The 114637-nt window shown below is 53.3% G+C and carries 112 protein-coding genes, 3 tRNA genes, 2 pseudogenes and 1 other annotated feature (2 of these 118 cut by a window edge); of the genes and pseudogenes, 51 read left to right on the forward strand and 66 right to left on the reverse strand.

The genetic code is table 11. The features are described from left to right. Window positions 1–749 carry the 3' portion of a LysR family transcriptional regulator gene (locus ACUY4S_RS19545; protein ID WP_312687183.1) on the forward strand. It extends 151 nt beyond the left edge of the window, so 749 of the gene's 900 nt are visible here — the last part of the coding sequence; its start codon lies off the left edge, out of view; it ends in the stop codon at window positions 747–749. Here ACUY4S_RS19545 and rihC read toward each other — a convergent pair. The 7 genes and pseudogenes from rihC to ACUY4S_RS19580 all read right to left on the reverse strand — a co-directional run bounded on the left by rihC (window position 746) and on the right by ACUY4S_RS19580 (window position 7765). Then, entirely contained in the window at window positions 746–1660 is a 915-nt protein-coding gene (rihC, locus tag ACUY4S_RS19550; RefSeq protein WP_458021794.1) for a ribonucleoside hydrolase RihC, read from the reverse strand. The genes ACUY4S_RS19545 and rihC overlap by 4 nt on opposite strands. 72 nt (window positions 1661–1732) lie before the next feature. Beyond that, complete coding sequence (ispH, locus tag ACUY4S_RS19555) at window positions 1733–2683, reverse strand: 4-hydroxy-3-methylbut-2-enyl diphosphate reductase (protein WP_312687179.1); 951 nt, start codon at window positions 2681–2683, stop codon at window positions 1733–1735. Further along, window positions 2664–3134 carry an FKBP-type peptidyl-prolyl cis-trans isomerase gene (gene fkpB / locus ACUY4S_RS19560; RefSeq protein ID WP_312687176.1) on the reverse strand — a complete coding sequence of 157 codons (471 nt, stop codon included), beginning with the start codon at window positions 3132–3134 and terminating at the stop codon, window positions 2664–2666. The genes ispH and fkpB overlap by 20 nt, the downstream gene beginning before the upstream one ends. 102 nt (window positions 3135–3236) lie before the next feature. Next, window positions 3237–3737 carry a signal peptidase II gene (gene lspA / locus ACUY4S_RS19565; RefSeq protein ID WP_312687174.1) on the reverse strand — a complete coding sequence of 167 codons (501 nt, stop codon included), beginning with the start codon at window positions 3735–3737 and terminating at the stop codon, window positions 3237–3239. Further along, entirely contained in the window at window positions 3737–6553 is a 2817-nt protein-coding gene (ileS, locus tag ACUY4S_RS19570) for an isoleucine--tRNA ligase (protein WP_312687173.1), read from the reverse strand. The genes lspA and ileS overlap by 1 nt, the downstream gene beginning before the upstream one ends. Window positions 6554–6598: 45 nt before the next feature. Next, the gene (gene ribF / locus ACUY4S_RS19575) at window positions 6599–7540 is read right to left on the reverse strand and encodes a bifunctional riboflavin kinase/FAD synthetase (protein WP_312687172.1); all 942 of its coding nucleotides are present in this window, start codon (window positions 7538–7540) and stop codon (window positions 6599–6601) included. A 7-nt stretch (window positions 7541–7547) separates the two neighbouring features. Then, window positions 7548–7765 (reverse strand): annotated as a pseudogene (locus ACUY4S_RS19580) (DUF2575 domain-containing protein). A 102-nt stretch (window positions 7766–7867) separates the two neighbouring features. Between ACUY4S_RS19580 and rpsT the strand changes: the two are divergent. Beyond that, window positions 7868–8131 (forward strand): 30S ribosomal protein S20, encoded by a 264-nt coding sequence (gene rpsT / locus ACUY4S_RS19585; protein ID WP_012015991.1) that lies wholly within the window; start codon window positions 7868–7870, stop codon window positions 8129–8131. Between the two features lie 48 nt (window positions 8132–8179). Here rpsT and nhaR read toward each other — a convergent pair whose 3' ends face one another. The 4 genes from nhaR to dnaK form a co-directional block, all read right to left on the reverse strand. Then, the gene (gene nhaR / locus ACUY4S_RS19590; protein WP_312687170.1) at window positions 8180–9079 is read right to left on the reverse strand and encodes a transcriptional activator NhaR; all 900 of its coding nucleotides are present in this window, start codon (window positions 9077–9079) and stop codon (window positions 8180–8182) included. 28 nt (window positions 9080–9107) lie between these two features. Then, a complete protein-coding gene (nhaA, locus tag ACUY4S_RS19595; RefSeq protein ID WP_458021793.1) occupies window positions 9108–10271 on the reverse strand; it encodes a Na+/H+ antiporter NhaA in 1164 nt (387 codons plus the stop codon). 165 nt (window positions 10272–10436) lie between these two features. Next, window positions 10437–11576 (reverse strand): molecular chaperone DnaJ, encoded by a 1140-nt coding sequence (gene dnaJ, locus ACUY4S_RS19600; RefSeq protein WP_312687165.1) that lies wholly within the window; start codon window positions 11574–11576, stop codon window positions 10437–10439. Between the two features lie 85 nt (window positions 11577–11661). After that, window positions 11662–13575, reverse strand: coding sequence for a molecular chaperone DnaK (gene dnaK, locus ACUY4S_RS19605; RefSeq protein ID WP_458021792.1), 1914 nt, complete (start codon window positions 13573–13575; stop codon window positions 11662–11664). 297 nt (window positions 13576–13872) lie between these two features. Here dnaK and satP point away from each other — a divergent pair, with 297 nt between their 5' ends. Further along, window positions 13873–14439 carry an acetate uptake transporter gene (gene satP, locus ACUY4S_RS19610; RefSeq protein WP_312687161.1) on the forward strand — a complete coding sequence of 189 codons (567 nt, stop codon included), beginning with the start codon at window positions 13873–13875 and terminating at the stop codon, window positions 14437–14439. Window positions 14440–14493: 54 nt separating this feature from the next. Here the strand turns inward: satP and ACUY4S_RS19615 are convergent, their stop codons facing one another. The 3 genes from ACUY4S_RS19615 to tal form a co-directional block, all read right to left on the reverse strand. Further along, complete coding sequence (locus tag ACUY4S_RS19615) at window positions 14494–15795, reverse strand: MFS transporter (protein ID WP_312687159.1); 1302 nt, start codon at window positions 15793–15795, stop codon at window positions 14494–14496. 126 nt (window positions 15796–15921) lie between these two features. After that, the gene (mog, locus tag ACUY4S_RS19620; protein WP_458021791.1) at window positions 15922–16509 is read right to left on the reverse strand and encodes a molybdopterin adenylyltransferase; all 588 of its coding nucleotides are present in this window, start codon (window positions 16507–16509) and stop codon (window positions 15922–15924) included. A 110-nt stretch (window positions 16510–16619) separates the two neighbouring features. Further along, on the reverse strand, window positions 16620–17573 hold the full coding sequence (gene tal / locus ACUY4S_RS19625) for a transaldolase (RefSeq protein ID WP_312687154.1): 954 nt from the start codon (window positions 17571–17573) through the stop codon (window positions 16620–16622). Between the two features lie 299 nt (window positions 17574–17872). Here tal and ACUY4S_RS19630 point away from each other — a divergent pair, with 299 nt between their 5' ends. Further along, entirely contained in the window at window positions 17873–19303 is a 1431-nt protein-coding gene (locus tag ACUY4S_RS19630) for an alanine/glycine:cation symporter family protein (protein ID WP_312687152.1), read from the forward strand. 80 nt (window positions 19304–19383) lie between these two features. Further along, window positions 19384–20157: a peroxide stress protein YaaA gene (yaaA, locus tag ACUY4S_RS19635; protein WP_458021790.1), complete on the forward strand. Its 774-nt coding sequence runs from the start codon at window positions 19384–19386 to the stop codon at window positions 20155–20157. A gap of 35 nt (window positions 20158–20192) precedes the next feature. Here yaaA and ACUY4S_RS19640 read toward each other — a convergent pair whose 3' ends face one another. The 7 genes and pseudogenes from ACUY4S_RS19640 to yjjY all read right to left on the reverse strand — a co-directional run bounded on the left by ACUY4S_RS19640 (window position 20193) and on the right by yjjY (window position 26954). After that, window positions 20193–20489, reverse strand: a complete 297-nt coding sequence (locus tag ACUY4S_RS19640) for a DUF2502 domain-containing protein (protein ID WP_458021789.1) — start codon at window positions 20487–20489, stop codon at window positions 20193–20195. A 195-nt stretch (window positions 20490–20684) separates the two neighbouring features. Beyond that, a complete protein-coding gene (thrC, locus tag ACUY4S_RS19645; protein WP_458021788.1) occupies window positions 20685–21971 on the reverse strand; it encodes a threonine synthase in 1287 nt (428 codons plus the stop codon). A 3-nt stretch (window positions 21972–21974) separates the two neighbouring features. Then, window positions 21975–22904 (reverse strand): homoserine kinase, encoded by a 930-nt coding sequence (gene thrB, locus ACUY4S_RS19650; protein WP_312687145.1) that lies wholly within the window; start codon window positions 22902–22904, stop codon window positions 21975–21977. 1 nt (window position 22905) lies between these two features. Further along, entirely contained in the window at window positions 22906–25368 is a 2463-nt protein-coding gene (gene thrA / locus ACUY4S_RS19655) for a bifunctional aspartate kinase/homoserine dehydrogenase I (RefSeq protein ID WP_312687142.1), read from the reverse strand. Window positions 25369–25392: 24 nt separating this feature from the next. Beyond that, window positions 25393–25510, reverse strand: a sequence feature (Thr leader region). Next, the gene (gene thrL / locus ACUY4S_RS19660; protein WP_134319007.1) at window positions 25449–25517 is read right to left on the reverse strand and encodes a thr operon leader peptide; all 69 of its coding nucleotides are present in this window, start codon (window positions 25515–25517) and stop codon (window positions 25449–25451) included. Its footprint overlaps the feature before it by 62 nt. A 211-nt stretch (window positions 25518–25728) precedes the next feature. Then, on the reverse strand, window positions 25729–26415 hold the full coding sequence (locus tag ACUY4S_RS19665) for a tRNA/rRNA methyltransferase (protein WP_312687140.1): 687 nt from the start codon (window positions 26413–26415) through the stop codon (window positions 25729–25731). A 399-nt stretch (window positions 26416–26814) separates the two neighbouring features. Further along, window positions 26815–26954: pseudogene (gene yjjY / locus ACUY4S_RS19670) on the reverse strand (YjjY family protein). A gap of 94 nt (window positions 26955–27048) precedes the next feature. Here yjjY and arcA point away from each other — a divergent pair. Beyond that, window positions 27049–27765 carry a two-component system response regulator ArcA gene (gene arcA / locus ACUY4S_RS19675; RefSeq protein WP_312687138.1) on the forward strand — a complete coding sequence of 239 codons (717 nt, stop codon included), beginning with the start codon at window positions 27049–27051 and terminating at the stop codon, window positions 27763–27765. 40 nt (window positions 27766–27805) lie between these two features. Here the strand turns inward: arcA and creD are convergent, their stop codons facing one another. Genes creD through creA form a run of 4 tightly spaced genes read right to left on the reverse strand, consistent with a single transcriptional unit; the run spans window position 27806 to window position 31840 of the window. After that, the gene (gene creD / locus ACUY4S_RS19680) at window positions 27806–29185 is read right to left on the reverse strand and encodes a cell envelope integrity protein CreD (RefSeq protein ID WP_458021787.1); all 1380 of its coding nucleotides are present in this window, start codon (window positions 29183–29185) and stop codon (window positions 27806–27808) included. Between the two features lie 57 nt (window positions 29186–29242). Then, window positions 29243–30667 carry a two-component system sensor histidine kinase CreC gene (gene creC / locus ACUY4S_RS19685; RefSeq protein WP_458021786.1) on the reverse strand — a complete coding sequence of 475 codons (1425 nt, stop codon included), beginning with the start codon at window positions 30665–30667 and terminating at the stop codon, window positions 29243–29245. After that, a complete protein-coding gene (creB, locus tag ACUY4S_RS19690) occupies window positions 30667–31362 on the reverse strand; it encodes a two-component system response regulator CreB (protein ID WP_312687130.1) in 696 nt (231 codons plus the stop codon). The genes creC and creB overlap by 1 nt, the downstream gene beginning before the upstream one ends. Window positions 31363–31366: 4 nt before the next feature. Next, window positions 31367–31840, reverse strand: coding sequence for a protein CreA (gene creA, locus ACUY4S_RS19695; protein WP_312687128.1), 474 nt, complete (start codon window positions 31838–31840; stop codon window positions 31367–31369). A gap of 215 nt (window positions 31841–32055) precedes the next feature. On the opposite strand from creA, the gene robA reads away from it, so the two are divergent. Beyond that, the gene (robA, locus tag ACUY4S_RS19700; protein ID WP_312687126.1) at window positions 32056–32928 is read left to right on the forward strand and encodes an MDR efflux pump AcrAB transcriptional activator RobA; all 873 of its coding nucleotides are present in this window, start codon (window positions 32056–32058) and stop codon (window positions 32926–32928) included. Here the strand turns inward: robA and gpmB are convergent. Further along, a complete protein-coding gene (gpmB, locus tag ACUY4S_RS19705) occupies window positions 32925–33572 on the reverse strand; it encodes a 2,3-diphosphoglycerate-dependent phosphoglycerate mutase GpmB (protein WP_312687125.1) in 648 nt (215 codons plus the stop codon). The genes robA and gpmB overlap by 4 nt on opposite strands. A gap of 99 nt (window positions 33573–33671) precedes the next feature. Between gpmB and yjjX the strand changes: the two genes are divergently transcribed. Next, window positions 33672–34187 (forward strand): inosine/xanthosine triphosphatase, encoded by a 516-nt coding sequence (yjjX, locus tag ACUY4S_RS19710; RefSeq protein WP_312687122.1) that lies wholly within the window; start codon window positions 33672–33674, stop codon window positions 34185–34187. Here the strand turns inward: yjjX and trpR are convergent. Then, window positions 34178–34507 (reverse strand): trp operon repressor, encoded by a 330-nt coding sequence (trpR, locus tag ACUY4S_RS19715; RefSeq protein ID WP_312687121.1) that lies wholly within the window; start codon window positions 34505–34507, stop codon window positions 34178–34180. The genes yjjX and trpR overlap by 10 nt on opposite strands. A 73-nt stretch (window positions 34508–34580) precedes the next feature. Further along, on the reverse strand, window positions 34581–36521 hold the full coding sequence (gene sltY / locus ACUY4S_RS19720; protein WP_458021785.1) for a murein transglycosylase: 1941 nt from the start codon (window positions 36519–36521) through the stop codon (window positions 34581–34583). 218 nt (window positions 36522–36739) lie between these two features. On the opposite strand from sltY, the gene ettA reads away from it, so the two are divergent. After that, complete coding sequence (gene ettA, locus ACUY4S_RS19725) at window positions 36740–38407, forward strand: energy-dependent translational throttle protein EttA (protein ID WP_312687118.1); 1668 nt, start codon at window positions 36740–36742, stop codon at window positions 38405–38407. A gap of 82 nt (window positions 38408–38489) precedes the next feature. Here ettA and nadR read toward each other — a convergent pair whose 3' ends face one another. From nadR to serB, 3 genes are read right to left on the reverse strand one after another with little or no spacing between them, the layout of a single operon-like run. Beyond that, the gene (gene nadR, locus ACUY4S_RS19730; RefSeq protein ID WP_312687117.1) at window positions 38490–39722 is read right to left on the reverse strand and encodes a multifunctional transcriptional regulator/nicotinamide-nucleotide adenylyltransferase/ribosylnicotinamide kinase NadR; all 1233 of its coding nucleotides are present in this window, start codon (window positions 39720–39722) and stop codon (window positions 38490–38492) included. A 30-nt stretch (window positions 39723–39752) separates the two neighbouring features. After that, window positions 39753–41135, reverse strand: a complete 1383-nt coding sequence (gene radA / locus ACUY4S_RS19735; RefSeq protein ID WP_312687116.1) for a DNA repair protein RadA — start codon at window positions 41133–41135, stop codon at window positions 39753–39755. An 8-nt stretch (window positions 41136–41143) separates the two neighbouring features. After that, a complete protein-coding gene (serB, locus tag ACUY4S_RS19740; RefSeq protein WP_312687112.1) occupies window positions 41144–42115 on the reverse strand; it encodes a phosphoserine phosphatase in 972 nt (323 codons plus the stop codon). A gap of 118 nt (window positions 42116–42233) precedes the next feature. On the opposite strand from serB, the gene ACUY4S_RS19745 reads away from it, so the two are divergent. Beyond that, on the forward strand, window positions 42234–42878 hold the full coding sequence (locus ACUY4S_RS19745) for a YtjB family periplasmic protein (RefSeq protein ID WP_312687109.1): 645 nt from the start codon (window positions 42234–42236) through the stop codon (window positions 42876–42878). A 50-nt stretch (window positions 42879–42928) separates the two neighbouring features. Then, entirely contained in the window at window positions 42929–43945 is a 1017-nt protein-coding gene (gene lplA / locus ACUY4S_RS19750; RefSeq protein ID WP_312687107.1) for a lipoate--protein ligase, read from the forward strand. Window positions 43946–44029: 84 nt separating this feature from the next. Here the strand turns inward: lplA and deoD are convergent, their stop codons facing one another. The 4 genes from deoD to deoC form a co-directional block, all read right to left on the reverse strand. Next, window positions 44030–44749: a purine-nucleoside phosphorylase gene (gene deoD / locus ACUY4S_RS19755; RefSeq protein WP_312687105.1), complete on the reverse strand. Its 720-nt coding sequence runs from the start codon at window positions 44747–44749 to the stop codon at window positions 44030–44032. 62 nt (window positions 44750–44811) lie between these two features. Further along, entirely contained in the window at window positions 44812–46035 is a 1224-nt protein-coding gene (deoB, locus tag ACUY4S_RS19760) for a phosphopentomutase (protein ID WP_312687103.1), read from the reverse strand. Between the two features lie 51 nt (window positions 46036–46086). Next, window positions 46087–47409, reverse strand: coding sequence for a thymidine phosphorylase (gene deoA, locus ACUY4S_RS19765; RefSeq protein WP_312687101.1), 1323 nt, complete (start codon window positions 47407–47409; stop codon window positions 46087–46089). Window positions 47410–47506: 97 nt separating this feature from the next. Next, on the reverse strand, window positions 47507–48286 hold the full coding sequence (deoC, locus tag ACUY4S_RS19770; protein ID WP_312687099.1) for a deoxyribose-phosphate aldolase: 780 nt from the start codon (window positions 48284–48286) through the stop codon (window positions 47507–47509). Window positions 48287–48538: 252 nt separating this feature from the next. Between deoC and ACUY4S_RS19775 the strand changes: the two genes are divergently transcribed. Both ACUY4S_RS19775 and ACUY4S_RS19780 read left to right on the forward strand, forming a co-directional pair. After that, the gene (locus tag ACUY4S_RS19775; RefSeq protein ID WP_458021845.1) at window positions 48539–50089 is read left to right on the forward strand and encodes a YjjI family glycine radical enzyme; all 1551 of its coding nucleotides are present in this window, start codon (window positions 48539–48541) and stop codon (window positions 50087–50089) included. Beyond that, window positions 50061–50924 carry a YjjW family glycine radical enzyme activase gene (locus tag ACUY4S_RS19780; protein ID WP_312687097.1) on the forward strand — a complete coding sequence of 288 codons (864 nt, stop codon included), beginning with the start codon at window positions 50061–50063 and terminating at the stop codon, window positions 50922–50924. Before ACUY4S_RS19775 ends, ACUY4S_RS19780 begins: the two co-directional genes overlap by 29 nt. On the opposite strand, the gene ACUY4S_RS19785 is transcribed toward ACUY4S_RS19780, so the two are convergent. The 8 genes from ACUY4S_RS19785 to ACUY4S_RS19820 form a co-directional block, all read right to left on the reverse strand. Beyond that, on the reverse strand, window positions 50913–51695 hold the full coding sequence (locus tag ACUY4S_RS19785; protein ID WP_312687095.1) for a metal-dependent hydrolase: 783 nt from the start codon (window positions 51693–51695) through the stop codon (window positions 50913–50915). The two genes, ACUY4S_RS19780 and ACUY4S_RS19785, sit on opposite strands and share 12 nt — an antisense overlap. Next, window positions 51692–52756, reverse strand: a complete 1065-nt coding sequence (locus ACUY4S_RS19790) for a patatin-like phospholipase family protein (RefSeq protein WP_458021784.1) — start codon at window positions 52754–52756, stop codon at window positions 51692–51694. Before ACUY4S_RS19790 ends, ACUY4S_RS19785 begins: the two co-directional genes overlap by 4 nt. Before the next feature lie 120 nt (window positions 52757–52876). Then, a complete protein-coding gene (locus ACUY4S_RS19795; protein WP_007373037.1) occupies window positions 52877–53038 on the reverse strand; it encodes a DUF1328 domain-containing protein in 162 nt (53 codons plus the stop codon). 129 nt (window positions 53039–53167) lie between these two features. Then, the gene (gene osmY / locus ACUY4S_RS19800) at window positions 53168–53785 is read right to left on the reverse strand and encodes a molecular chaperone OsmY (RefSeq protein ID WP_312687092.1); all 618 of its coding nucleotides are present in this window, start codon (window positions 53783–53785) and stop codon (window positions 53168–53170) included. Between the two features lie 382 nt (window positions 53786–54167). After that, complete coding sequence (gene prfC / locus ACUY4S_RS19805) at window positions 54168–55757, reverse strand: peptide chain release factor 3 (RefSeq protein ID WP_312687089.1); 1590 nt, start codon at window positions 55755–55757, stop codon at window positions 54168–54170. A gap of 91 nt (window positions 55758–55848) precedes the next feature. Then, on the reverse strand, window positions 55849–56526 hold the full coding sequence (gene yjjG, locus ACUY4S_RS19810) for a pyrimidine 5'-nucleotidase (RefSeq protein ID WP_312687087.1): 678 nt from the start codon (window positions 56524–56526) through the stop codon (window positions 55849–55851). An 18-nt stretch (window positions 56527–56544) separates the two neighbouring features. After that, window positions 56545–56985, reverse strand: a complete 441-nt coding sequence (rimI, locus tag ACUY4S_RS19815) for a ribosomal protein S18-alanine N-acetyltransferase (protein WP_312687084.1) — start codon at window positions 56983–56985, stop codon at window positions 56545–56547. Next, entirely contained in the window at window positions 56954–57367 is a 414-nt protein-coding gene (locus tag ACUY4S_RS19820) for a DNA polymerase III subunit psi (RefSeq protein WP_458021783.1), read from the reverse strand. Before ACUY4S_RS19820 ends, rimI begins: the two co-directional genes overlap by 32 nt. A 261-nt stretch (window positions 57368–57628) precedes the next feature. Here ACUY4S_RS19820 and rsmC point away from each other — a divergent pair, with 261 nt between their 5' ends. The 4 genes from rsmC (at window position 57629) to ACUY4S_RS19840 (ending at window position 59145) form a co-directional block, all read left to right on the forward strand. Next, window positions 57629–58657 carry a 16S rRNA (guanine(1207)-N(2))-methyltransferase RsmC gene (gene rsmC / locus ACUY4S_RS19825; RefSeq protein ID WP_458021782.1) on the forward strand — a complete coding sequence of 343 codons (1029 nt, stop codon included), beginning with the start codon at window positions 57629–57631 and terminating at the stop codon, window positions 58655–58657. 167 nt (window positions 58658–58824) lie between these two features. After that, a tRNA-Leu gene (locus tag ACUY4S_RS19830) sits at window positions 58825–58911 on the forward strand. A 28-nt stretch (window positions 58912–58939) separates the two neighbouring features. Then, window positions 58940–59026: transfer RNA gene (locus tag ACUY4S_RS19835), tRNA-Leu, on the forward strand. A 32-nt stretch (window positions 59027–59058) separates the two neighbouring features. Further along, window positions 59059–59145: transfer RNA gene (locus ACUY4S_RS19840), tRNA-Leu, on the forward strand. Window positions 59146–59179: 34 nt separating this feature from the next. Here ACUY4S_RS19840 and ACUY4S_RS19845 read toward each other — a convergent pair. Next, entirely contained in the window at window positions 59180–59458 is a 279-nt protein-coding gene (locus ACUY4S_RS19845) for a DUF1435 domain-containing protein (RefSeq protein ID WP_458023614.1), read from the reverse strand. 216 nt (window positions 59459–59674) lie between these two features. Between ACUY4S_RS19845 and ACUY4S_RS19850 the strand changes: the two genes are divergently transcribed. Together ACUY4S_RS19850 and fhuF are read left to right on the forward strand one after the other, a co-directional pair. After that, the gene (locus ACUY4S_RS19850) at window positions 59675–60739 is read left to right on the forward strand and encodes a GGDEF domain-containing protein (RefSeq protein ID WP_312687079.1); all 1065 of its coding nucleotides are present in this window, start codon (window positions 59675–59677) and stop codon (window positions 60737–60739) included. 91 nt (window positions 60740–60830) lie between these two features. After that, window positions 60831–61619 (forward strand): siderophore-iron reductase FhuF, encoded by a 789-nt coding sequence (gene fhuF / locus ACUY4S_RS19855; RefSeq protein ID WP_458021674.1) that lies wholly within the window; start codon window positions 60831–60833, stop codon window positions 61617–61619. Window positions 61620–61661: 42 nt separating this feature from the next. On the opposite strand, the gene ACUY4S_RS19860 is transcribed toward fhuF, so the two are convergent. Beyond that, on the reverse strand, window positions 61662–63002 hold the full coding sequence (locus tag ACUY4S_RS19860; RefSeq protein WP_458021675.1) for a PTS sugar transporter subunit IIC: 1341 nt from the start codon (window positions 63000–63002) through the stop codon (window positions 61662–61664). A 338-nt stretch (window positions 63003–63340) separates the two neighbouring features. Between ACUY4S_RS19860 and ACUY4S_RS19865 the strand changes: the two genes are divergently transcribed. Continuing rightward, entirely contained in the window at window positions 63341–63799 is a 459-nt protein-coding gene (locus ACUY4S_RS19865) for a YbaK/EbsC family protein (RefSeq protein ID WP_312687074.1), read from the forward strand. Window positions 63800–63844: 45 nt separating this feature from the next. Here the strand turns inward: ACUY4S_RS19865 and bglJ are convergent, their stop codons facing one another. Together bglJ and ACUY4S_RS19875 are read right to left on the reverse strand one after the other, a co-directional pair. Then, window positions 63845–64456, reverse strand: a complete 612-nt coding sequence (bglJ, locus tag ACUY4S_RS19870) for a DNA-binding transcriptional activator BglJ (protein WP_458021676.1) — start codon at window positions 64454–64456, stop codon at window positions 63845–63847. Further along, complete coding sequence (locus ACUY4S_RS19875) at window positions 64456–65190, reverse strand: helix-turn-helix transcriptional regulator (RefSeq protein ID WP_458021677.1); 735 nt, start codon at window positions 65188–65190, stop codon at window positions 64456–64458. Before ACUY4S_RS19875 ends, bglJ begins: the two co-directional genes overlap by 1 nt. A 534-nt stretch (window positions 65191–65724) precedes the next feature. Between ACUY4S_RS19875 and ACUY4S_RS19880 the strand changes: the two genes are divergently transcribed. The 8 genes from ACUY4S_RS19880 (at window position 65725) to opgB (ending at window position 72574) form a co-directional block, all read left to right on the forward strand. Then, the gene (locus tag ACUY4S_RS19880; protein WP_312687068.1) at window positions 65725–66501 is read left to right on the forward strand and encodes a threonine/serine exporter family protein; all 777 of its coding nucleotides are present in this window, start codon (window positions 65725–65727) and stop codon (window positions 66499–66501) included. Continuing rightward, entirely contained in the window at window positions 66492–66965 is a 474-nt protein-coding gene (locus ACUY4S_RS19885; protein WP_312687066.1) for a threonine/serine exporter, read from the forward strand. The genes ACUY4S_RS19880 and ACUY4S_RS19885 overlap by 10 nt, the downstream gene beginning before the upstream one ends. 152 nt (window positions 66966–67117) lie before the next feature. Next, a complete protein-coding gene (locus ACUY4S_RS19890; protein WP_458021678.1) occupies window positions 67118–67567 on the forward strand; it encodes a MarR family winged helix-turn-helix transcriptional regulator in 450 nt (149 codons plus the stop codon). A gap of 82 nt (window positions 67568–67649) precedes the next feature. Further along, window positions 67650–68078 carry an organic hydroperoxide resistance protein gene (locus tag ACUY4S_RS19895; RefSeq protein WP_312687062.1) on the forward strand — a complete coding sequence of 143 codons (429 nt, stop codon included), beginning with the start codon at window positions 67650–67652 and terminating at the stop codon, window positions 68076–68078. A 135-nt stretch (window positions 68079–68213) separates the two neighbouring features. Beyond that, window positions 68214–68753, forward strand: coding sequence for a primosomal protein DnaT (gene dnaT, locus ACUY4S_RS19900; protein WP_312687060.1), 540 nt, complete (start codon window positions 68214–68216; stop codon window positions 68751–68753). Window positions 68754–68755: 2 nt separating this feature from the next. Next, entirely contained in the window at window positions 68756–69493 is a 738-nt protein-coding gene (gene dnaC / locus ACUY4S_RS19905; protein WP_312687058.1) for a replicative helicase loader DnaC, read from the forward strand. 74 nt (window positions 69494–69567) lie between these two features. Next, complete coding sequence (locus ACUY4S_RS19910; protein ID WP_312687056.1) at window positions 69568–70059, forward strand: YjjA family protein; 492 nt, start codon at window positions 69568–69570, stop codon at window positions 70057–70059. A gap of 223 nt (window positions 70060–70282) precedes the next feature. Beyond that, window positions 70283–72574, forward strand: coding sequence for a phosphatidylglycerol--membrane-oligosaccharide glycerophosphotransferase (opgB, locus tag ACUY4S_RS19915; RefSeq protein ID WP_458021679.1), 2292 nt, complete (start codon window positions 70283–70285; stop codon window positions 72572–72574). Window positions 72575–72577: 3 nt separating this feature from the next. Here opgB and ACUY4S_RS19920 read toward each other — a convergent pair whose 3' ends face one another. Together ACUY4S_RS19920 and tsr are read right to left on the reverse strand one after the other, a co-directional pair. After that, window positions 72578–73390 carry a GNAT family N-acetyltransferase gene (locus ACUY4S_RS19920; protein ID WP_312687052.1) on the reverse strand — a complete coding sequence of 271 codons (813 nt, stop codon included), beginning with the start codon at window positions 73388–73390 and terminating at the stop codon, window positions 72578–72580. An 86-nt stretch (window positions 73391–73476) separates the two neighbouring features. Then, on the reverse strand, window positions 73477–75138 hold the full coding sequence (tsr, locus tag ACUY4S_RS19925; protein WP_312687051.1) for a methyl-accepting chemotaxis protein: 1662 nt from the start codon (window positions 75136–75138) through the stop codon (window positions 73477–73479). A gap of 347 nt (window positions 75139–75485) precedes the next feature. Here tsr and ACUY4S_RS19930 point away from each other — a divergent pair, with 347 nt between their 5' ends. The 3 genes from ACUY4S_RS19930 (at window position 75486) to yjiA (ending at window position 78877) form a co-directional block, all read left to right on the forward strand. Continuing rightward, the gene (locus ACUY4S_RS19930) at window positions 75486–77639 is read left to right on the forward strand and encodes a carbon starvation CstA family protein (RefSeq protein ID WP_312687049.1); all 2154 of its coding nucleotides are present in this window, start codon (window positions 75486–75488) and stop codon (window positions 77637–77639) included. A 67-nt stretch (window positions 77640–77706) separates the two neighbouring features. Further along, on the forward strand, window positions 77707–77910 hold the full coding sequence (locus tag ACUY4S_RS19935; protein WP_312687047.1) for a YbdD/YjiX family protein: 204 nt from the start codon (window positions 77707–77709) through the stop codon (window positions 77908–77910). A 10-nt stretch (window positions 77911–77920) separates the two neighbouring features. After that, window positions 77921–78877, forward strand: a complete 957-nt coding sequence (yjiA, locus tag ACUY4S_RS19940) for a GTPase (protein ID WP_312687045.1) — start codon at window positions 77921–77923, stop codon at window positions 78875–78877. 63 nt (window positions 78878–78940) lie between these two features. Here yjiA and ACUY4S_RS19945 read toward each other — a convergent pair whose 3' ends face one another. After that, a complete protein-coding gene (locus ACUY4S_RS19945; RefSeq protein WP_458021680.1) occupies window positions 78941–80311 on the reverse strand; it encodes an NAD-dependent succinate-semialdehyde dehydrogenase in 1371 nt (456 codons plus the stop codon). 198 nt (window positions 80312–80509) lie between these two features. Here ACUY4S_RS19945 and ACUY4S_RS19950 point away from each other — a divergent pair, with 198 nt between their 5' ends. Further along, window positions 80510–81031 (forward strand): VOC family protein, encoded by a 522-nt coding sequence (locus ACUY4S_RS19950; RefSeq protein ID WP_458021681.1) that lies wholly within the window; start codon window positions 80510–80512, stop codon window positions 81029–81031. A gap of 1 nt (window position 81032) precedes the next feature. Here ACUY4S_RS19950 and ACUY4S_RS19955 read toward each other — a convergent pair whose 3' ends face one another. From ACUY4S_RS19955 to ACUY4S_RS19965, 3 genes are read right to left on the reverse strand one after another with little or no spacing between them, the layout of a single operon-like run. Then, window positions 81033–82136: a M20 peptidase aminoacylase family protein gene (locus ACUY4S_RS19955; RefSeq protein ID WP_458021682.1), complete on the reverse strand. Its 1104-nt coding sequence runs from the start codon at window positions 82134–82136 to the stop codon at window positions 81033–81035. Between the two features lie 24 nt (window positions 82137–82160). Continuing rightward, window positions 82161–82628, reverse strand: coding sequence for a YjiG family protein (locus tag ACUY4S_RS19960; RefSeq protein WP_312687039.1), 468 nt, complete (start codon window positions 82626–82628; stop codon window positions 82161–82163). Next, complete coding sequence (locus ACUY4S_RS19965) at window positions 82621–83304, reverse strand: nucleoside recognition domain-containing protein (RefSeq protein ID WP_312687037.1); 684 nt, start codon at window positions 83302–83304, stop codon at window positions 82621–82623. Before ACUY4S_RS19965 ends, ACUY4S_RS19960 begins: the two co-directional genes overlap by 8 nt. A gap of 378 nt (window positions 83305–83682) precedes the next feature. Here ACUY4S_RS19965 and ACUY4S_RS19970 point away from each other — a divergent pair, with 378 nt between their 5' ends. The 3 genes from ACUY4S_RS19970 to ACUY4S_RS19980 are packed head-to-tail and all read left to right on the forward strand — an operon-like array spanning window position 83683 to window position 86062. Beyond that, window positions 83683–84579: a LysR family transcriptional regulator gene (locus ACUY4S_RS19970; RefSeq protein ID WP_312687035.1), complete on the forward strand. Its 897-nt coding sequence runs from the start codon at window positions 83683–83685 to the stop codon at window positions 84577–84579. A gap of 42 nt (window positions 84580–84621) precedes the next feature. Further along, window positions 84622–85389: a helix-turn-helix domain-containing protein gene (locus ACUY4S_RS19975; RefSeq protein WP_458021683.1), complete on the forward strand. Its 768-nt coding sequence runs from the start codon at window positions 84622–84624 to the stop codon at window positions 85387–85389. Between the two features lie 49 nt (window positions 85390–85438). Further along, on the forward strand, window positions 85439–86062 hold the full coding sequence (locus ACUY4S_RS19980) for a LysE family translocator (RefSeq protein ID WP_312687030.1): 624 nt from the start codon (window positions 85439–85441) through the stop codon (window positions 86060–86062). Here the strand turns inward: ACUY4S_RS19980 and ACUY4S_RS19985 are convergent. Both ACUY4S_RS19985 and ACUY4S_RS19990 read right to left on the reverse strand, forming a co-directional pair. Beyond that, window positions 85943–86188 carry a type II toxin-antitoxin system RelE/ParE family toxin gene (locus ACUY4S_RS19985; RefSeq protein ID WP_409429796.1) on the reverse strand — a complete coding sequence of 82 codons (246 nt, stop codon included), beginning with the start codon at window positions 86186–86188 and terminating at the stop codon, window positions 85943–85945. The two genes, ACUY4S_RS19980 and ACUY4S_RS19985, sit on opposite strands and share 120 nt — an antisense overlap. 8 nt (window positions 86189–86196) lie before the next feature. Beyond that, entirely contained in the window at window positions 86197–86367 is a 171-nt protein-coding gene (locus tag ACUY4S_RS19990) for a hypothetical protein (RefSeq protein ID WP_458024277.1), read from the reverse strand. A 153-nt stretch (window positions 86368–86520) separates the two neighbouring features. Here ACUY4S_RS19990 and ACUY4S_RS19995 point away from each other — a divergent pair, with 153 nt between their 5' ends. From ACUY4S_RS19995 to ACUY4S_RS20015, 5 genes are all read left to right on the forward strand, one after another. Then, on the forward strand, window positions 86521–87801 hold the full coding sequence (locus ACUY4S_RS19995) for a DUF445 domain-containing protein (protein ID WP_458021684.1): 1281 nt from the start codon (window positions 86521–86523) through the stop codon (window positions 87799–87801). Between the two features lie 24 nt (window positions 87802–87825). Next, entirely contained in the window at window positions 87826–88065 is a 240-nt protein-coding gene (locus tag ACUY4S_RS20000) for a DUF2164 domain-containing protein (protein WP_458021685.1), read from the forward strand. Between the two features lie 119 nt (window positions 88066–88184). Beyond that, the gene (locus ACUY4S_RS20005; protein WP_458021686.1) at window positions 88185–89336 is read left to right on the forward strand and encodes a double-cubane-cluster-containing anaerobic reductase; all 1152 of its coding nucleotides are present in this window, start codon (window positions 88185–88187) and stop codon (window positions 89334–89336) included. A gap of 9 nt (window positions 89337–89345) precedes the next feature. Beyond that, a complete protein-coding gene (gene yjiL, locus ACUY4S_RS20010) occupies window positions 89346–90116 on the forward strand; it encodes a putative 2-hydroxyacyl-CoA dehydratase activator YjiL (protein ID WP_458021687.1) in 771 nt (256 codons plus the stop codon). Further along, the gene (locus ACUY4S_RS20015) at window positions 90109–90366 is read left to right on the forward strand and encodes a putative Se/S carrier protein (protein ID WP_312687018.1); all 258 of its coding nucleotides are present in this window, start codon (window positions 90109–90111) and stop codon (window positions 90364–90366) included. The genes yjiL and ACUY4S_RS20015 overlap by 8 nt, the downstream gene beginning before the upstream one ends. 27 nt (window positions 90367–90393) lie before the next feature. Here the strand turns inward: ACUY4S_RS20015 and ACUY4S_RS20020 are convergent, their stop codons facing one another. The 5 genes from ACUY4S_RS20020 to ACUY4S_RS20040 all read right to left on the reverse strand — a co-directional run bounded on the left by ACUY4S_RS20020 (window position 90394) and on the right by ACUY4S_RS20040 (window position 94682). Beyond that, window positions 90394–91461 (reverse strand): DUF2955 domain-containing protein, encoded by a 1068-nt coding sequence (locus ACUY4S_RS20020; protein WP_458021688.1) that lies wholly within the window; start codon window positions 91459–91461, stop codon window positions 90394–90396. Next, on the reverse strand, window positions 91451–92518 hold the full coding sequence (locus tag ACUY4S_RS20025) for an HlyD family secretion protein (protein ID WP_312687015.1): 1068 nt from the start codon (window positions 92516–92518) through the stop codon (window positions 91451–91453). The genes ACUY4S_RS20020 and ACUY4S_RS20025 overlap by 11 nt, the downstream gene beginning before the upstream one ends. A 4-nt stretch (window positions 92519–92522) precedes the next feature. Beyond that, on the reverse strand, window positions 92523–92990 hold the full coding sequence (locus ACUY4S_RS20030; protein WP_312687013.1) for a MarR family transcriptional regulator: 468 nt from the start codon (window positions 92988–92990) through the stop codon (window positions 92523–92525). Window positions 92991–93099: 109 nt separating this feature from the next. Beyond that, window positions 93100–93513, reverse strand: coding sequence for a FosA family fosfomycin resistance glutathione transferase (locus tag ACUY4S_RS20035; RefSeq protein WP_312687012.1), 414 nt, complete (start codon window positions 93511–93513; stop codon window positions 93100–93102). A 119-nt stretch (window positions 93514–93632) separates the two neighbouring features. Next, window positions 93633–94682, reverse strand: coding sequence for a DUF1176 domain-containing protein (locus ACUY4S_RS20040; protein WP_458021689.1), 1050 nt, complete (start codon window positions 94680–94682; stop codon window positions 93633–93635). A gap of 227 nt (window positions 94683–94909) precedes the next feature. Here ACUY4S_RS20040 and ACUY4S_RS20045 point away from each other — a divergent pair, with 227 nt between their 5' ends. Beyond that, window positions 94910–95935 (forward strand): hypothetical protein, encoded by a 1026-nt coding sequence (locus ACUY4S_RS20045; protein ID WP_312687008.1) that lies wholly within the window; start codon window positions 94910–94912, stop codon window positions 95933–95935. Between the two features lie 51 nt (window positions 95936–95986). On the opposite strand, the gene ACUY4S_RS20050 is transcribed toward ACUY4S_RS20045, so the two are convergent. Together ACUY4S_RS20050 and ACUY4S_RS20055 are read right to left on the reverse strand one after the other, a co-directional pair. Then, window positions 95987–96583, reverse strand: a complete 597-nt coding sequence (locus ACUY4S_RS20050; RefSeq protein ID WP_409429799.1) for an ATP-dependent Clp protease proteolytic subunit — start codon at window positions 96581–96583, stop codon at window positions 95987–95989. Window positions 96584–96684: 101 nt separating this feature from the next. After that, window positions 96685–96849: a DUF1127 domain-containing protein gene (locus tag ACUY4S_RS20055; protein ID WP_312687004.1), complete on the reverse strand. Its 165-nt coding sequence runs from the start codon at window positions 96847–96849 to the stop codon at window positions 96685–96687. 175 nt (window positions 96850–97024) lie between these two features. Between ACUY4S_RS20055 and ACUY4S_RS20060 the strand changes: the two genes are divergently transcribed. From ACUY4S_RS20060 to ACUY4S_RS20080, 5 genes are all read left to right on the forward strand, one after another. Further along, window positions 97025–98458, forward strand: a complete 1434-nt coding sequence (locus ACUY4S_RS20060; RefSeq protein WP_458021690.1) for an aminotransferase-like domain-containing protein — start codon at window positions 97025–97027, stop codon at window positions 98456–98458. A gap of 291 nt (window positions 98459–98749) precedes the next feature. Next, window positions 98750–99715, forward strand: a complete 966-nt coding sequence (locus tag ACUY4S_RS20065) for a winged helix-turn-helix domain-containing protein (protein WP_458021691.1) — start codon at window positions 98750–98752, stop codon at window positions 99713–99715. Next, on the forward strand, window positions 99687–100157 hold the full coding sequence (locus ACUY4S_RS20070; RefSeq protein ID WP_312686999.1) for a hypothetical protein: 471 nt from the start codon (window positions 99687–99689) through the stop codon (window positions 100155–100157). The genes ACUY4S_RS20065 and ACUY4S_RS20070 overlap by 29 nt, the downstream gene beginning before the upstream one ends. Before the next feature lie 224 nt (window positions 100158–100381). Continuing rightward, window positions 100382–101671 (forward strand): BNR repeat-containing protein, encoded by a 1290-nt coding sequence (locus ACUY4S_RS20075; protein ID WP_458021692.1) that lies wholly within the window; start codon window positions 100382–100384, stop codon window positions 101669–101671. A 24-nt stretch (window positions 101672–101695) separates the two neighbouring features. Next, window positions 101696–102964, forward strand: a complete 1269-nt coding sequence (locus ACUY4S_RS20080; protein ID WP_312686996.1) for an oligosaccharide MFS transporter — start codon at window positions 101696–101698, stop codon at window positions 102962–102964. Window positions 102965–102973: 9 nt separating this feature from the next. Here ACUY4S_RS20080 and ACUY4S_RS20085 read toward each other — a convergent pair whose 3' ends face one another. Continuing rightward, a complete protein-coding gene (locus tag ACUY4S_RS20085; RefSeq protein WP_458021693.1) occupies window positions 102974–103867 on the reverse strand; it encodes a sigma-54-dependent transcriptional regulator in 894 nt (297 codons plus the stop codon). 459 nt (window positions 103868–104326) lie between these two features. Between ACUY4S_RS20085 and murQ the strand changes: the two genes are divergently transcribed. Together murQ and murP are read left to right on the forward strand one after the other, a co-directional pair. After that, entirely contained in the window at window positions 104327–105238 is a 912-nt protein-coding gene (murQ, locus tag ACUY4S_RS20090) for an N-acetylmuramic acid 6-phosphate etherase (RefSeq protein ID WP_458021694.1), read from the forward strand. Beyond that, on the forward strand, window positions 105238–106677 hold the full coding sequence (murP, locus tag ACUY4S_RS20095) for a PTS N-acetylmuramic acid transporter subunit IIBC (RefSeq protein ID WP_312686990.1): 1440 nt from the start codon (window positions 105238–105240) through the stop codon (window positions 106675–106677). Before murQ ends, murP begins: the two co-directional genes overlap by 1 nt. A gap of 27 nt (window positions 106678–106704) precedes the next feature. Here the strand turns inward: murP and ACUY4S_RS20100 are convergent, their stop codons facing one another. The 3 genes from ACUY4S_RS20100 to ACUY4S_RS20110 all read right to left on the reverse strand — a co-directional run bounded on the left by ACUY4S_RS20100 (window position 106705) and on the right by ACUY4S_RS20110 (window position 111048). Beyond that, window positions 106705–107694, reverse strand: coding sequence for a lysozyme inhibitor LprI family protein (locus ACUY4S_RS20100; RefSeq protein ID WP_312686988.1), 990 nt, complete (start codon window positions 107692–107694; stop codon window positions 106705–106707). A 166-nt stretch (window positions 107695–107860) separates the two neighbouring features. Further along, window positions 107861–109954: a ferrioxamine B receptor FoxA gene (gene foxA, locus ACUY4S_RS20105; RefSeq protein ID WP_458021695.1), complete on the reverse strand. Its 2094-nt coding sequence runs from the start codon at window positions 109952–109954 to the stop codon at window positions 107861–107863. 140 nt (window positions 109955–110094) lie between these two features. Then, a complete protein-coding gene (locus tag ACUY4S_RS20110; protein WP_312686984.1) occupies window positions 110095–111048 on the reverse strand; it encodes a helix-turn-helix transcriptional regulator in 954 nt (317 codons plus the stop codon). Between the two features lie 487 nt (window positions 111049–111535). On the opposite strand from ACUY4S_RS20110, the gene ACUY4S_RS20115 reads away from it, so the two are divergent. The 3 genes from ACUY4S_RS20115 to ACUY4S_RS20125 form a co-directional block, all read left to right on the forward strand. After that, a complete protein-coding gene (locus ACUY4S_RS20115) occupies window positions 111536–112111 on the forward strand; it encodes a TetR/AcrR family transcriptional regulator (protein ID WP_312686982.1) in 576 nt (191 codons plus the stop codon). A 132-nt stretch (window positions 112112–112243) separates the two neighbouring features. Further along, complete coding sequence (locus ACUY4S_RS20120) at window positions 112244–113365, forward strand: efflux RND transporter periplasmic adaptor subunit (protein ID WP_458021696.1); 1122 nt, start codon at window positions 112244–112246, stop codon at window positions 113363–113365. Further along, on the forward strand, window positions 113365–114637 hold the beginning of the coding sequence (locus tag ACUY4S_RS20125) for an efflux RND transporter permease subunit (RefSeq protein ID WP_312686978.1). It continues 1835 nt past the right edge of the window; 1273 of the gene's 3108 nt are visible here — the first part of the coding sequence; its start codon is at window positions 113365–113367; the stop codon falls past the right edge of the window. Before ACUY4S_RS20120 ends, ACUY4S_RS20125 begins: the two co-directional genes overlap by 1 nt.

Raw genomic sequence — 114637 nt, forward strand, 5'->3', positions numbered from 1 at the left:
TGCACCGCACCACGCGCAAACTGGCGCTCAGCAGAACGGGGAAAATGGTGTATGAGCATGCGCAGGCAATGCTGGACGCCGCCCGGCAAGCCGTCGATTCTGGAAGCAGTGTACAAAAAGAAGCGCAGGGCAAGTTGACCATTAGCGTACCCAAGGCCGTGGGCCGCTTCGTTATTCACCCGCTTATGCCGGCGTTTCTTCAGCGCTACCCGCAAGTAGACCTCTGCTTACGGCTGGAAGATCGCTATATGGATCTGATTGATGACGGGGTAGATCTCGCGCTACGCATTACCAACTCCCCGTCCCCTGGCCTCTATGGCAGGGCACTCATGCCTGTCACACACATTATCTGCGCCACGCCTGATTATCTGCGGCAACACGGTACACCAGAACATCCACAGGCGTTGCGTGAACATAGCTGCATCAGTCTGGGTGAATCACCCGCCGATTCACGCTGGAAATTCAGACGGGGCGATAAAAGCGAAACGATCCAGACGCACGGACGCTACGCCGCCAATCATACCGGCGTCCGTCTGGATGCAGTTAAGCGGCATCTTGGCATTGGCAGTTTGCCGCTGTTTACCGCCCGCGAGTCACTTGCCAGCGGCGAAATCGTTCGGTTATTGCCAGAGTGGGAGTTTATTAGCAGCTATAGCGGTGAGTTGTGGCTGTTATGGGCTCGCCATAATCCTATGCCCGCCAGAATGCGGGCGATGATCGATTATTTGGGTGAGCAAATGGTACCTTAAGGCGCGAGAGCCAGTACTTCTGCGGCCCAATGACGAAACCCCTCGACGTCAATTTCCAGCGCCACCTGCGCATTCGGCGGCTGCCTGAGCTTGCCATCGATGTCTACCACTGTGGTGCCGGACGTGTATTGCCCCTGCGTTTCCACTGCCACAAAGCAGGGCTTCAGCGTAAACAAATCCGGACGCGCCAGCCAGGCGATGGCGCACAAATCATGCATACGCAGCCAGGTCGTCATGCTACCGCTGCGGTAGTGGCTGAACAGCGCGTGCAGCATGGCACCTGTACGATTTAGCCCGGGTAGCGTTGCCAGAAACTCGGCGGTAAGCGTGGCTTTGTTAGTCACATCCAGCCCGCACATCACAATCTCCAGCCCGCTGTTAAATACGCGAGCAGCCGCTTCCGGATCGACGGCAATGTTAAATTCAGCGTTCGGCGTGACATTCCCCCGCCCGGCAGAGCCGCCCATCATCACCAGCCGCCGAATGTTAAACAGGCACTCCGGGTAGTGCGACAGCAACAGAGCCACATTGGTTAGCGGACCGATGGTCACCAGCGTCATCGGCTCGGATGAGGCCAGAAGGGTATCGCGGATAGCCTGGAATGCCGGTTTCGCCAGCGGTTGACGTGCGTGTTCAATGAAGTCATACCCCTCCATTCCAGATTCGCCATGCACATCAGCAGCGTTATGTAACGGGCGCAGCAGAGGTGTTGCCGCACCCTGCGCCAGCGGGATATCCGCGCTCCAGAAATTTAGCAATTGCAGTGCGTTGCGGGTCGTTTTCTCCAGCGAGACATTACCCGCGACGGTGGTAATAAGCCTGAGATCGCACTGAGGCACAAACAGCGCAGCGGCAATGGCGACAGCATCGTCAATGCCAGGATCGGTATCGAGAATTATTGGCTCACGCATCACGCCTCCTCATAAACCCCAAAAAAAATGCCAGACTGAGTCTGGCATCTTCGCATAAAGCACAGAGAAACGTTATTCGACTTCGCGAACGTCCACGCGCAGCTCTTTTGGCACTTCGAAGACGATATTCTCTTCGCGCCCTTCCAGAGGAATGGCTTCGCCGCCGCCCAGTTCCTGCAAACGGGCGATCACATTCTGCACCAGAATATCCGGTGCCGAAGCTCCGGCGGTTACCCCTACGCAGGCGATCTCTTTCACCCAGCTTTCCTGGATATCGGAAGCATCGTCGATCAGATAGGCTTTTTTGCCCATACGCTGCGCCAGTTCGGCCAGACGGTTAGAGTTGGACGAGTTTTTCGATCCCACGACCAGCACGACTTCGGCCTGTTCAGCCAGCGCACGCACCGCTTCCTGACGATTGGTGGTGGCATAGCAGATATCGTCTTTGCGCGGACCAACAATCTGAGGAAAACGTTCACGCAACGCGTCAATCACGTCGGAGGTATCATCAACGGAGAGGGTCGTCTGCGTCATAAACGACAGCCTGCCCGTATCTTTAATGTTCAGCAAACCGACGTCCTGTGGCGATTCGACCAGATACATGCCCCCTTTCGGGTTGCTGTACTGGCCCATGGTGCCTTCCACTTCCGGATGCCCGGCGTGACCAATGAGGATAGCCTCTTCACCGCGCCGGCTGGCGCGAGCAACTTCCATATGGACTTTAGTAACCAGCGGGCATGTGGCGTCAAAAACGGTCAGATCGCGGCTTTTTGCTTCATTACGCACTGCCTGAGAGACACCATGCGCAGAGAAAATCAGGATCGCGCCATCCGGCACTTCACTGATTTGCTCAATAAAGATAGCGCCACGCTCGCGCAGACTATCGACAACATAACGGTTATGCACCACTTCATGGCGCACATAAATGGGCGCGCCATACAGCGCTAACGCGTTTTCGACAATGCTGATAGCGCGGTCAACCCCGGCGCAAAAACCGCGCGGGTTAGCCAACAGGATCTGCATTTGTTTCCTCCAGTACCGGATCAACTTCCAGTACATCGATATCAAAATGAACGGTTCTGCCTGCCAGCGGGTGGTTAAAATCCACGGTAATGGAATCACCGTTGACTTCACGGATCACGCCTGGCATTTCACTGCCGTCCATTGCGGTAAACAACATAATTGCACCGATTTCTGGTTCTCCAGCATCCATAAACTCACGGCGCGAGAAGTACTGAATCAGGTCCGGGCTGGGCGTGCCGAAGGCGGCATCCGGCTCGAGGGAAAAGACTTTTTTCTCTCCGGCCTTCAGACCCAGCAGATGTTGTTCCAGTCCTTCGGAAAGAGAACCGTCACCGAGGCGAAACAGCGCCGGTTTGCCGTTATTGCGGGTTGACTCGGCAAGCGAGCCATCTTCGAGTTTCAGCGTGAAGTGCACCAGCACTGCGCTATCACTCTGTACGGATTTAGACATGCAGGTTGCTCTTATGTTTTAGCGATGGTACTGCCCGGCTGCGCGTCGATTGCCAGAAGGCGCGACGCGAGTGATGACACAACCGGGCAGACTGTTGGCAGCTTACGCCTGTTTCTTCGCCGCGGTGGACGGTAAAAAACCTTCCAGCACAATCAGCGCCGCACCGATACAGATTGCGGTATCAGCAAGGTTAAAGGTAGCAAAATGCCAGTCGCCCACATAGAAATCGATCATATCGACGACAAAACCATGCCACAAACGATCAAACAGGTTACCCAACGCGCCACCAATGATCAGCGCATAGGCAATATTGTTCAGTTTTTGTGACGCCCTGGCGCGGTACATCAGCACCGTCAGCACCACGCAGATACCTAATGCGATACCGGCGAAGAACCAACGCTGCCAGCCACCGCTGTCCGCCAGAAAACTGAATGCTGCGCCATAGTTACGCGCATAGTGCAGATTGAGCGACGGGAACAGTGATACCGTCTCCCCCAGAGCGAAGTTCTGGAGGATCAGGTATTTGCTGCCCAGATCGATAATCAGCACGACTACAACCAGCCACAGCCAGCGTAGTCCCGTTGAACAGATCGGTTTACTCATCAGGCGAACTTACGTTTTTCGCCGTCACCGGCGACATTGCTTACACAGCGTCCGCAGATATCTGCGTGTTCCGCCACCTGACCGATATCGGTAGTGTAATGCCAGCAACGCGGGCACTTCTCTCCGTCGGCTTTGCTTAACGCCACCTTCAGCCCTTTGAGCACATCGCTCTGCCAGGCCTCGGCGGAAGCCGCTGCATAATCCGCAACTTTCGCACCGGAGGTCAACAGGACAAATCGCAATTCATCGCCCAGCGCGGTCAGCTTCGCCGCCAGCTCCGCTTCGGCAAACAACGTGACCGATGCTTCCAGCGAACCACCGACTTTTTTGTCAGCACGCGCCTGTTCAATCACCTTGTTCACTTCGCCACGCACTTTCAACAGCGTGTCCCAGAAGGCATCGTTCATGGCTTCGGTTTCAGCCAGACCGAACAGGCCTTCGTACCATTCGCCGGTGAAGACATACTTCTCGCGATCGCCTGGCAAATAACCCCAGATTTCATCAGCGGTGAAGGACATGATCGGCGCCATCCAGCGCACCAGCGCTTCACAGATATGCCAAAGCGCGGTCTGGCAGCTGCGACGTGCCACGCTGTCTGCTTTGGCGGTGTACTGGCGATCTTTAATGATATCGAGATAAAACGATCCCATTTCGATCGAGCAAAAACGCATCAGACGCTGCACCACTTCGTGGAAATCATAGGATTCATAAGCTTTGATGATATCTTCCTGGGCCGCTTGCGCGCAGCCTACCGCCCAGCGATCCAGAACCACCATCTCTTCCGGTTGCACTTTATCGGTTGCCGGATCGAAACCATTCAGGTTCGCCAGCAGGAAACGTGCGGTGTTACGGATACGACGATAGCTGTCAGCAGCACGCTTCAGGATCTCATCGGATACAGCCATCTCGCCGGTGTAGTCGGTGGAAGCTACCCACAGACGCAGAATGTCCGCGCCCAGTTTGTTCATCACATCCTGCGGCGATACGGTGTTACCGATGGATTTGGACATCTTGCGGCCCTGACCATCCACGGTAAAGCCGTGCGTCAGTACCTGACGGTAAGGCGCTTTGCCCTTCATCGCTGTTGAGATCATCAGCGAGGACATAAACCAGCCGCGATGCTGATCCGACCCTTCGAGATACATATCTGCTGCATGCCCGGAAAATTCCGGACGCACATCAACCACCGATGCGTGGGTTGACCCAGAGTCAAACCAGACGTCCAGCGTGTCCGGCACTTTCACGTAGTTATCTGCGTCGTCACCCATGATGTCGCGTGGGTCAAGATCCCACCACGCCTGGATGCCATCAATTTCAACACGCTTAGCTACGGCTTCGATCAACTCTTCGGTACGCGGATGCAACTCTTCGGTGTCTTTATGCACGAACAGCGACATCGGCACGCCCCAGGTACGCTGACGAGATATACACCAGTCCGGACGGTTAGCGACCATAGATTCAATTCGCGCCTGACCCCAATCCGGGATCCACTGCACGCCTTTGATCTCTTTCAGCGACTGCGCGCGCAGACCTTTCTGATCCATGCTGACAAACCACTGCGGGGTCGCACGGAAAATGATCGGCGACTTGTGACGCCAGCAGCACGGATAGCTATGCTGCATTTTCTCAACGTGCAGCAGCGCCCCGCTCTCACGCAGCATATTGACGATAATGTCATTGGCTTTGAAAACGTTGACACCATCAAGCGTCGGGTAGGTTCCCGGCAGGTATGCGCCATCCGGGCCAACCGGGTTCGCAATTTCCAGACCGTATTTCAGGCTGATGGTGTAGTCGTCCGGACCATGGCCGCCAGCGGTATGCACCGCCCCTGTACCTGCATCCAGCGTAACGTGATCGCCAAGGATTGCCGGCACGTCAAAGTCGAGGAACGGATGTTTAAAACGCATCAGTTCAAGTTCTGCACCTTTCACGGTCCCCAGCACGCTGTAGTCAGCCGCGCCAATGCGTTTTGCCACGCTGTCGGCCAGATCCTTCGCCAGAATCAGCGCCTGACCGTCGATCTGCACCAGCGCATAGTCAAACTCAGGCGAGAGGGAGATGGCACGGTTAGCAGGTAACGTCCACGGTGTGGTGGTCCAGATAACCAGTGAAACCGGGCCATTTACTGACGTGACGCCGAATTTGGCTTTTACCGCGTCCTGATCGACCGCGTGAAACGCCACATCAATGGACGGGGACGTTTTGTCGTAGTACTCCACTTCGGCTTCGGCCAGGGCGGAACGGCAATCAACGCACCAGTGCACCGGCTTGGCACCTTTGTGCAGGTGACCGTTACCGATGATTTTGCCCAGCGCGCGAATAATGTTGGCTTCGGTTTTGAAGTCCATGGTCAGGTAAGGATGCGACCAATCACCCAGGACGCCCAGGCGGATAAAGTCGGCACGCTGACCGTCAACCTGTGTGGCCGCATATTCGCGGCATTTGGCACGAAACTCGGCGGCGGTGAATTTCTCACCCGGCTTACCGTATTCCTGCTCCACTTTCAGCTCGATCGGCAGACCGTGACAGTCCCAGCCCGGAACATAAGGCGAGTCATAGCCTGCGAGTCCTTTGGACTTCACAATAATGTCTTTCAGAATCTTGTTAACCGAGTGACCAATATGAATGCTGCCATTCGCATATGGAGGGCCATCATGCAGAATGAAGGTTTTTTTGCCTTTTTTCGCCGCGCGGATGATGCCGTACAGGTCATCATCAGTCCAACGCGCCAGCATTCCCGGTTCGCGCTTGGCGAGATCGCCACGCATCGGGAACCCTGTTTCCGGCAAATTCAGGGTAGATTTATAGTCACTCATCAGATTCTCGGTTCCGTATTTCGGTTTGATTAATACCACCAGGCCTTAAGAAGCCGGTTTAGATAGCCCAAAAAATTCGCGGGCCGCTACCTCATCTCGGGCGATTTGCGCCTTCAGTTCATCAAGGGAAGCAAATCGCTGCTCGTTGCGTATTTTTTTACGCAGTATGACATCTATATGGCGCCCATAAAGGTCCATTACAACGTCCAGCACATGCACTTCCAGTTGCTGACGCACACCAGCGACCGTCGGGCGAGTACCAATATTGGCCACGCCGGGTAAAACACTATCGCCCAGTCCAGCCACTTCTACCGCATACACCCCTTTAACCGGGGAGACCTGACGACGCAGCGGTAAATTCGCCGTCGGGAAACCTATCGTGCGCCCCAGTTCATCTCCGTGCACAACGCGCCCGGAAATGCTAAAGGGGTGACCGAGTAAATTTTCAGCCAGTGAAAGATCATCGTTAGCCAGCGCCTGACGTACCGCAGTGCTGCTGACGCGTGCGCCACCTTCACAGAACGTTTGCGTACTGATTACATCAAAGCCGTACTTTTCACCGGCCTTCTGTAATAACAAGAAATCCCCCTGGCGACCAGCGCCAAAGCGGAAATCGTCACCCACTGCAAGAAATTTCACACCGAGACGATCAACCAGCAAGTCGCTGACGAAGGTTTGTGCGGTCAATGCTGCAAAACGGCGATCGAAGCGTAAGCACAACACGTAATCCACGCCGCATTCAGCCAGCCAGCGCAGTTTCTCCCGGAGACGAGTCAGCCGCGCGGGCGCTTTTTCCCCGGCAAACAACTCCAGCGGTTGTGGCTCGAAAATCATGACCACGACTGGCAACCCGCGAGCACGGCCCTCTTCTCTAAGCCCTTGTAATAACGCCTGATGGCCACGATGCACGCCATCAAAATTACCAATAGTCAGCACACACCCTTGCGGTGCCTGGCTGAGATTATGTATGCCGCGTATCAGCTTCATGTCTGGCTCAAAACAGTGAAAATCGTCGGATTATACCTTGTACAGCGGGCAACGTTAACCGACGATTGCCTTTACAAGGCAGAAAGGAGAAGGATTTCATCAGGCTGTATCCCTTCGCCAGGAAAATCTGGCGCTGAGAGCGATTTTTCTGGTGGAAAAGCTGTATTCGTGGCACGCAAGCTGTTAGAATCCTGCGCCATCACTACGTAACGTAGCGTCGTGCATTAACGGCGCTTATTTGCACAAATCCATTGACAAAAGAAGGCTAAAAGGGCATATTCCCCGGCCTTTGAATTGTCCATATAGATCATATTTGGGAGTTGGACCTTGGCTAATATCAAATCAGCTAAGAAGCGCGCCGTTCAGTCTGAAAAGGCTCGCAAGCACAATGCTAGCCGTCGCTCAATGATGCGTACTTTCATCAAGAAAGTATACGCAGCTATTGAAGCTGGCGACAAAGCCGCTGCGCAGAATGCATTTAATGAAATGCAACCGATCGTGGATCGTCAGGCCGCTAAAGGTCTGATCCACAAAAACAAAGCAGCGCGTCATAAAGCTAACCTGACCGCGCAGATCAGCAAACTGGCTTAATCGCTCGCTTGCTCGCTTTGTGAAAAAACCCGCCTCTGGCGGGTTTTTTTATTTCTGAGGCAGCGAAAAGAGACCTGAATAATCGCGATTGCAGATACGCTGTACCGCCGGATGCTGGATCATGCGCTCGGCAAAAATTGCGTGATACTCCTCCATCACGTTATCGACCCGCCCTATTTCTACCATGCGCTCGTCGGCAAAAAAATCGTGAGCATATAACGTCGGTGCAACAAAAATCGCGTTATGCGCCGCACCGAACGCTTTCATCAATGCGGCATCGTCAAATTCGCCGAGGATCTCAACCTGCAAGCCCTGAACGTTAAACCAGTTCTGCAGCTTACGGCCGAGCATTGAACGTCGACCGGGAACGAGCAAACGGCGCTCCTCCAGGCAGGCAGGAAATGGCGAACGCGGCGGCGGACTGGTGCACCAAAAGCTTACACTGCACTCACCTATTTTCACCGAGAACAGTCCCTCCTGTTGCGTCGAATCAATGGGGCAGTCGGAGATAATCATGTCCAGCTTGTGCTGACTGAGTTGTTCCAGCAACAGTTCATGAGTGGACTCAAAACAGCGCAAATGGATCTGCTCGCCCTCCAGCACTGCTGCGTCCAGTACACCACTCACCAACCGCTTAGAGAGCGCATCGGCGATGCCGACATCAAACAACAAGTTTGCTTCTTTGCGGTAGTTAATGATGTCCAGCATCTCCTGGCTAAGCGTGAACATTTTGTCCGCATAGCGAAACACCAGTTCGCCCAGCTCTGTGGGTTCCAGCCCTCTGCCTTTACGTTTAAACAGTTTGCCCTGCAGCCGATCTTCCAATGCTTTGATTTGGCCAGTAACGGTTTGCGGCGTCAGCCAGAGCGCCTCCGCCGCGCCAACGACGGAGCCTTCACGATAAACATGCCAAAAATAATACAAGTGATTGTAATTAATGTAAGACATTGGCTCTGCTCCCTAACGACGCCGACGATCAGGCGCGGGCAACACGCGTACGCAGTAAACAATAACCGAGCACTGCCGAGATGATTGAACCGGTGAGGATACCCAGCTTACTCCAGGCAACCATCTCTGCATGTGCGTCACCGAAGGCCAGTGAAGAGATAAAAATCGACATCGTAAAACCGATACCGCACAGCACACCCACGGCCATGATTTGTTTAAATACTGCGCCTTGCGGCAATTTCGCCAGTTTTGCCCGCAGCGCCAGCCAGCAGAAAAGAGAGATACCGAGCGGCTTACCAATCACCAGACCAGCAATAATGCCCAGTGGCAGCATATCGGCCAGACCGGAGAGCGACATCCCCGTCAACGATACACCGGCATTGGCAAAGGCGAACAGCGGCAGGATCAGCCATGCTACCCACGGATTAATCGCATCCACCAGTTGGTGTAAAGGCGAAACGCCTTTCTCTTCACGCAACGGAACAAAAAAGCCAACGACGACGCCTGCAAGAGTGGCATGAACGCCGGATTTCAGTACCGCCGTCCACAGTACAACACCCACCAACATATAGAGGCCAATACGCCGGACATTCAGTGCATTCATCATAGCCAGCACCACAATAGCCGCAGCCGCCACTCCCAGTGCCATGGTCGAGAGATCGCTGGTATAGAACAGGGCAATAATGATAATCGCCCCCAGGTCATCGATGATAGCCAGCGCCATCAGAAACACTTTCAGCACAGGTGGAACACGGTTTCCCAGCAAGGCAAGTACGCCAAGAGCAAAGGCTATATCGGTGGCTGTCGGAATTGCCCAGCCGTGGCTCACCAGCGGATTATGAAAATTGAACAGCAGAAAGATCAATGCCGGTGCCACCATGCCGCCAAGAGCGGCAATAACCGGGAAAACGGCCTGCTGACGGCTGGCGAGCGTGCCTTCCATCAGTTCATATTTCACTTCCAGGCCAACCATCAGAAAGAAGACTGCCATCAACGCGTCGTTGATCCACAGCAGCATATCTTTTTTGATCTCCAGCGAGCCGACTGTTAACTCAACAGGCGTTTGCAGAAAAGAGCTGTATAAATTCTGCGTGATCCCGAGATTAGCGCAGAGCATCGCCAGCGCAGCGGCAATGATAAGTACAATGCCGCCAGAGGCGTCACTGTTAAAAAAACGGTGCAATAACTTCATTTTATTCTCCCGATCCCTGTAACGTCGTGGCGCCTATCTTACTCTTCACCACTCTTCGCTAAAACCAGATTATAGTTGCTTATATATTCCTTTTTTCCGAGCAATGGGAAAAGATAAAAAAAAGCCCGGCGGATGCCGGGCCTGATGACGACTGAGCGTATTCGCTTATCGCGTCAAATCATCAAAGAATTTTTTCACGCCGTCGAAGAAGCTTTTTGAGCGCGGACTGTTATTTTCACCCGTCGGGCCACCGAAACTGTCCTGTAAATCTTTCAGCAACTGTTTCTGTTTGTCGTTCAGGCCGACTGGCGTTTCAACAACGACACGGCACAACAAGTCACCCTGGGCTCCACCGCGAACAGATTTTACGCCTTTGCCGCGCATGCGGAACAGTTTACCTGTCTGTGTTTCGCTGGGGACTTTCAACTTCACGCGCCCATCCAGGGTCGGCACTTCAATTTCACCGCCGAGCGCAGCCATAGCAAAGTTAATCGGTACTTCGCAGTACAGGTTATTGCCTTCACGCTCGAAAATCGGGTGCTGTTTCACCTGCACCTGAACATACAGATCGCCTGCCGGCGCTCCATGCTCACCTGCTTCGCCTTCACCACTCAGGCGGATACGGTCACCGGTATCGACACCTGCAGGAATTTTAACGGACAAGGTCTTGGATTTTTCAACCCGACCATGCCCATGGCATTTATTGCAGGGATCTTTAATCAATGTACCGCGGCCCTGACAATGAGGACAGGTCTGCTGTACCGCAAAAAAGCCCTGACGCATCTGTACCTGACCTGCGCCGTGGCAGGTTGGACAGGTCTGCGGCTGAGTACCCGGTTTTGCGCCGTTGCCGTGGCACACGTCGCATTCTTCCAGTGTTGGAATGCGGATCTCTTTTGTCACGCCGCGCACAGCTTCTTCCAGCGTCAGGTCCATGTTGTAGCGCAAATCTGCGCCACGGGCCGCGCGTTGACGACCCCGGCCGCCGCCAAAGATATCGCCGAATACATCACCAAAAATATCGCTGAAATCTGCACCGCCGCCAAAACCGCCGCCGCCAAATCCACCGCCACCGCCTTGTTCAAACGCGGCATGGCCATACTGATCGTATGCCGCACGTTTTTGGGCATCGGTCAGGATTTCATACGCTTCTTTGATCTCTTTAAATTTGGCTTCGGCCTCTTTATCGCCCTGATTGCGGTCAGGGTGATATTTCATGGCCAGGCGTTTGTACGCCTTTTTGATTTCACGCTCTTCCGCTGTTTTCGGAACGCCTAAAATCTCGTAATAATCTTGCTTCGCCATCAGTTTATCTGCCCCTTAACATACGAGCACGGGCGTGGAGAGAACCCCGACGCCCGTGCTGGTTATCTACCCTGCATAAGGGCGATTATTTTTTGTCTTTAACTTCTTCGAACTCGGCGTCAACAACATCGTCATCTTTCGCGTTGTTCGCGGAAGCATCAGCACCCGCCTGCTGCTGTGCGTGCTGCTGTTGAGCAATTTCCAGCAGTTTCTGAGAAGCCTGCGCCAGCGCCTGCATTTTCGCTTCGATATCCGCTTTGTCTTCGCCTTTCAGCGCAGTTTCCAGTTCGCTCAGTGCAGCGTCGATAGCCGTTTTGTCTTCTGCTGGCAGCTTGTCGCCCGCCTCTTCAACCTGCTTACGGGTGCTGTGCAGCAGATGGTCGCCCTGGTTACGGGTTTGCACCAGCTCTTCGAACTTACGGTCGGACTCAGCATTCGCTTCAGCTTCGCGAACCATTTTCGCGATTTCTTCTTCGTTCAGACCGGAAGATGCCTTAATGGTGATCTTCTGCTCGCGGTTGGTGTTCTTGTCTTTTGCAGACACATGCAGAATACCGTCGGCATCGATGTCGAAGGTTACTTCAATCTGCGGCATACCACGTGGGGACGGGTTAATGCCATCCAGATTGAACTGGCCCAGCGATTTGTTATCAGATGCACGTTTACGCTCGCCCTGCAGCACATGGATAGTTACCGCAGACTGGTTGTCTTCCGCAGTAGAGAACACCTGGCTGTGTTTGGTCGGGATGGTGGTGTTTTTGTTGATCAGCGCAGTCATCACGCCGCCCATGGTTTCGATACCCAGCGATAGCGGGGTAACGTCCAGCAGCAGAACGTCTTTCACTTCACCAGTCAGAACACCGCCCTGAACCGCAGCACCAATAGCAACGGCTTCGTCCGGGTTCACGTCTTTACGCGGTTCTTTACCAAAGAACTCAGCAACTTTTTTCTGCACCATCGGCATACGAGTCTGACCACCGACCAGGATCACGTCCTGAATATCGGAAACAGACAGGCCCGCATCCTGCAGCGCAACTTTCAGCGGCTCGATGGAACGGTTAACCAGGTCTTCTACCAAGCTTTCCAGTTTCGCACGGGTCACTTTAATGTTCATGTGTTTCGGACCGGTCGCGTCTGCAGTGATGTACGGCAGGTTAACGTCGGTCTGCTGTGCAGAAGAGAGTTCGATTTTCGCTTTTTCTGCGGCTTCTTTCAGACGCTGCATTGCCAGCGGATCGTTGCGCAGATCGATGCCCTGATCTTTCTTGAACTCTTCTACCAGATAGTTAATCAGACGGCTGTCGAAGTCTTCGCCACCCAGGTGGGTATCACCGTTGGTTGCCAGAACTTCGAAGGTTTTCTCGCCTTCAACTTCATCAATTTCGATGATAGAGATATCGAACGTACCACCACCCAGGTCATATACTGCGATGGTGCGGTTGCCGGTTTCTTTATCCAGACCGTAAGCCAGCGCTGCCGCTGTCGGTTCGTTGATAATACGTTTGACTTCCAGGCCCGCGATACGGCCGGCATCTTTGGTTGCCTGACGCTGCGCATCGTTGAAGTAAGCCGGAACGGTAATAACTGCTTCAGTTACCGGTTCACCCAGGTAATCTTCCGCGGTTTTTTTCATTTTTTTCAGGACTTCAGCAGAGATCTGCGGCGGCGCCATTTTGGTGCCTTTTACGTCGATCCATGCATCGCCATTATCAGCCGCGATGATTTTGTACGGCATGATGGATTCATCACGCTGAACTTCTTCGTCCTGGAAGCGACGGCCAATCAGGCGTTTGATCGCAAACAGTGTGTTTTGCGGGTTCGTCACTGCCTGACGTTTAGCCGGCTGACCCACCAGAGTTTCGCCATCCTGAGTGTAAGCAATGATAGAAGGCGTAGTGCGATCGCCCTCTGCGTTCTCCAGCACACGTGCCTGAGTGCCATCCATAATCGCTACACAAGAGTTGGTAGTACCCAGGTCGATACCAATAATTTTACCCATCTAAACGTCTCCACTAAAAATTCGGTCAACATGTGGTTGTGAATCTGTAATAAGGGCGAAACGTGCGGTTTCAACTGCCCCATATCGTTTTTTTTCAGACTCACATACTGCGGTTGACTACAAGATGGGGTCGCAACCCAACTCATCAAGGGGGAAGGATAAAAAATTTTTTAATTTACACCTGTTCAGATCATAGACAGGCTCTCTGGCGCTCATTATGATGCCGCGCCCCGCCACCCTAATATGGCGTGGGCACCTCTTATTTCACCATTCAATATTGATTTATTTTGAGGAATTATGGGCAACACTAAGTTGGCTAATCCGGCTCCGCTGGGCTTAATGGGCTTTGGCATGACCACTATTCTGCTTAACCTGCACAATATTGGCATGTTCCCATTAGATGGCATCATCCTGGCGATGGGCATTTTCTATGGTGGTATTGCACAAATTTTCGCTGGCCTTCTTGAATTCAAAAAAGGCAACACCTTTGGTTTAACCGCGTTTACCTCCTATGGTTCTTTCTGGTTAACGCTGGTGGCTATTCTGTTGCTCCCGAAAATGGGTCTGGCGGATGCGGCTAACGGCCATTTCCTGGGCGTTTACCTGGGCATCTGGGGCGTATTCACGCTGTTTATGTTCTTTGGCACTCTGAAAGGCGCACGTGTTCTGCAGTTCGTCTTCCTGAGCCTGACTGTGCTGTTCGCACTGCTGGCGATCGGGCACCTCACAGATAACGAAAGCATCGTTCACGTTGCAGGCTGGATTGGCCTGGTATGTGGTGCCAGCGCTATTTATCTGGCAATGGGCGAAGTGCTGAACGAACAGTTCGAACGCACTGTCCTGCCGATCGGTGAAACGCACTGATCGCGGTTCAAACGATGAAACAAAAACGGAGCCAGAGGCTCCGTTTTTTTATGGCTATTGTAACGCGCGTTCTGCCACAGGATCTGAATGACAGATATCCTGTCGTAACCAGATCCCCAGCGCCAGCCCTATTAAGGAAAGAGCCAGCACATACCACGCGGGAGCCATCGGCGAGACGCCCATCAGCATAGTAACCGCAATCGGTGTCAGTCCCCCAAAAATGGCATAAGAAACATTGTATGAAAATGAAATGCCCGTAAAGCGAACTTCCGCCGGGAAAGCCCTTACCATGACGAACGGCACCGCCCCCACAACACCAACACATAACCCTACCAGACCATAGAGCAGGAACAACTGCTCAGGATGAGCGCCTACCTGATGGTAGAAAAGCCAACTGGAGCAAGCGAGCAGAATGCTGCCAATAATAAAAGTACGGCTTGCGCCCAAACGATCCACTAGCAACCCAGCGGCAAGACACCCCAGGCACAGCATAACAGTGGCAATGCTGTTAGCCTGCAGTGTCAAGGCAGGCGCAAAACCATACTGTTTTTGCAGCCACACCGGCGACATCAGGATCACCACAACAATGCCGGCAGAAAGGAGCCAGGTCAGCAGCATAGAAATCACAACGGCTTTTTTATGCTTAAGTACAACCGATTTTACCGGTAGCTCCTGCGCCAGCGCTTTGCGCTGTTGCATCTCAAGAAAGATGGGGGTTTCCTGCAACCAGCGACGCAGATACATCGCGACCAGCCCGAACACGCCGCCAAGCAAGAAAGGCATACGCCAGCCGCCATCATGTATCGCCTGTGGCGTCATACTGGTATTTACCAGCGTGGCCACAACCGAACCAAGCAGAATACCAACTGTCAGACCTGCAGTCAGCGTTCCACAGGCAATCCCGATACGCCGTGCCGGAACATGTTCGGCCACAAAGACCCAGGCGCCAGGCACTTCTCCGCCAATTGCCGCACCCTGCAGTACGCGCATCAGCAACAGTAATAAGGGCGCGATAATGCCCACTGAGGCATAAGTCGGTAACAATCCTATTGCCAGCGTCGGCAGTGCCATCAACAAGATGCTCAGAGTAAACATCTTTTTGCGCCCGACCAGATCACCGAAGTGCGCCATCACAATGCCCCCCAGCGGGCGCGCCAGATAACCAGCGGCAAAAATGCCGAAGGTCTGCACCTGACGCAACCACTCAGGAATATCTGCCGGGAAGAAGAGTTCGCCGACTACGGCGGCAAAGAAGACGAAAATAATGAAGTCGTAAAACTCCAGCGCCCCCCCCAGGGCGGCAAGGGTCAGAGTTTTGTAATCCTGCTTGTTCAGAGGGCGTGTGTAATTTGACATAGCTAACCGTTTGTAAAGAGGAGTGCGTAATTTATTTGCTACGCATTATGTAAACTAAAAATTACTATACCGTAAATAAATCAGCACTCCAGTATCGGCCACGCTTATGTCATAAAAGAAAGCTATTTAGGATAATGTTTCGCGCCTGGCACTTTTTGGCCGAAAAGATGCTACAACTGTGGGATCGGTTTCGACGTAAGGGCCATCAAGAAGCTGTAAACAATAAGGTACACTGGCAAAAATACCAGGAACCGTCACATCACCATTGCCTTCTTTAACCCCCTCCAGCGTCTCTTTGATAGACTTTGGCTGCCCTGGCAGATTCAGGATGAGCGCCTGTTTACGGATCACGCCCACCTGACGAGACAAAATCGCAGTGGGCACAAAATGAAGGCTAATTTGTCGCATCTGTTCACCAAAGCCCGGCATTTCACGATCGGCAATTGCCAGCGTCGCATCCGGCGTGACATCCCGGCGCGCCGGTCCGGTGCCACCCGTGGTCAACACCAGATGGCAGCTCATTTCGTCCACCAGCTCACACAGGGTTTGTTCAATGATGCTTTGCTCGTCGGGGATCAGACGGGTTTCAATGTGAAAAGGCGTGGTCAGTGCGCCCGCCAGCCACTCCTCGAGTGCCGGGATGCCTTTATCCTGATAAACGCCGCTGGAGGCGCGATCGGAAACAGAAACCAAACCAATGCGTAGTGTGTCCATATTCATTCCGTTTCAAAAATCGTGATAAACGAAATGATACACGTTGAGGGGAGAGTCAAACAGAGCACAGCGAGGTAAAGCGTGACCGGGAGCCCGGCCACGCCTGAGGATTACAGCAGATCGCCGACCATTTTTTCCAGTTTTTCCTGGTCAACGGCAAACTTACGGATACCGTCCGCCAGTTTGTCTACCGCCATCGGATCCTGATTATGCTGCCACAGGAATTCCGCTTCGGTAATGCGCTCCGGGCGGGCTTTCACTTCGCCGGTATACGCCAGTTTGCGCTCAAGCGCGCCGGCGCTTTCAGACAGCTCTTTCAGCAGTGCCGGAGCAATGGTCAGACGGTCGCAGCCAGCCAGCTCAACGATTTCGCCGGTATTACGGAAGCTTGCGCCCATGACCACTGTTTCATAGCCATGCTGTTTGTAGTACTGGTAGATTTCGGTAACAGAAACCACGCCCGGATCTTCTGCTGGCGCGTACTCTTTCTTGTCGGTATTCGCTTTGTACCAGTCGAGAATACGACCAACAAACGGAGAAATCAGGAACACACCCGCTTCGGCGCACGCACGCGCCTGCGCAAAGGAGAACAGCAGCGTCAGGTTACAGTTGATGCCTTCTTTTTCCAGCTGTTCAGCGGCGCGAATGCCCTGCCAGGTCGAGGCCAGTTTGATCAGGATACGATCGTTGCTGATGCCAGCATCGTTATACATTTTGATCAGACGTTTCGCTTTTGCGATAGAGGCTTCGGTATCGTAAGAGAGGCGCGCATCAACCTCAGTAGAAATACGGCCAGGGATCAGCTTCAGGATTTCCAGACCAATATTCACCGCCAGCTTATCCGTTGCGTCAACCACCTGCTGAGCGCGATCGCTGCTCTGGCTACGCGCCCACGCGACTGCGTCATCAATCAGTTTGCGGTATTCAGGGATTTGGGCAGCGCCAAGGATCAAAGAAGGGTTGGTTGTTGCGTCCTGCGGCTGGTACAGCTTCATTGCCGCGATGTCTCCAGTATCAGCCACGACTGTTGTGTACTGACGCAGGGAGGTCAATTTATCCGTCATGATAATGTTTCTCTTTAAACGATACCCTGAATAAATCACATTCAGACCAGCTGGACGTTCGTTATACGAAGAGTCGCAAACACAGCCAGCGCACCTGAACGAGAAGTATGACGAGTATACTAGTTAGGGGATGTAACCGGTCTGCCAAGATGATAACACGACGCACTGCCAGCGCAACCGCAGACAATGCTGCGAAAATTGTATGGTAAACTCCATGGATGCATAGCCTGCAAAGTAATCTACACTCACCGAATGCCTCGCCATGGCCCTGACAACTGGCATCAACAAGAGGGACGTTAATGCCACAATTCTTCTCATTTATCAGTGAAATACTGTGGGGTTCATTGATGGTGTACCTGCTGGCGGCGGCAGGTATCTGGTTTGCGGTGCGCAGCCTGTTCATCCCTTTTCGTTTTATTACCGACTTTGGTAAAAGTCTGAAAAGTAGTCGCGCTCCGTTACGAGGCACACTTTCTTCTTATCAGGCCTTATGCCTGAGCCTTGCGACGCGCCTGGGGAACGGTAATCTGGCAGGTGTAGCATTTGCCCTCACGACCGGCGGGCCCGGCGCGATTTTTTGGATGTGGGTTTCCGCCCTGATTTGTATGGCGACCAGTTTTGCTGAATGCTCGCTGGCGCAGCTCTACAAAGAGCGCGATGCCAGCCACCAACTGCGCGGCGGGCCAGCATGGTATATGGAGCGAGGGCTGGGGATGCGCTGGATGGGCGTATTGTTCTCTGTCTTCCTGCTTATAAATTATGGACTGGTGTTTAACACCATTCAGTCCAGCGCTGTCGCTCGTGCCATGCATTATGCCTGGCATGTGCCGGGCCTTATCACTGGTTTACTGTTAGCCACCTTCGCTTTCTTTTTTATTGTGAAAGGGCTTAAAAGTGTCACCCGCCTGATGCAATGGATCGTCCCCGTGATGGCCTGTGCGTGGATCCTGGTGAGCTTTGGCGTCAGCCTGTGGCACGCCAATTTGTTACCGGGAGTCTTTACTACGATTATAAAAAGTGCGTTTGGCTGGCAGGAAGCAGCAACAGGAACAATGGCATACAGCCTGAGCCAGGCGGTGACCAGCGGTTTTCAGCGTAGCATGTTCGCCAACGAAGCAGGAATGGGATCATCACCGAATGCAGCCGCTACGGCCGCCTCCTGGCCACCGCACCCAGTGGCGCAGGGCATTGTGCAAATGATTGGCGTACTGACGGATACCTTTCTTGTCTGTACCGCCAGCGCGCTGGTGTTATTGCTGGCAGGCGCCGCGTCAACAAGCGATACCTATGGTGGCATTCTGCTGATGCAGCAAGCCATGGTGGCGCTGACAGGGGAATGGGGCGCGGGTTTTGTCGCGTTTATTGTGATCCTGTTTGCCTTTACCTCAATTGTGGCAAATTACATTTATGCGGAGAACAACCTGATCTTCCTGCGGCGCAACAGCCCGCGAAATGTATGGCTGTTGCGAATTTGCGTTCTGGCAATGGTGGTGCTGGGTTCCGTGGTGAGCGTTCCGTTGATCTGGCATGTCGCAGATGTAGCGATGGCGCTAATGGCAATGATCAATCTCAGTGCGATCCTGCTACTTTCTCCGGTTGTCCGCCTGTTGGCGCGCGACTATTTGCGCCAGCGTAAGCTGGGTGTGATGCCGGTGTTTGATCCGAAACGTTATCCTGAGATTGAACGGCAACTGGCACCGGGTGCCTGGGATGACATTCCCCGATCGTAACGCTAATCGCAACTATCGATCACGCCTGTTGGTTTTTTTGCTACAGTCAGCGGAAATTTCTCGCACAGCCAGGACTGAGTATGCTGATTATAATTTCACCTGCCAAAACGCTCGATTACCAAAGCCCGCTGGCGACAACGCGTTTCACCCAGCCGGAACTGCTGGACTACTCGCAACAGTTAATTAAAACCGCGCGCAAACTCTCTGCCCCGCAAATCAAAGCATTGATGGGCATCAGCGATAAGCTGGCCGATCTGAATGCCACCCGCTTCCACGACTGGCAGCCAGATTTCACACCAGATAATGCCCGCCAGGCAATTCTGGCGTTTAAAGGCGATGTTTATACCGGCTTGCAGGCAGAAACCTTTAGCGACGCAGATTTTGATTTTGCGCAGCAACATCTGCGAATGCTCTCTGGCCTGTATGGCGTGCTGCGCCCGCTGGATCTTATGCAACCCTATCGTCTGGAGATGGGCATCCGGCTGGAGAACACCAAAGGCAAAGATCTGTATCACTTTTGGGGCGACGTGATCACGGAAAAACTCAATGACGCCATCGCTGAGCAGGGCGACGAGATTGTGGTGAATCTGGCCTCAGATGAGTACTTCCGTGCGGTAAAAACACCAAAACTGAATGCGCAAATCATCAAACCGGTCTTTCTGGACGAAAAAAACGGCAAATTTAAAGTGATCAGTTTCTATGCCAAGAAAGCACGTGGTCTGATGAGCCGTTATATTATTGAACAGCGCCTGACAAAACCGGAGCAATTAACCGGGTTTAACAGCGAGGGGTATTTCTTTGATGAAGAAGCCTCAGCACAAGGCGAAATGGTCTTTAAACGTCACGAGCAATAAACGTGCCCTCCCCCAACGGGAGAGGGCGGTAAAGGTTAGGGGTGGTGACGCCAGTCCTGATCCGGGCCGTCGTGGCGGTCATCGTGATGGTCATGCGGACCATCACGACGATCGTCAAAGTGGCCATGCGGCTGCCAGCGATCTTCCCGCCACTCGTAGTGTTTTTTCCACCAGTCATGATCGCGCCAGCGATCGCCATCCCAGTAATGCCCGCCATTGTCGCGGTCGCCGATTTGCAGTTTCACTGCCGGCACAAGGGTGATTTCTGCCGCCTGAACCGCGAGGGGAGCCACCAACATCATGGAAAGCGCTAACATTACAGGTTTCAACATAGGTTACTCCTTTGCAACATCCTGCCCGTAGTGGGCCGATGTGAGGAGCTTACGCAACGTCACCGGGTGTTGTTATTGGCCGCAATCCTATTCTCTAAGCGCCCGCATTTATTGAATATCTCTGCTTTTTTGCTGCAAAATATCTTCATAATTTCTCCCTGTTTCCCCCGCGCATTCGCAGGGGAAACGAAGAAATTACGCTTTGCTCATCATTAACTTACGCAGCGCAGCAAAATCTGCTGGCAAATTATGCGACAGCAGCGGTAAGTCCGCGCGATCCGCCAGCTCTTTCGGCAGTACCAGCGGTTCACCCAGAATACTTTCTACGCTCTCTTTGAACTTCGCCGGGTGAGCAGTGCCAAGGAACAGGCCATATTCGCCTGGATTCAACTGATCGCGCAGCGCACGGTAAGCCACGGCCGCATGCGGTTCAGATACGTAACCTTTCTCTTTCAGCTCGCGCATGGCGGCTTTGGTGGTTTCGTCATCCACTGCCGCGTAACCCAGTTCGTTCAGGCGCCAGATTTTACGGCGGAATAACTCCTCCACGCGCGGCCAGTTATTGGGCTGGCTGACGTCCATGGCGTTAGAAAGCGTGGCCTGCGTCGCTTTGGGCTTCCATTCGCCTTCCTGCAGGAAACGTGGCACGGTGTCGTTGGTATTGGTAGCGGCGATAAAGCGTTTGATGGGCAGCCCCAGGGATTTTGCCAACAGGCCCGCCGTCAAATCACCAAAGTTGCCGCTCGGTACTGACACCACCAACTGATTGCGCGCCTCTTGCGGCAGCTGCGCCACCGCTTCGAAGTAATAACAAATCTGCGCCAGCAGGCGGCTAATGTTAATGGAGTTAGCCGAGTTCAGCCCCAGCGCCGTTTTGAGTTCTTCATCGTCAAAAGCCTGTTTGACCAGCGCCTGGCAGGCATCAAAGTCGGCATCAATGGCAACCGTTTCGATATTGCCGCCTAGCGTACAGAACAGCTTTTCCTGTAATGGGCTGATTTTGCCCTGCGGGTAGAGGATCACGACGCGTACGTTTTTCATGCCGTAAAACGCATGGGCCACCGCCGCTCCCGTATCACCGGAAGTCGCAGTCAGAATGGTCACCGGTTTATCGCCGCTGATTGCACTCAGCATTTGCGCCATAAAACGGCCGCCAAAATCTTTGAATGCCAGCGTCGGTCCGTGGAACAGTTCCAGGCAGCCTACATCGCTTTCGACAGAGCGTACCGGCGCAGGGAAAGCAAAAGCGGCGCGAACACGCGCTTCCAGAGCATCCTGCGGGATTTCATCACCGATATACGCCGCCAAAATTTTTGCACTACGGGTGACGAAATCCTGCTCCAGCATTTCGTCGATTTCTGTCAGGTTGAACTCCGGCAGATCGTGTGGGAAAAACAACCCCTGATTTTTGCCAAGCCCCTGGGTGACGGCCTGCGCAAAGCTGACCTGCTCATTGTGATCTTTTAAATTATAGAGTTTCATTGGTTATCCCACTACTCGTGCGCCCGCCGTGTCCAGCCGGCAAATATGAACGAAGCCTTCCTGATTTTGCAGATAGTGTTTAGCGAGCCAGTCGGCCACACGCTGCGCGGTATCGGGCTTATCGCACAAGGCGAACAGCGTCGGCCCGGAACCGGAAATACCGCTCGCCACCGCGCCAATATCCGCCACTGCCTGCCGTGCTTCACTAAAGCCTGGCAGCAACTTCATGCGATAAGGCTCGGCAATCACGTCTTTCATTAATTTTGCTGCCAGGCTCGGCTGACGGGTATAACAAGCGTGAATAAAGCCTGCCAGATGGCGCCCGTGAGCAATACAGTCCTGACGACGATACTGAGCAGGCAGAATAGCGCGCGCTTCCGCCGTCGACACTTTGATGCCCGGATAAGCCAGTACCCATAACCACTCATCAAAGCCTGGCACCTGCTGACTGATAATGCCGCTTTCTTCAATCATCAGTTGCATACCGCCGAGGAAACAAGGTGCAACATTGTCGTAATGCACGCTGCCCGAGATTCGCCCTTCCAGCTCGCCCATCAGTGCCAGCATTCGGCTGTCGTTCAGCGGTTTGCCGCAAAACTCGTTCATCGCTACCAGAGCGGCAACCACAGAACAGGCGCTGGACCCCAGACCTGAGCCGATAGGCATGTTTTTTTCCAGGGTCATCGCCACCGGCACCTGTTTACCGATTTCGCGGCAGAACAGTTCCCAGCATTGATAAACAATGTTTTCCTGCGGTTCGCTCGGCAATTTGCTGGCAAAGCGACCCAGATTTTTCAAACTAAAGTGATCTGCCGCCTCGACAGTCACATTGTCACCTAATAACGTACCATCAACTGGCGTCACCGCCGCGCCAAGCACATCAAAACCTACGCTCATATTGGCACTGGAGGCCGGAGCATACACCTTCACCATCTCAGACTCCTAACTTCCATGACAGGGTGCGCAGCAGATCGGCGAACACGCCCGCCGCCGTCACATCATTACCCGCACCGTAACCGCGCAATACCAGCGGCAGCGGTTGATAGTAGTGGCTGTAGAATGCCAACGCATTCTCACCATTTTTAACTTTAAACAGTGGATCGTTACCATCGACCTCGGCGATTTTCACCCGGCAGGTACCGTCTTCTTCAATATTGCCAACATAACGCAGAACCTTACCGGCATCACGGGCTTTTGCCACACGCGCCGAAAACTCGTCGTCAAGCTGCGCCAGGCGAGCCATAAAACTGTCCACATCGCCGGAGTCATCAAAGTGGGTGGGCAAAACCGGTTCAATGACAATATCCGATAACTCAAGCTCACGCCCGGTTTCACGGGCGAGAATCAATAATTTACGCGCGACATCCTGCCCGGAAAGATCATCACGTGGATCCGGTTCGGTATACCCCATCTCACGTGCCACGCGGGTCGCCTCCGAGAGACTCACACCTTCGTCCAGCTTGCCGAAAATAAACGACAACGAACCAGAGAGAATGCCGGAGAAATGCTGCAGTTCGTCACCCGCATTAAGCAGGTTTTGCAGGTTTTCAATGACCGGCAGGCCCGCACCGACGTTGGTATCATAGAGGAATTTACGCCGGGATTTTTCCGCTGCGCGACGCAGTTGGTGGTAGTAATCCATCGACGAGGTGTTGGCTTTTTTGTTCGGTGTCACCACGTGGAAACCTTCACGCAGGAAGTCGGCATACTGGTCGGCCACCGCCTGGTTCGAGGTACAGTCAACGATGACGGGGTTCAGTAAATGGTACTCTTTTACCAGGCGGATCAAACGGCCAAGGTTAAAGGGCTCTTTCGCCGCGTCCAGCTCTTCGCGCCAGTTATCGAGATTCAGACCGTGAACATTGGTCAGCAAGGCCCGGGAATTCGCCACACCGCAAACTCGCAGATCGATATGCTTGTGCTTCAGCCAGCTCTGCTGGCGTTTTAACTGCTCCAGCAGTGCACCGCCAACGCCGCCAACACCAATGACAAATACTTCAATAACCTGGTCGGTGTTAAACAGCATCTGATGGGTCACCCGCACGCCAGTTGTGGCGTCATCATTGCTGACCACAACGGAAATAGAGCGCTCAGACGACCCCTGTGCGATAGCGACAATGTTGATATTCGCCCGCGCCAGCGCAGCAAAGAACTTCGCAGAGATCCCACGTAACGTGCGCATACCGTCGCCAACCACCGAAATAATGGCCAGCCGCTCCATTACAGCAAGCGGCTCCAGCAAGCCCTCTTTCAGTTCGAGATAGAACTCCTCGTTCATTGCGCGCTGCGCACGGACGCAGTCAGACTGCGGGACACAGAAGCTGATGCTGTATTCCGAGGAAGACTGGGTGATCAGCACGACCGAAATCCCGGAACGGGACATCGCCGCAAACACGCGTGCAGCCATGCCGACCATCCCTTTCATTCCCGGCCCGGAAACACTGAACATCGCCATATTGTTCAGGTTTGAAATGCCTTTTACCGGTAAGCCGTCTTCATCTGATGTGGCGCCTATCAGCGTGCCTGGCGCTTGTGGATTTCCGGTGTTTTTAATCAGGCAGGGAATCTGGAACTGAGCGATGGGGGTAATGGTGCGGGGATGGAGAACTTTAGCGCCGAAATAGGAGAGTTCCATGGCCTCCTGGTATGACATCGACTTCAGCAGTCTGGCATCAGGAACTTGCCTTGGGTCACACGTATAAACGCCATCCACATCCGTCCAGATCTCACAACAGTCTGCACGTAAACAGGCTGCCAGCACTGCTGCAGAGTAGTCAGAACCATTACGGCCCAATACCACCAATTCGCCTTTTTCATTACCCGCAGTGAAACCAGCCATAAGCACCATATGATCCTGAGGGATACGGCTTGCAGCAATACGGCGAGTGGACTCGGCAATATCAACGGTCGATTCGAGGTAATGACCAATCGCGAGCAGTTTTTCTACCGGATCGATAACAGTGACCTTGTGACCACGCGCTTCCAGCAGCCCCGCCATAATGGCAATGGAGAGTTTTTCGCCACGACAAATGAGTGCAGCATTGATGCTGTCCGGGCACTGCCCTAACAAGCTAATACCATGCAGAACATGTTTGATCTGCGCAAATTCTTGTTCAACAAAGGCTTTTAACTGTGCGAGGGGGAAACCGGGTTGCGCATCCGCCAGTCCTTGCAGAAGCTCAGCAAAAATACGTTCAGCATCGCTAATATTCGGTATCGCATCCTGACCACTGATCGTTTTTTCGATCATCGCGACCAGATGGTTGGTGATTTTCGCCGGGGCAGAAAGAACGGTCGCTACCTGCCCCTGCCTGGCATTGCTTTCCAGAATGTCGGCAACACGCAGAAACCTTTCCGCATTTGCCACTGATGTACCGCCGAACTTCAACACTCGCATGGTTTTACCCCTTGATCTCTGGTCGAAAAAAAAGCCCGCACTGTTCAGATGCGGGCTTTTTTCTGTGTTTCCTGTACGCGTCAGCCCGCACCGTTACCTGTGGTAATGGTGATGGTTGTAATGGTGATAATCGTGCTGATGCGTGTCATGGATGTTGTGTGCTCTGTCATTATTATCTGTCTGTCCTGTATCCCTATATTGGTTAAAGTATCTGCCGGCTTAAGTCAATTTATTTTTAATTTTGCCCGTTTTTACTTCATTGCCGCACGCGCTGAATGTGAACGGCCAGGCAACGTAATAAGACCAATGGCCAGCCTCCACGCAGTGCCTTCAACCATAAAATAAACTTATAGCAGCAGCTTACTCGGGCAGTTTTTTTTCAATGTCGTGAAGCAATCTGTGCAACATAGCCGTGTCGCGCTGCTCCAGTCGCCCCAGTCGCTGATCCAGCCAGTCGGCCAGTTTGACATCATCTGCAACGTCCAGTTTTTGCAACAGGGCACGTGCACGTAAACGCAGCGCCTGCAGCTGATTATCATCGACAGGTATTACAGCATTGGCCGTTTGTTGCATTAATGATGCTAATTGATAACAGAACACCATTACCGCCTGGCCCAGGTTTAGCGAGGGATAATCCGCTGCCATCGGTACGCCAGTTAAGATATCGGCCAGCGCCAGTTCGTCATTCGTCAGGCCCGAGTCCTCACGGCCAAACACCAGCGCCGCGGTATTTAGCCACGTACTTTTTTCCTGAAGCAACGGCACCAGCTCCGCTGGCGTGGCGTAATAATGGAACTTTGCCCGACTGCGAGCTGTGGTAGCTATCGTAAACGACACATCGGCCAGCGCGTCGGCCAGCGTCGGATAAGTTTTAACATTATCAAGGATATCGCCAGAACCATGCGCTACGCGCCGCGCCGCTTCTTGTAAATGCACGTCGCTGTCGACAATGCGCAAATCGCTAAAGCCCATGGTTTTCATCGCCCGGGCGGCCGCGCCAACATTTTCGGCCCTGGCGGGGGAAACAAGAACAACTGCCAGTTGCATTTTATCTTCTCTGATTGACTTAAAAAGTGAAGCGATATGCCTTTTGTCAGCATATTACGCGTCACGAATTTACAATTATGTAACAGCTATCACTGATTTCAGTCTCGCCAACGGTTAAAAAAAGCTAAACTGTTTCTCAGCAATATTACCTGTTAAGATGTTAACAGAAGGGACTTATCCCTCTGTTTATACATGGCATTTTAATACAATATCCCGCCATAGTGTTGGATTCGCCATGTTTATCAATTACTATTCGCAACCTGTTGGTTTATTGTGGAATTGTAATAAACGCTAGCATTTGGCTATCAGGATTTCACCAAACTGTTAACGTGCTACAATTGAACTTGATATATGTCAACGAAGCGTAGTTTTATTGGGTGTCAATTACGTCTTAGCCTGTTATGTTGCTGTTAAAATGGTTAGGATGACAGCCGTTTTTGACACTGTCGGGTTCAGAGGGAAAGTACCCACGACCAAGCTAATGATGTTGTTGACGTTGATGGAAAGTGCATCAAGAACGCAATACGTACTTTAGTCATGTTACGCCGTCATGTTAATTTTCTACATGCACCAGGCTGGTCAGGGACTTTTGTACTTCCTGTTTCGATTTAGTTGGCAATTTAGGTAGCAAACATGCAGACCCCGCACATTCTTATTGTTGAAGACGAGTTGGTAACACGCAACACGTTAAAAAGCATTTTCGAAGCAGAAGGCTACGATGTCTTTGAAGCGACTGATGGCGCTGAAATGCATCAGATCCTATCTGATAACGATATTAATCTGGTGATCATGGACATCAACCTGCCAGGTAAAAACGGCCTTTTGCTGGCGCGTGAATTACGCGAACAGGCAAATGTGGCGCTGATGTTCCTGACGGGTCGTGATAATGAAGTCGATAAGATTCTGGGCCTCGAAATTGGCGCCGACGACTACATCACCAAACCGTTTAACCCACGCGAACTGACTATCCGCGCGCGCAATCTGCTGTCTCGTACCATGAATCTGGGTACCATCAGTGAAGAACGCCGCAGCGTCGACAGCTATAAATTCAATGGCTGGGAACTGGATATCAACAGCCGTTCGCTGGTCAGTCCGAACGGTGAGCAGTACAAGCTGCCGCGTAGCGAATTCCGCGCGATGCTGCACTTCTGCGAAAACCCGGGCAAAATTCAGTCGCGTGCTGAGCTGCTGAAAAAAATGACCGGTCGCGAGCTGAAGCCGCACGACCGTACTGTGGATGTCACTATCCGTCGCATTCGCAAACATTTTGAGTCCACCCCGGACACGCCGGAAATCATCGCCACTATTCATGGCGAAGGTTACCGTTTCTGCGGCGACCTGCAGGAATAAGCGAACAAACCTGAAAAAGCGGCGCTGAGCGCCGCTTTTTTTATTTCCAGATGCGTAACCCATCCTCTGTACCCGCCTCAATGGGCACCGTTTTTTTGCCGGTCGCCGACAGGGCATACCAGTCAAGCCGGCGAGTCAGAAACATTACTGCGCTCAACGCCACAAACAACACGCCAGTGCCCAGCAACAAAGCATTATCCTCTGAATTCAGCAGAATCCACATCACTCCGTCCAGCAGCAACAGCGCGGCGGTAAACAGTAAGCTTGCCCGCCAACTTTTCATCACGCCCTGCAGATAGATGCCATTCAGCAAGGCGCCAAGCAGGCTGGCCACAATCCAGGCTGACGTAAAGCCGATATGTTCCGACAGTGCCAGCAACACCAGGTAGAACATCACCAGCGACAACCCAACAAGCAGGTACTGCATCGGGTGCATATGCCGCGCGGTTAAACTCTCAAACACAAAGAAGGCGAGGAATGTCAGCACAATAAGCAGTACCGCATATTTCACGGCTCTGTCAGTTAACTGATACTGATCCGCGGGCGTGGCGATATTGACGCTAAACGCAGGCAATACCCAATCATTCCCTGCAGCAAGCTTGATATTGTCGCGCACTTTGCTGTCAAGGTTATTAGCAAACCAGCTGCTCTGCCAGTGCGCCTGATAACCGCTGGCGCTCACCTGCCGTTTCTCCGGCAAAAAATCGCCCATAAACCCGGGATGCGGCCAGTCACCGTTGAGTGTCATTTCGCTATTACGCCCCAGCGGCACCACCGAAAAAGCGCCGGTTCCGCTCAAATTAAGCGACAGAGTAAATTCCAGCGGTTTGTTCAGGCTACTCGCCGGCAGTGGCATATGGATCCCCTGCAACTCACTCATTAATTGAGTGCCTGGCTCCACGTTAAGTGTCTCGCCATTCAACAAGCTACTTCGTACCTGACCAATACCACGTGAATCACTCACCGCTAACACCATAAACGGTTCGCCTATGGCGATGTTCTCACCGGGTTTGATATCCAATCGTTTTGGGTCAAACGCGGCTTTGATATTCAGATCGTTATGCCAGATTTGGCCGTCATAGATACCAATCTTTCGGGTTTCAACCTGCTGTTTGCCGGTGACCATCAGTGACTCCGGCAACCATAAGCGAATATAACTCTGTTTACGGCGCACCTCTTTTGGCGCCTCTTTATCGTTCGCACTCTCCATTGAGATTACCGTCTCTGTTACCGGCACCGCGATCAACGGACCAATCAATTTTTGCGATCCGGCACTGCTCTGACGCAGTGTATCGGTTACGTCATGACGATAATCCGCCCGCTCGCCAATCAGGCTACTTAGCATGGTCAACGGGATCAGCAGAACGCAGAGGCAGCTCGCCAGGGTTAACATTTTCCAGAACAGGGGGGATTTCAACATAGCCTTCTCCTTTGTGATGCGCGCAGAGTAACGAGGCTATGTGTGAAGGATTTGAAGTTATGTGAAGTGAGGGTGAAGTTTCAGTCGGGCTTCGCAGCCGCCTTGCGGGCGATTCGCAATCTGAATGTCGCCGTGATGCAAGCGAGCAACCTCCTGCACAAAGGCCAACCCGAGGCCACTGCTTTTTTGCCCGTTTTCGCGGGGCAAAGAGTAGAAGCGTTCAAATACGCGCTCCAGCGCATAGTCCGGAATACCACAACCGCTATCGCTGACGGATAACACCCACATTTCCCCTTCACGGCTGGCGCATAAATCCACCGTGCCGCCCGCCGGGGTAAAATCAATCGCATTGTCCAGCAAGTTGCCCAGTGCCTGTATCAACAGTTCGTGATCGCCTGCCACCTGTATCTCAACGGGGTGACAATGAAAGGCGATATTTTTCGCCGCCAGCACCACACTGCGCTGCTGCTGTAACTGGTGAAATAGCATTGTGATATCAACAGGCTGGAAAGCAATTTCCAGCCTGTTCTCCAGCTTGGCCTGGTATAGCAGCTTTTCTACCAGCTTCTGCATCCGATTATTTTGCGTGAGGATGTTGTCCGTAAATTGTGTGACCACGGCCGGCGGCGGACCTTCACGCAGGATCTCCGCCGCGCCGCGAATGGCCGCCAGAGGGCTTTTCAACTCATGCGTCAGGGCATACACGTACTGCTCAATATAATTTTTACCTTCCAGCTTAACGCGCATGCTCTCCAGCGCCTGCGCCAGCTTACGCAACTCGCTGCTGCCTAATGACGGCAGAGGAACCGGTCTGTCTTCCGTCACGGAGTCGGCATAACGTGCCAGCCTGCCGATTGAGCGGTTGATCCACCCCACCATTATTGCGCCAATTAATAAGGCAATACCCAGTAACGCACCGCCAGCCCATAGGATCCGCCGCTCACTGCGTTTGATCACTGGATCCATGGCACTGTTCGGTTTCCCCACACTCACCACGCCAATAATACGCCCCTGATCGGTGACGGGCGCAGCGACATACATCACCGTACTCTGCGGATTATTGGGATCCGCCAGTGAGCTACGCGCGCCATACTGCCCACGTAGCGTGAGCCAGACATCATTCCAGCGCGAGTAATCTGCCCCCAGTGCTTTGCCTGCGGAGTCGAACACCACGCGCCCGTTATCATCCGTCATGTAAACGTGGTATTCATTGCGTACTTTATGAATGCCGCTGATGTGGGCATTGATCGGTTGCGCATTGAGCGTTGAGAATGCCTGCGCCAGCCTGCCCTGTTGGGCATGGCCGCTAAGTAAATCCTCCCGCGCCAGCTCGGCCAGCAGGGTGGCAGTGTCAATCAGCGTCCCTTCCGTGGCGCGGCGAACACCGGGTTTGATCTCCTGAACAAAGATCGACAGCACAAACCATGCGGCAACCGCCACGATCAGAAAGTAGCCCAGCAGCAGACGCATACCAATACGCATTAGCGTATCCCCAGGCTGTAGCCCATGCCCCGGTGCGTATTAATCGGTGTCAATTCAGGATTAATGCTGCGCAGTTTCGCGCGCAGTGTCTTGATATGGGTATCAACAGTGCGGTCAAAGCTCTCCTGGGCATCGCTCCACACCTGATCCATTAATTGTTGGCGGGAAAAAACCCGCCCAGGCGCCAGCAGCAAGGTTTTCAGCAACAGAAATTCATAACGCGTCAGGATCAACGTTTCGCCGCACCAGCGGATCAGCGCTGCGGCTTCGTCGAGTTCGAAATGCCCGACCCGCACCGTCTCACCGTGCAGTGTCGACTTTTGCAGTCTGCGCAGCACTGTGCGCACCCTGGCGCACACCTCGCGGGGAGAAAACGGTTTGGCAATATAATCATCCGCGCCCATTTCCAGCCCCAACAGCTTATCGACTTCATCACTGCGCGCGGTCAAAAACAGCACCGGCAATGCCGGCGCCTGTGCCAGCAAGCGCCGGCAAAGTTCAAAGCCGCTAATATCCGGCAGTCCCACATCCAGAATGGCCAGATCCGGCAATTGCCGGGTTGCCGTATCCAGAACCGGCAATCCACGCTCAAACGCGGTAACGGTGAACCCATCTTGTTGCAACATGTAAATCAACGTTTCAGCAATACTGGCTTCATCTTCCACCAGCCAGATCAGCGGTTGCGGGGTAGACATTCTGTTACTTACTCCATGGCATTATCGGTACCGCACTCAACGCATTCTTCGGCGAACCTTCAACCACTTTATCGGAATAAGCTAAATAAGCCAGTGTGTTACGTTTCGCATCGTAGAAACGCACAACCTGGAGTTTCTTGAAAACTAACGAAGTGCGCTTCTGGAAGACCACATCGCCCTGGGCTTTGCCGTTCTTGATTTTATCGCTCAACTCGACCGGCCCGACTTGCTGGCAGGAGATTGCGGCATCGGAAGTATCTTCCGCCAGCCCCAGCCCGCCCTTAATGCCACCGGTCTTTGCCCGGCTGATATAGCAGGTCACATTTTTTACGTCGGGATCGTCAAACGCTTCGACGACGATTTTATGATCCGGACCAAAGATCTTAAAAACTGTGTCTACGGATCCGATCTGTTCTGCATGCGCGCTACTGAATGTTGCCAACATCAAGGCAGGAAGTATTAATTTTCCGTATTTCATATTGTTACCATTTTTGAATATTACGTTACGTAATTATTCACCTTTATGATGAGAAACTGTTTGCAGATCACCAATTTACAAAATTCATGATGAAAATCAGTCACAATGCGTATTAGTGCACAAAAAAAACACTGAATGCTAAAGCCAGAAAAACCCGCTATTATCCGTCCCCTGTTGTCAGGCGTTAACCGCTGTTTTAAGGAAGAGGATATTATATGGATCAGGCTGGGATCATTCGCGACTTACTTGCCTGGCTGGAAGGCCATCTGGATCAGCCCCTGTCTTTAGACAATGTGGCGGCAAAAGCGGGCTATTCCAAGTGGCATTTGCAAAGGATGTTCAAAGACGTAACGGGCCATGCTATCGGCGCTTATATTCGTGCGCGTCGTTTGTCAAAATCCGCCGTTGCGCTGCGCCTTACCGCCCGTCCAATCCTGGATATCGCCCTGCAATATCGTTTTGATTCGCAACAAACTTTCACCCGAGCTTTCAAAAAACAATTTGCGGTAACGCCTGCGCTTTACCGCCGCTCTCCGGACTGGAGCGCATTCGGCATTCGCCCTCCGATGCGGCTGGGTGAATTTGCGATGCCGAAACACGAATTCGTCACCCTGCCCCCACTGCAACTTCTCGGCACGACTCAGAGCTATACCTGCGCGCTGGAGGAGATCTCTGATTTCCGTAATCAAATGCGGATTCAGTTCTGGCGAGAATTCTTAAGTAATTCACCGACGATCCCGGCTGAAATGTACGGCCTGCATGAGCCGCGCCCAAGCCTGGAAAAAGATGACGAACAGGAAGTGTTCTACACTACGGCACTGACACCGGAAATGGCCAACGGTCATTTGAGTAATGCTCAGCCGGTGTTGCTGGAAGGCGGCGAATACATCGCCTTCTCCTACGAAGGCGCACCCGCTGGCTTTCAGGATTTCATCCTGCTGGTTTACGGCACCTGCATGCCATTGCTTAATCTCACACGCCGCAAAGGCCAGGATATCGAACATTTTTACCCGCAGCATGAAGGCAGAGACAATCATGAACCGCCGTTGCACATCCGCTGCGAGTACCTGGTGCCAATTCGCCGTTAACGCTGTAATTCATCCAGCGCGGGGGCGTCCAGATGTGAGACGTCGCCTGCCGTTTCCACCACCCAACCGGATGCCAGCCACGGGCTTTGCTGGTAATCGATGCGTGAAATAGAGCAGTTGCGCAGACGCAGACGGCGTTCTGCCCAGGCCGGCAGCCCCAGGATGGTGCTTACCAGACACCCCAGCGCCATGCCGTGACTGACCAGCATCGGACGGCTGCCCTGCGGCAGATCCAGACAGGTAGCCAGCGCCGCATGCATACGTTCACTCAACTCCTGCATTGATTCCCCATCAGGAATACGACCGTCCGCCGTGCCGTTCACCAACTGGCGACGCCAGCTCTCTTCTTCTTCAGTCAGGGAATCAATGTGACGGCGTTCGAGCACGCCCATGTCCAGTTCACGTAAGCGCGAATCAAAGGTCACGTCGCAACCGCAGAAGTCAGCGATAATCTCTGCCGTACGGCGTGTACGACCAAGATCGCTGGCGATGATATGAGTAATGCCCAGCGCCTTTGCGCGCTCAGCAACCTGCCACGCCTGCTGCTCCCCTTTATCGGTTAACGGACTGTCAGACTGGCCTTGAATACGACGCTCGGCGTTCCACTGCGTTTCACCGTGGCGAACAAGGTATACCTGTAACATGCTTTTTTATCCATTATACTGCGATGAATTTATTATCTGAGGAAGGTCTCTGCCCGAACCAGAGAACACGTCTCGTTTCGGACATGCCAAGTATAGATTATGCACCAAGTTATCTCCGCCACCACAAACCCGGCGAAAATTCGGGCGATTCTGCACGCTTTTAACGAGATCTTCGGCGAAGGATCCTGCCATATCGAATCGGTTTCCGTCGATAGCGGCGTGCCTGAACAACCCTTCGGTAGTGAGGAAACGCGGGCTGGCGCACGAAATCGCGTCGCCAACGCGCGCGAAATCCGCCCGGATGCCGATTTTTGGGTCGCCATCGAAGCCGGTATTGACGGCGACAGTACATTCAGTTGGGTAGTGATTGAAAATCATCAACAACGCGGGGAAGCGCGTTCAGCCACACTGCCGCTACCCGCGGTGATTCTGGAGAAAGTGCGCGCCGGCGAAGCGCTTGGCCCGGTAATGTCGCACTACACGGGTATCGATGAGATTGGTCGTAAAGAGGGAGCAATTGGTGTGTTCACCGCAGGGAAACTGACCCGCGCGAGTGTTTACCATCAGGCCGTGATCCTCGCGCTAAGCCCATTTCATAATGCGATTTATCGCTGAGCGTTCAGTAACGTCTCTTCCAGCCACAGGCGCAAATCGGCGGGGGCGGATTTCAGGCTGTTCGAACCGCGCGTGATGGTGGCAATGCCCGCGCCAAGCTCCGATTTCAGTTCACGCTGGCTCATTTCACCGCGTAACAGCTCTTCAATAATCCGCACCCGCGTGCCCAACGCTTCGCGCTCATCCGGCGTGAGCATCAAGTTAAGCAACGGAATGTGCAGATCCTTTTCGTAAGACTGCCTGACCAGCTCAACGAAGCGCAACCATTCCTGGTTACGCTGTTCGGCCATTGCTGCGGAATAGGGGGATTGCTGAGTCATAGTTTGCCGCCACGTTTGGGTTTACAGATGCGTACTCTTTAGCGAGTACACATCATAGCATAAACCATAGAAATCAGTAACGGCGCTGCCATTCAGCGTCATTTAGAACATTTGTCTTACCCTCGCCAAGGAAATAGCGATAGTAAGCATCGTAGGCGAGCACATTCTTCACATAACTGCGCGTTTCCGAAAACGGAATACTTTCGATAAACGCAACTGCATCCAGTTTCCCGCCGCTGCTGTTCAGCCAGTTACGCACCCGCCCAGGCCCCGCGTTATAGGCCGCCGATGAGAAAATACGGTTATTACCAAACTGTTGATATACGTATTGCAAGTAGCTGGTGCCAATATGGATGTTTGTTTCCGGCTCAAAAAGCTGGCTGGCATTGCTGTAACCGGGAATGCTGAACATCTTCACCGTGTGCGTCGCCGTGCCAGGCATGATCTGCATCAGCCCGCTGGCACCCACTGGCGAGCGCGCTTTCGGGTTCCACGCGCTTTCCTGGCGTGAGATCGCCATGGCATAGCTTTGTGAAATCCCTTTACCGCTGGTGTAGCGGGCATAGAGATCGCTGTATGCCAGCGGGAATCGCTCCTCAAGATGATCCCATAACTTACCGGCAATCGTGGCCTGCACACTCAGATCCCACCACTGCTGATTAAAGGCGTAACGCGCCAGCTGTGCCTGCTCCTGCTGGTTACGGCTGGTCACCAGATTGGCCCATTCGCTGCGGGCAGTATTATCCAGCCCCCAGTACATTAGCTCCCGGACACGTGCCATTTCTGCACCCTGAACCAGCGCAGCATCAGGGTTGCCTGGTACTTTATCAATCCGCAACTGATACGCCTCACCCAGCCGCTGTGCTGCCGCCATCGGGTAGAAGCCACGCTGTTGCATCAACGCATGGAGGATCTCTTTCGCCTCGTTTTCACGCCCACGCTCCAGCAGCAAATCTGCCTGCCAGTAACGCCACTCATCTTTCTCTTTTGCTTCCATTGGCAAGCGGGAGAGCCACGTATTCAGACCGCGACGATCGCCATTGCCAATCGCCATACGCACCCGACGCTCCAGCAGCGAAATCGACTGCGAGCGCATGATTGCATCGTCGCGCCAGCGCGCCTGGTCGCTGGTGACATCGTTACCCATTAAACGCCAGGCGACAATATCGCGCAGCGTCTGGGTTTGTTCTTCATTTAATTGCTGTGCCTGCACCAGTGACGGGATCATCAGGCGGGCATTCTCTGCATCCTGGCGCGCCACGCTTTCAAAGGCTTCTGCCGCCATCTGCCGTGTAAAATCGGTTGCGCCCGTGCTGCGCGCAAAGTCCATGATCGTTGCAGGATCGTTAGCCAGCGAGATGATCGCCGCAGAGATAGTCTGATAATCCGATGGCATCTGCCCCGCCAGCAGCGTGACCAGTTTGGTATTGCCTGCTTTCATCGCAAGGCGAATACGTTCGAGAAACGCCAGCGGATCCTGTGTGCCAGACGCGCGCCAGGCCCCAAACAACTGATCGCAGGCATTTGGCTGACTTTTACCGGTCAACCATAATTCTTTGGCGCCAGCCCAGGCTTCTGTTGCCTGCCCGGTATTCCACTTTGCAAAGTAGTAGTTACACTGCGCTTCCGTGGTTGCCGGTTTTTCCGGGCTGAAGGCCAGCAGGCCGCGCCAATCCTGTCGGCGCGCCAGTTCATTCACAAAACGAGATTTCAAAGTGCGTGCTGGCGGTAAGGTGGGGTTTGCCTGCACAAAATTGCTAACAGTAAGCGCGGGCTGGTTCATGAGATCGTCGGTTATCTGACGGTACTCCAGATAGGGATAAAGCGGATAGGCTTTCAGGGTTGGCAGCAATTGCTGCACCACATCCATCTGGTTGTTGTCCCAGGCGGTTTTAATCTGCGCATAACGATTACGTTGTTCATCCAGTGAGTCTGCACGCGCCACATGATTGAGGGATAGCAAACAAACGCAGGCCGCCGTAAATCGCCAGGCGGCATGTTTAGCTTTCAGCACAGCTCTTTCCTCTTATTCTGTCTATTCTCTGCAGCGTCATGCCGCGTATCAGTTAATGCTAACCGGGCATCTCTTAACGCGCCATGTCCTGAACACTTTTTTACCTTTCTCAGGCGATTTAACACTCCGGGCGCTGCTGGCTGGGATTAAGCGTCGAAAACGGCTACACTCCGCTGTTGAATACTCCTTCTATTACGATAAAAGAGGCGAAGTCCAACGTGGCTCAATTCGTTTATACCATGCATCGTGTCGGCAAAGTTGTCCCGCCGAAACGTCATATTCTCAAAAATATCTCGCTAAGCTTCTTCCCGGGCGCAAAAATCGGCGTACTGGGTCTTAACGGTGCCGGTAAATCTACCCTGCTGCGCATCATGGCCGGCATCGATACAGATATCGAAGGTGAAGCCCGCCCGCAGCCTGGCATCAAGATTGGCTACCTGCCGCAGGAACCGCAGCTGAACCCGGAACAGACCGTACGTGAGTCCGTAGAAGAAGCGGTGGCGGAAGTGGTTAACGCGCTGAAAGGTCTGGACGAAGTCTACGCGCAATATGCAGAGCCGGATGCCGATTTCGACAAGCTGGCGGCCCAGCAAGGTAAGTTTGAAGAGATTATCCAGGCGCACGACGGCCATAACCTGAATATGCAGCTCGAACGCGCCGCAGATGCGCTGCGCCTGCCGGACTGGGATGCCAAAATCGCTAACCTCTCCGGGGGTGAACGTCGCCGTGTTGCACTGTGCCGCCTGCTGCTGGAAAAACCAGACATGCTGCTGCTCGACGAACCCACTAACCACCTGGATGCGGAATCCGTGGCCTGGCTGGAACGCTTCCTGCACGATTTCGAAGGCACCGTGGTGGCAATCACCCACGACCGTTACTTCCTCGACAACGTCGCCGGCTGGATCCTCGAACTGGACCGCGGCGAAGGTATCCCGTGGGAAGGCAACTACTCCTCCTGGCTGGAGCAGAAAGATCAGCGTCTGGCACAGGAAGCGTCTCAGGAAGCGGCACGTCGCAAGTCCATTGAGAAAGAGCTGGAATGGGTGCGTCAGGGTGCCAAAGGCCGTCAGTCGAAGGGCAAAGCCCGTCTGGCGCGCTTTGAAGAGCTTAACAACACTGAGTACCAGAAACGTAACGAAACCAACGAACTGTTTATTCCACCGGGACCTCGCCTGGGCGACAAAGTGGTGGAAGTCAGCAACCTCAGCAAATCCTATGGCGACCGCCAGTTGATTGATGGTCTGTCGTTCTCGGTGCCGAAAGGTGCGATTGTCGGCATTATCGGCCCTAACGGCGCGGGTAAATCAACCCTGTTCCGTATGATGTCGGGCCAGGAGCAGCCAGATGGCGGCACCATTACGCTGGGCGACACGGTGAAACTGGCGTCTGTGGATCAGTTCCGTGACGCGATGGACAACAGTAAAACCGTGTGGGAAGAAGTCTCCGGTGGGCTGGATATTATGCGTATCGGTAACACCGAAATGCCAAGCCGTGCTTATGTTGGCCGCTTCAACTTCAAAGGCACCGACCAGGGCAAACGCGTTGGCGAACTGTCCGGTGGTGAGCGCGGCCGTCTGCATCTGGCCAAACTGCTCCAGGTTGGCGGTAACATGTTGCTGCTCGATGAACCGACCAACGACCTGGATATCGAAACCCTGCGCGCGCTGGAAAACGCCCTGCTTGAGTTCCCGGGCTGTGCGATGGTTATCTCGCATGACCGTTGGTTCCTCGACCGCATCGCGACCCACATTCTGGATTACCAGGATGAAGGTAAAGTGGAATTCTTCGAAGGCAACTTTACCGAGTACGAAGAGTACAAGAAACGCACGCTCGGCGCGGACGCGCTGGAGCCGAAACGTATTAAGTACAAGCGTATCGCTAAATAAACGCAAAAAGGCAACGCAAGTTGCCTTTTTTCATGTTTGCGCCTCTTCTTCTGGAAGAGGACAGCGTGACACCATCAGTGAATTACCCCTGCTCGCCCATCAACGCTTTCACCAGCTCAACACACTGAAGAAAACGCGAGTCGTAGTCCGCCTCTTCCACCCGCACAAACTCAATATTATTTTCCTGCAGCATCGATACCAGCATGTCCTGGAACTCTTTGCGATCCACCGAGCTCCCAAGGCTGCGTAAGCCATCGTTAACCCACGGCGTGTTATTCTCTAACAGGATCACCAGATCGAAGCGGTATTCGTCAATCAGCGCCTGCACAAAGGGGTGCTCACGCCCTTCATACTTCTTACAGAACGCCTGCGTGGTCACGAAATCGGTGTCGATAAACGCCACTTTGTTAGCGTACTTCACGGCAAAATCGATGTATTGCGCATGGCCGAGCGCGATCTTGTCATAATCAGAATATTGCAGGGCTATCTCGTCGCCGCCGAGATGCGTAAACACATAATCGCGACCAAACTCCCAGGCGCTGGTCGTGTTGAAAATATTGGCGAGCTTATTCACCAGCGTCGATTTACCGCTGGATTCACCGCCAAGAATAGCCACCGTGCGCACAAAGAAAGGTTTTACTTCCGTAGGGATGTACTCCCAGTAACGGAAAGGGTTTTCTCGGATCAGCGAGCCGCTGATATTCATAAAGGTGCGTTTCGGGTCAACCAGCACCGCTTCGATGCCCAGATGCTGCAAATACTGCGGCGCATCCGCCTCTTCAGAGGTGTAGATCCAGTTTGGCGTAATGCCTTTTTCAGCCATAAACGCTTTAATGCCTTTACTCCAGACATCCCAGCCGTGCGGATACGGCTCCATACCTTCTTCATTAAAGGCGTGAATACGGATATTTTTCTGGTATTTAAAGGTTTGCAATAACCAGCGCAGGCGATCGCTTACTGTTGGCTGCTGCGACATTGCGCTGTCTTCAAACAGCGCACGATCGCGCGTTTCATCATAGCCGAGGATAATATGCAGCTCGTCAACCTGGCTGCACGCGCGCTGGATCAGGTAGATATGCCCGGTATGCAGTGGATAAAACTTACCGAAAACCACGCCGATATTCTTTTCACGGCGGGGAAATTCGAGATCGAGGAAGCGGTGCAGCGCTTCAAGTTTTTGCGCGCTGGGGCTTTTGATCTTGGCATTAAGCAGCTGGCTCAAATAGCCCTTGGTCATGCCGCTGGCATCCGCCACCTGCTGTAAGGTGCAGCCTTTCTGACGGATCGCGGTTTTTAAGTAGTCAAATGACGACATTGTTGCCTCCTGCAAAAAATCACTAGCCAATTATAAGTCGTCAAAGACGTTTAGCGCATCCGCGAGCTTCTTCACACCGTATATCTGCATACCTTCTGGGACTTTTTTCGGCACATTCGCCGCCGGAACGATAGCGCGGCGGAAGCCATGCTTGGCAGCTTCTGAAATACGTTCCTGCCCACTGGGTACAGGGCGAATTTCACCGGCCAGTCCAACTTCGCCAAAGACCACCAGATCCTGCGGTAACGGCCTGTCACGCAGACTGGAAACCATCGCCAGCAACAGCGCGAGATCGGCGCTGGTTTCCGTGACTTTCACCCCACCGACAACGTTCACAAACACGTCCTGATCTGCCATCTGCAAACCGCCGTGGCGGTGCAACACTGCCAGGAGGATCGCCAGACGGTTTTGTTCCAGCCCCACAGCCACGCGGCGTGGATTTGCCATCATTGAGTGATCCACCAGCGCCTGAATTTCAACCAACAACGGGCGGGTACCTTCCCAGACCACCATCACCGAACTACCTGAAGTGATTTCATCGCCGCGACTGAGGAAAATTGCCGAGGGATTGCTGACTTCACGCAGCCCCTGCTCAGTCATGGCAAATACACCCAGTTCATTGACCGCGCCGAAACGGTTTTTATGGCTACGCAACGTGCGGAAACGCGAGTCGGCATCGCCATCTAATAGCACCGAGCAGTCAATACAGTGCTCCAGTACTTTCGGCCCGGCCAGCGAACCGTCTTTCGTGACATGCCCCACCATGACGATGGCCACACCTCGTGTTTTAGCAAACCTTGTCAGATAAGCGGCGGTTTCGCGCACCTGCGCCACGCTGCCAGGTGAAGACTGAATATCGGCCATATGCATCACCTGGATAGAGTCGATCACCATCAGCTTCGGCTGCTCTTCTTCCGCAATCATGCAGATCTGCTCGATACTGGTTTCCGACAACATGTTCAGATTCGCGGTCGGCAAACCAAGACGGTGCGCGCGCATCGCCACCTGTTGCAATGACTCTTCGCCGGTGACATACAGGGTTTTCATCTGCTCAGCCAGTTTACACAGCGTCTGCAGCAGTAGCGTTGATTTACCTGCGCCAGGGTTACCGCCGATAAGAATAGCGCTGCCCGGCACAACACCGCCGCCCAGCACACGGTCAAACTCTTTAAACCCGGTGGAGAACCGCGGCAGTTCTTCAAGACTGATGTCCGCCAGCTTCTGTACTTTCGAGACGCCCGCATTTCCGGCATAGCCAGAAAGACGCTCATTACGCGCGACGGTAGGCGAAGCGGCGACACGTATTTCAGTAATGGTGTTCCATGCGTGACAGGCGCTGCACTGCCCCTGCCAGCGCGGATAATCCGCGCCGCATTCATTACAAACAAACGCGCGTTTTGGAGCTTTCGCCACAATGACCTCTACTTCTTATTGATACTGCCGGAAAGAATACAAAATACGCCCATCAGATCGGCGTGGCGAATAGTGACTTCCGCCTTTTCATTCACTTTAGGTTTGGCATGAAACGCAATGCCCAGCCCTGCGGCTTTGATCATTGGTAAGTCGTTCGCGCCATCGCCAATTGCCACCGTCTGCGCAGCCGGGATTTCATGTTCCAGCGCCAGGCGTTGCAGCGTGTTGGCTTTATACTGCGCATCGACAATGTCACCCAGCACCTGGCCGGTAAACTTGCCGTCCATGATCTCGAGTTCATTTGCCACCGCGGCTGTCAGACGCAGTTTATCGCGCAGGTAGTCCGCAAAGAAGGTGAAACCGCCGGAGGCAATCGCCACCTTCCAGCCCAGCGTTTCCAGTTTCAGCACCAGTTGTACCAGGCCTGGCATTAACGGCAGGCTTTCCCGCACCTGCAGCAGGATATTCGCATCGGCACCTTTCAGTGTCGCCACGCGGCTACGCAGACTGGCGGTAAAATCCAGCTCGCCGCGCATGGCGCGCTCGGTGACTTCCGCCACCATCTCGCCGGTACCGGCAAGTTTAGCAATCTCATCAATGCACTCAATCTGGATCGCTGTAGAATCCATATCCATCACCAGCAGGCCTGGTGAGCGTAAGTGCGGGATTTTACCCAGCGGGGCGACGTCCATGCCTTCATCATGCGCCAGGCGTGAAGCACGCGGGGTTAATGACCCCGCCAGGCGGATCACCTGGTAGTCTTCTACGTCCCAGGCAGCAACAATCACCATCGCCGCCCCCAGCTTACGCTGATACGTAGTCAGACGCTGCTTATCGAGGTTACGCCCGTACAGGAGCCAGCCGCTGCGGCCGGCGTGGTAATCGAGAGGCATCACCTCATCGCCACTTAAAGAGAGCGGCAATCCTGGCCACTGAGAAACATCATCGGGCAGATCGCACCAGGTCAAACTGTTCGGCATTAAAGCTCCTGTAAAAACGTTCGCGCCAGAAAGCAGAGGAAGGGAAAATAACGCATGAGGCTACCTTGTAACCAGCGCTTCTGGCAACATTAAGCCTCAAATTTTCAACAGGTGGAATATGGCTCGCGCAAAACTTAAATTTCGGCTGCATCGCGCAGTGACCGTCCTCATCTGTCTGGCATTGCTGGTGGCGCTCATGCAGGGCGCGTCCTGGTTTAGTCAAAACCACCAGCGCCAGCGCAATCCGCAACTGGAAGAACTGGCACGAACGCTGGCGCGCCAGGTAACGTTGAACCTGGCACCGTTAATGCGTACCGAAACGCCGGATGAGAAACGCATCGATATTGTGCTGCGCCAGTTAACAGAAGAGAGCCGCATTCTTGATGCCGGCGTGTACGATGCGCAAGGCGATCTGATTGCCCGCTCAGGCGAAAGCATTGATGTGCGCGACCGTCTGGCGCTGGATGGCAAAAAAGCCGGTGGCTATTTTAATCAGCAAATCGTCGAACCCATTCAGGGCAAAAGCGGCCCGCTGGGATATTTGCGGCTAACGCTCGATACCCATACTCTGGCAACGGAAGCAAAGCAGGTGGATAACACCACCAATATTCTGCGCCTGATGTTGCTGTTATCGCTGGCGCTGGGTGTGATTCTGGCGCGCACCCTATTGCAGGGTAAACGCACCCGCTGGCAGCAATCCCCTTTCCTGCTGACGGCCAATAAACCGGTGCCGGAAGAGGAAGAGCACGAAAAGAAAGAGTAACCCCGGCGCTCCCGGTAAGATAACTGAAGGTTACAGAAAGGAAATCTACTATGTCGACGCTTCGTCTGCTTATCTCTGACTCGTACGATCCCTGGTTTAATCTGGCGGTTGAGGAATGCATTTTCCGCCAGATGCCCGCCACCCAGCGCGTGCTGTTCTTGTGGCGTAATGCCGATACCGTTGTGATCGGGCGGGCGCAGAATCCGTGGAAAGAGTGCAACACCCGGCGCATGGAGGAAGATAACGTGCGGCTGGCCCGCAGAAGCAGCGGCGGCGGCGCGGTATTCCACGATCTCGGTAATACCTGCTTTACCTTTATGGCCGGGAAACCGGAATACGACAAAACCATTTCGACGGCGATTGTCCTCAATGCGTTGAACGCACTGGGCGTGACCGCAGAAGCCTCCGGCCGTAATGATCTGGTGGTGAAAACAACGCAAGGCGATCGCAAAGTGTCCGGGTCGGCGTACCGCGAGACGAAAGATCGCGGTTTCCACCATGGCACACTGCTACTGAATGCCGATCTCAGCCGCCTGGCAGATTACCTCAATCCGGACCAGAAAAAACTGCAAGCCAAAGGCATTACCTCGGTGCGAGGGCGGGTCGCCAACCTGGTGGAGCTGCTGCCGGGAATGACTCACGAGCAGGTTTGCCAGGCTGTCACTGAGGCTTTTTTTGCTTACTACGGTGAGCGTGTCGACGCAGAGGTGATCTCGCCGGCCAACACACCGGATTTACCAAACTTCGCCGAAACCTTTGCCCGCCAGAGCAGTTGGGAGTGGAATTTTGGCCAGGCGCCTGCATTTAGCCACCTGCTGGATGAACGTTTTAGCTGGGGCGGCGTGGAGCTGCATTTCGATGTCGAGAAAGGGCATATCACCCGCACGCAAGTGTTTACCGATAGCCTGAACCCGGCACCGCTGGAAGCGCTGGCTGCTCGTTTACAGGGCTGTCTCTACCGGGCGGATATGCTGGCGCAGGCATGTGACGCGCTGCAGGTTGATTTTCCCGAACAAGAACAGGAGCTACGCCAGCTTTCCGCGTGGGTTGCCGGCGCGGTGCGTTAACGGTCTAAGACAGAGATGCCCTGCACGTAAACAGATCAATGAAGTGATAAAAAAGGGCAGAGAAACTGCCCTTTGAAGAGAGAATTACGCTTTGTCGCCCAGCAGGACCGATTCCAGCGCAATCTTGATCATGTCGTTGAACGTGGTCTGACGCTCCGCAGCGGTGGTCTGTTCATGGGTGCGGATATGGTCGGAAACGGTGCAAATAGTCAGCGCTTTCGCACCAAACTCTGCCGCCACGCCATAGATACCCGCCGCTTCCATTTCTACACCCAGCACGCCATATTTTTCCATCACGTCGAACATTTCACCGTCCGGGGAGTAGAACAGGTCGGCAGAGAACAGGTTGCCCACGCGCGCATCCACACCCAGCGCTTTTGCTGCGTCAACCGCGTTACGCACCATGTCAAAATCAGCAATCGCTGCAAAATCATGATCTTTGAAACGAATGCGGTTCACTTTGGAATCGGTGCATGCGCCCATGCCAATCACGACATCACGCAGTTTCACATCCATACGCACAGCACCGCAGGAACCCACGCGGATGATTTTCTTCACGCCGAACTCGGTAATGAGCTCTTTGGTGTAAATAGAGCAGGACGGAATGCCCATACCGTGGCCCATTACAGAGATTTTGCGGCCTTTATAGGTACCGGTGTAACCCAGCATGCCGCGTACATTGTTTACTTCGCGGTAATCTTCGAGGAAAGTTTCAGCAATATGCTTCGCGCGCAGCGGGTCGCCGGGCATCAGCACTACGTCAGCGAAATCGCCCATTTCTGCATTAATGTGTGGGGTAGCCATCGTCTATTCCTTTATATCGTTGTCGTAAAACGGAAAGGGCGGGAAACTCCCGCCCAAAATCATCAGAACATGGCCTTGCCATATTCCATATCAGACACACCGAAGTATTTGGCGATTGTCTGGCCAATATCCGCGAACGTCTCACGGTGGCCCAACGAACCGGGTTTCACTTTTGGACCGTAAACCAGTACCGGAATATGCTCACGCGTATGGTCTGTGCCTTTCCAGGTCGGATCGCAGCCATGGTCAGCGGTGAGGATCAGAATGTCGTCTTCACCGACCAATTCCATCAACTCCGGCAGACGACGGTCAAACAGTTCCAGACCGCCCGCATAGCCCGCCACATCGCGGCGATGGCCCCATGATGAGTCAAAATCAACGAAGTTAGTAAAGACAATCGTCTTATCACCCGCTTCTTTCATCTCTTTCACGGTAGCGTCGAACAGTGCATCCAGCCCGGTGGCTTTCACTTTTTTGGTGATACCGCAGTTCGCATAGATATCAGCAATTTTACCGACAGAAACCACCTGCCCCGCTTTTTCATCCACCAGTTTTTGCAATACCGTGGCTGATGGCGGTTCAACGGCCAGATCATGGCGGTTGCCGGTACGCTGGAAGTTACCCGCTTTATCACCGACAAACGGGCGCGCAATGACACGACCGATGTTGTAACCCCCTTCGGTCAGCTCTTCACGGGCGATTTCGCACAACTCATACAGCTTATCCAGACCAAACGTCTCTTCATGGCAGGCAATCTGGAATACCGAATCCGCCGAGGTGTAGAAGATCGGCTTGCCGGTTTTCATATGCTCTTCGCCAAGCTGGTCGAGGATCACCGTACCAGAGGAGTGGCAGTTGCCGAGATAACCCGGCAGATTAGCGCGCGCCACCAGTTTATCCAACAGCGCCTGCGGGAAGCTGTTTTCGGTGTCGCTGAAGTAGCCCCAGTCAAATAACACCGGTACACCGGCAATTTCCCAGTGGCCTGACGGGGTATCTTTACCCGACGAGAGTTCATGCGCCCATGCGTAAGCGCCAATAATATCGGCGTTGGCGTCCATCCCGGCAGGGATGAAACCGGCCGCACCTTCATGCGCCTTCGCCAGACCCAGACGGGTCAGATTCGGTAAGTTCAGCGGACCGTGACGACCGGTATTTGCTTCACCTTTAGCACAGGCTTCTGCAATGTGGCCGAGGGTATCGGAACCCACGTCGCCAAAGCGCTCCGCGTCTTCCGTCGCGCCGATGCCGAACGAGTCGAGCACCATAATAAATGCACGTTTCATATGTTCTCCGTACCTTGTGCTTTGTAAAAAAGCGATCAGATCAGTATATCGCTATTCGGTGATGCGGCGATAGACTGTTGGTGTCTCTTTTGGTGCGTTGTCACCTACCACAATCGCGGCTTTTACCGCTTTTGCCGCATCCTGCCAGCTGGCTTCGTCCTTCGCATGGATCACCGCAAGCGGGCGTTGGCCATCAACACTGTCCCCCAGGCGCGCCATCCCGGTAAAACCGACGCTGTAATCAATGCTGTCTGTCGCCTGACGGCGGCCACCGCCCATTGATACCACCGCCATCCCCAGCGCACGGGTATCCATGGCGGTAATAAAGCCTTCCTGATCCGCATATACCGCTTTGCTCAGCGTCGCGGTCGGCAAATAGTGGTCGTAGTTTTCGACAAAATCCGTTGGGCCTTTTTGTGCCGCCACCATACGGCCAAAAATTTCCGCCGCCTTACCGTTATCCAGCACCGTCTGCAATTTTGCCCGCGCTTCATGGTCATCTTTCGCCAGCTTGCCGGAAATCAACATCTCAACACAGAGTGCCATGGTGACGTCCAACAAGCGCGGGTTACGGTATTCGCCCGTCAGGAATTGCACGGCTTCGCGCACTTCAACGGCGTTGCCCGCGCTGGATGCCAGCACCTGGTTCATATCTGTCAGCAATGCGGTGGTTCGTACACCTGCGCCATTGGCCACGCCAACGATCGCTTCAGCCAGCTGTTCAGAAAGGGCGTAGGTCGGCATAAATGCCCCGCTGCCCACTTTCACATCCATGACCAGCGCATCCAGCCCTTCCGCCAGTTTTTTGGCGAGGATCGATGCCGTTATCAGCGGGATGGAGTCCACCGTTGCGGTAATGTCGCGGGTGGCATAAAAACGTTTGTCTGCCGGTGCCAGCGAGTTGGTCTGGCCAATAATCGCCACACCCACCTCTTTAATAATCTCGCGGAAGCGACTGTCCTGCGGGAAAATGTCAAAACCTGGGATCGCTTCCAGTTTATCGAGCGTACCGCCTGTATGGCCGAGTCCGCGCCCGGAAATCATAGGGATATAGCCACCGCAAGCCGCCACCATCGGGCCCAGCATTAACGAAGTCACATCGCCCACACCGCCAGTAGAGTGTTTATCGACTACCGGGCCGTTAAGATCGAGATGCTTCCAGTCCAGCACAGTGCCGGAATCCCGCATCGCCATGGTCAGCGAGACGCGCTCAGGCATGATCATATCGTGGAAGAAAATGGTCATTGCCAGCGCAGCTATTTGCCCTTCGGACACAGTGTTATCGCGAATTCCATTGATAAAAAAACGGATTTCTTCATCACTCAGTGCGAGACCATCGCGTTTTTTTCGAATAATTTCTTGAGCGAGAAACAAGGTAACCCCCTGAGGAAAGATACGGCCGGGCACCAGAACAGGCCCGGCGAAACATGGGTTAAGTCAGCCTGATAAGCAACACGCTATCAGACCATTATTAGTAGCTGCTCGCGCTCTTACCGTCGCCATGGCCCAGCGCTTTCAGCAGGCTCGCCAGCAGGCTGGACGCGCCAAAACGGTAGTGACGGGCATCGGCCCAGTCAGCACCTAATAATTCATCAGCAATAGCCAGGTACTGCTGTGCATCTTCCGCGCTGCGCACACCGCCTGCGGGTTTGAAGCCCACCGATTTTTCCACCCCCATATCACGGATCACTTCCAGCATGATGCGTGCGCTCTCTGGCGTCGCATTGACCGCCACTTTACCGGTCGAGGTTTTGATGAAATCCGCCCCTGCTTTGATGGCGATTTCAGACGCTTTACGGATCAGCGCCTCTTCTTTCAGTTCACCGGTTTCGATGATCACTTTCAGCAACACGCTGGCCGCAGCGCAGGCCTCTTTGCAGGCTTTTACCAGATCAAAACCTACCTGCTCGTTACCGGCAATCAGGGCGCGGTACGGGAAGACCACATCCACTTCATCGGCACCGTAAGCGATCGCCGCGCGGGTTTCCGCCAGCGCGATTTCAATGTCGTCGTTACCGTGCGGGAAGTTGGTTACCGTCGCAATACGTACATCCGGCGTACCCTGCGCGTTCAGCGTCTTACGTGCAATCGGAATAAAACGTGGATAAATACAGATTGCCGCCGTGTTGCCGACGGGCGTTTTCGCCTGATGACACAGGGCGATGACTTTCTCGTTAGTGTCATCGTCGTTCAGGGTGGTCAGGTCCATCAGTTTTAATGCACGCAGGCTGCTTGCAGTTAAATCAGTCATAATCTCTCCGACGGCTCATTGCCGATTTCTTGTTCGGGTCTGTTACTATTCTAACATTAACCCACCGTTACACTTCGACACCCATCACAGTTAATGAAAACTTAATTCACGCTTGCAAAACCATAATGAGACATTCATCAAATTTTTAGCTTCAATCTGCCGGTAATCGCCCGGGGAGCCACGCGGATCAAAAAGGGAGGCGCCCCGTCCTGCATACACTCCTCTTCCCCGTAAGGAACAAGAGGAACAATGATGTCCATATCTGTTGATCCCTTTTTGCTGTCGCACTGCCAGCAGATAGTCACCAGCCCGACGCTAACCCCGGAACAGAAGCGCCATTTTCTGGCGCTGGAGGCAGAAAACAGCCTGCCGTATCCGGCCCTGCCAGAAACCGCGCGCGCCGCGCTTGATAAGGGCGCGGTCTGCGATATGTTCGAAGGCCATGCCCCGTACAAACCACGCTATGTCCTGCCGGATTACGCCAAATTTCTCGCGAATGGCTCCGCGTGGCTGGAGCTGGAAGGTGCCAGTGACCTGGATGATGCCTTGTCGATGCTGACCATCCTCTATCACCATGTGCCTTCCGTCACTGCAATGCCGGTCTACCTCGGACAACTGGATGCGTTGCTACAACCGTATGTTAGAATTTTAACACAAGAAGAAATCGATATCCGAATAAAACGTTTCTGGCGCTATCTCGACCGCACACTGCCCGATGCGTTTATGCATGCGAACATTGGCCCGTTTGATGGCCCTGTTACGCGAGCCATATTGCGAGCCGACGCAGAGTTGAAGCAGGTTGCGCCCAATCTCACCTTTATTTACGATCCGCAAATTACGCCAGATGATCTGCTGCTCGAAGTCGCGCGTAATATCTGCTCATGCAGTAAACCCCACATCGCTAACGGCCCGATGCATGATAATATTTTCACAAAAGGCGGCTATGGCATTGTCAGTTGTTACAACTCGCTGCCCCTCGGCGGGGGCGGCAGCACACTGGTGCGGCTCAATCTGAAAATCATTGCTGAAGGCAGTGACTCGCTGGAGGATTTTTTCACGCACCAGTTACCGCATTACTGCCGCCAGCAAATGGCAGTTATCAATGCCCGCTGCGACTTCCTCTATCAAGAATCAGGTTTCTTTGAGCATAGCTTCCTGGTCCGGGAAGGTCTGATCGATGCCGATCGTTTTGTGCCCATGTTTGGCCTGTTCGGGCTGGCTGAAGCAGTAAATATTCTTTGTGATAAAGCCGGGTCCGGAGCACGCTACGGCAAAGATGAACAGGCCAATGCGATCGGCTACCGTATCAGCGAAGCCCTTGCAACATTCGTCGATAACACGCCAGTGAGCTATGGCTGGCGGCAGCGCGCCATGCTGCATGCACAGTCGGGGATCAGTTCAGATATCGGCACAACGCCGGGCGCACGTCTGCCCTATGGCGATGAGCCGGATCCGATCACACATCTCCTTACCGTGGCACCGCATCACGCCTGGTACAGTGCCGGGATCAGCGACATTTTGACCCTCGACGAAACCATCAAACGCAACCCGCAGGCGCTGGTTCAGCTCTGCCTCGGGGCCTTTAAGGCTGGTATGCGAGAGTTTACCGCCAACATCGCGGGTAACGATCTTGTGCGGGTAACCGGTTATATGGTGCGTCTTTCGGATCTGGAGAAATTCCGTGCCGCGGGATCGCGCACCAATACCACCTGGCTCGGTGAAGAGGCAGCGCGCAACACCCACATTCTTGAGCGGCAACCCCGTGTGATAAGCCATGAACAGCAAATGCGCTTTCGTCAGTAAGCTCATTCCCTTTTCGTGCGTAGACGGTCCGGGAAGCAGACTGGCGCTGTTCTTACAGGGCTGCAATATGCGCTGCAAGAACTGCCATAACCCCTGGACCATTGGGCGTTGCAATCACTGTGGTGAATGTGTGCCCACTTGCCCGAATAAGGCATTAACGCTGACGGGCAGGCAGGTTATCTGGCAGGCGCATCATTGCCAGCAGTGTGATACCTGCCTGCATGTGTGCCCGCAACAAGCCACACCAATGGCACAGCCGATGTCAGTGGCAATGGTACTGGCACAGATCCGCAAAACAGCGCCCTTTATTGAAGGCATCACCGTCAGCGGCGGTGAGGCCACGCTGCAGTTACCCTTTTTGCACGCGCTGTTTACCGCCATACACGATGATCCACAACTTCGGCATCTGAGCTGCCTGGTGGACAGCAACGGTCTGCTCAGTGAAACCGGCTGGCGTAGATTGTTACCGGTTTGCCACGGCGCGATGATCGATCTGAAAGCCTGGACAAGTGAGCTGCATCGCTATCTTACCGGGCGGGACAACCGGCAGGTAAAAGAGAGCCTGCGTCTGCTGGCGGCGGAGCATAAACTGGCGGAGCTACGTTTATTGTTGATCCCTGAGCACAGCGATTATCTGGCACATATAGATGCGCTGGCGGCGTTCATTGGTGAGCTTGGGGAGGTGCCGGTGCGTCTGAATGCGTTCCATGCCCATGGCGTGTTCGGCGAGGCCCAAAACTGGCGTAGCGCCACGTCAGAAGACATTGAACCGCTGGCGGAGGCGCTGGAAGAGCGTGGAGTTAGAACCGTACTTCGACCAGCGCTATACCTGTAATGCAAACAACTGACGTGTGTTTGCCAGCAATGCCTCAGCAATGTCTTCTGCGGGTTCCGGGCGCAGTTCACACAGCGTTGTAAAGACGCGAGCGGCTTGTTCCGGCCGGTTGGGCTGACCCTGAAAACCGTTTAACGGCATATCCGGCGCGTCCGTTTCCAGTAACAGCGCGGAAAGCGGCAGCTGCGCCATTACATCACGGGTTTTACTCGCTCGGGGGTAAGTAATCGTGCCGCCCACGCCAATGCAGTAGCCCAGCTCAACAAAACGTTGTGCTTGCTGCAGGCTGCCGGCGAAACCGTGTACCACGCCTTTGCGCGGCAAATCATGCTTTTTCAGGTGCATCGCCAGTTTGTCGTGGGTTCGACGAGAGTGAAGGATGACCGGTAAGTCATAGCGCTTCGCCAGTTTCAGCTGCGCATCCAGTAACTGTTGCTGGCGTTCAAACTGCGGATCCTCACGGTAGAGATCGAGGCCGATCTCACCAATCGCGACCACGGCATCGGCTTGTGCGGCCAGGCACTCCTGAAGAATATCCAGACTTTCTCCGTTATGTTCCTCAATCACGATGGGATGCAAACCCAGCGCGGCATAAAGCGCAGCGTGCTGGCGGGCTAAATCACAGACGCGCTCAAAATAGCGGGCCGCAATGGCCGGCACGATGATCTGCCCGACGCCCGCAGCAGCGGCACGGGCAATGCTGGCGGTTTCATCTCCGGAGAAGGGAGGGAAATCAAAATGACAATGGGTGTCGATAAAGCGAAAACTCACGCCGTATCCTCTTTATTGATTGGCAAATCGTTAGCCTGCGGCGCAATGACCAGCGGCGTATCCAGCGCATCGTTAGCCACCGGCGCAGGAGGCACAACCCGGGTTGCCAGAAGCGGCGGATGGCGTACCAGTGGCGGAGTTTGTGCCAGTAATTTACCCACTGTCGCCAGAAAATAACGCCCGCACAGTCGCCCAATTTTATAGTCATCACGCAGCGCGGGAAGACGGCTCCCCAACGCCATACTGTTCAGTATCTTAGGAGGATAGATCTCAAAAATACGCAGCTTACCCGGCGGGGTTTCGATGAATTTTTGAATGGCTAAATAACTTTTTTCATGGTGCTGCACCAGGTTAACCAGCGGTTGCAGACTGCTCTCCCCCAGCCAGCGTTCCATGCGTTTAAACCACTGCGGCGTATAATACATTTGCGACGGTACCGTGCGGATCACCACAATGGTTTTTGCCCCGCGTTTAGCCGCTTCCTGCACCGGAATGGCATCGCTGACGCCGCCGTCCAGATAGTTGATACCTTCCAGTGAGACGCCCGGTCGGTAAAAACCGGGGATCGCACTCGAAGCCCGAATTAAATCCAGCCAGGTTTGGTGCGTCGGCGCGAAATACTCTGCCGTGTAGTCATCCTGCCGGCAGGCGCACATGTAAAACGCTTTGCCGCCCTCAAAGGCGCGCGCAGCGGTGTCCATCGCCAGTGGCATTTTGCTTGCGGTTGATTCTACCAGCCAGTCAAGGTCTATCAGGTTGCCACCGCGGACAAACCGCACCGGGTCAAAAAAATCGCGCTGCGTCGTGTAACGCATAATCACTTTACGGGCATAACCGGGCTGGTTACAGACATAAGCTGACAGGTTTTGCGCGCCCGCAGAAGTTCCAAAATAGAGCTCGAAAGGGTTAAATTCTGCGCGCATAAATTCATCCAGCACCCCGGCGGTAAAAATGCCACGCTGGCCGCCACCTTCGCACACCAGCGCGAGGCGACCAGGCCGAAATGGTTTTAACGCCAGCGGCGCAATATTGCCGAGCGTTACGGGAATATACTGCCCCACGCTGCTTTCCTTTCAGAAACGTCATGCCTGACAAAGTAACGTAATTTATAGTCCGCTGAAACAGCAAAGCCAGTCACGAGGACTGGCTTTAATGTAACCGAAGTTTAAGCGTGTTATTCGCTATGGACGCCGACGACCCATAAACAGGCTCACCAGGAACAGGATAATACCGACGATGAAGACAATTTTCGCGGCGCCTGCTGCCGTGCCTGCCAGGCCACCAAAGCCCAGAGCGGCGGCAATTAACGCGATAACCAGAAATATAATGCCCCAACGAAACATAAGACTCTCCTTTACCATAGTTAATGTCGACCGCTTACGGTGAGCGCTCAGGATGCTCACCCGCGTGATTTTCCCGGTACGTGCTTGTCATATCCGGCAACAGCCGGGCAGTGACGTTTTCAGGATCTGTTACTTAACTTTGAGATCGTTTTTCACGCTCTTCACACCATCAATGGCTTTGGCGATGCTTTCAGCGCGTTCACTTTGAGCTTGTGAATCAACGGTACCCGACAACTGGACAACGCCGTCTGTGGTTTCCACTTTAACCTTACGGGAAGGGACCACATCGTCGGCCAGCAGTTTGGCTTTGATTTCACTGGTTGTGGCGGTGTCACCCGCGTAACCTTTTACTGACTGGGATTTTCCGTCACGTACATGCAGCTTGTCGCTGACGGACGCTACGCCCTCTACGCCTTTGGCGACAGAAACAGCCTGTTCAGCCTGCGCCTGGCTTTCTACAAAGCCGCTGAGCGTAACCACTTTCTTCTCGGTTTTGACGGAAATATCGGTGCTTTTAATGCTTTCATGATCCACCAGCGCCGCTTTTACCTTGGCGGTAATGGTGCTGTCATCCATGAAGCCACCGACTTTATTCATAGAACTATCGATTTTATCCCCTGCGCTGGACGCGGTGTTTTGCGCTTTGTCAGTGGTTGTCTCTGCTGCGAAAGCAGAACCACTCGCCAATACGGAACCCAACATTACAGCCAGCAGAGTTTTAGAAATCTTCAGTCTTGTCATAGTCATCGATGTCATTCCTATTGGTTTGCCCACAATTTGGGCTACAAGCAGCAACAATGGCTGCTCTACTGCGCGGTGATTGTCACCCAGTTCAGAAATCAATGGTTCCGGTCACAATACCGTCGCATCCCTTCTGATGCAGTTATTAATATCAACATGCAATGACAAAGGTGGATAAAAGACTATAAAACACGCAATGAACAGGACTTTTACCCACCCAATTTGTCATCACTTTGTTAAATATAGATCACAATCGCTAAAAAGCCTGGACAAGCGGTTAAAAAACGACCAATAAGCAGCAAAACGCGCGGTTTTAAGAACTTTCCGCAACAGGCTAATAAGACAGGAAAAGTGACGGAGCACGGCGTGTGCCGCGCTCCGGAAAGGATTAATGCTCGCGGGTTTTGTGGAAGGTGACTTCAGGGTAACGTTCCTGGGTCAGGTTCAGGTTCACCATCGTCGGAGCGATATACGTCAGGTTGTCGCCGCCGTCGAGAGCCAGCTGAATTTCGTTCTTCCGCTTAAACTCTTCGAACTTTTTCACGTCTGTGCTCTCAACCCAACGCGCGGTAGCCACGTTTACGGATTCGTACACGGCTTCAACGTTGTACTCGCTTTTCAGACGCGCAACGACCACATCAAACTGCAGCACACCAACCGCCCCCACAATCAGATCGTTATTGGAGACAGGACGGAACACCTGTACGGCCCCCTCCTCTGAGAGCTGTACCAGACCTTTTAGCAGTTGCTTCTGCTTCAGCGGGTCGCGCAGACGAATGCGGCGGAACAGTTCCGGAGCAAAGTTGGGGATGCCGGTGAACTTCATCATTTCACCCTGAGTAAAGGTGTCGCCAATCTGGATAGTGCCGTGGTTGTGCAGACCGATGATATCGCCCGGATACGCTTCTTCAACGTGCGAACGGTCACCTGCCATAAACGTCAGCGCATCAGAAATCACCACGTCTTTACCGGTACGAACCTGGCGCAGTTTCATACCTTTTTCATAGCGGCCAGACACGACGCGCATAAATGCCACGCGGTCACGGTGCTTCGGATCCATGTTCGCCTGGATCTTAAACACAAAGCCGGTGAACTTCTCATCTGCGGCGGTCACTTCACGCGTATCGGTTTTCCGCGGCATCGGCGCAGGCGCCCACTCAACCAGGCCATCCAGCATATGATCGACACCAAAGTTACCCAATGCCGTACCAAAGAAGACTGGGGTGATTTCGCCGCTCAGAAACAACTCTTTGTCGAACTCATTGGACGCCCCCTGCACCAGCTCCAGCTCATCGCGTAACTGCTGCGCCAGGTCTTCACCAACAGCCTGGTCGAGCTCAGGGTTATTCAGCCCTTTAACGATACGCACGTCCTGAATGGTGTGACCTTTACCGGTCTGATAGAGGTAAGTTTCGTCTTTATAAAGGTGGTAAACGCCTTTAAAGAGTTTGCCGCAACCAATTGGCCAGGTGATCGGCGCGCAGGCGATTTTTAACTCATTTTCCACCTCATCCAGCAGCTCCATCGGATCGCGGATGTCACGGTCGAGTTTGTTCATAAAGGTGAGGATAGGCGTGTCGCGCAGACGGGTCACTTCCATCAGTTTACGCGTCCTGTCTTCAACCCCTTTTGCGGCATCAATCACCATCAGACAGCAGTCCACCGCCGTCAGGGTACGATAGGTATCTTCCGAGAAGTCTTCGTGCCCTGGGGTGTCCAGCAGGTTAACCAGACAGGTTTTATACGGAAACTGCATAACAGAGGTGGTAATGGAGATACCACGTTGCTTTTCCATCTCCATCCAGTCGGATTTGGCGTGCTGGTTGGAGCCACGGCCTTTTACGGTACCTGCGGTCTGGATCGCCTGTCCGAACAACAACACTTTCTCGGTGATGGTGGTTTTACCGGCATCGGGGTGCGAGATGATAGCGAACGTACGGCGCTTCGCCACCTCTTGATAATAAGGAGACAACGTCATAATGAAATCTTCTGTGTAATTGCGCGACCTGAGGCCGCGCGATGAAATACGAAAAATGCGGCTATTGTACTCAACGGCTGAGTGCAGACAATCAATGTTTACACAGGAGTAGCTCCAGTTCGTTTAGAGAGGCGACGGTCCAGGTTGGGGTGATCCCCGCCGGCAACGCACGTTGGTGCGCATTTAGCCAGCAGGTCGACAGCCCGGCGTTGATGCCGCCCAGAATGTCTGATTCCGCTGTATCGCCCACCATCAATACGCGCGCGCGATCCGGGTTTCCGGCTTGCTCAAGCGCATAATTAAAGATCCTCGGGTCCGGTTTGGCGACGCCAACCTGTTCAGAAATCACCAATAAATCAAAATAGTCGCGAAGCCCCGTACGTTCCAGACGGATTTGCTGCAAGGCGGTAAACCCGTTGGTAATAATGCCCAGTTTGGCTTTGCCTTTCAGGCTGTTCAATAATGAAACTGCCCCCGGTAACGGCGCGCAGATTTCCGCCATTGCGTTGAGAAAGGCCTCGTTCAGCGCGCCGGCAGGTACATTCAGGCGCTCGGACCAGCCCTGAAAACGCCGATGCTGCAACTGCAGCGCATTGATGGCACCGTTCTGGTAATCCACCCACAAAGGTTTGTTAACAGACTGATATTCTACAAAATCCTGATCGGTGAATGTTACGCTATAGTCAAGAAACATCCGTTGTAAGCCACCGAACGCGTCGAACGTAAACAGCGTTTCGTCAGCATCAAACAGTATCCAGTCCCATTTCATTACATCACCTTTCTTCAATTAGAGGGGGAGCGCCATGATGATCGCATCCTCACGCCCAGTAGCCGTGGGGTAATAATTGCGGCGGATCGTCGCCTCGTTAAAGCCCAGGCTTTCATACAATGCAATAGCTGCTGTGTTGGAGGCGCGTACTTCGAGCCACAGTGTCAACACGTTACGCGCTTCCAGTTCGCGGATCAGGTGCTCCAGCAATTGTCGGCCTAAACCTTTGCGTTGCCAGGCTGGATCTACAGCGATATTGAATAGCGTCGCCTCATCCATTACGACCTGGGTAATGGCAAACGCCGCCATTTCATCTCCGACCATCAGTCGATAGTTGAGGTAACGTTCACCCTGGTTGCTGGCCAGTGTTTTCTCGCTCCAGGGGAACGCGTGCGCACGGGTTTCAATATGATAGGCGCGATCTAAGTCAGTCGTGCTGAGGGAAGAAATCGTGTTCATGTTCGCAGATTTGTTGCCATAACGCGGCACGCGCCGCAGGATTGCCGCGTAATTCTTCATACGAGGCCGTTGAGACTTGCGCCCCTGCCAGCGTCAGCGGGTCATTAATGCCAAGCAGCCAGCTGTTACATTGACTCTCCGGAGGCAGCATGGCAACGCGGTCCGGCGTTAACTGCAGAACCTGATCCGCCGTAACAGTCAACGCACGCAGTACGTCGCTCACCAGCGGCTCAGTAAGCGCGGGGAGCGTTGGCGCCACCATCACCAGCCGGATATGCGCAGGCAGCGAAATGGCAATCTCGCCCTGCAACACCGCCGGGCGGCGCAAAGTCCACTGGGTAATGCCCAGTTGCTGTAATTGCCAGTCGCGTCGGGAAGTCATAACAAAGCACTCCTGTATGTCAGGCGCGCAAATATAGCAAACTCGACGCCTGTTCGCCATTAAGACGCAGCCAACAAAGAGGCAGCGTGAAGGATAACGTGCTTATACACAACATCATTCGCGCTGTATCGAGACGGCAAGGATAAAAATCCCCGGGAGCTTACACCTGTAAGTGACCGGGGTCCGCAGACGCAGCCAACAAAGAGGCAGCGTGAAGGATAACGTGTATAATCGCCGCCAGAATTTAACGAGGAACTCCCCATGTCTGCTTTTACTCCGGCAAGTGAAGTCTTGCTGCGCCACAGTGACGATTTCGAACCCAGCCGCATTCTTTTTGCTGGCGACTTGCAGGATGACCTGCCTGCCCGTCTGGATACCGCTGAAAGCCGTGCCTGGACACAACAGTTTCACCAATGGCAAACCTTAAGCTCACTAATGGGTGAACAGGCACGTTACAGCCTGGTGGCGGATAGCGACACTGTCGGTGACTGCGATACGCTGGTTTACTATTGGCCGAAAAACAAGCCGGAAGCGCTGTTTCAGTTAATGAATTTGCTTTCATTGCTGCCAACAGGCAGTGATATTTTTGTCGTGGGTGAAAACCGCAGTGGGGTTCGCAGCGCTGAACAGATGCTGGCGGAATATTGCACGCTGAATAAAGTCGACAGCGCCCGCCGCTGCGGTCTGTATCATGGCCGCCTGGATAAAAACCCCGCCTTCGATCCGAACGGTTTCTGGGGCGAGTATGCATTGGGCAATCTGACCATTAAAACTTTGCCGGGTGTTTTCAGCCGCGACGGTCTGGACGTTGGCAGCCAGTTGTTGCTGTCGACGTTAACGCCACACACTAAAGGTAAAGTGCTGGATGTCGGTTGCGGTGCAGGCGTGCTGTCAGCAGTACTGGCAAGCCATTCACCAAAAGTTCGCCTGACGCTGTGTGATGTTTCCGCCCCGGCGGTCGAAGCCAGTCGCGCAACGCTAGCCGCCAATGGTTTTGAAGGCGACGTGTTTGCCAGCAACGTCTTCTCTGAAGTGAGCGGCCGCTTCGATATGATTATTTCGAACCCGCCATTCCATGATGGTTTGCAGACCAGTATGGAAGCTGCGCAGACCCTGATCCGCGGTGCCGTGCGCCACCTGAACAGCGGTGGTGAACTGCGTATCGTTGCTAACGCCTTCCTGCCCTATCCGGATGTGCTGGATCAGACCTTTGGCTTCCACGAGGTGATCGCGCAAACGGGTCGCTTTAAAGTCTACCGTACGGTCATGACGCGTCAGGCGTTGAAATAACCGCTTTACCCGGCAGGCGTAGCTTGCCGGGTGCCCCTTCTCTCGCGTAGCGAGCGCCCATTTTTACAGCAATCAACTGCAGTTGCTGTAATTAACTGTTGACGAAAAGCGTAAAACATCTAGAATGCGCCTCCGTGGTAACGATACTTCAATAGTGTCGATGGTATGCGAAGGTGGCGGAATTGGTAGACGCGCTAGCTTCAGGTGTTAGTGTCCTTACGGACGTGGGGGTTCAAGTCCCCCCCCTCGCACCATAATCCACGCAGATATCGCTCGCACTGTGCGAAGGTGGCGGAATTGGTAGACGCGCTAGCTTCAGGTGTTAGTGTTCTTACGGACGTGGGGGTTCAAGTCCCCCCCCTCGCACCAACGAGGCGATATCTAAAAAGTAAGATGACTGTGCGAAGGTGGCGGAATTGGTAGACGCGCTAGCTTCAGGTGTTAGTGTCCTTACGGACGTGGGGGTTCAAGTCCCCCCCCTCGCACCAGATATCTTATAACCTTCCTGTATTAATCCTCCAGTTACATCATCATCTTCACGTTCAACAACATCAGCATCATTCCACCGACCAGTGCAACACCCGACGGCAACAGCACAAAGTGGCGTAAGCGTTTGTGGTAGAGCATTACCGGCGTCAGCAGCAGCCCCAGAACGATCACTCCCCGCCAGGCATTAATCGACAGATCCGCAAGCGCCAAAACGGCAACAATAAAGCCAGGTAACACAATTCCCCATCCACTCCCCAGCGCGCGTTGCAACATGGTTTCATCTCTCATATCGATAATGATAACCAATATCATATGATATGTTTTCTCATTTGTCAGCCAGAGACCTTAAACCAGTATGAAGATTACTCATCTTCTGATGACAGGCATTCAGTAAGGTGATAAATTAAGCGACACTTAAATGAAAATCCAAATCACTAATTTTTCGCGATAACTGTTTCATCGCGTTACCTTTTCCCTTTTAGACAATCAGCTCGCTGTTATATTGCGGATAAATAACGATTTTTAGGTATGACATTACAAACCTGGCAATCTCTCTGTAACAAGAAATATCGATTGTCCCTACGACTGTTTCTTTTACTCAACGCGATCTCAGCTCTGTTTTCTGCAGCTCTGCCGCTCAACAATGTGCGCACCTTTACGCTTCCGGTATGCCTTATTTTTGCGATCAGCGTCATTCTGCCGATGTGGCACCGACGTTATCCAAAAACGAAAATTAATATCACCTTCACATCACTGATATTCGGCAGCCTGTGGGCATGGCATGTGATCACTAAAGTAAGATTAATAAACGATAATGCTGACGCGTATCTGCTGATCGCGCTACTCAGTGTTCTGTTTATTGGCACTATTGCGTTTTCAAATAATGTCCTTGCGTTTATTGTTCACTCTTCACCCGTGTTCATCAGTTGTCTGTGGCTGAGCGGCAGCGAAACAGAGCTCCGCCTGATCTACTCCTTCGCTCTTCCCGTCTTAGGGATTTCTATTCAGCATGCCATTCAGAAACGTAACGATAATTTTGCCCAGGGGTTGATGAACCGTCTGGTGCAGGAACGGAAAACACTGAACGATCTGAGCATGCTGGATCCGCTGACCGGCGTTTATAACCGGCGTGGATTGCAGAATAAAATCGATAATTTGCTGGCGGTGGATGACAGCCCCCGCTATGTGCTGCTACTGGATATCGATCACTTCAAAGCTTATAACGATCACTACGGCCATATGATGGGCGATCAGGCCCTGATCCGTGTGTCCGCCGCTTTGCGTGATGCGGTGGGTTCGCGGGATATTGTCGCGCGTTTTGGCGGGGAAGAATTCATGATTCTGATTAACAATGTCGACCAGGAACAGGCTCGTCTTATCGCCGAGCGTATACGTCGCCAGGTCTATGATTTAAAAATTCCCCATATGTTTAATGAAAGCGTGGCGACCAATGTAACGGTCAGCATTGGTATTGCTCCTCTATTGGAAAATGACATTGAGGCCTCGCTCGCTCGCGCGGATAAGGCCTTGTACGAAGCAAAAAATTTGGGTCGCAATAACATCCTGGTGAGTAAAGAGTTACAGCCCGCCTGAGCGAACTTTACGATAAAAATGTTGCTATCGATCCTACCCCTGGATAGGATTGGCAATAATTATCATTTAGATTTCGCAATTAGCCGGCGCCATGACTTATCGTACCGCAACGCTTACAGAAAACATTATCTGGCGAGGTAGCCTCATTGATGAGCGCGATTCGCTGGCTAATGCCATGCGGGAAACGATTACCAGCACGCGTGCGCACCTGCTTGATTTTATTCGTCTGAATGAGTCCTCGCCGTATTCGGCGTTGACGCTCAGAGAGTGGTCTCGCCACACCGAGCTGCAAACCCTTATCGCCACCTACTCTGATCATATCTACCGTAACCAGCCCACCCAGCCGCGCGAAAACAAACCGCTGCTTTCGTTATGGGCACAGTGGTATCTTGGGCTGATGGTACCGCCATTACTGCTGGCGCTACTGACGCAGAAAACCGCTATTGACCTCTCGCCTGAGCTGTTTCATGTTGAGTTTCATGAAACTGGCCGCGCCGCCTGTTTCTGGATTGATGTTCAGCCAGACCGTGCATTAACCTCGCAGAACGATGCCTGCCGCATTGGCGCGCTGACGACCCAGGCAATGCTTCCGGTGGTACAGGCGCTGGAAGCCACTGGCGAGATCAACGGTAAGCTTATCTGGAGCAATACGGGGTATCTGATCAACTGGTATTTAGGAGAGATGCTCCCCCTGCTGGGTGAAACGCGCGTAGCCGCGCTGCGCCAGATATGCTTCTTTGAAAAGCAGCTCGCCGACGGAAGCGACAACCCGCTTTGGCGCAGCGTGGTACTGCGCGACGGTGCACTGGTTCGCCGCACCTGTTGTCAGCGTTACCGCCTGCCTGATGTTCAGCAATGTGGTGACTGCACGCTAAAATAATCCGGGGCGCAACGTACGCCCCGGGGAATGGTGCTGATTGTTTTATGCGGTTTGTTTCTCTTCTTCTGCGCGCTGGGCCTCTTCTGCTTCCTGCTCCAGGAGTTGTTTTTCGTATACCTTGAAGAACGGGTAATAAATAATTGCGGAGATGCAGGCGAGAAGCACGACCAGGATAGCCGCACGGAAATCCCAGCCTAAAGCCCATGCACCGCCAATAGGTGCTGGCGCTGTCCACGGTACGACCGAAATGACCCGGCCAATTAAATCCAGTTTCATTGCCGCCCAGGCAATAATCGCATTAAGCGTGGGTGCAAGCAGGAAAGGAATAAAGAACACCGGATTCATGACAATGGGCGTCCCGAAGATCACCGGCTCGTTAATGTTGAACATACTGGGCACCACACTCAGACGACCAATCGATCGCAAGTGCACAGAGCGGCTACGCAAATAGCAAAGCACCAGCCCCATTGTCGCCCCGGATCCGCCAATTACAATAAAGAACGTCCAGAATGCTTCCATAAAGATATGAGGCAACGGTGCGCCCTGCGCCAGTGCGCTCTGGTTCAAGCCAAGGTTGGTTAACCAGAACATTTGCAGCATGCCAGAAACAATCGCAGCGCCGTGAATACCGGCAAACCACAGTAAGTGGCCGATAATCACTGCCAGCAGGATCGCTGGCAACGAATCCGCTGCGGACACCAGAGGCTTAAACAGTGCCATAATTGCCTGTGGGATCAACATGTTAAATTGCGTCTGGATAAACAGACTCAGTGGGTAAAGCGTTAACACCACCACTAACACAGGGATCAGTAAATCAAAAGAGTTCTTAATCATTGGCGGCACCTGATCGGGCAGGCGGATGCCAATGTTATGCGCCTTCAGAAAACGCATCATTTCCACGCAGTAAATCGCTACCAGAATCGCGGTGAAAATCCCCGTTCCGCCGAGGCTGTCGACCGGTAATGTGTCGCTGGTCTTTGGTGCAGCTACCAGCAAAAAAGCCATTAACGACAGCATGGCGCACATGAAAGGATCCAGTTGATGCGACTTCACGTAGTGCTTACCGAGGTTGTAAGCGATCGCCGCGCAAATATAGATAGACATAATGCCCATCGTCATGTCGAAAGGCGTAAGAATGCGGCCCTCGTACTGCTTCGCCAGATCTAACCACCCCCGGGCGAATCCCCAGGTGGTATCCGGCGAAAAAGGCGGATAAGCAAAAACCAGCAAGAACGAGCCTACGATCATGAACGGCATTGCCGAAATAAAACCGTCACGAATGGCCATAACATGGCGCTGAGATGAAATTCGCCCGGCAATCGGGCTGACATAGTTTTCTATAAACCGGAAAATAAGGTTAAACGCAGCATGGTTGGCAGACATAGCAGATCTCCTGTCAGACTAACAAATTAAGCGCACCAGCGAATGTTCTGCCGTGCAGCAATCCCTTTTTTCTGTTTGAAACCGCGCGGGTTTTTCAACCAGCTTTACAACGAAGCAGGATATGTTCATGGACGGCTCTTTTTTAATTATCTGGGCAGAGGAAAGTGACAAAATCAGTATTAACCCGGCATCGGGACACTGCAACCGGTTACTGTAACCGGTTTCCGCGATTGTGAAGGCGATCCAGGATCTGATTGTAAGTCGTTTGTTACATCAGAATATTTACAGCGATAACAGCCTTGTGACAGATTAATGGCGGTCTTATGCAGGAGAACATCATGAGTTTGCAGTCTGTGCGGCAATTCTTTGCCGACAATGCCCCCGATATCGACATTATTGAACTGAGTCAGAGTACAGCAACCGTCGCACTGGCAGCAGCCGCGCACCACGTCGAACCTGGGCAAATAGCCAAGACTCTGTCGCTGAAGGTAAAAAATGAAGTCATTCTGGTCGTTGCCAAAGGTGATGCGCGCCTCGACAACAAGAAACTGAAAACGACCTTTGGTGCAAAAGCACGGATGCTCAGCAGTGATGAAGTGGTCACTATTACTGGTCACCCTGTCGGCGGCGTCTGCCCGTTTGGCCTGGAGAACCCGCTGGCGGTCTATTGCGATGTGTCATTAAAACAGTACCCGGAAGTACTTCCGGCTGCAGGAGCCATTCATAGCGCCGTGCGGATTTCTCCGGAAAGAATGGCTCAGTTAACCCGGGCAAAATGGATAGATGTTTGCCAATAATCCTTCGCGCCAGGTGTAAAACCTGGCGCTGTTAACTCACCTACGTTAATTTGGATACTGCCCTGACAATGGCATCCAGGCCAGCATATCCGCTGCATGGAGCAGATTAAGGTCCGATGTTACACCCAGCTTATTCATCGCATTAAATTTATGCGCCCGGATAGTTTTAACGTTGCGATCCAACTGTGAAGCAATTTCCGCCAGGGAATAGCCACGAGTCATGTAACTCAGGATCTCACGCTCTGTCGGGCTAAGCATACGGGTCTGGCTAATAAACCAGTGATTTGTGACATCCTCATTTATCTCTTGCTTTTGCTCGAACAACCTCTCCATTTGTTGCAGTAACACAGGCAATGCGGACGATTTACTCCAAATACCGTGCAATTGCGAAGGTGAAAGCAAACCGACCAGTTGTGCTTCACCATCATCCTCTGCTAAAACAATGCGTTGCACTTTCGGATGAGAATGAGAAAGCCGATGCAACCCCATCAGGCACTCTCGCCGCTCTTCCCGACGCCCAAAAAGGGAATAGATCACCGCAAAGAAAGGCTTCTGCGTGAGAGCCTGGCGAAAAGACGCATAATTTTTAAAAAAATGAAAAGAGTATTGGCAGTTAATAGGATCATTAAATAAATGACGTAATCCTGCTTCACTCATTATGCACTTTTCGATGATGGCAACGTTGCTTCTTTTGCAATAATGTTCCATTCCTTCTGCTCTCCATATGCAGTGCCCAGGTTCAACTCTTTTATACCCCGCGCACTATTTATCCATGAGTACAGGTCCGCATTACTTCGCAGCGATAAACGCCGCATTGCGCTATTTTTTTGCGCGCTGATCGTCTTGTTGCTTTTTTTAAGCAGAGATGCAATTTGGTTGATTCCCCATCCTTTTCCAAGAAGGCGTAACACTTTCCGTTCAGAAAAGGTTAGCATTTCAGCATTATTGATATTTCTTTCATTTTCTTGCTGTTCAGAAATATTATGCACACAGTTAATATCTGGCAGCTTTTCATAACCTTCTCGTATTGTCCTGATGACCGTCTCAACCGGTTCCTCTTCCGCAAGAAGTGTCGTATGGGAGCGCAACAATAATTGCATCGCAACCGGATATAAACTGCGGGAAATCAGGAAGATCCAGTGCGTATTTTCACATTGCGGAAGCAAGGTAAAGTATTGCTGGCAGTGCCTGCGAGCATGCCGGAGTTCACCTGTCAAATCGACGACGATCAACCTGGCAGCAGCAAGTTGCCGAAGCGTAGTCTCTTCGACTGCGGAATAATACATTAATTGATATTCAGGGAAATGGCTTTCAAGAATGCCCCCGATCCCTGACCGTAGTACAGGCATCCTGCTAATGATAATCCCTTGTTTGTCGCTTAGCGATAGCATGAAAACCTCCGCTTCCATTCTTAACTGTTATCAATTGCCGCTATTAGCATTTAATCGGCCAATATAATTAACGTAACAAAACCGCCATTTCAGAATGAAACGGGTAATTAGATTTACGGAATTTATGATTAGCAATTAAATATAACGTTATAAAATTATAGTATTGCCCACTATCGTGTCAACATAACACAACGTCCATTCGAGCGTCCCGGTTAATATTAAAAATAAAATAAGAAAATAAAAACAATCGATGCGGATATAATTAAGATTAATAAATAAATTTCACGAATAATTAAGATGGTATTTTCCGCTAACTCTTTCAATATTGACGATTTTCAACATAACGGCATGGACATACCAGAAAAACTTACAACCTGGTTACCGGTAAAATAAGAACGTTTCACAATACTTCATCATCATGACTTACTGCGCAAATCTTGATCTACTTTAGCGCCATCCTACCTGTATATTGTGTTAAAAATAGCTTTTACATTTTCTTTTTGTGAGCGTCGTTACACCACTACCAGGGTCATCATGCAAACAGACCAGTCATCGCAGCGGGCCATCACACGCCTGTGTATTCAGTGCGGCCTTTATTTGTTACAGCACGGCGCAGAGAGCGCGCTGGTTGAGGAGTTATCCACGCGGCTTGGGTTGGCGCTGGGCATGGACAGCGTTGAAAGTTTGATTTCTTCAAATGCCATCGTACTTACCACTATCAAAGACGGCCAATGTCTGACCTCAACGCGCAAGAACAGCGACCGCGGTATCAATATGCATGTCGTGACTGAAGTACAGCATATCGTCATTCTTGCGGAACATAAGCTGCTGGATTTTAAAGGCGTCGAAAAACGCTTTTCTCAGGTAAAACCGCTGCGTTATCCACGCTGGCTGGTCACAGTGATGGTTGGCCTCTCCTGCGCCTGCTTCTGCAAGCTTAACAATGGTGGCTGGGACGGCGCATTTATTACCTTTTGCGCCAGCAGTGTCGCAATGTATGTGCGGCTGGTACTGGCGGGCCGGCATATGCATCCACAAATCAACTTCTGCATTACCGCTTTTGTTGCCACGACGGTGTCCGGCCTGATGCTGACTCTACCAGGTTTCCTCCACTCCTCGACGGTTGCCATGGCCGCCAGCGTTTTGTTGTTGGTGCCGGGGTTTCCGCTGATCAACGCTGTGGCCGACATGTTTAAAGGCCATATCAATACCGGGCTGGCGCGCTGGGCAATCGCCAGTTTATTAACGCTTGCAACCTGCATTGGTGTGGTAATGGCAATGACATTATGGGGGCTCCGCGGATGGATGTGATCCGGTTTTTTCTGGCGCTGGCGCAGGACATGGCGCTGGCAGCCATTCCCGCCGTGGGATTTGCTATGGTGTTTAACGTTCCGCATCGCGCCCTGCGCTGGTGCGCGCTGCTTGGCGCTATTGGTCACGGTTCGCGCTTTGCCATGATGCACTGGGGTTTTAACATCGAATGGTCAACATTCGTGGCATCCATGCTGGTAGGAAGTATCGGTATTCGCTGGTCACGCTGGTATCTGGCGCACCCGAAAGTCTTTACCGTGGCGGCAGTAATCCCGATGTTCCCCGGTATTTCCGCATACACCGCAATGATTTCAGCGGTGAAGATTGGCCACTTCGGCTACAACGAAGAGCTCATGATCCTGCTGCTGACCAACTTTCTCAAAGCCTCATCTATTGTTGGCGCGCTGTCGATTGGTTTGTCGATCCCTGGATTATGGATCTACCGCAAACGGCCGCGCGTCTGAGTATTGATCTTCTGTCGGTGCGGTTTGAAGGGGTTCAGGATCCTGCCGCGCAGGGAGAGTTTCACCAGGTAATAACAGTGCCAATTGCGCTGCGTTATACCTGCCCATAAAAATAACTTGCAATTAAATAGCGCACTACCTATACTCACTGCATGAAGACGACACCGAACACCACCGAGCAGCTCGCATTAGATAACCAGTTTTGTTTTGCGCTCTACTCTACAAACCTGGCGCTGCATAAGCTTTATCGCCAGCTGTTGGCTCCCATGAACCTGACGTATCCGCAATATCTGGTGATGCTGGTGCTATGGGAGAAAGATGATATTACTGTGTCGGAGGTTGGCGAACGCCTTTTTCTCGACTCCGCCACTCTGACGCCGTTGTTAAAGCGTCTGGAAAGCGCCGGATTGATTCGTCGTCAGCGTTCACGCCAGGATGAGCGTCAGGTGATAATCACATTAAGTGAGAGTGGTCGTGCGTTGCAGCAGCAGGCAACGGCTATTCCGGCGTCGATCAGTTGCGCAATGGCATGCGACAGCGCCACCATGCATGATATCAAGCAGCAACTGGAACAGCTTCGTCAGCGGTTTCAGCAGGCTTAAGCTCCCTTTGCAGGGAGTTTATTTCAGCAAATAAATAGCGCGCTATTTTATAGCAAACACTTGAGATAATAAGGAACCTGTCATGTCTTTAGAAAAAGTCGTTTATACCGCCAAAGCAAAAGCCACCGGCGGCCGTGATGGCCGTGCCACATCTTCGGACGGCGTCCTGGACGTTAAACTGGGTGTCCCGAAAGAGATGGGCGGCGCAGGCGGTGAAGTGACCAACCCGGAACAACTCTTTGCTGCTGGTTACTCTGCCTGCTTCCTTGGCGCGATGAAATTCGTCGCAGGCCGCGACAAAATTGCGATGCCAAAAGAGGCCTTTATCGAAGGTGAAGTGGGTATTGGTCCGTTGCCGACCGGTTTTGGTATCGAAGCCAAACTGAATATCCATCTGCCAGGGATGGACGCAGCAGAAGCCAAAAAACTGGTTGATGCAGCGCACATTGTTTGCCCGTACTCCAACGCTACACGCGGCAATATTGACGTAACGCTGAACATTATCGCGTGATCATGAAGAAAGCCGGGGAAACCCGGCTTTTCCTGCTGTACTGCCCTTTCCGTTCCCTGTGGTACTATGTGCTATTGAGCCTGTGTGAAAAACGCAGTACACCGTATCCGTAGTCATCCAGTTTGAGAACGCGTTATGTCTTCCAGAATCCTGACCTCAAATGTCATCGGCATTGATGAGTTTATGCGCGATCATGCCAGCATACTGGCCCGCATGGAAGGTGGCGCTATCGCCGTTTTTGCCAATAACACTCCCGCTTTTTACGCAATCACGCCGCAGCGCCTCGAGCAGCTGTTGGCGCTGGAAGCCCAGCTTGCACGTCCGGCGAGCGATATCGCTCTTGATGCGCAGTTCTATGAAGAACCCGGCAGCGCGCCGTTGAATGTACCCATGGGCAAATTCGCCATGTATCCGGGCTGGCAGCCAGATGCAGATTTTCAACGCCTGGCCGCGTTGTGGGGCATTGCACTTACCCAGCCGCATACCCCGGAAGAACTGGCTTCATTTGTTGCGTACTGGCAAGCGGAAGGCAAAGTTTTCCACCATGTACAATGGCAGCAGAAACTGGCGCGCAGCCTGCAAATCGGGCGCGCCAGCCAGAACGGTAATACGAAGCGTGATATCAACGCGCTTTCGGAACCAGACAATCAAATTCCACCCGGTTTTAGAGGATAACGATGAAAAACGTCGGCGAATTGATAAAACGTCTGCAAAAAATGATGCCCGCCAACATCCAGCCTGCGTTTAAAACGGGCGAAGAATTAATGGCATGGCAGAAACAACAGGGCGAAATCCGTTCGGCGGCGCTGGAGCGAGAAAACCGCGCCATGAAAATGCAGCGCACCTTCAACCGTTCCGGCATTCGTCCGTTACATCAAAACTGCTCGTTTGATAATTACCGCGTCGAAACCGAAGGCCAAATGCGCGCCCTCAGCCAGGCCCGGCAATATGTTGAAGAGTTTGACGGTAACATTGCCAGCTTCATCTTTTCGGGCAAGCCCGGCACCGGTAAAAACCACCTTGCCGCTGCTATCTGTAATGAACTGTTGTTACGCGGCAAGTCCGTGTTGATCATCACTGTTGCCGATATCATGTCGGCCATGAAAGAGACCTTTGGCAACCGCGAAAGCAGCGAAGAGCAGTTACTCAACGATTTAAGTTCGGTCGATCTGCTGGTGATCGATGAGATCGGTATGCAGACCGAATCACGCTACGAGAAAGTCATTATCAACCAGATTGTCGATCGCCGTTCCTCATCAAAACGCCCGACCGGCATGCTGACCAACAGCAATCTTGAGGAGATGAACAAACTTTTGGGCGAACGCGTGATGGACAGGATGCGTCTGGGTAACAGCTTGTGGGTGATCTTCAACTGGGACAGCTATCGCAGCCGCGTGACCGGCAAAGAGTATTGAGAGTTTTCCCCCCTTGCCCTTCTGCGCCCGCGTGTATACTGGGCGCTTTCGCCCGACATCAGGATCTCCACGACATGAAATTCGCTCAACGCCTGCTTTATTCCGCTGCCATCAGCAGTATTATGCTCACCGGTTTTGCTCATGCGGCGTCCTGGCAGGATACGCTCACCAGTGCCGCCAGCCAGCTCAACCAGAACAGCACCTCTTCACAACAAGGCGGTCTGTCGCTCTCCTCGCTGACAGGCCTGCTTAATGGCGGCAACCAGGCGCTTAGCGCAGGAACCATGAATAATGCGGCGGGCGTGATGACCTGGTGCGCTAAAAATAAACTCGCTTCGCTGACTAACACCGAAAACGTCAAAAATCAGGTGCTGGATAAGTTGGGACTGGGAACCGCGGAGCAGAAGCAGGACACCAACTATCTGCAAGGCATCCAGGGCATGCTAAACACCAAAAACGGTGAACAGTTGAATCTGAGTAATATCGGCAACACGCCACTGGCCGAAAAGGTGAAATCAAAAGCCTGCGACATCGTACTCAAACAGGGCGTCAATTTCCTCTCCTGATCAGCCGCCGCGTTGCCCACAACGCGGCCTCCGCTTCCCTTTTCCTGCCGGCCCGTCACCACTGAGAGGGCGATCAATATTGTCGCTTTCTAAACCGATTCTGAATAAAACCTCATTAGAGTGACACTACAATTGCAGCTATGTGACAACGTCATTAAATTGTACCGCCTGTTACAAACTTTAATAACCAGCAATAACTGCTGGCATTGATGAGGAATCCTGGTTGTCCGAGTTGCTCTCTGTTGCCCTGTTTCTCGCTTCTGTGGCGATCTATGCCTGGAAAGCGGGTCGTAACACCTGGTGGTTTACCGCAACGTTGCTGGTTCTTGGCTTTTTTATTGTGTTAAACATCACGCTCTACGCCAGCAACTACTTCACCGGTGACGGCATTAACGATGCGGTGCTCTACACCCTGACCAACAGCCTTACCGGGGCAGGCGTTAGTAAGTATCTGCTGCCCGGCGCGGGCCTGATTTTGGCGCTGGTGGCTGTGTTTTGCGCCCTCGGCTGGGTGTTACGCCGGCGCCGCCACCGGCCGCATCACGTTGGATACAGCCTGCTGGCGCTTGCGCTGGCGCTCGGATCCGTCGATGCCAGCCCGGCGTTTCACCAAATCACCGAGCTGGTGAAATCGCAAACGCGAGAGGGCGACCCCGACTTTTTAACCTATTACAAAGAGCCCGCCAAAAAGATCCCTGCCCCGAAACTGAACCTGGTCTATATCTACGGCGAAAGCCTGGAGCGCACTTATTTTAACGATGCAGCTTTTCCAGGCCTCGCGCCTGAACTGGGCGCGCTGAAAGACGACGCCATGGACTTTAGCCACACCGAGCAACTACCCGGCACCGATTACACCATCGCAGGTATGGTCGCCTCCCAGTGTGGTATCCCGCTATTTGCCCCGTTCGAAGGCAATGCATCGGCCTCGGTCTCGACCTTTTTCCCGCAGAATATCTGCCTCGGCGATATCCTGAAAAATTCCGGTTATGAGAACCACTTTATCCAGGGCGCCAACCTGCGCTTTGCCGGTAAAGACGTGTTCCTCAGGTCGCACGGTTTCGACTACCTGGTGGGGGCAGAAGAGTTAAAAAATCAGGTTGCTGATGCGAACTACCGCAATGACTGGGGCTTTTATGACGATACCGTACTGGACGCGGTGTGGAAGCAATACGAAGCGCTTTCGCGTTCCGGCAAGCGTTTTTCCCTGTTCGCGCTGACGGTCGATACCCATCACCCGGACGGCTTTATCTCACGAACCTGTGAACGTAAAAGCTACAGCATTGATGGGAAACTGAATCAATCCTTTAGTGCGGTGGCCTGTAGTCAGCAGCATATCGCAGCCCTGATCAACAAAATCAAAGCCTCGCCGTGGTTTAAAGATACGGTCATTGTGGTGTCGTCAGATCATCTGGCAATGAACAACACGGCATGGAAGTACCTGAATAAACAGGATCGCAGCAACCTCTTCTTTGTGATCCGTGGCGACGATCCCCAGCAGGATATTTCCGGCATCAAGCGTAGCACGATGGATAACGGCGCAACCGTGCTGGATATCCTCGGCGGGGATAACTTCCTCGGCCTTGGGCGAAGCAGCATTTCCGGCCAGTCGCTTTCCGGCGTGTTCCTGAACATGAAACAGAAAGTACTGGCATGGAAACCGGACATTATTCGTCTGTGGAACTTCCCGAAAGAGATGAAGGATTTCACCATCGACCAGGGCAAACAAACGATTGCTTTCTCTGGCAGCCAGTTCCGCCTGCCGCTGCTGGTACGCGTATCGGAGGCGCGTATCGAGCCGCTGCCAGAAAGTGAATACTCTGCCCCATTACGTTACCAACTGGCGGATTTTGCCCCGCGCGACAACTTTGTCTGGGTCGATCAATGCTACAAAATGGCGCGCCTCTGGTCACCCGAACTGGCGCTCTCTACCGACTGGTGTGTCTCACAGGGCAGCCTGGGCGGCGAGCAACGCGTTGAACATGTCGACAAGCCGCTGTGGAAAGGGAAAACGCAGTTTACCGAAACGGTGATCAGCGCCGCGCGCTACCAAAACAACGTCGATACGCTGAAGACCGTCGACAACGATATTCGCTATAAAGCCGACAGTTTTGTATTTAACGTTGCAGGCGCACCGGAAGAGGTAAAGCAATTTAGCGGTATTTCCCGCCCGGAAAGTTGGGGGCGCTGGTCGAATGCCAAACTCAGCAACGAAGTGAAAATTGAGTATAACCAGCCACTGCCAGCACACTTTGAACTAGTGATCACCGCCAAAGCCTTTGGCCCCAACGCCAACCGCCCGATTCCGGTACGGGTCGGCAACGAAGAACAGACGCTGACGCTGGGTAACGCGTTAAGCACCACAACGCTCAGCTTCCGCAACCCGTCGCGTAGCAACACACTGGTCATTGTGCCGCCGGACCCGCAATCCACTAACGAAGGGAATATTCTGGGTCACTCGCCGCGTAAACTGGGCATTGGCCTTGTCGAAATCAAAGTGGTGAACCACGAAGGCTGACCGTTAAAGGTCAGCTTTCATCTCATACTGGCTTAAGGCCAGCGTATGGTAGCCCGCGCCGAGGAATAACGCAGAAAACCGCTCAGGCACCGCGACAGGGGTGCTCACCTCTGGAAACGCCTGATTCAGCGCACGCAGGAATTCGCTGGCAAAGCCTTTGCCCCGATATTCGGGCTCGACATAGAGAAAACGTAACTGAGGTTTACCCCCCGGCGTGGCAACCACAGCATAAGCATGTTTACGGTATTCACAGGCCTGCGCAGGCAGCGACACCGCCGTGAGAGGGTCCACCTGCCATGGCAGTCTGGGATAGCTCTCGCCCACCGCTTTACGCACCACACTGAGTGGATCGAGGGCCACCAGCGGCGCCGTTTCTGCCGCACCCTGTTCGCCCCCCTGAAACCCCAATAGCGGCTGAACGGTGGCAAACCCCAGCGCGTGGTACAACGCCACACCGGCGTGGTTATCGCTAAGTACTTCCAGCCATAATTGCCGCACGCCTTTATCCGCCAACCCTGCCATTAACGGCGGCAGAATGCGCCTGCCGACGCCCTGCCCCCGATAGTCGGGACGAATGGCAAATGCTGCCAGACGCGCGCTTTCTCCGCGCCGTGTCACCAGGGCCGCCGCCGCTGGCGTGTCGCCCTCCAGCCAGACACAGGAATCGACAAAGCTTATGTCTTCGGCAATAAAACGTTGGGCAAAAAGCGGGGAGGGCAATGAAAACGGCACGCTATAGCCTTCAAAGCAATCACTAAGGATCGCGGCAAGCTGATCACAGCTGTAATGCAGGGCGGGAACGGCAACAAGGTTCATAGAGCTTCTCCACAGGGCGCTAATGAGAGCATAGCAGGGAGAGAGCAGGAAGAAATGCGCCCTGCATGGCAGGGCGCGAATAAGGCTTAGAATGTTTCCCAGTTTTCGCCGGTATCAGCAGCGACTTTACGTGGCTGTGCAGAGACGGCGGCGCTTTTGACGAACGTCGGCGCGGCCGCTTTACGCTGCTCCTGCATGATACGGAACACCGCCACTGCTTCGGTCAGACGGCTCGCCTGCTCTTCCAGCGCAGCGGCAGCCGCGGCAGATTCTTCCACCAGCGAGGCGTTCTGCTGCGTCACGCGATCCATTTCGGCAACCGCCAGCCCCACCTGGTCGATACCACGGCTCTGCTCGTCAGATGCCGACGAGATTTCACCCATAATATCTGTCACGCGGGTGACCGCACTAACGATTTCATCCATGGTTTCACCGGCGCTTTCCACCAGGGTGGAGCCCAGTTCAACACGGCCAACAGAGTCTTCGATCAGGCTCTTGATTTCCCGTGCAGCCTGAGCGCTACGCTGGGCAAGGTTACGAACCTCACCTGCCACGACGGCAAAACCACGCCCCTGTTCGCCTGCGCGTGCAGCTTCAACCGCCGCGTTAAGCGCCAGGATATTGGTCTGGAAGGCAATACCATCAATTACGCTGATAATATCGGCAATTTTCTGCGAACTTGCGGCGATATCACGCATGGTCTGAACCACGTTATCGACCACTTTACCGCCTTTCTGCGCGGTTTCAGACGCGCTCAGCGCCAGATGGCTGGCCTGACGGGCGTTTTCGGCGTTCTGTTTCACCGTTGCGGTCAACTCTTCCATGCTGGCGGCCGTTTCTTCCAGCGAAGCAGCCTGCTGTTCAGTACGGGAAGAGAGATCGTTGTTACCTACGGAAATCTCGCTGGCGCCGCTATAAATTGCGTTCGCGCCGTTGCGCACATCGCTCACGGTGCGCACCAGTTCGCTCTGCATATGACGCAGACTGTCTGCCAGCACGCCCATTTCGTTAGAACCCTGGACTTCAATACGCTGTACCAGATCGCCGCCGGCAATATGACGAATGTTGTCGATAAGGTGGTTCAACGGCGCGATGAGTGCGCGTTTGATCCCGACCCAAACACTCACGATCACCGCCAGCACCACGAGCAGGACAGTAATAATGATCCACACAGCAGAGCCATAAGAACTTTCACTGTCGTGAACGGCCGTTTCGTACAGCGCATCGTTCTGCTGCAGGTAGTGAACATACTCTTTCTCGAAACCATCCTGATAACGCTGCGTCGGCTGGTCAAAAAACTCATTGATCTTGCCTGCGCCCAGTAGTTGAATCAGCTCCGCCAGCGCGTTGTGGTAGATATCGTAATTGCGTTTGATCTCTGCGGCTGCATCGTCGCTCTGACGCGGATCGCGCGGCAGCGCCTGATAGGCATTCCAGCTCACTTCGGCCTGCTTCAGCGAAGTGCTGGCAATCTGCATCAGATCGTTAACGGTAGCACCGCTGCCGATGTTGTTCTGATCCATCATGTAGCGGATGCCGGCACGGTTAAGCGTGTTACGGGTTTGCAGCAGCGAAACCCAGCTGGCGTTCAGCGTAGACTGTTGCTGACGAATGGTTTGCAGAACGGTGAAGTTTTCTTTGTCTTGTTTTAGCGCGTTGAAGAACAGACCGCCGGACGTGAGTTGTAACAGGCCAAATAATGCTAAGACCAGCAGCAAGCTGGTTACAATTTTAATACGAGTTAACATGTTTTCTCTTTCCTTATAGACAGATGTAGGATTTTCGGCCTGGAATAAGAAAACTTTATGGGTCATCGTGCTAATATTCACCACAAAAATAATGGTCATTAAGCCCCTCTGAACTCTCTCGTACCCGCGCCCTCACCGGCTTTGCGTGATCAAACTCACATATTTTCCGCCACTTAGGGTGACGATAAACCGCTCAGCGCGATCCTTTTACCGCTTACCGCCTGTTTATAACCGCTTAATCAAATCGTTGCCGTTTCGCGCGCGTTATTTGTCATGATCGTCGCCAGCATACAGCCTTACACACATCTCACATCCCGTTCTTTTTTCTGTTAAAAGCCAGGTCTGATATGGATACGAAAAAACTCTTCAAGCACATACCCTGGGTGATCCTCGGGATTATCGGTGCTTTCTGTCTCTCCGTTGTCGCCTTACGGCGCGGCGAACACGTCAGTGCACTGTGGATCGTCGTCGCCTCTGTTTCCGTTTATCTGGTGGCGTATCGCTACTACAGCCTCTACATCGCTCAAAAGGTGATGAAACTCGATCCGACCCGCGCAACGCCGGCGGTGATCAATAACGATGGCCTTAACTATGTGCCAACCAACCGCTACGTGTTGTTTGGTCACCATTTTGCCGCTATTGCCGGAGCAGGCCCGCTGGTCGGGCCGGTACTGGCTGCGCAAATGGGCTACCTGCCGGGCACGCTGTGGTTACTGGCAGGTGTGGTGCTGGCCGGTGCAGTGCAGGACTTTATGGTGCTGTTTATCTCCTCTCGCCGTAACGGCGCCTCTCTCGGCGAGATGGTCAAAGAAGAGATGGGCCGCGTGCCGGGGACCATTGCGCTGTTCGGCTGCTTCCTGATTATGATCATCATCCTCGCGGTGCTGGCGTTGATCGTAGTGAAAGCGCTGGCAGAAAGCCCGTGGGGGGTATTTACCGTCTGCTCTACCGTACCGATTGCCCTGTTTATGGGAATTTACATGCGCTTCCTGCGCCCGGGCCGGGTAGGCGAAGTCTCGGTGATTGGTATCGTACTGCTGGTGGCGTCTATCTGGTTTGGCGGTATTATTGCGCACGATCCCTACTGGGGCCCGGCACTGACTTTTAAAGACACCACCATCACCTTCGCGCTGATCGGTTATGCCTTTATCTCAGCCCTGCTGCCGGTATGGCTGATCCTTGCACCGCGTGACTACCTGGCGACCTTCCTGAAAATCGGCGTGATCGTCGGTCTGGCGCTCGGCATCGTGATCCTCAACCCGGAACTGAAAATGCCTGCGGTAACGCAGTACATTGATGGTACCGGCCCGCTGTGGAAAGGTGCGCTGTTCCCGTTCCTGTTTATTACTATCGCCTGTGGCGCTGTGTCTGGCTTCCATGCGCTGATTGCTTCGGGTACAACGCCGAAACTGCTGGCGAACGAAACCGACGCCCGTTTTATCGGTTACGGTGCCATGTTGATGGAATCCTTTGTGGCCGTGATGGCGCTGGTTGCGGCGTCGATTATCGAGCCGGGCCTCTACTTCGCCATGAACACGCCACCGGCAGGTCTGGGCATTACTATGCCGAACCTGCATGAACTGGGCGGCGACAACGCGCCAATGATTCTGGCGCAGCTGAAAGATGTCACCGCGCATGCCGCTGCGACAGTCAGTTCCTGGGGCTTTGTGATTTCGCCGGAGCAGATCCTGCAAACCGCGAAAGACATTGGCGAACCGTCAGTGCTGAACCGTGCCGGTGGCGCGCCAACGCTGGCAGTCGGTATTGCGCACGTGTTCCACAAAATCATCCCCATGGCGGATATGGGCTTCTGGTACCACTTCGGTATTCTGTTCGAAGCATTATTTATCCTGACCGCGCTAGATGCAGGCACCCGTGCTGGCCGCTTTATGCTGCAGGATTTGCTGGGTAACTTCGTGCCATTCCTGAAGAAAACCGACTCACTGGTTGCCGGTATCATCGGTACGGCGGGCTGCGTCGGCCTGTGGGGCTACCTGCTTTATCAGGGTGTGGTCGATCCGCTGGGTGGCGTGAAAAGCCTGTGGCCGCTGTTCGGTATCTCTAACCAGATGCTGGCGGCCGTCGCGCTGATGCTGGGCACCGTGGTGCTGGTGAAAATGCAGCGCACCAAATACATCTGGGTCACCGTGGTTCCTGCCATGTGGCTGCTGTTGTGCACCACCTGGGCGCTGGGCCTGAAGCTGTTCAGCACCAACCCGCAACTGGAAGGCTTCCTGTTTATGGCTAACCAGTACAAAGCGAAGATTGCTGCGGGCGGCAGCGAACTGACCGCGCAGCAGATTGCCAACATGAACCATATTGTGGTGAACAACTACACTAACGCCGGTTTGAGTATTCTGTTCCTGGTGGTGGTTTACAGCATCATCTTCTATGGCATCAAAACCTGGCTGAACGTACGCAACAATAAAGTGCGTACTGACAAAGAGACACCGTATGTGCCGGTACCGGAAGGTGGCGTGAAAACCGCTTCACATCATTAATATCACCCGGCTGGATGGCTCCCCTAAAAGGGAGCCATCCAGCCTCCACAGATATCCGGGACAAATAATGTTTGGTAACTTAGGCGAAGCCAAAAAATACCTTGGTCAGGCGGCAAAAATGTTGATTGGCATTCCGGACTATGACAACTACGTTGAACATATGAAGACCAACCATCCGGACAAGCCGTACATGACTTACGAAGAATTTTTCCGCGAACGCCAGCAAGCGCGTTACGGCGGCGACGGCAAGGGCGGTGTCCGCTGTTGCTAAAGGAGAATTTATGACCCCCATTGCAGTCACGCTGTTGACCGGTTTTCTCGGCGCAGGCAAAACCACCCTCTTACGCCATATCCTTAATGAGCAGCACGGCTATAAAATCGCCGTTATCGAAAATGAGTTCGGCGAAGTCTCTGTCGACGATCAACTGATTGGCGATCGCGCTACACAAATCAAAACCCTGACCAACGGCTGTATCTGCTGTAGCCGCTCTAACGAGCTGGAAGATGCGCTACTGGATCTGGTCGACAGCCTGGATCGCGGCGATATCACGTTTGACCGGCTGGTCATTGAGTGCACGGGCATGGCGGATCCAGGGCCGATCATTCAGACCTTCTTCGCCCATGAGATCCTCTGCCAGCGCTATCTGCTGGACGGCGTCATTGCCCTGGTCGATGCCGTACATGCCGATGAGCAGATGAACCAGTTCACGCTGGCGCAATCGCAGGTCGGTTACGCAGATCGCATCCTGCTGACCAAAACCGACGTGGCCGGCGACAGTGAGAAACTGCGCGAACGCCTTGCCCGCATCAACGCCCGCGCGCCGATTTACACCGTCACGCACGGCGATATTGAACTGGCGCAGCTGTTTGATACCAACGGTTTTATGCTGGAAGAGAATGTGGTGGCAGCAAAACCGCGCTTCCACTTTATCGCTGACAAGCAAAACGACATCAGCTCGATTGTGGTGGAACTGGATTACCCGGTGGACATTAGCGAAGTTTCCCGCGTGATGGAGAACCTGCTGCTGAGCTTCGCGGAAAAACTCTTGCGCTACAAAGGGATGCTATGGATCGACAGCGAGCCAAACCGCTTGCTTTTCCAGGGTGTACAGCGCCTCTACAGCGCCGACTGGGATCGCCCGTGGGGTGATGAAACCCCGCACAGCACACTGGTATTTATTGGCGTGCAGCTGCCGGAAGAAGAGATAAGAGCAGCCTTTGCGGCTTTACGGAAATAAGCAAGCCAGAGGATGATACTGGCCCTCTCCCTCACGGGGAGAGGGCAAAAGGTGAGGGAAAGTTTACTGGTGCACAACCACCAGCTTCTGGTTCACAAACTCTTTAATACCCAGATCAGAAAGCTCACGGCCAAAGCCTGAGCGCTTCACGCCGCCAAACGGCAGTTCCGCTGCGGTGTCGGTCAGCCAGTTGATCCACACCATGCCGGTTTCAATGCGCGACGCCATCTGTTTCGCACGCTGAATGTTGCGGCTGAAGATGGCGCCGCCAAGGCCGTAGTGTGAATCGTTCGCCAGGCGTACCGCTTCCTCGTCATTGTTAACCACATAAATTTGCGCCACCGGGCCGAAAAACTCTTCAAAGTACGCCGGGTTGTCGCGGGTGATGTGCGTCAAGATGGTGGGCTCAAAGAAGTTGCCTTCGCTATTGGCGGGTTTGCCGCCCAGGTGCAGTTTCGCCCCTTTGTGCACCGCATTACTCACCTGCTGGCTCAGCGTCTTAAGCGCATCTTTTGACGAGAGCGGGCCAAGGGTAGTGCTTTCGTCCAGCGGATCGCCCATTTTCACCTGCTGGAAAGCGTCGGTGAATTTACGCAGGAACTGATCGGCCACATCCTGATGAATAATAAAGCGTTTGGCGGCAGTACAGACCTGCCCGGCATTATTCAGACGAGCCTGAACGCCGACTTCCACGGCTTTCTCCAGATCCGCATCATCCAGCACAATAAAGACGTCGTTCCCGCCCAGTTCGAGAGTGGATTTTTTGATATGTTTTGCCGCTTGCGCCGCCACCACACTGCCTGCGCCTTCTGAACCCGTCAGCGCCGCCCCTTGCACTCGCGGGTCGGCAATGATTGCCGAAACCTGATCGGAAGAGATAAATAAATTAGTCCACGCACCGTCTGGTGCTCCCGCCTCGCGTACCAGATGGGCGAAAGATTCCGCACACTGCGGCACAATGCTGGCGTGTTTACAGACAACCGGATTACCGGCGGCAAGGTTCGGGGCCAGGACGCGCATCAGCTGATAATACGGGAAGTTCCAGGGCTCCACCGCCATAATGACGCCAATTGGATGATGCTCAATCCACGCCTCGCCAAGTTCAGACGGGTACTTCACCGGGGCAAGGAAGCTTTTCGCGTTATCCGCATAGTAACGGGCAATCTGCGCGCAAAGTTGCACCTCGCCACGGCTCTGCCCAATAAGCTTGCCCATTTCGCGGCTGGCAATTTTCGCCAATTCTTCCTGCTGATTTTCCAGCAAATCGGCAAGCTTATGCAGCACCGGAAGACGCTGCTCAATACTCCCTTTCGACCAGGATGAGTGGTACAGCGCATCCGCTTGTCTCAGCGCGACCTCGATGTCGGCATCGTTGTGCGAAGGGAACTCTTTAATAAGCTGATTATTAAAAGGATTCACTGTTTTATAAGCCATATCACATGTCTCCTGTTATCGTCGTTAATTAAGCGAAAAACGCTGACATATCTAATAAGGCTAGTAGACGAGAGCGCCCATATAGAAAAAACAGGATAAAGAAACGTAAATATGACGTTTAACTGGCAGGATATTTCAACAATAAAGGTGGCAAAACCCTACGCTATGCTTACTCCATTACCACCAACAGGAGGATGCATGCAACACACCATTCGCGGTATCGATCATATTGGTATCACCGTTCCGGATATTGAAGACGCCACCCGCTTTCTGACGCAAGCGCTGGGAGCCGAACTGATTTATCAGTCCGTTGCGCCTGACGAAAAAGGCCCTGATAACGCGGCGCAGCAAAAAACGTTGCGCCTGGTGCCGGGCACGGTGATCAAATCCGTCAGGATGCTAAAACTTCAGCACGGCCCGGGTATTGAACTGTTTGAAATGCATGGACCAGATCAGCGCGAACCGCCGCGCGCCAGCGATTTTGGCCTGCAACACTTCGCGGTTTATAGCGATGATATCGACGCCGCCCTGCAACGCTTTAAAGCGGCGGGCGGCGAAGTGTTTACCGCACCACAGCCGCTCGGTTTCCCGACAGAAAAAGGCGAAGGCAATCAATTTTGCTATGGGCGCACGCCATGGGGCAGCATCGTTGAGTTTATTGCTTACCCCTCGGCGATGCCCTACGAGCAAGAAACCACGCTGCGCCGCTGGAGGCCGTGATTCAGCCCAGCACATCCTTAACACAGGCTTTAAATACTTTTACGCCAAGCGCTAACGCCTCGCGGTCAAAGTGCATTTCCGGGTGATGCAGCCCGGGCGTCAGGTTCGCGCCCAGCCCCCAGAAACCGCCTTTCACCTGCGGGCGCAGGCGCAGGTAGTGGAAGAAATCTTCACTGCCCGGCGTCGATTTCGGCGCGGTCAACCCGGCATCACCAAACACGCTGCGGATAGCGCGGGAAACCACGTCGGTTGCTTCGTCATCAATGATCGCCGCCGGCATCTCTTTCAGAATGCGGATGTCAGCAAGCGCACCGTAGGCGGCCGCACTGCTTTCGATGGCGCGAATGACCTGCGGTTTGAGTGCATCCATGGCGTCGTTTTCTGCCGCGCGCAGATCCCAGCACACCTGCGCCTTGTCGGGGATGGAGTTGGTCACGCCAGCATCGCAAAGAAACCGCGTAGCCTTCGCGCTCCAGGTGAGCGACGGCGCAAGATGAATGCCATTCACCGCCTGCACAGCGTGGGCGGCGGCATCCAGCGCGTTCACACCTAAATGCGGCCTGGCGGCGTGTGCCGCTTTACCGTGGAACATCACTTCAACGGTCGCGGACGCCGAGTAGTACATCGCCGGCACAGCCTGGCCCATCGGGCACTCTTCTATTGGCCGCAGGTGGAAACCGAGCAGCATCTCCACATCATCCAGCACGCCGCCTTCGGTCAGGGCAATTGCCCCGGTGCCCAGTTCCTCAGCAGGCTGGAAGATAAACTTCAGCTTGCCCTTTTTCACCACGCCTTCGGCCATGACTTCCTGCGCAGTAGTCAATACCACCGTGGAGTGTCCATCGTGCCCGCAGGTGTGGCGTGCCACATGTTCGCCGTCAATGATATGACCAAGCGCATCCATATCAGCACGAAGCGCCAGTACTGGCCCCGGCTTGCCGCTGTCCAGTACCGCAACAATACCGGTGGTGTTATTGACCTGGCGCGTGACCTGGTAGCCCGCCGCCTCCAGTACCCCGGCAATATAAGCGGAGGTTTTATACTCTTCGAATCCCAGCTCCGGGATCTGATGCAGGTAATTAAAGTGCTCTAGTGTACGTGACACGTCTTACTCCTTGGTGGGCTGCTCTCAGGCAATAACGCGCATTATCAGCATAGAAATAACCGCGTTGAGAATGCTGACGGCCATCAGTAGCGGCCAGTATTTTTTCGGCACATCGGCAACGCCCAACAGGCGGCCCATATACTGTAGCTGCGAACCCATTAAAAAGATGGCCGGTGCGAGAATGGTTATCTGGCCGACATCCAGCTGGCCTTTGCTCAACAAACTGACCGCCACGCCCGTTCCTGCGGAGGAGGAGAGCCAGGCGGTAAGCAACACGGTGATGGCCTCCCCCGGCAAACCGAACAGCCCCATTAGCGGCGCGCAAAGATGGCCGATTATCTGCATCACGCCGAGTAAATTAAGCATTTCGGCGATGACATAGGCCATTAAGACATTCGGCATCAGATTATTTATGGCAATATTAAAGCCTTTACGTGCGCCTATAACGAAAATATCGAACGGATTACCGGAGACTTTGGCGGTATTACTCATGGTTGAAATCCCTCTTATAGACAGTATTTAATGCCAGGCGAACCACGGCTGCGCCAACGAATTTAAGGACAAACATCAATACCAGCGGAATAATAATCGGGATAGTCAGCGAGGCGAACATCGCCGAGCCAATGGAAAAATAGTTATTAATTAACCCGGCACCGGAATATTGCCACGCGCCCATAATCACCACGTCTTTGCGGGTAATTTTTTCACTGTCGTACAACTCCTTTGTCAATGCCGCACCGGCATCGGTGCTTTGCAAATCGGTAATCAGCGCCAGACCGGTATAACCAGGAATGCCGAGCAGCGGTTTAAGCAGCGGGGTTAGCAATTTATGCGCTGCGCGGATCGCGCCATAGTGGGTAAAAATCTCCAGCAATCCCAGCGCCAGCATTACCGTTGGCACCAGCGACAGCGCAAAAAGGAACCCGGCTTTCGCGCTGATGCCGCCGCTGCCGATAAAGGTGTTGGTTTCCGGCGACTTCATGGTACCGAATGCGCCGCCCAGCGTAGTAAAGTCAAACGCTCCCAACCATGCCATGCCGTCAACTTTGAAAAAGAAACCGGAAAAGACCAGCAGAACAATGACCAGCGAAATCCAGGCTCCAGGGCCGACTTTCCACTCTTCCGCGTGCTCTTTCGCGGGTTGATCCAGCGTTTTCGATTCACTCATAACATCTCTCTTTAAAATAATCAGATGGCAATGTTCTATTACTAAGCAGGATCCATGCCTGAATAGCCCGAAGCTAAAATAAAAAACCTACATCGCGACTTTTTATGCAATAAAAAACCACCCCGTAAAAAACGGGAGAAAATAAAGCAAAGTTACCGAAAAATTATTTAATTAAGCCCAAAAGCCGCCCTAATAAAATAACCTCTCACCATTATCGGGCACCTTTTTGGTGCGCCAGTGCATTTTTATTCTTTCATTTTTGTTTCTCCAGCGAACAGGACGGTTATTTTGATTATCACTATTCAATCAGGATGATAAATATCCGCTTAAGGATGTTATTGTTGCTCTCAGGTCAACAATTAAGAAGGAATGTGGCGGATGTTTCAGGATAAACAGGTCGGTTATCTGTATGAAGTGGGCAACCAGGGTGGCATCCGCCGCGCGGCGGACATTCTCGGTGTTAACCCGTCAGTAGTGAGCCGGCAAATCGCCCAACTGGAACGCGCCCTGCAGCTCCCCTTGCTGGAGCGGCGCGGGCGTAATGTGGTGCTCACCGAGGCCGGGCGACTGCTGGCAGAAGACTATTTTATTAGCCGCCAGCGGCGCGAGAAGCTGGAAAGCCAGCTTAAAGATTTGCGCCATATGCGTGGCGGCACGCTCTCGGTTCGCATAGGCGGCGGGCTGATTACCGCGTTTATCGAAGGTGTGATGCGTGAATTTGCCCGGACGTACCCGCAGGTATTTGTCGACATTGTGGTCGGTAGCATGCAGGAAATGCTCAACGACATTGTCAGTGGTGAAGCAGACATGGCGCTGGCCTTCGGCCCCATCGGCACCCCGGAATTGAAGCGCCACAGTTTTCACTGGGGGCCCATTTGCGCCGTCGTCTCACCGCAGCACCCTATCGCTCAGCGGCAAAGCATTACCATTGAAGAGCTGACTGAGCATGCGCTGATCGCGCTGACGGAAAACTTTGGTCTGCAACGCCATATGAATGCGATGTTTAAAAGCCAGGGTCTGCAATTCCATCCGGCATACCGTTGTAATCAGTTCTCGACCGCAATGGGGCTAAGCCAGGCTGGGCTGGGGATCTCTTTTATGACCGCGTACGCCGCCGCCGATCCTATTCGCCAGGGAACGCTGGTGGCGGTGCCTCTCGATCACCCGATTGCCAGCAGCGCACAATGCCATTTGCTACGCAACTCTGATCGGCGCTTTACGCCCGCAGCCCACCATATGTGGCGGCTGTTGCACAATGCGTTTAGCGATAAATAACGCACTGTGCTATACCAGAAAGCCGACTCAGCGAGGCTTTGTATGTCGATCACGCGCGATATCCAGCAATCTTTTTACCGCCCCGAAACCCTGCCAGGCGTTGAACTGCGCAGCACCTGGCGCAGCGACCAGGCTTATAAACGCCACAGCCATGCTGAGCTGTCGATCGGCGCGGTGGTTGAGGGGCAAACGCACTGCGTCTGCAACGGGCAGGAGTACCTGCTGTCGCCTGGCGATATCATTGTCATTCCGCCGCTCACGCCGCACAGTTGTAATCCGCTCGCCGGGCAAGCGCGCAGCTACCATATGCTCTGGATCCCGCAGGTGAACGGCACACAGCAGCTGATACGCAACCCGCACCTGTTCCAGCAGTACCTGCACATTGTGTCACTGTTCGACAGCGGGCAAGCCCGCGCCTTGCCCGTTGCGATTAACCGGCTTCTCGCCGGGCTGTCTTGCGCCCCGTCGCCCTCGCCGCTGCGCCCCATTAGCCAGCAGATGCAAAGCGTGTTGCTGGAGAACCTGCAGCAGCCGCCGACGCTGGATGCGCTGGCGCACGCCTTCTCCCTTCGTAAAGAGACGCTGATCCGCACCTTTAAACAGGACACCGGTTTGACGCCCGGCAGCTTTTTAAATAGCGCCCGTGTGGAGTTTGCCAAAAGCCGCCTGCGCGCCGGTGATAATCTGGCCGATGTGGGCTATCAGAGCGGGTTTGCCGATCAGAGCCATTTTCACCGAACCTTTGTCAGCTACACCGCTGCCACGCCACGTCAGTACGCAACCGGGCGATCAATATCAGACAATAAATAGCGTCGCGTTGCCGCTAAGGTGACCGCAGTTTTTTGCTGCTGAGGTCACCATGGACATCTTTCCCCCTGCTTTTCCTGCGCTGGCGCTGTCGCATTTTGTTGCCCTGCTCAGTCCCGGCCCGGACTTCTTTTTACTGATGGGTTACGCCATTCGCTACCGTCTGCGCGGTAGCGCCGGGTTATGTGTCGGTATCGCTGCCGGAAACGGCGCCTATATTTTGCTGGCGATTGCGGGCTGGAGCGCGCTGCGCCAGTTCGACACGGTGTTTACGGCTATTGAATTACTCGGCGCGCTATGGCTGTTGTGGATTGGCTTACAGTTATTACGTAGTCGCCCACGCACCTTGTCAGCCAGCGAGGCGCTGCAACACTGCCCGACGTGGCGCAAACAGTTATTACTCGGGCTGGGTTCCGCCTTGCTCAACCCGAAGAATGCGCTGTTCTATCTGGCGCTGATGGCCGCCCTGCTCGGCCCGCATGTCTCGCTGTTGCAACAGGCGGTGAGCGGGGTCTGGATGACAATGGTGGTGCTTTTGTGGGATCTGGCTGTGGTGTTACTGATTGGCCTGCCCGTTGTACAGCAGCGCCTGAGTCACGCCGTGTGGTGGATTGAACGCGGTGCGGGCGCAATACTGATGGCGTTTGGCGGCGGGATTGTGTGGTCGACTCTCTAAAAAATGCTGTTCGGGAAGCCCGCCATGAGTACCCCGATCGGTCAAAACCACCAGATGTTGATTATCATCAACCCGGTACACCAACAAATCATCGCCTCCGAGGTGCAGTTCACGAAAACCGGGCATCTTTCCGGTTAGCGCACGATCGTTATATTGGCCGGGAGCGGGTCAACACCATCAAAGCGTCCATTCTGGGGTGCAGTCATATCTTCAGCTTCGCGCATGGCATTGCGTAACCGTGCTGTGGGGCTGCGGATAACGTTGAACGGAATACCGTCATTTTTAACAATTTGCTTAGCAAACAAACGTATCGCCACGCGCCCGTTGAGGCCGCAGCGCTCAGGCACCATTCCTGCGCGAGCGTTGCGTTCACTGTCGATGTGCTAAACCTCCGCTGCATTTGTAGCCACGAAATTGTTTCTTTGCACCCTCCCATCGTCTCGCTCTATGCTTATGTCATGGAAAAATTAGCTGAACTCAAGCGCGCCAAGCGTCTGGCGCTCTCGCTGTTGCTGGTTGCAGCAGCCACGTTTGTCACCACACTGTTCCTGCCGCCCAATTTCTGGGTGAGCGGGCTGAAGGCCATTGCCGAAGCGGCGATGGTCGGTGCGCTGGCGGACTGGTTCGCCGTGGTGGCGCTGTTTCGCCGCGTGCCTATTCCGTTCATATCTCGCCATACGGCGATCATTCCGCGCAATAAAGATCGAATTGGTGACAATCTTGGGCAATTCGTACAAGAGAAATTCCTTGATACCCAGTCGCTGGTAGCGTTGATCCATCGCCATCAGCCAGCACAACTGATCGGCGTCTGGTTCAGCCAGCCGGAAAATGCCCAGCGCGTCGGCCAGCATATCCTGCAAGTGATGAGCGGCTTTCTGGAAATGGCCGACGATGCCCGTATTCAGCGGCTGCTGCGCCGCGCGGTGCACAAAGCCATCGACAAAGTCGATCTGACCGAAACCAGCGCACTATTACTGGAAAGTCTTACGCGCAATAACCGCCATCAGAAATTGCTGGACAGCCTTATCGCGCAGCTCATTGCCCTGTTGCAGCGAGAAAGCTCCCGCGCTTTTATCGCCCACCAGGTCGTGCACTGGTTGAAAACCGATCACCCGTTAAAAGCGAAGATCCTGCCAACAGAATGGTTAGGCGAGCAGAGTGCTGAGCTGGTGTCCGACGCGGTTAATTCGCTACTGGATGATATCAATGCCGACAGCACGCACCAGATCCGCCAGGCGTTTGATCGCGCCACGCTGAAACTGATCGCCAACCTGAAAACCGATCCGGAAATGGCGCAACGGGCAGAGAACATCAAAGACTACCTGAAAAATGACGAGGCGTTTAACCGTTATCTGGGCGAGATGTGGGCCGACCTGCGCAACTGGATGAAAGCGGATGTACAGTCCAAGGATTCGCGGATGAAAAAGCGTATTACCGATGCCGGGCTATGGTTTGGCGAAACGCTGCTGGCCGATGGCGCGTTGCGGGCATCGCTGAATGAGCATCTGGAACAGGCCGCGCATCGTGTTGCGCCCGATTTTGCCGCTTTTCTGACGCGCCATATCAGCGATACGGTGAAAAGCTGGGATGCGCGAGATATGTCGCGCCAGGTGGAGCTGAATATTGGCAAAGACCTGCAATTTATTCGCATCAACGGTACGCTGGTTGGCGGAACGATTGGTTTAATCCTCTACCTGCTTTCGCAGTTACCCGCGCTGCTGCATATAACCGTTTTTTAAGCCTTTTTGTAAGGAGACGCCTTCATGGCCGACATTGCCCTCACCCACAGCGAGCGCGAGCAGTTACGCGATAAATTACAAGCGTACTGCGAAACACATTTTGAACTGGAACTGGAGCAGTTTGACGCGGAGTTTTTTATCGATTTTATCGCTGAACAGATCGGCCCCGCCTTTTATAATGCCGGAATCGATGAAGCCATCCGGACGCACGCCCTCTACAGCGAGCGGATCCAGGAAGAGATGGATCTGAAAAAGATACTCTGAGCTTTTTTGCAGGCGGCGTTTTCAGCCTTAAGCCGCCGAAGATCAATATTCCCCTTTTCTTTGTATGCCTATAATGCGGCCACTTTTTTACATCTCCCGTGTCACGGGGAAGGAAAATCATGTCGCTCATTACCGCACTCCCGGACGTATTTGAACAATTCTCCGAAGCCCGCCAGAAAGGTTTTCTTACCGTGATGGATCTGAAAGAACAGGGCATTCCACTGGTAGGTACTTACTGCACCTTTATGCCGCAAGAAATCGCTATGGCCGCTGGCGCCGTGGTGGTTTCACTTTGTTCCACGAACGATGAAACCATCGAAGAAGCGGAAAAAGATCTGCCGCGCAACCTCTGCCCCCTGATCAAAAGCAGCTACGGCTTCGGCAAAACCGACAAATGCCCCTACTTCTATTTTTCCGATCTGGTGGTGGGCGAAACCACCTGCGACGGCAAAAAGAAAATGTACGAGTACATGGCGGAGTTTAAAGCCGTGCACGTTATGCAGTTGCCAAACAGCGCGACGGATGCCGCGTCCCGCGCACTGTGGAAAGCCGAGATCCTGCGTTTGCAGCACGTTATTGAACACCAGTTTGGCCGGTCCATCAGCGAAGCTGCGTTACGCGATGCCATTGCGCTAAAAAACCGTGAACGCCAGGCGCTGGCCAATTTTTATCGCGTGGGCCAGCTTAACCCGCCCGCACTGAGCGGCGCGGATATCCTGAAAGTGGTGTACGGAGCGACCTTCCGCTTTGATAAAGAAACCCTGATCGACGAGCTCAATACCATGGCCGAACGGATCCGCTCCGAATGGCAGGAAGAGAAACGCCTGGATCCTCGCCCCCGCATTTTGATCACGGGTTGCCCGATTGGCGGCGCGGCGGAAAAAGTCGTGCGCGCCATTGAAGATAACGGCGGCTGGGTGGTGGGCTACGAAAACTGCACTGGCGCGAAAGCAACCGAGCGCTGTGTTGACGAGAACGGCGATGTTTATGATGCGTTGACGGACAAATACCTGGCGATCGGCTGCTCCTGCATCTCGCCAAATGATGAACGCCTGAAACTGCTCAGCCAGATGGTGGATGAGTACCAGGCCGATGGCGTCATTGATGTGATTTTACAGGCGTGCCACACCTATGCTGTGGAGTCACTGTCTATCAAACGCCATGTGCGCCAGCAGCACAACATTCCGTATATGGCGATAGAAACGGATTACTCCACGTCCGACATCGGCCAGCTCAGTACCCGTGTCGCGGCATTTATCGAGATGCTATAAGGAGTGTCCGTGACGTTTAGCGTAGGCATCGATTCCGGCTCGACCACCACCAAAGGCATCCTGCTGGAAGGTAACAGCGTGGTGCGGCGTTACCTCTGCCCAACTTCGTTTCGCCCCGCCGCCTCGATAGGTGAAGCATGGGAAACGCTGCGGGCAGGGCTTACGGAACAACCGTTTCTGACGCTAACCGGTTACGGAAGGCAACTGGTTGATTTCGCCGACAAGCAGGTCACGGAGATCTCCTGCCATGGGCTGGGCGCGCGCCTTCTCTTGCCAGAAGCGCGCACGGTTATCGACATCGGCGGTCAGGACAGCAAAGTGATCCAGCTTGATGAACAGGGCAACCTCACCGACTTTTTGATGAATGACAAATGCGCCGCCGGGACCGGGCGTTTTCTTGATGTCATTTCCCGCACGCTGGGCACACAGGTGGAACACCTGGATACGATTACCGAAGGCGTCGAGCCGCATCCGATCACCAGCATGTGTACCGTCTTTGCCGAATCCGAAGTGATCAGCCTGCGTTCGGCAGGCATTGCACCAGAGGCAATCCTCGCCGGGGTGGTCAATGCGATGGCTCGCCGCAGCGCGCATTTTATCGCCCGCCTTTCGACACAGGGGCCGTTACTGTTTACCGGCGGTGTAAGTCATTGCGCCACTTTTCGCCGCATGTTGTCAGCACACCTGAACAGTGAGGTATTTACCCATGATGATGCCCAGTATGCGGGCGCTGTGGGCGCGGCGCTGATTGGCCAGCGGCAGAGAAAGCGCCATGGCTGAGTATCTACTGCTGTTTCACAATACGCCTGGTGTCGTGCAAACCCGCAAAGCTATGCAGTCTGCCGGGGTCTCGTTCCGCGTGCTGGATATCCCCCGCAGTCTGCGCGGCGGCTGCGGTTTATGCATTCGCTTTCACTGCCCACAAGGGGAGGAAAATCAGTGGGTTGTTCCGGGCGTTACCGAGGCGATTTATCGTTGTGAGGGTGAGGAATTCTTACCGGTTTCTGAATGCAGGATGTCGGCCCGATAAGCACAACGCCATCGGGCACATTCCGGCTTACTGCTCTTCAATCACAAACCGCGTGGCTTCAAAGCGGTTCAAAATTAAATGCACCAGCCAGACCATCGTTAACGTCGCCACCAGCGCGACAGTTACGGAGACTATCCGGTAGAGATCGCTGAATACCAGGTCGGTATCCGGATGCAGGTTCTGACCGAACATAATACCGATGGTCGTCACGCTGGAAAACCCGACGCCCGCCCCGACTTTCTCCATCACATGCAAGCGTGCGCTAAACGCGAGGCCAAGACCGATTAGCGGCATCATCAGCAGCATATGGCTGCTGTGGTTATAGAGGATCAGTTGCACCAGCAGGATATAGAGGCAGGCAATGACCACGCCCACCACGCGCCACAATGAACTGAGCACCGAGCCGCGATAATGCATCGGGAACAGGATCAGGATCCCCGCCATCAGCGCAGAGAGAGAGTCGCTCAGATCGCTTATCTGGAACACAACAAAAATCAGGGTGGCGACCGTCCCGGAGAGCAGCGACTCATGGCGAACGCGGGCGGCATTTTTCTCTATCATCGGCGGGCGGATACGCGGCTCCACATCCGGGATCAAATAGTTCATCAACGCGCTCAGCGCCACGGCCATCACGCTGGCCTCAACATTAGAAAACAGCAGCGTATGCCAGTCGCTGGAGGGATAACTCATAAAATTGAGCATCGTGCTCTGACAAACGACGCCTGCGGAACCAAACAGAAACAACGCACCTTTGCTCATAAAGCGAAAACGCATTACGTACAGCGCGAACACGACCAGCGTCATGATCACTGGCCAGCGCGACAAATAACCGATGATGAATACCATTTCGATGCCGTTCAGCACCGCGCTGAAAATAAACTGCCGGGCCACGTGGCGATTAAACACCGGCACCAGTGACAACAGCATCACCGGATAGACCACATAAAATACGCCGTACTGCGTGTTGTAAAAGCTTGAAATACTGAGCGCAATCATCCCGGCAAACACAATACGCAGCGTCTGACGGAAGTCGTTCGGCGTGTAAACGATATTGCCGTGCGGCGTAAAAACGCGTGCCAGCGTATTAATAGACATAATGCAGCAGGCTCACCAGATGGATTTGCAGCCCGGAGAAAATACGGGCAAACACCCCTTCGCTGTTATACAACTGCACGGTGGCGCGCGCGCCGGTCGGCAGTGGTTTCGTTAACGGCTCATCCAGCGCCACATGAATGCGCATGCGCTGTGCGTCGCGCACCCAACGGTTGGAAGTTTCCGGTGCCGACAGCTCGCCATTTACTGCTTCCTGTCCGGCGAGCACACCGGCATCACTGCTGGTGACGTGCGCTTTGAACACTTTGCCTGGCAAGGCATCGAACACCACGGAAGCATCGGTGCCGGCATGTGTATGGCGCAGGCTTTTTTCGCGGAAATCCGCCACGATATCGGCCTTATCATGTACCAGCGCCAGCGAGGCGTTACCCGCAGAGGCATAGAAACCGGGGCTTAATTGCAGGTTACTTACGGTACCGTCCATTTCGGCGCGCACCTGCGTCCAGGCCAGGTTAAGTTGCGACTGTTGCAACGCATTGCGGTATTTTTGCAGCGTCACATTGCGGGCATCATCACGATCGCCCCGTTCGATGGTCAACTCATCAATGCTGGCGTTGAGATTGTTTACCGATTGCATACTGTTCTGCCATGTGGTGCGCGCTTTATCCAGATCGGACTGCGAAATGTTATGCATTGCGCTCAGGTTCTGATAGCGCTCAAAAGTAACGCGATCATTTTGCGCGGTCAGTTGCGCGCTCTTCAGGCTGGCTTGTGCGGCAAGGATTTGCGCATCCAGTTGCTGATTCGTCAGCTTTGCCTGCGCCAGCGCGATTTCGCTGGCCTCGACCTGATTTTTAAACGGAGTCGGATCCAATTCAAACAGCACGTCGCCCTTTTTCACCGTGCTGTTATTTTGCACATGCACCTGGGCCACATAGCCGGAAACACGCGCGGAAACCGGGGTCACAATGCGCATCACAGTGGCGTCCGGGGTGAGCGGGATCCAGATATCGGCAAGGATGAAATAGACAAACATCAGCAGGAAAGAGGCAATACTGACCCTTACCCAGCGGGCAAATTTTTGTTCTGGCGTCATCATTTTCTTATTCGGTTTTATTTTCTTCTTCGCGCATCACACGCAAATTACAGGCGAGTTGGTTGAGCGTGGCGCTAAACGCATGCAATTCATCTGCCGGGATGTTCTCGGAAGCCCGCGCCTGGCAGGTTTCAATCACTTGCGAGATTTTATCCAGCAGACGGTTACCCTCTGCGGTGAGCGCCAGCAGGCGAATGCGCTTATCGTACGGCGATGTCGTACGCGCAATCAGCCCCTGGTTTTCCAGCTGTGTCAGGGTGCGCATCAGCGGCGGTAGTTCTATCCCATGCACTTCCGCCAGTTCACTGACTGAAACATTATCGCCCAACTGGCGCAGCTGCATGAGCACCGTCCAGCTCGACTGCGTCATTCCGGTGTCGCTCAGCGCATGGTCAATAGTGGCGCGCCACTGGCGTACCACCATGGCCATCCGCATGCCCAGCGGCCGGCGGGCAAACAATTCGTCTTCAGTCATGGGAACTCCCTCATTTCACTGGGGGAGCAAGATAATAGTTATCACGGTAAGCATCAAGAAACGAACAGACAAAGAGCATCGATTGCCAAAGCGGAAACGTTCGGCTTAATCAAAAAAAAACCATACCCTGGTAAGGCTTTTCACGGCATGCCGCAAGGCGCTGCGCCAGATTTCCGACGTGCGCTTCCAGTTTGTGCCCATCCGGATCGAGAAAATACCAGGAGTGACCTTCGCTTTTATTCACTTTCCAGTTCGCCACGCCAGCCTGCTCAAGACGGTCGACAAACGCGGTAAAATCGCTTTCATCCACACTGAACGCGTAGTGCGTATAGTCGCTGTGTTGGGGTGAAACTGGGGTACGCTGCACATCTACCGACAGGCATAACCACAGGCCGCCACAACTGAGATAAGCGCCATTATCCCAGCGTGCATGCAACTTCAGGCCCAATAATTGATGATAAAATTCGACGCTGCGGGCCAGTTCGCTGACCGCCAGCGTAAGGTGATTGAGACTGGTTAACATAGGTTGGCTCGTCGAAGTGGGTGGAAAGTGAGAATGAACACTATAGCAACCTGATGCGCTTTATGGGTCGCCATAGTGTTCTGCCCGGTGCGCAGTCTGAGCCACACCGCCGGGAAACATTACTTCGCGGCTTTCACTTCGGTCACAAACTCCGGCAAATCCCAGGTGCCGCCTGCGCGAATATAGCGGCACATCCCGGTGGTTGCCTCGCTGCTCTTACGGAAGGTTTCCCCGTCCCAGACCCACTCCGCCGATGCCCAGCAGTCACCAATACCGCGACCACGCTGGCCGAGGGAAATCACACCATCGCCATAATCGGAGGCCGAGTTAGTGATAAATTGCGGGTTGCCCTTCAAAGCCTTGTCGATAACCCAATAGCCGTAACCTTCGTTGTAGGCCCCGCGCCAGCAGAGCGTGGAAATTAACGCGTGCTTACTGTCCAGCGGCGTCAGCGTTATATCATTATCGCCTTCAATGACAGGTTCGGCGGGTGTCGACAGACGATCGCACGCATTTTCTTTCGACACGGCTGCCAGTAAACGCGGCGTTAGCGCCCTGGCTTCCGCCTCTGTCAGCGCGCGATCCTCGCCGCCTTCCACCGAAACGGCCTGAATCACCGGAGCCGCCACCGCAGGCGTCACCGTACTTTCAGCTTTATCACCCTTTTTGCTCAGCGCTCCCGGTGTACCGACGCGCCCCTGCACGTCGTCGAATTTCAACAGCACAGCGGAGGCCCCCTCGCCCGACAACACAAATGGCTTCGCGCCGCCCTTAAACTCAACCTTGCTACTGCCTTTCACGGCAGCAATAAGGTTACGGGCCTGTTCGTCTGATAAGCGCCAGGTATCGCTGTCTTCCGCGGTGACATCGCCTTGTGATTTGCCGTCGATCCATAGCGTCAGTTTTGCCTGCTGCGTTGAATCATCGGCTTCCATTTCTGCCAGCACCACATCCACCGTGACAGGCGTGTCCGGCCCGGCTTTGCGAGTAATCAGCACAGATCCGCTGGCTTCTTCTTCCGCGCTATAGCCTGCTGCACGGCAGGTCAGGGTGTTATCGCACACGACTTCCCAATCTTTATGATCGAACGAGACGCCGCTGTGCCCTGCCAGCGCGGGAAGGGTAAGCGTCGCTGCCATCACCAGCGTCGCCTTAATACTGCTATTCATGCCATCACTCCGTAATGAGAAATGGGAACAGTGTGCAGAAATTATCTGTCAGGGAGAAGTGGATTTTTAGTCTGCATGTTAAGAGGATGATCGCGCCCACACGTCGCCTGCGAAAAAGGAAAACCTGCAACTTATGGTGGCTGGCTACCTGCTAACATCTGCCCTAAGATAAGCCTGATAACTCATTAAAAAACAATAAGAAAACGGAATAAAAAAGGATTTACACAGTGAAAAAAATCTCAAGAATATGCTGGAACGATAAGTACTGGCGTGCGCCATCCGGGCGTGAAGGCAAGTCAGTGAATAGCAGCAGCTACGAATATCAGCATGGATTTGGTCATGAGGAGTGGTTATTCGACACCGAAAAACTCATTGATGGCTATCATTACGCTTATTTGCAATCCGTAGCGGGAACAGACCGCACGGGTGACGCAATCGATATCAATTTATACACCATCAAAAACGAAAAAAAGAAAAATACACGTTATTGGCTGGGAGAAATTTTAGATGTTGAGCTGGTGTCACCGAAAGAATCTCGTCGGATATTAAAGCAATACAAAGAAAAAGGCTGGTACGATGAAATGCAATCCCAGCTTAATGAAGTTGACGTTGATGGCGATATATTAGGCTCAATCGACAAAGGCGATTTTTTTACCATTAAGTTTAAGCCGCAAAACTTACGACTATGTGAGCCGTATATTTTTGACCATCACGATGAAGCCGTAAAATCAAACTACTATAACCTCATTAATTTTGTTCAGCTTCCTCTTCAGACGCCTCGCGCGGCAACGTTCGATTTTAAAGCGGGCCATCGGTCTAAACCGGAGCGCGGTGAGCGCAGCGGCGGGGGTTATCGAACCGAGATCAGTTACATCCACAATGCAATACAGGACGCGTTATATACCGCGCTCTGCCAGCAAGTTGGCGAAGACCGCGTAAGCACAGAACAAAACACCGGGTATGGCACGCGCATCGATCTGGTCGTACAGGAAAATGAAAATACTTACTCGTTTTATGAAATAAAAACCCATGCGCATGTTTCATATTGTATTCGTGAGGCGATAGGCCAATTACTGGAATATGCCTACCGACACGATAACGCTGTAAATATCAGTAAAATGGTTGTGGTTGGAATCACCCCGGCGACAGCAGAAGATAATGCCTATATCGCACGGTTACGGGCGTTGCACCAGCTTCCGCTGGAGTATATGCATTTCGATATAGACAGCGAAGCGGTATTCGTTGCGGAATAATACAACGTCCAGCCGGCTGGTCACTGGCTGGACATCATTCATGGCAGCTGATTAATTAAGATTCAGTTCACCGTAAGATTTCACCACGCGGGAAACAATACCGTAGTCGATGGCTTCTTTGGTGTTCATCCAGAAGTTGCGATCCGTGTCCTGCTTCACTTTGTCTACCGGCTGACCTGTCGCTTCGGCGATCATACGGTTGACGCGCTCGAGGGTACGAATGATCTCTTTCGCTTCAATCTCAATATCGCTCGCCTGACCACGCACGCCACCCAGCGGCTGATGGATCATAAAGCGGGTATTCGGCAGTGAATAACGGTGCTCTTTTTTTGCTGCCAGCAGGATAGTGATCCCGGCACTGGCCACCCAGCCGGTACCAATAATGTGCACCTCTGGGGTGATAAATTTGATCATGTCGTGGATGGTATCCGCAGCTTCGACATGTCCGCCCTGGCTGTTTAAATAGATCTTGATCGGCGCATCGCTAATGCCCTGCAGCAGCAGGAGCTGTGTCACTACTTTTTCGGTAAGTGCCTGGTTAATTTCCCCGGAAATAATAATGGAGCGGGAATCCAGCAGTTTTTGCTGCATCAGTTGGGAAACATTGCCCGTTTCTTTCTCTTTTTGCTCGTCGTCGTTGTCATTCATAAAGTGCATGTGCTTTCTCCCCTTCAGGTTATGCAGCTAAGCATAGCCCAAGCCAGGATAAGCGGAAATAACAAGATGTTATCTCCGCACTTTCCGGACCATTAGCCAACCTCATCGCGGCGCAGCCCTAAATCTTTTAGCTGTTCGTCACTGAGCGCCCTCAGCAACCGGCGCGTTTGCCAGCGCTCCCGCAGACGCTGCATTTTGCGCCAGAGTAAAACAAAACCAATAAACGGACGATGTGGCCGATTCTCATTGAATTCCATACCTAAGCTCCTCACCAGAAAGAGCCTTATCATCGCTGTAAATGTCGCTTGCAATACAGATTCAGAAATTACTTTTCTTTAACATACAGATCGCTTAAAACAACTTCTGAATCGCAAAAATAGCGCCAATCTGTACTGGTTTCATAATCTGTATGGCGACAAGAAAGGATACAGCATGACACGCTACCAACATCTGGCTACGCTGCTGGGGGAACGTATTGAGCAAGGTTTATACCGTGCAGGTGAAAAACTGCCGTCGGTGCGCAGCCTGAGTCAGGAGCATGGCGTGAGCATCAGCACCGTGCAGCAGGCCTACCTGGTGCTGGAAAAGCTGCAGTTGATCACCCCCCAGCCACGCTCCGGTTATTTTGTCGCGCCGCGTAAAGCCCAGCCTCCGGTCCCGGCAATGTCGCGCCCGGTGCAAAGGCCGGTAGAAGTTACGCAGTGGGATGAGGTATTAACCCTCCTCGACGCCCGCACCGACAAAGAGATCATTGCCTTTGGCGGAGGCGCGCCAGATATTACGCAACCGACGTTAAAACCGCTGTGGCGTGAAATGAACCGCGTTATCCAACATCAGTTACATGACGCACTGAGCTACGACACGCTGCCAGGCCGCCACGAACTGCGTGAACAAATTGCCCGCCTGATGCTGGATGGCGGCACCTCGCTGAATGCCGATGAGATAATTATCGCCAGTGGCTGCCACGCGGCACTCACCCTGGCGCTGCTGGCCGTATGCCAGCCGGGCGATATTGTTGCTGTCGAGTCCCCTTCCTATTACGGCACCATGCAACTGCTGCGCGGGCTGGATATTAAAGCGATTGAAATCCCGACGGATCCCAATGTAGGGATCCGTCTTGAAGCGCTGGAGCTGGCGCTGGAACAGTGGCCGATTAAAGGCGTTATCCTGGTGCCTAACTGTAATAATCCGCTCGGTTTTATTATGCCGGAGGCGCGTAAAAAAGCCGTACTGTCGCTGGCGCAACGCCACGATATTGTGATTTTTGAGGACGATATTTACGGCGAGCTGGCGTGCGAATACCCCCGCCCTCGCACCATCAAATCGTATGATATCGACGGCCGCGTATTGCTCTGCAGCTCGGTGACTAAAACTGTTGCGCCGGGTCTGCGGGTTGGCTGGATTGCGCCGGGTCGCTATCACGACCGGGTATTACATAAAAAATATGCCGCTATTGGCACCAATGTACCGAGCACACAACTGGCGGTCGCAGCATTTATTCGCGACGGCCACTACCATCGGCATTTGCGGCGTATGCGCCAGATTTACCAGCACCAGTTGGAAACTTACACCTGCTGGGTACGTCAGTATTTCCCTTGTGGAATCTGCGTAACACGCCCACAGGGCGGGTACATGTTATGGGTGGAACTACCCGAAAGCGTGGATATGGTCTGTGTCTCCCGTGCGTTATGCCGTTTAAAAATCCAGGTCGCCCCAGGGTCGCTGTTTTCAGCCTCTGGCAAGTATCGTAACTGCCTGCGGCTTAACTGTGCCCTGCCGCTTAGCGACACCAACCGGGAAGCGATTAAACATCTGGGGACGGTGATCCACAATGCGATCGATGAGACTCCCTCTTGTAACGCGTGATGAGTATTTGCCTACCGGGTAATTACGCCCGGTAACTTTATTTATTGCAAATCAAAAGATTAATAAAAACGGAAAGTATATTTCCGCCGTTCAGCAAAGCGGAAATATATATACCGCAATCGTTTTTAGCACATCATTTAACATTATCACAGTGGAACAACATCGACTGAGACTGTAGAATAAAATGAATGAAATATCCTGTGCATCCATAGTTAGTTAAGCCATGCATAATTAACATTCTGGCCGGATCAAAATGAGAATTTTCATTAATAAAAGCTGGCATGAAATGTTATGAACAAAACGTACTACACCGTTAACAACTGGCTCATTGATCTGCCTTCAGGTTCCGTTCTCCATTTAATCACCGGGGAGCGTAAACGGCTTGGCGCTTATCAACTTCGCCTGCTGGATTTACTGCAGCAAAATGCGGGGAAAATTTTCACCCGCGAAGAACTCACGGATTTGGTCTGGGAGCGTCGGGTCATTGGCAACAATAGCCTGCCCAACGCCATTCATGCGTTGCGCGCTGCGCTGGAAGATGACGGCAAACAGCAACGCATCATTCGTACCATCCCGAAACGGGGTTACGTGCTGGAGCCGGAATATTGCCGGAAAGTAGAACGGGAGGAAGAGGAGCTCAACCTCGGCAGCGAGCTGCCTGCACAGTATGAGACGGAGAGGGCTTTTCAGGTACCGCCTCCCGCCCCACCCCCACCGACTTTCGCGCCACCAACGCCTCCTGAAGCCCCAACGCCAACTGAAACACTGACGCTTCCACAGACGCTGACGCCTTCCGTGACGGCACTGCCTGCAAGCTTAAACCACTCCACGGTTCTGCTGTTTGCGGTGCTGGTTATCGCCTTTTTTCTTGGTGCCCTCGGTTATCAGGCTGCGCACCGCAACCCGCCCTCCGTCGCCCAGGAAATCGCGAAAAATGTTTACAGCCATATTCATCTTTTTGTCATTCTTGATACCCACGGTGATTTACCCGTTCAGGAAAAAACGTACCTGCAACTCAAAGAGAGTTTTTATATTTTAGACCAGCAGCTTAAATCCAAATCCACGCAGATGAGTGTTTTCTACCACAGCGTTAATCAAACCCTGAATTACACTTTTCGGTTACGCACGCCCTGTGAAGAAAAGATCCTGGCGATGCAGATAGATCACGCCCGGTCAAACCCGGCACTGCTGAATAATTTAATCCTGAGTGAAACCCGGAGAAAGCTCAATGAAATGGCATCCTGCAACACGCCTTAAATTGTCGTTTGTGCTGCTAACCGGTGGGATTATTGCCGCACTGGCGGGTTATATTTTGATTCCAACGCAAAACCCGCTGAAACAGAACGTCAGCGTCAGTATGCAGTTAGGTTTTTACGACCTGATGCTACGCCAGAAAGAGCTGTACGATACACGCATGATCACATCGGGCAACACCATCCAGAGCAATATAACCAGTCCGAACGATAATCAATTTGTGCTGAAAGGCAACTTTACGCGGATCCGCCAACAGGGAAACCAGCACTACTTTTCCTATCGGCCCGTCTATTTTATGCCTTCGCAAAACAGTCGCATCCTTGATGGCAACCTGGATTTACTGTCGCAGACCCCCTTCTGGATACAGCAAACAGAGGCCAGCGACACCCCACTGATGAGCATGCCCAACGGTATGATTTATCTCTACCCGTTGGAAGACCGCTAACAGACCCGCTTCAGAAAACATCACAGTGAAGTGCAATAAAATTAAATAAACAAGCCGTATGGTAAATTCTCAATACATATTTTTAAACTTTACCTGGAGTTATTTCCTTTCATCCCGTCATATGTGACAAAGATAACAATTCCTTGACGACAATACTCTCTATTCTTCTTCCCTGAACGGCTGGCCGAATGATTATTTTTGACGGAAATTAACAGGACAAAAAGATGTCTCAAGTAAAACGAGAAATTGAAGTATCCACCATCGGCGAATGCTGCGCCGGGTTTACCGTTGAATATGCGCTACTAGTTAAAGATAAATATTACGTTGCTTATTACAACGCAGAACATTGTATTACCGTTGCCAGCCGCCCACGCGATAAAGGCGCGTGGCAGGTGAGTCACCCCACCGGTGAATGGCTGGCAGATAAAAACAGATTTATGCACCAGACCGGGTACGACAGCCACAATTACCTGACGCTGGCTATGGATAATCAGGGGCACCTGCATCTGGCGGGTAATATGCATAAAGACAAAATGGTCTGGTTCCGGTCAACACGTCCTTACGATATTCACTCTCTGGTTCAGGGAACGATGACCGGTATAAGAGAAGAGAGTGCGACCTATCCGTTATTTTTTAACGGCCGCGATGGCGAGTTACTTTTCCGCTACCGCGATGGCGAAAGCGGCAACGGCGATGACATTTATAATCGCTGGAGCGATAGCGAACAACGCTGGCTCAGGCTGCTGGAAAGCCCGTTACTGAGTGGAAATGGCTTACGCAATGCTTACGCACGTCTGCCCCTTTTCGGCCCCGATAATCAGTGGCATATGATCTGGATGTGGCGCGACACACCTCACTGTGAAACCTGCCATGATCTTTCCTATGCCCGTAGCCCGGATATGATCCACTGGTTCACGCAGCGCGGCGAACCGCTGACGCTACCCATCACGCTGGAGAGCGGCGATGTTGTTGATCCTGCGCCAGTTGAACAGGGGCTGATCAATATGAGCCAGAATATCGGTTTCGATAGCCAGGGCCGGGTATTGATCACCTGGCATCGCTACGATGCTGATGGCTTTTCGCAGGCCTGGATCGCCCATGCACGTCAGGGGAACTGGGTGATTAAATTGCTAAGCCGCTGGGATTTTCGCTGGGATTTTCATGGCATGGGCTCAATTCCGCCGGAAGTGATTATCTCTGCGCCGCACATTGCCGACGGTGGCCTGTATGTGGAATTTCAGCAGCCTGACGGTACCAGCGGACGCTGGTATCTGGATGAGGAGACCCTGGCCGTAACGCAGACTGAATATGGTGCGATTACACCGCTCCCTGCGCATTTCTATCAGGTGGTCGATGACATTGCCCCCCAGGCACAAGTGCAAATAATACCTGAACTTTACCAGCATCAGCCTACGCATTTTTTACGCTGGGAAGCGCTGCCCATCCAGAGAGATGTTCCTTCTGACAACCCGGTACCCCCAGGAAAACTGACGCTGATTCGCCTTCACGCGTGAGCTTTATAACAAGAGGATACAATAATGATCTCCGCTGCCTCGAAAAGTGCCTACATCCGTATCAGCCTGTGCCTGTTTTTATTCTATTTTGCCTGGTCTACCAGTTGGTCATTTCTGGCTATCTGGCTGGGCGACAGCATTGGTTTTAGCAGTACACAAATTGGCTATACCCTGTCGATAAATGCCTTATTTGCACTGGCGATAAAACCGATTTTTGGTTTTATTATGGATAAGCTGGGTTTGAAAAAACCGCTGCTGATTGCCGTTGCTATCGCCTCTATTTTCGCCGCGCCGTTTTTTATTTTTGTCTATCAGACCTTGCTAACCACCCACATGATTGCGGGTATGATCATTGGCGGGCTTTATCTGGGTACGGCTTATCTGGCGGGCGTGCTGGTGTTCGAAACCTATGCGGACCGCTACAGCCGGGCATTCGGCTTTGAATTTGGCCGGGTAAGAATGTGGGGCTCGCTGGGCTGGGCCGTGGCGTCCATTTTTGCCGGCCAGCTCTTCAATATGAACCCGCATATTAATTTCATTATTACCTCCTGCGGTGGGCTGGCGGTGTTGATTATCCTGACCACACTTAAAACCGAAGGCGAAGGCATTGACTGGCAGGCCGTGAATGCATCACGAAAAGAAGTGGTGAATAAAAAAGATGTGCGGATGCTGTTTCGCCATGCCAGCTTTTGGGTACTGATGCTGTTTTACGGCGGTATTATCTGGATGATGCAGAGTGCAGAGCAGCAATTTCCCCGCTATTTCGTGACCTTTTTTGCCGATCATCAAACAGGCAACGCAGTACTGGGTTATATGGGCTTTGTACAGTCTGCCTGTGAGTTCGTGCTGATGTTTTCCGTGCCCTTTTTGATCAATCGAATTGGCGCGCGTAACGGGCTACTGCTGGCCGGTTTTGTGATCGGACTGCGGCTGGTGCTTTCGTCGCTGGCGACCCATCCGTGGATGATTATTGTTATTAAACCGATGTACGGCCTGGAGATGGCGCTGCTGTTGGTATCTATCTTTAAGTTCCTTGCCGATAACTTCGACAAACGCCTGACCGGAACCATTTATATGGTGCTGGGCTGTTTTAACTATCTTGGTATTACGGCCATCAATCCCATCGCCGGGCATTATTACGACAAGCATGGATTTGCGGCGACGTATATGGTGATGGGTTGCATCGCGTGGTTGATTACCCTTATCGGGATCAAGTTCCTTGGCAGGCAAACCAGAATACTTCCTGACAATGTTGACGAAATCACGGTCAATACGCTGCCGCAAAGTAAGTAGCAAACCGACTCAGGATTTGTCTCGCATGGACGCGAGGCGATAACGTAACGCCCGGGGTGTGATGCCCAAAAAAGCCGCCGTTTTGGTTTTATTACCGCCGTGGCGTTCCAGCAACCCAAGAATGTAATCGTGTTCGGCACGGCGCCCCTGCTGGCGGACATTAACGATTGCCGCTTGTTCTGTTGCCGTCGCCGGATAAGGTGAAGCGATCCCTAAATCGGCTGTCGTGATTTTATGCTCATCGCTTAAAATCAAACTACGCTGGACTGCATTTTCCAGTTCGCGAAGATTCCCCGGCCAGGCGTGGTTTAGCATCGCCAGACGCGCCTCTTCGCTCAGTGATTTGGTCTCTGGCTGGCATGCCCCATACTTGTGCATAAAGTGCATAAACAACGGCAAGATGTCCTGTTTACGGTCGCGCAAGGGCGAAACATGCAATGAAAGAACAGCAATACGATAAAACAGGTCGCCGTTAAAACGCCCGGCGCTCACTTCATCGTATAAATCTCTATTCGTGGTAACAATCAAATGAACAGGCGGTACAGTTCCAAAATTCGCAGATTCCTGTTCCTCAAGCATGCTCAGTAATTCATTCTGTCTGCCCAGCGGCAAATTACCAATATTTTTTATAACCAGCGTACCGCCACAGGCCTGTGAAAACTTTTCAGCAAACTGTGTCAGCGCATCACAATAAATTTCGACATAAGGCGCATTATTTTCGCGGGTGCACCGGTGAATATAACGGGCCAGAAACCCTTTACCACTCCCGGTTTCACCGGTGATAAGCACAGAGGCCGGAAATTGTGTCAATCGCTGGACGGAGGTAAAGAGATTAATACTTTCCGGCGCGTGAGCAATTAACTCATGATTATAAATGGCACTGCTATCATTTAAAATACACATATCCACCTCTGTTAAATTCCGAAAAAAAAGCCCTGAATGCCACATAAAAATTCTGCGGACATGGCAGGGCAAATAACTCAAGTATTCTCAGCACCACGAATTATACAGATAGCGAAATGAAAGTCTTAATAATTGCTGATATTAAAATATTAATAATTTAAAAACAGAGAGATACATAAAAACGCGTCCTGGCATGAAAAGATCAAATAATATATCAATAAATATCTCAACCTCGAGCTTAATGTCAGTTGAGAAATTTTGTATGCCTGCTGGCACTTTCTCGTCCTGGTGAGCAAAGGGCGGAAGGGGATTTTATGAACGCCATCACAGTTAGTCCCTTTCGCTCTCACCATGAATAAATTATTCTTATTTTTATATTATCTAATAATATATTATTCCTTACAGAGTGCCGTAACACGCGGCAGAGAAGATACGCCAAAAAAGTGAAGCGAGACGCTGATGAATATTGATCTATCCAGACTGACGACTGAAGGCCGCAACCCGGCAAGTGCAGACATCGACATGCTTTCGACCGAAGAGATGCTACGGGTGATCAACACAGAAGATCAGAAAGTGGCCCTGGCGGTGGAAAAAACCATTCCTGCGATCACCCAGGCGGTAGATGCCATTGTCAGCGCGTTTCGCCGGGGCGGGCGCTTAATATATTCCGGCGCAGGGACATCCGGTCGTCTGGGGATCCTGGACGCCAGCGAATGTCCCCCTACCTATGGTACGCCACGGGAGCAAGTGGTCGGGCTGATTGCGGGCGGCCATCGCGCCATTTTACAGGCGGTGGAGAACGCAGAGGATAACCGGGCGCAGGGCGTTGACGATCTCAAGGCGCTTAACTTCAGCGAAAATGATGTGCTGGTCGGCATTGCCGCCAGCGGTCGCACGCCATACGTCATTGCCGCGCTGGAATACGCCAATAGCCTCGGCGCAACAACAGTCGCCCTGACCTGTAACGAGGGCAGCGAAATGGCTCAGGTTGCGAAGATTGCGATTGTTCCAGTGGTGGGGCCAGAAGTGGTCACCGGCTCTTCACGAATGAAAGCAGGCACCGCGCAGAAACTGGTGCTGAATATGCTTACTACCGGCGCAATGATCCGTAGCGGCAAGGTCTACGGCAACCTGATGGTCGATGTGGAAGCCACCAACCAGAAGCTGGTGCAGCGGCAAATCAATATTGTGATGCAGGCCACCGACTGCGATAAGCAGACGGCAGCCCAGGCGCTTGAAGCGTGTAAGGGGCACTGCAAAACAGCCATTGTGATGGTGCTCGGCCAGCTTAGCGCCACACAGGCAGCGCAGCTGTTGCAGGACAACGGCGGGTTTATTCGTCAGGCATTGAATAACGCGGGAATGAAGTAATGGCAAAAATCACCGGGCAACTTATTGCCAGTATCGTGCAACATGTCGGCGGCAGGGAGAACATAAAAACCTGCGGCAACTGTATGACGCGCCTGCGCCTGACCTTACATAATGAAGCGCTGGTGGAGCAGGACGAGCTAAGAACACTGCCTGGCGTTCTGGGCGTGGTGAATAGCGATGATCAATTACAGATCATTGTAGGGCCAGGCAAAGCCCAGACCGCCGCTGACATGCTTAATGAGCAACTGGACCGTGAACATTCTCCCGCCGATGCAGCCTCGCTACAAAGCATTGCACGCGACACTAAACAGCAAATGAAGGCCCGGCAAACCAGCCAGCTTCACCAGTTTTTGTCAAAATTTGCCACGATTTTTACGCCGTTGATCCCGGGTTTTATCGCCGCCGGGATGCTGCTCGGCTTTGCGACCTTAATTGAACAAAGCCTGCTGACCAGCGCCACGTCAAAGAGTGGAACAGTGGCGCATATCGTTGGCTATATGAAAATTTTTGGCAAAGGGCTATTTACTTTCCTGCCAATTCTGATTGGTTATAACGCGCAAAAAGCCTTTGGCGGCAGCGGCGTAAATGGCGCCATTATCGCAGCGCTGTTTGTACTGGGTTACGATCCGAAAGCCACAGTTGGCTATTTCTCCGGTATCGATAATTTCTTTGGAATGGCGATTGATCCGCGCGGCAATATTATCGGCATCCTGATCGCCGCCATCCTTGGCGCATGGATCGAACGCCAGATCCGCAAAATCGTGCCGGATAATCTTGATATGATCCTCACGTCGCTGCTGACCCTGCTGGTCACTGGCGCGCTGGCCTTTACGGTGATCATGCCGCTCGGCGGTGCCTTATTTAAAGGTATGTCGTGGCTGTTTCTGCATCTGAACGGTAACCCGTTTGGCTGTGCGGTGCTGGCGGGACTGTTCCTGATTGCGGTGGTATTCGGCGTGCATCAGGGGTTTATTCCGGTCTATTTTGCGCTGATGGACGCCCAGGGCTTTAACTCGTTGTTTCCGATTCTGGCGATGGCGGGCGGCGGTCAGGTCGGTGCCGCTTTGGCACTCTACTTCCGCGCCGCGCCGAACGCCGTCATCCGCAACCAGATCCGCGGGGCGATTATTCCGGGCGTGTTGGGCGTCGGTGAACCACTGATTTACGCGGTTACGCTACCGCGTGTGAAACCCTTTGTGACTGCCTGCATTGGCGGTGCCTGTGGCGGTTTCTTTATTGGCACCGTCGCCTGGTTTGGTCTGCCGATTGGCCTCAACACGGTGTTCGGCCCTTCCGGGCTGGTGGCGCTACCGCTGATGACTTCCGGACAGGGGATCTTCGCGGGCATCGCGGTGTACGCGGCGGGTGTGGCCGTCTCCTGGTGCTGCGGCTTTATTGCCACCTGGTGGTTCGGGCACAAAGCGGTCGATCTCAGTTGAGCCGCACACAAAGAGCCCGCCCATTAATTACGGCTGAAACCGCGCTTTCCACATATCAAGAGTGCGCGGAATCTGCGTTTTATCATCGCGGGTGGTGAAGTAGCGCAGTTGAGACTTTCCATCGGCGAGGGGGTAAAGCCGTGCAGCCCAGATCTCTCCCTGCGGTGTGTACATTATGATCGCGGTCTGACGGTTGGCCGCCCCGCGCAGCCACATTGACACCACGGTTGCGCCCAAATTGTCTTTGTCGCCCTCATAGATAAAGACACTGGCGGTATCAACAAACTGCTGATAATCCTCCCCTGCCAGCGCGCGGAATTTATCGTCCAGCGCCTGGGTTGGTAACACGCCAAGAGAGAGTAAGGTGGCGGTCGGTCGGGGGTCGGTTTTTCCCTGCTGGTAACGTCCGTCAATAAATGCGCCGTCAGGCATGATCAGCCGACATCCCCAGTTCGCATTGCTGTGTACCTGTAAAGATCCATCCTGCTTTGGAATGATCAGGATTGAGCAGTCGCTAACATCATGAATATTCTCGACCAGCACCATACCATGCACTTTGCGGGCTTCTGCTGTAAATGCCAGACGGTTAATGCCAGCCCACAAGCGAATATCAGTGCCGATGCTCCACTCGCTGTTGTGGCTAAATTGCAATACGCTGCCGCTCATATGCGGTGCCTGCATATTCCACCAGGTTCCCTGCCAGTTAAAATCCTGGTTCACGTCCGACACCATATTGATGCCTTTATAATAAGCGCGACGAATACAATTATCTGTCGTGCACTGGCGAAAGGCGCTTTCCCACGCCTGGTATTGCTTACGGATCAGACGCGTGTCGTCCTGATCGAGACGCGCACGCCAGATTTCATCCAGAGTTTCATCAAGCCAGCGCAGATCGCTGTTATTACAAATGGTGTTTTCCAGCGGAGTTGCCGCGCGTCGGCAGTTTACTGCCCAGCTGCTCTCTGCATATAAGGCAAATAAAACCAGAATACCACCCAGAAAAAGGTGATGACGCATGGCAACGGTTCTCCCTAAAAGCGCATAAGCCGAACGTTTCTTTCACCGGTCTTGCTGGCTGCATGACCAATACGCCGGAAAAGAGAAAGGCCATTATCGACCAAACCGTCGCCATAAGAAAATGATAAAACGCAGGAAGCCCGGTGGTTTACCGGGCTTTTAGGCATTAGAAAGCGTAAGAAAGGCTGCCAACAATATTGCGCTCGGCACCAAAGTAGCAGTAAGTGAGTGAGTTACAGGCCGCAATATAACGTTTGTCTGTCAGGTTATTGACGGTGACCTGCGCGCTCAACCCTTTCAGACCGACGTGCGACAGATCGTAACCGACGGCCATATCTACCAGTGTGTAAGACGGTAGCGTATGTGTATTCTGGCGATCGGAGGTAATGCCATTCACATAGCGCACGCCGGAGCCGACAGTCAGGCCAGCCAGCGGCCCGGCTTTCACGTCGTAGCTAAGCCATGCACTGGCCTGGTTGCGCGGCGCATACACCGCACGTTTGCCCTGCTCTTCTGCGCTGCTTTTCTTATAACGAATATCGTTATAGGTGTACGCCGCCTGCAAACGGAAGTTGTCCGTCAACTGACCCACGGCTTCCAGTTCAATCCCTTCCGATTCGATCTCACCGATCGAACGGTACGGATCGGTGGGTTCCACTTTAGTGGCAATATTTTCCTGGTTGATGCGATACACCGACGCGCTATACATCGTCTGTGATCCTTCCGGCTGGAATTTCAGCCCTGCTTCCCACTGCTTACCTTTCATCGGCTTGAGGATCTTGCCATTCTCGTCGGTAAAACTGGTTGGCGTAAACGCCGTGGAGTAGCTGACATAAGGTGCAAAGCCGCTGTCAAACAGGTACATCAATGCGCCGCGGCTGCTGAAATGGTTTTGATCCAGTGTATCCTGGGTGTCATCGATCTTATTCACGTTAGTGATCTTCACCTGATCGTGGCGGCCGCCCAATGTCAGACGCCAGCGATCGAGCGACATCTGATCCTGCACATAGATCCCGGTCTGCTCCAGCTTATGCTTTTCCCGGCTATATACGGAAATTGACAGCGGATCGGCACCATATGTCGGGTTGAAGGCATCAATCGCCGGGAAACTGCCATACGAGGCGGTCACATTATTGCTGCGGCGCTGATAATCGATACCCACCAGTACGCGGTGATTAATCATGCCGGTATCCACACTGCCATCAATCTGGTTATCCAGCGTCACCGCCGACAACGACTCATCCGATCCGGAATAACCCCGATTCAGCTCGCTATCGTTCAGCCAGCCTGAAGCATACACCTGGTTAAGATCGACTTTGGTGCGCAGGTAACGCAGCTTCTGGCGCACTGACCAGCCGCTATCAAACGCATGCTCAAAGTTATAACCGACCATGTTTTCACGGCGGTCATATTTATCGTACTTATCTTCGCCTTCAAAAAAGGTGTTGGCGATTTTCTGCCCGGCGTGGGCAACGACCGTCCCTTCATAAGGCAGCCCGGAGTGACTGCCACCTTCCGGATCGCGGTGCAAATAAGCCATCACATCAAGCCGCGTTTTATCGGTGATACGCCATGTCAAACTCGGCGCAATGGCATAACGCTGCTCCTGCAAATGATCGAATTGCGAGTCTGCATAGCGGGTCATACCGGTTAACCTTACCGCCACGCGATCGTTGTCATCCACTGGCCCCGTCACATCAAACGCGGCGCCGCGTTGATTGTTGTTACCGGCAAATAATTTGACTTCACCGCCAGGATCGAACGACGGTTTACGGGAATTCAGCGCAACAATACCGCCCGGCGACGAGCGGCCATATAGCACCGATGCAGGGCCTCGTACCACTTCAATGCTGTCGAGGAACCAGGGATCAATGACCAGAGAACTGTGCGAATTGCTGTCGCCCATCATCTTCAGTCCGTCGAGATAAATGTTATCCAGACTGCCATCGGAAAAGCCGCGCAACACAATATAGTCAAAACGGTTCGACGCGCCGATCTGGTTGCTGTACACCCCCGGCGTATAGCTTACCGCCTGGCGCACGCTCACCGCCCCCTGCTCTTCATACTGCTGCCGGGTCACAATTGATACCGCCTGCGGCGTTTCGATATCCGGCGTTTCGAGTTTGGTCGCTCCGCTTTGCATTTGCGACGTAACCACCACCGTATCGTTGCTGGTTGTGTTTTCCTGAGCCAGAACCGATACGCTCATCCCGCCGGTGATGCAGCCAATCATTAACGCCAGTCGCGTTTTTGCGAACATGAAACTCTCCAGAAGCCGTTATTATTGTAAATAAGAATTATTACCCTTTTGGAATGCGCAATAGCTATGCGCAATGACGAGTCGCATATGCGTGATGACAAAACAGCACAAGCAGGGGGAACGAGAGTCTCCGGGGAATGTCAGGAGGCGCGAATTTCGCTGGGAGCCACACCGTAGCGACGACGAAACGCTGTAGAAAAATTGGTGGCGTGCTGATAACCCGACATCCATGCCGCCTGCTGCACACTGTACCCCTGCGCCAGATAACGCCTCGCCATCTCAAGACGGCAGTCGCGCAGGTAATCAAAAACGGATTGCCCGTAAGCCTGGCGAAATTTAACCCGTAGGCTGCTGGAACTCATCGCCGCAAGCTGCGCCAGCCCGCTCAGGCTGTACTCTTTCTCAGGTTGCTGCTCCAGTAAACGGCGCACGGTTTCCAGGCGGTGCCGCTCCCCGCAGGGAGCCGCGCTACGCTTATCATTGCCCTGCAAGCATTGCCCCAGCGCGTGCCCCAACAGTTGCAATATGACCCCTTCCAGAATCAACTGTTTGGATAAACCCGGCAGCGTCGTCTGCTGGGTCGATTGCAAACCGGCGAGTAAAAAAGGCGGCACCTGCCATAAAAACGTAGGAGCGCCTTGCGTTTCCCATTGCTGCAACAGCGCCGTTAATAATGGCGAGTGCCAGCACCGGTCAGGATCGACGCCCAGCGAAAGGGTGCGCAACTGGTAATCCGGCTGATGGCTGGCATTCATCACCTGATGTTCACTGAGGCGTGAAGTAAACGCCATCCCGGCGCGAACCACATATTCCTGCCCACCAAGACGGAGCATGACGCTTCCTTCAAGGACGACAAGCATATAAAGGGGGCAACTGTGCAACGAGGTGGTTTCATACGGCTGAAGCACACGCACATCCGAACTGGTCAGGTTAAGGCCGGAAGAGAGCGTCATCTCTTCAACATCCCCCTGAATCACAATGCGTTGCTCTTTATTAAGGGATCGATCGGTTGCCAACGCCGGGAAGCGATAATCGATCCCGTAGCGTTCGCCAAAAACGATAAAATCTTCAACCGAAAAGTGTTTTTTTTGCATAGCTGGCAGCCATCGCAATCCCGTCGAACCCTTTGCCCCGGGCGGGGCGAAACGGCTAACACCTTACCATTCACGTCTGTCAGCTTCAATAATATTGAGAACTATTCTCACATACAAACCGCTATCGGACACGCCAGCGGATTGCCAGGCATGAGGGTAAAACTCAATCCGGAACCTACCACCAACAAACTTTTTCTTCTTTATCAGTAGTAAGAGAATCATCTCCATAAAAATAGAGATGTTATTTACGCGTACCTGTTTAATAAATTTGCAATAAATCATAATCTCTACAAATTAGTTCCATCTCACCCCGCTATTATTCTTCCGCGCAATTTATTCATGCTTCTTCATTATTTCTTCATAACGTCAAGTTTTGTAAATTGCCAATATTTGTTCAGAAAATACTTACACGGAAAACATAATTTCGTTTACTCTTATCCGGCATGAGAACGATCGTTCTCAAAACTGATACAACCGAGGGCATGAGATGCAGACAAAAACATCGCAGGAACAGCGCCACCAGCAGCGTAAAGACGAGATCATCGCCGCTGCGCGTCGCCGTTTTCGCGTCAGCGGGTTTCATGCCGCCAGCATGTCGCAGATTGCCCTGGAAGCTCAGTTAAGCGTGGGGCAGATTTACCGCTACTTCGTCAGTAAAGACGCGATTATTGAAGAGATGATCCGCCGTATCATCGACTATCGCATTGCCGAAATGGAAGACAAAACTGAAACCACGCACCTGCCGGAAGTGCTCGCGTGGCGGCATACCTTAAGCCCGGATGACGATGCGCTGATGCTGGAAATGGCGGCAGAGGCCACGCGTAATCCGCAGGTGCAGGCCATGATGATCGAAGCCGATGCCCGTATGTTTGAAAATGCCTGTAACCATATGCAGAGCAGACACCCGCACCTCAACCCTGAGCGTGTTCGCTGCTGTGTGGAGTTATTGGCCGCGCTAATGGAAGGCACGACGTTCCGCCGTTTAACCCCGCAAAAATGCGACCCGGCGCAATTACAACAGCTGTATCAGGAAATCACTACAATGCTATTTTCCGATATATAAAATAATTCAAAAAAATTAAGGGAATATAAACCTTAACCTACACATTGCTATATCCAAAATATATAGCACGTCCGCCTGCGCCTAACCCTGTTTAAATAAACGGGCAGGCTTCGCTCATGCCAGGAAAAGAAAATGAAGCTGATAAAAACGACCTTAGTGGCCGCATTCGCACTTGTTGGTTGCGACAACGCCACGCCACCTGCACAACAACCCACCCAGGAAGTCGGTATCGTCACGCTAAAAAGTCAGCCGCTTGCCGTAAGCAGCCAGTTGACCGGCCGGACTACCGCCTCCCTGTCGGCGGAAGTACGCCCGCAAGTCGGCGGCATTATTCAAAAACGCCTGTTCACAGAAGGCGATACGGTAAAAGCCGGACAGGCGCTTTACCAGATCGACCCTTCGAGTTACCGCGCCGCTTTTGACGAGGCCGATGCGGCCCTGAAACAAGCGCAGGCCCTGGTGGTTTCTGATTGCCAGAAAGCCAGCCGCTATGCGCAGCTGGTCAAAGAGGACGGCGTTTCTCGTCAGGATGCTGACGATGCGCAATCCACCTGCGCCCAGGATCGCGCCAGCGTGGCATCGAAAAAAGCCGCGCTGGAAACCGCGCGTATCAACCTGAACTGGACAACCGTCACTTCACCCATCGCGGGTCGTATTGGCATCTCATCAGTAACGCCTGGTGCCCTGGTGACAGCAGAGCAGACCACCGCACTGGCAACGGTACGTGGTCTGGACACGATGTACGTTGATCTCACCCGCTCCAGCGTCGACCTGCTGCGTCTTCGCCAGCAAGCGCTTGCCAGCGACAGTAATACGCTGGCTGTCACGCTGACGCTGGAAGATGGCAGCACCTACAGTGAAAAAGGCCGTCTGGCACTGACTGAAGTCTCCGTGGACGAATCCACAGGCTCCGTAACATTACGTGCCGTATTCCCGAACCCACACCAGCAACTGCTACCGGGTATGTTTGTGCGTGCCCGCGTTGAAGAAGGCACCATGGCGAATGCCATCCTCGCGCCGCAACAAGGTATAACCCGAGATGCCAAAGGCAATGCCACCGCGCTGGTCGTTAACGCGCAGAACAAGGTTGAACAGCGCACACTGGAAACCGGCGACGCCTATGGCAACAAATGGCTGGTGTTAAAAGGTCTGCAAAGCGGTGACAAACTGATCGTCGAAGGCACAGATAAAGTTGCCGCCGGTTCGCCGGTGAAAGCCGTAGAGGTACAGGAAGCCAACGGAGGAAAAGCCTGATGTTCTCCAGCTTCTTTGTGCGTCGCCCGGTTTTTGCCTGGGTGATTGCCATTTTAATCATGATGGCCGGTGTTCTGGCGATCCGTACGCTGCCGGTTGCGCAGTATCCGGATGTTGCGCCGCCCGCAGTGAAAATCAGCGCGACCTACACGGGCGCTTCGGCGCAGACGCTCGAAAACAGTGTCACCCAGGTCATTGAACAGCAGCTCACCGGGCTGGATAACCTGCTCTACTTCTCATCGACCAGCAGCTCCGATGGCGAAGTGGACATTACTGTGACCTTCGAGCAAGGCACCGACCCGGATACCGCCCAGGTTCAGGTTCAGAACAAAGTGCAGCAAGCGGAATCCCGTTTGCCGACCGAAGTCACCCAGTCCGGTGTGACGGTGGTGAAATCTCAGAGCAACTTCCTGTTGATTATGGGCCTGTACGATAAAACGGACCGGGCAACCAGTTCCGATATCGCCGACTGGCTGGTGAGCAACATGCAGGATCCGCTGGCACGTGTAAACGGCGTGGGTAGCCTGCAGGTGTTCGGGGCGGAATACGCCATGCGCATCTGGATGGATCCGACCAAGCTGGCCTCCTACTCGCTGATGCCGTCGGATGTGGAATCTGCCATTGAAGCGCAGAACGTGCAGGTTTCCGCCGGTAAAATCGGTGCGCTGCCCTCGTCCAGCACGCAGCAGCTCACCGCCACGGTGCGCGCCCAGTCCCGCCTGCAAACCGTTGAACAGTTTCAGGACATCATCATCAAGAGCGAAAGCAGCGGCGCGGTAGTTAGGGTGAAAGACGTTGCGCGGGTGGAAATGGGCAGCGAAGACTATAACGCTATCGCCAAACTCAACGGTCACCCCGCGGCGGGTCTGGCTGTCATGCTGGCCCCGGGCGCGAATGCGCTGGATACCGCCACGCTGGTAAAAAATAAAATCGCCGAATACCGTCACAGCATGCCTCAGGGCTACGATGTGGCCTACCCGAAAGACAGTACGGAATTTATTAAGATCTCCATTGAGGACGTGGTGAAGACGCTGATCGAAGCCATCATTCTGGTGGTCTGCGTAATGTACCTGTTCTTGCAAAATATCCGCGCCACGCTGATCCCGGCGCTGGCCGTGCCAGTAGTGCTGCTCGGTACGTTCGGAGTCCTGGCGCTGTTTGGTTACTCCATTAACACCCTGACGCTATTTGCCATGGTGCTGGCGATAGGTCTGCTGGTGGATGATGCCATCGTAGTGGTGGAAAACGTCGAGCGTATTATGCGCGACGAAG

It is taken from the genome of Kosakonia beeri (assembly GCF_054165705.1).

Bases quoted from the DNA above. Each gene is read 5' to 3' on its own strand.
- rihC (WP_458021794.1), bottom strand. From the start codon at position 1,660: ATGCGTGAGCCAATAATTCTCGATACCGATCCTGGCATTGACGATGCT.
- ispH (WP_312687179.1), bottom strand. From the start codon at position 2,683: ATGCAGATCCTGTTGGCTAACCCGCGCGGTTTTTGCGCCGGGGTTGAC.
- fkpB (WP_312687176.1), bottom strand. From the start codon at position 3,134: ATGTCTAAATCCGTACAGAGTGATAGCGCAGTGCTGGTGCACTTCACG.
- lspA (WP_312687174.1), bottom strand. From the start codon at position 3,737: ATGAGTAAACCGATCTGTTCAACGGGACTACGCTGGCTGTGGCTGGTT.
- ileS (WP_312687173.1), bottom strand. From the start codon at position 6,553: ATGAGTGACTATAAATCTACCCTGAATTTGCCGGAAACAGGGTTCCCG.
- ribF (WP_312687172.1), bottom strand. From the start codon at position 7,540: ATGAAGCTGATACGCGGCATACATAATCTCAGCCAGGCACCGCAAGGG.
- nhaR (WP_312687170.1), bottom strand. From the start codon at position 9,079: ATGTCTTACATTAATTACAATCACTTGTATTATTTTTGGCATGTTTAT.
- nhaA (WP_458021793.1), bottom strand. From the start codon at position 10,271: ATGAAGTTATTGCACCGTTTTTTTAACAGTGACGCCTCTGGCGGCATT.
- dnaJ (WP_312687165.1), bottom strand. From the start codon at position 11,576: ATGGCGAAGCAAGATTATTACGAGATTTTAGGCGTTCCGAAAACAGCG.
- dnaK (WP_458021792.1), bottom strand. From the start codon at position 13,575: ATGGGTAAAATTATTGGTATCGACCTGGGTACTACCAACTCTTGTGTA.
- satP (WP_312687161.1), top strand. From the start codon at position 13,873: ATGGGCAACACTAAGTTGGCTAATCCGGCTCCGCTGGGCTTAATGGGC.
- ACUY4S_RS19615 (WP_312687159.1), bottom strand. From the start codon at position 15,795: ATGTCAAATTACACACGCCCTCTGAACAAGCAGGATTACAAAACTCTG.
- mog (WP_458021791.1), bottom strand. From the start codon at position 16,509: ATGGACACACTACGCATTGGTTTGGTTTCTGTTTCCGATCGCGCCTCC.
- tal (WP_312687154.1), bottom strand. From the start codon at position 17,573: ATGACGGATAAATTGACCTCCCTGCGTCAGTACACAACAGTCGTGGCT.
- ACUY4S_RS19630 (WP_312687152.1), top strand. From the start codon at position 17,873: ATGCCACAATTCTTCTCATTTATCAGTGAAATACTGTGGGGTTCATTG.
- yaaA (WP_458021790.1), top strand. From the start codon at position 19,384: ATGCTGATTATAATTTCACCTGCCAAAACGCTCGATTACCAAAGCCCG.
- ACUY4S_RS19640 (WP_458021789.1), bottom strand. From the start codon at position 20,489: ATGTTGAAACCTGTAATGTTAGCGCTTTCCATGATGTTGGTGGCTCCC.
- thrC (WP_458021788.1), bottom strand. From the start codon at position 21,971: ATGAAACTCTATAATTTAAAAGATCACAATGAGCAGGTCAGCTTTGCG.
- thrB (WP_312687145.1), bottom strand. From the start codon at position 22,904: ATGGTGAAGGTGTATGCTCCGGCCTCCAGTGCCAATATGAGCGTAGGT.
- thrA (WP_312687142.1), bottom strand. From the start codon at position 25,368: ATGCGAGTGTTGAAGTTCGGCGGTACATCAGTGGCAAATGCGGAAAGG.
- ACUY4S_RS19665 (WP_312687140.1), bottom strand. From the start codon at position 26,415: ATGCAACTGGCAGTTGTTCTTGTTTCCCCCGCCAGGGCCGAAAATGTT.
- arcA (WP_312687138.1), top strand. From the start codon at position 27,049: ATGCAGACCCCGCACATTCTTATTGTTGAAGACGAGTTGGTAACACGC.
- creD (WP_458021787.1), bottom strand. From the start codon at position 29,185: ATGTTGAAATCCCCCCTGTTCTGGAAAATGTTAACCCTGGCGAGCTGC.
- creC (WP_458021786.1), bottom strand. From the start codon at position 30,667: ATGCGTATTGGTATGCGTCTGCTGCTGGGCTACTTTCTGATCGTGGCG.
- creB (WP_312687130.1), bottom strand. From the start codon at position 31,362: ATGTCTACCCCGCAACCGCTGATCTGGCTGGTGGAAGATGAAGCCAGT.
- creA (WP_312687128.1), bottom strand. From the start codon at position 31,840: ATGAAATACGGAAAATTAATACTTCCTGCCTTGATGTTGGCAACATTC.
- robA (WP_312687126.1), top strand. From the start codon at position 32,056: ATGGATCAGGCTGGGATCATTCGCGACTTACTTGCCTGGCTGGAAGGC.
- gpmB (WP_312687125.1), bottom strand. From the start codon at position 33,572: ATGTTACAGGTATACCTTGTTCGCCACGGTGAAACGCAGTGGAACGCC.
- yjjX (WP_312687122.1), top strand. From the start codon at position 33,672: ATGCACCAAGTTATCTCCGCCACCACAAACCCGGCGAAAATTCGGGCG.
- trpR (WP_312687121.1), bottom strand. From the start codon at position 34,507: ATGACTCAGCAATCCCCCTATTCCGCAGCAATGGCCGAACAGCGTAAC.
- nadR (WP_312687117.1), bottom strand. From the start codon at position 39,722: ATGTCGTCATTTGACTACTTAAAAACCGCGATCCGTCAGAAAGGCTGC.
- serB (WP_312687112.1), bottom strand. From the start codon at position 42,115: ATGCCGAACAGTTTGACCTGGTGCGATCTGCCCGATGATGTTTCTCAG.
- ACUY4S_RS19745 (WP_312687109.1), top strand. From the start codon at position 42,234: ATGGCTCGCGCAAAACTTAAATTTCGGCTGCATCGCGCAGTGACCGTC.
- lplA (WP_312687107.1), top strand. From the start codon at position 42,929: ATGTCGACGCTTCGTCTGCTTATCTCTGACTCGTACGATCCCTGGTTT.
- deoD (WP_312687105.1), bottom strand. From the start codon at position 44,749: ATGGCTACCCCACACATTAATGCAGAAATGGGCGATTTCGCTGACGTA.
- deoB (WP_312687103.1), bottom strand. From the start codon at position 46,035: ATGAAACGTGCATTTATTATGGTGCTCGACTCGTTCGGCATCGGCGCG.
- deoC (WP_312687099.1), bottom strand. From the start codon at position 48,286: ATGACTGATTTAACTGCAAGCAGCCTGCGTGCATTAAAACTGATGGAC.
- ACUY4S_RS19775 (WP_458021845.1), top strand. From the start codon at position 48,539: ATGTCCATATCTGTTGATCCCTTTTTGCTGTCGCACTGCCAGCAGATA.
- ACUY4S_RS19780 (WP_312687097.1), top strand. From the start codon at position 50,061: ATGAACAGCAAATGCGCTTTCGTCAGTAAGCTCATTCCCTTTTCGTGC.
- ACUY4S_RS19795 (WP_007373037.1), bottom strand. From the start codon at position 53,038: ATGTTTCGTTGGGGCATTATATTTCTGGTTATCGCGTTAATTGCCGCC.
- osmY (WP_312687092.1), bottom strand. From the start codon at position 53,785: ATGACTATGACAAGACTGAAGATTTCTAAAACTCTGCTGGCTGTAATG.
- prfC (WP_312687089.1), bottom strand. From the start codon at position 55,757: ATGACGTTGTCTCCTTATTATCAAGAGGTGGCGAAGCGCCGTACGTTC.
- yjjG (WP_312687087.1), bottom strand. From the start codon at position 56,526: ATGAAATGGGACTGGATACTGTTTGATGCTGACGAAACGCTGTTTACG.
- rimI (WP_312687084.1), bottom strand. From the start codon at position 56,985: ATGAACACGATTTCTTCCCTCAGCACGACTGACTTAGATCGCGCCTAT.
- ACUY4S_RS19820 (WP_458021783.1), bottom strand. From the start codon at position 57,367: ATGACTTCCCGACGCGACTGGCAATTACAGCAACTGGGCATTACCCAG.
- rsmC (WP_458021782.1), top strand. From the start codon at position 57,629: ATGTCTGCTTTTACTCCGGCAAGTGAAGTCTTGCTGCGCCACAGTGAC.
- ACUY4S_RS19845 (WP_458023614.1), bottom strand. From the start codon at position 59,458: ATGATATTGGTTATCATTATCGATATGAGAGATGAAACCATGTTGCAA.
- ACUY4S_RS19850 (WP_312687079.1), top strand. From the start codon at position 59,675: ATGACATTACAAACCTGGCAATCTCTCTGTAACAAGAAATATCGATTG.
- fhuF (WP_458021674.1), top strand. From the start codon at position 60,831: ATGACTTATCGTACCGCAACGCTTACAGAAAACATTATCTGGCGAGGT.
- ACUY4S_RS19860 (WP_458021675.1), bottom strand. From the start codon at position 63,002: ATGTCTGCCAACCATGCTGCGTTTAACCTTATTTTCCGGTTTATAGAA.
- ACUY4S_RS19865 (WP_312687074.1), top strand. From the start codon at position 63,341: ATGAGTTTGCAGTCTGTGCGGCAATTCTTTGCCGACAATGCCCCCGAT.
- bglJ (WP_458021676.1), bottom strand. From the start codon at position 64,456: ATGAGTGAAGCAGGATTACGTCATTTATTTAATGATCCTATTAACTGC.
- ACUY4S_RS19875 (WP_458021677.1), bottom strand. From the start codon at position 65,190: ATGCTATCGCTAAGCGACAAACAAGGGATTATCATTAGCAGGATGCCT.
- ACUY4S_RS19880 (WP_312687068.1), top strand. From the start codon at position 65,725: ATGCAAACAGACCAGTCATCGCAGCGGGCCATCACACGCCTGTGTATT.
- ACUY4S_RS19885 (WP_312687066.1), top strand. From the start codon at position 66,492: ATGGATGTGATCCGGTTTTTTCTGGCGCTGGCGCAGGACATGGCGCTG.
- ACUY4S_RS19890 (WP_458021678.1), top strand. From the start codon at position 67,118: ATGAAGACGACACCGAACACCACCGAGCAGCTCGCATTAGATAACCAG.
- ACUY4S_RS19895 (WP_312687062.1), top strand. From the start codon at position 67,650: ATGTCTTTAGAAAAAGTCGTTTATACCGCCAAAGCAAAAGCCACCGGC.
- dnaT (WP_312687060.1), top strand. From the start codon at position 68,214: ATGTCTTCCAGAATCCTGACCTCAAATGTCATCGGCATTGATGAGTTT.
- dnaC (WP_312687058.1), top strand. From the start codon at position 68,756: ATGAAAAACGTCGGCGAATTGATAAAACGTCTGCAAAAAATGATGCCC.
- ACUY4S_RS19910 (WP_312687056.1), top strand. From the start codon at position 69,568: ATGAAATTCGCTCAACGCCTGCTTTATTCCGCTGCCATCAGCAGTATT.
- ACUY4S_RS19920 (WP_312687052.1), bottom strand. From the start codon at position 73,390: ATGAACCTTGTTGCCGTTCCCGCCCTGCATTACAGCTGTGATCAGCTT.
- tsr (WP_312687051.1), bottom strand. From the start codon at position 75,138: ATGTTAACTCGTATTAAAATTGTAACCAGCTTGCTGCTGGTCTTAGCA.
- ACUY4S_RS19930 (WP_312687049.1), top strand. From the start codon at position 75,486: ATGGATACGAAAAAACTCTTCAAGCACATACCCTGGGTGATCCTCGGG.
- ACUY4S_RS19935 (WP_312687047.1), top strand. From the start codon at position 77,707: ATGTTTGGTAACTTAGGCGAAGCCAAAAAATACCTTGGTCAGGCGGCA.
- yjiA (WP_312687045.1), top strand. From the start codon at position 77,921: ATGACCCCCATTGCAGTCACGCTGTTGACCGGTTTTCTCGGCGCAGGC.
- ACUY4S_RS19945 (WP_458021680.1), bottom strand. From the start codon at position 80,311: ATGGCTTATAAAACAGTGAATCCTTTTAATAATCAGCTTATTAAAGAG.
- ACUY4S_RS19950 (WP_458021681.1), top strand. From the start codon at position 80,510: ATGCAACACACCATTCGCGGTATCGATCATATTGGTATCACCGTTCCG.
- ACUY4S_RS19960 (WP_312687039.1), bottom strand. From the start codon at position 82,628: ATGAGTAATACCGCCAAAGTCTCCGGTAATCCGTTCGATATTTTCGTT.
- ACUY4S_RS19965 (WP_312687037.1), bottom strand. From the start codon at position 83,304: ATGAGTGAATCGAAAACGCTGGATCAACCCGCGAAAGAGCACGCGGAA.
- ACUY4S_RS19970 (WP_312687035.1), top strand. From the start codon at position 83,683: ATGTTTCAGGATAAACAGGTCGGTTATCTGTATGAAGTGGGCAACCAG.
- ACUY4S_RS19975 (WP_458021683.1), top strand. From the start codon at position 84,622: ATGTCGATCACGCGCGATATCCAGCAATCTTTTTACCGCCCCGAAACC.
- ACUY4S_RS19980 (WP_312687030.1), top strand. From the start codon at position 85,439: ATGGACATCTTTCCCCCTGCTTTTCCTGCGCTGGCGCTGTCGCATTTT.
- ACUY4S_RS19985 (WP_409429796.1), bottom strand. From the start codon at position 86,188: ATGCCCGGTTTTCGTGAACTGCACCTCGGAGGCGATGATTTGTTGGTG.
- ACUY4S_RS19995 (WP_458021684.1), top strand. From the start codon at position 86,521: ATGGAAAAATTAGCTGAACTCAAGCGCGCCAAGCGTCTGGCGCTCTCG.
- ACUY4S_RS20000 (WP_458021685.1), top strand. From the start codon at position 87,826: ATGGCCGACATTGCCCTCACCCACAGCGAGCGCGAGCAGTTACGCGAT.
- ACUY4S_RS20005 (WP_458021686.1), top strand. From the start codon at position 88,185: ATGTCGCTCATTACCGCACTCCCGGACGTATTTGAACAATTCTCCGAA.
- ACUY4S_RS20015 (WP_312687018.1), top strand. From the start codon at position 90,109: ATGGCTGAGTATCTACTGCTGTTTCACAATACGCCTGGTGTCGTGCAA.
- ACUY4S_RS20020 (WP_458021688.1), bottom strand. From the start codon at position 91,461: ATGTCTATTAATACGCTGGCACGCGTTTTTACGCCGCACGGCAATATC.
- ACUY4S_RS20025 (WP_312687015.1), bottom strand. From the start codon at position 92,518: ATGATGACGCCAGAACAAAAATTTGCCCGCTGGGTAAGGGTCAGTATT.
- ACUY4S_RS20030 (WP_312687013.1), bottom strand. From the start codon at position 92,990: ATGACTGAAGACGAATTGTTTGCCCGCCGGCCGCTGGGCATGCGGATG.
- ACUY4S_RS20035 (WP_312687012.1), bottom strand. From the start codon at position 93,513: ATGTTAACCAGTCTCAATCACCTTACGCTGGCGGTCAGCGAACTGGCC.
- ACUY4S_RS20040 (WP_458021689.1), bottom strand. From the start codon at position 94,682: ATGAATAGCAGTATTAAGGCGACGCTGGTGATGGCAGCGACGCTTACC.
- ACUY4S_RS20050 (WP_409429799.1), bottom strand. From the start codon at position 96,583: ATGAATGACAACGACGACGAGCAAAAAGAGAAAGAAACGGGCAATGTT.
- ACUY4S_RS20055 (WP_312687004.1), bottom strand. From the start codon at position 96,849: ATGGAATTCAATGAGAATCGGCCACATCGTCCGTTTATTGGTTTTGTT.
- ACUY4S_RS20060 (WP_458021690.1), top strand. From the start codon at position 97,025: ATGACACGCTACCAACATCTGGCTACGCTGCTGGGGGAACGTATTGAG.
- ACUY4S_RS20065 (WP_458021691.1), top strand. From the start codon at position 98,750: ATGAACAAAACGTACTACACCGTTAACAACTGGCTCATTGATCTGCCT.
- ACUY4S_RS20070 (WP_312686999.1), top strand. From the start codon at position 99,687: ATGAAATGGCATCCTGCAACACGCCTTAAATTGTCGTTTGTGCTGCTA.
- ACUY4S_RS20075 (WP_458021692.1), top strand. From the start codon at position 100,382: ATGTCTCAAGTAAAACGAGAAATTGAAGTATCCACCATCGGCGAATGC.
- ACUY4S_RS20080 (WP_312686996.1), top strand. From the start codon at position 101,696: ATGATCTCCGCTGCCTCGAAAAGTGCCTACATCCGTATCAGCCTGTGC.
- ACUY4S_RS20085 (WP_458021693.1), bottom strand. From the start codon at position 103,867: ATGTGTATTTTAAATGATAGCAGTGCCATTTATAATCATGAGTTAATT.
- murQ (WP_458021694.1), top strand. From the start codon at position 104,327: ATGAATATTGATCTATCCAGACTGACGACTGAAGGCCGCAACCCGGCA.
- murP (WP_312686990.1), top strand. From the start codon at position 105,238: ATGGCAAAAATCACCGGGCAACTTATTGCCAGTATCGTGCAACATGTC.
- ACUY4S_RS20100 (WP_312686988.1), bottom strand. From the start codon at position 107,694: ATGCGTCATCACCTTTTTCTGGGTGGTATTCTGGTTTTATTTGCCTTA.
- foxA (WP_458021695.1), bottom strand. From the start codon at position 109,954: ATGTTCGCAAAAACGCGACTGGCGTTAATGATTGGCTGCATCACCGGC.
- ACUY4S_RS20110 (WP_312686984.1), bottom strand. From the start codon at position 111,048: ATGCAAAAAAAACACTTTTCGGTTGAAGATTTTATCGTTTTTGGCGAA.
- ACUY4S_RS20115 (WP_312686982.1), top strand. From the start codon at position 111,536: ATGCAGACAAAAACATCGCAGGAACAGCGCCACCAGCAGCGTAAAGAC.
- ACUY4S_RS20120 (WP_458021696.1), top strand. From the start codon at position 112,244: ATGAAGCTGATAAAAACGACCTTAGTGGCCGCATTCGCACTTGTTGGT.